Raw genomic sequence first — 115,343 nt, 5'->3', positions numbered from 1 at the left:
TTTTGTTATTGCGCCACACCTCGATGGTACGCTCGGTGTGACGTGAAACTGCACCGCAACGCACACACTTAAAGTGCTTTTCCTTGGGCTGGTGCCTAGGCAAAAGTTTGCTCAGAAAGGACAGGACAATGACGCCTGCGATAATAATTCCGAAGATAACCTCTGGCGAGACTGGACTTCCCATGTCTAACATGAAGCAGATGTCCTAAATGCTGTCTTTTATAACGTCAAAAATGTTTCTCTAAAGTGGGTCTCAACTTCAAGATCGAACCCAACAAGACATCAAGTTTAGTAAGTAACGCTACTTGTTACGACATGAAGGGCGGGGATTTTTGTAAGCCTATGCTTACAGACGTTTAGGCTAAAAAATTTAGCACTGGCTGGCTAACCAAATTCCTCTTGTCAGCGATCTTCTGGCGATTATCCATCCCCGTTTAGCTTTCTCTGGATAGGATTCCACTAAACCGCCCGAACAATAAGCACCCGTTTAAAGCCCTGTTGGCTTCGGGCAACAAAAAAAGGCCATGCCGAAGCATGGCCTTTGGATTGTTGGCTGGGGGACTAGGATTCGAACCTAGGTTGACGGAGTCAGAGTCCGTAGTCCTACCGCTAGACGATCCCCCAATAGTGAAGCACACCGGCCGAAGCCGGCGTGTCTGACATTAACGCTTGGAGTACTGCGGACGACGTCTTGCCTTGTGCAGGCCGACTTTCTTACGTTCGACCTCGCGCGCGTCGCGGGTGACGTAGCCGGCTTTGCGCAGCGGTTGGCGCAAGGTTTCGTCGAAATCCATGAGCGCGCGAGTCAAACCATGCCGAATGGCTCCCGCCTGGCCGGTGGGACCGCCGCCTGCGACCTTGACGAACACATCCATCTTCTCCATCAGGGCGACGGCTTCAAGCGGCTGGCGTACAACCATCTGGTCGGTTTTTCTGCCGAAGTACTCTTCCAGTTGCTTGTTATTGATAACAATACGACCGGTTCCGGATTTTGCGTAGACGCGTGCGACCGCGCTTTTGCGGCGACCTGTTCCGTAATACTGCGCTTGTGCCATGATTGATTCAGCTTCTTAAATTAGATTTCCAACAATTTGGGTTGTTGAGCCTGGTGGTTGTGCGTGGGTCCCGCATAGACTTTCAGTTTGCTGAACATGGCGCGCCCCAAGGGATTGCGCGGCAACATGCCTTTTACAGCGGTCTGAATGATGCGTTCCGGATGAGTTCCGCGCAGTTTGCCCAAAGCCACGGACTTCATGTTTCCAATATAACCGGTGTGCTTGTAATAGATCTTGTCTTGTTCTTTATTGCCGGTAACACGCACTTTTTCCGCGTTGACGACGATGATGTAGTCGCCGGTGTCGACATGAGGCGTGTATTCCGCTTTGTGTTTGCCGCGCAGACGACGCGCGATCTCCGTCGAAAGGCGCCCTAGCGTCTTTCCTTCCGCGTCGATGACGTACCAGTCGCGTTTTACTTCGGCCGGTTTTGCGCTAAAGGTCTTCATTACTGCACGCTCCAAACTCTGGCGTTATTCGAAAAAGCGGGCATGATACCCGACGGCACACTATAAAACAAGCGATCGCTGAATGGCAGAAAGATCGCTTCCTTCATATTCGTCGTCAGCGATCTGATTCTGCGCAAATTCGGGAACCAGCACCTTGAGCTTATGCAGGATCACCGCTTCGTCGAAAGATCGGCACGCTTCGGCCAGTTCGGCCACGGCTTTCTTGGCCACCCGATGGTCGACGGTCACGGGATGCGCCAGCAACAATTTGCTGTGCTCGGTGGGCGTGGGCCGCTCGTGCTCGTTGAACAGTTCCTCGCTGATTTTTTCGCCGGGCCGGAGTCCGATATATTCGATCCGGATGTCCTGGCCGGGGCGTTTGCCGCTCAAGCGGATCATCTGTTCGGCCAGGTAACCTATTTTAACCGGATCGCCCATGTCCAGCACGAAGATTTCTCCGCCCTTTCCGAGGGTCGCCGCTTGCATGATCAACTGGCAGGCCTCGGGTATCGTCATGAAATAGCGGGTGACGTCGGGGTGAGTCACGGTGACCGGCCCGCCGGCCCGGATCTGCTCGCGGAACAAAGGCACCACGCTGCCCGCGGAATCCAGCACGTTTCCGAAACGCACGTTGATGAAACGGGTAGCGGCGACGCCATTCAGCCCCTGCACCAAAACTTCCGCCGCTCGCTTGGTCGCTCCCATGACGTTCTCCGGGCTCACGGCCTTGTCCGTGGAAATCAGCACGAACTCGTCGACATCGGCCGCAATCGCCGCTTCGGCCACCGTATAGGTGCCCAGGACGTTATTCTGAACCGCCTGACGAATCTGGTATTCCAGCAGCGGAACGTGCTTGTACGCCGCCGCGTGAAAAATGATTTCCGGCCGGTATCGCGAGATCACGTGCTCGACGGCCGGCTTGTCGGCGACATCGCCGAGTATCGCGGACAGGCGCAATCCGGGGAAGTCGCGCCTCAGCGCCCGTTCGATCTGGTACAGATTGAATTCGCAGCGTTCGAAGACGATCAGCTCGGCGACGGAAAACCGTGCGATCTGCTTGCACAGCTCCGAGCCGATGGAGCCGCCGCCGCCGGTAACCAGGACCCGCTTTCCGCCGAGATGGGCCTGAATGCCCTTGCGGTCGAGCTTGATCGGCGCGCGTCCGAGCAAATCTTCGATGGAAACTTCGCGCAAATGGCCGGGCGTTTGGCCCGACAGCATATCCTGCATCGACGGCAGAGTCAGAAACGGAGCGCCGGTTCCTTCGCAAATTTCGACGATGCGCCGCATTTCCTTGTCCGTGGCCGAGGGCACCGCGATCAGAATCGTCTCGACGTCCAGTTTCTCGACGAGCCGCGGAATCTGCTCGCAGCGCCCCTTTACTCTCACGCCGTGGATCTCGCTTCCTTTTTTCACCGGATCGTCGTCCGCGAACGCGACCGGCGCGAATTCCGTGCCGGAGGCGCGGAGCAAGTCTCTTACCAGCATTTCACCGGCCTTGCCGGCGCCTACGATCAGGGCTCGTCTCCCGGTCGCGAGCGCCGCGCCGCGGTCTTTCCAGATACGGTAGATCAGCCGGGGGGTGGACAACAGCAGCAACGACAGGACGGCATAGAGCGGGATGACGGATCGGGGCACGCCTTCCAGCCGGTTGACGGAAAAGATGATGACGGCGACCGTCGCGATCCCGAGGCACGAAGCCTTGGCGATGCGAACCAGATCGGGGATGGACGCAAAGCGCCAGATGCCGCGATACAGTCCCAGGCGGTGGAAGATCGCGGCTTGGACAACGATGACCAGGGGCAGCCACTGAAGCGAGGCCCTCGTTTCCAGCTCGGGCGGCAGGGATAAATTGAACCGCAACCAGTAAGCCCCGAGCCAGGCGAGGGCCACCATGACCAAATCGTGGACGAAGATGACGGTGCGCAAGCGCATTTTCGAAAGCATAGCCTGCATGGCTTATCCCCCTTGTTTTCCCGCTTCCAGCCACAGCGCCAACGCTATCAGAGGAGCATAGGCGCACACCAGAAAGAGCGGCTCCAGGTGCGGCCAGCGTACCGCGGCGAAGGCCAAAGGCCATAGCCAGCACAGATTGACGGCCAAGACCGAAAGGCTGACCCGCTTGTGGCTCGACCACCGGCGCGCCGCGCGCTGATAAGCATGGCTGCGGTGCGCCTCGTACCAGCGCTGTCCGCTAAACAGCCGCCGCAGCAAAGTCACCGTCGCATCCACGAAAAACGCACCGACCAAAATCAGCCAGACAGCCAGGGATAGCGCGCCGTCGGCGGACGTTCGCAGGGCCAGCACGGCCACCACGAATCCTACGAATGCGCTTCCCACATCCCCCATGAAAATTTTGGCGGGAGGCCAATTCCAGCACAAGAAGCCGCCGACGGCTGCCGCCAGGACCAACAACACGAGGCCGGCCCCGTCCAAGACCGACGACTGATACGCCAGAAGCCCGCACGCCGATACGGCGACCGAGACGACCTCGATGCCCGCAATCCCGTCGATGCCGTCCATAAAATTGAATAGATTCAGCAGCCACACCGTCCAAAAAATAGCAAAAACCGGACCTATCCAGCCCAACGGGTAAATTTCGGCTGCAAATCGGATCGAATCGAGGCCGTTCAGCCAATGAAGCATCCAGCCGGCCGAAGCGATTTGCACGACCAGGCGCCATCGCGCGGATACGTGTCCGTGATCGTCCCAGAATCCGATGACGGCTATCGGCAAGGCCCCGAGCACCAGCATCAAGAGATCGAAAGCGATCTGTCCCAGCCAGTAGAGACCGGCCGACGCGAGCGTGAAGGCCAGCACGATCGCCAAACCGCCGCCGCGCGGCGTTGGAGTGTGGTGGGAGCTGCGGGCATTGGGCAGATCCAACAACCGTTTCATCGCATAACCGCGCACCGCCCCGGTCAGCACGCCCGAAACCAGCAGCACGGAGACGACCCAAAACCCTATCGAAAAAAGACTCATCGGTTAATGTGCTGCGCTCTCGGCAGCCGAAAGAAGGCGGCATGATACCGGCAAAACGGCATGAGCGGTAAGATCGGCTGGCGTCCGTCAATGTCCGGCGGTATCGGCGGGCTTGTTGCCGGGGTTTTCGCCGCCCGACCCGGCGTAGGTCAACCGGTAAAACGCGGCGGCATCCGGCAGACGAAGAGACAGTTCATTATATCCGGGTTTGACCGGGTAGGTTTTGACCGCCGAACGATAAGGACCGACGGCGCTCGCCGAGGCTTGCAGCGCCAGCACGCGCGGCCTTGGCGAAAACAGTTTGAGCATGATCCGGCCGTCCCGGTCGATCATCCGGGGCGCGAAGGGAGCCGCCAGCGGTTCGCCGATGAAAACGCCCTCGCCCGGCCGCGCGACGCTCTTCCAATAAGCCTCGAGAACCGTGTCGCCTTCCAGGTAGTGCCAGATCGCCACCGCCGGGTAAGGAAACTTGCTCGTGATATTGCAGGGCTCCGCCATCGTGCCGTAGCTGGCCGTAGCCCCCGCCTCCAGCCAGCGTACGCTGCTCATCTGGGCGCTCTCGGTCAGTCGTCCGCCAAAGGAGGTCAGATGATCGGCCATCGCTCCGGGTACGAAGCTCAAAGTGTCCAAATCCGGCACCTTCGCTCTCCCGGTAAAGTAGAACAACACGTCCCGCTTGTCGCTGATGAAATCGGCTTCGACCCGACGCAGCCGGATCGCCGCGCCGAGTTTATCGATCGTCTCGTCGAAGGTGGCGGCGCGGACCGTGCGGTGCCTATCGGAGGTGTTCACCAGATAGCCGGTACCGGCCGGATAGGTGTGATCGGAAGCGACGCCGCGGTCGATCAAATGGCGGACGTCCTGGACAGTGCGGCCGGCCAGCATCATCGCGGGCCGGATTCCGTAATCCCGATAAGGCGCGCGGCTCGCGGAATGGAAATACTCGCTGGGCTTGGTTTCGCCGCATTTGGTCGAGCAATAGGCCTGATCGAAGCCGAAGGCGAAAGCCGAGGTCATCGACATGCAATCGACCCTGTAGGGCGCCATCCATGCCAGCGCATAGGCCTGGACCCGGGACGGCGTCAGCTTGTCTACCGTCTGCTTGACCGATTCGAACTGCGCGCGCGGCAGGTTATCCGATCCCGGCGGAAAACTCACCCGTATCACGTTCTCGTCGGGTATGCTCCGCCGTTTCTGATAATAGCCGCCGATGGCGATGCTCGAAGGGTCCGCCTCGTTGACGATCACCGCCAGTTCCCGCGGCCCCAGCGTCTCCCATGAAAGCAGCCGCCGCCCGGCCGTCTCCTCGGCCTGCGCTCCCCGGAATACGGCGGCGGCGAGCAGCAAAACCAGCCAGCACAGGCGCTCCGCCGTTCCGCGCCGCTCCCTGCGCCTCTTTCCGAACACCAGGCTCCCCATCTCCGCCATCAACAAACGGAGTCGGGCACCCCGCGCAGGAGGCCCTTAACTCGAAAATCCCGCAGACGCGGGGGAATGCGGCCGGCCTCAAAACCCGCGCGCGGAATCGGCAGGCAAACCGGCCTAATCGGATGCGCCACGGCTCGGTCTCACGCCAGAATTTCCCGCAAATACCGGAACAACAAGCGGGCGGACCGGGGCGCGGCCGCGGCATCGCGCTCTCGGCGCGCATCTCGCGTCAGTTGCCGCAACTTCTGCCGGTCCGCTCCCGGATTGGCCGCCAAAAACTCGTTGACCGCGACATCGCCTTCGGCGAGCATGCGATCACGCCAGCGCTCGACGAGGTGTTGCCGATGCACCGCTTCCGCGCTTTCGTTCCTGAGGGCCGCGAGCCCCGCCCGGACCGGTTCCGCGTCGATGTGGCGCAGCACTTTGCCGATGTACTTGCGCTGCCGTCTGAGCGCGCCGCGCTCGGTGATGGACTGTCCCAGCCGCACCGCTTCCATCAGCTCCGCCGGCAAAGCCAGTCGATCGAGCTGTTCGCGGGACAGCGCGATCAACTCCTCGCCGAGATCTTGCAAGGCCGCGCTCTCGCGCTTCAGCCGCGACTTGCTGATTCGCTCCGGATGCTCATCCGGCGAAATATCGGAATCGTCCATCCAGGTCATGGGAATGAATTGCAAAGGCTGGATAATGGCATCGGGTTTTCGGGCTACTATACCACCGGCATCGCCAAAACAGTGACGCCGCATGAGAATCGGACATTCAAGATGGATCTAATCCAAGAGGAAGAGTACGCTACCGGATAGAAAAAGATTGTTTCCCGAACAGATCCGCATGGACGATCATCCGACCGCAAATCCGGAATACGATGTCAACACGTCCACCTACGACTGGGCGGCGCGCGTCTTCCGGCAGATCAAGAAGCTGCTCAAGGTCCACATCACCTTGCACGGCAGCGTGGAGACCATCGATCGCGGCCATATCTTTCTTTTCAACCATTTCGCCCGCTTCGAAACCTTCATACCGCAGTATCTGATGTACGAGGCCAGGAAGGTCTACTGCTGTTCGGTGGCGTCGGCGGAATTCTTCGAGGAGGAAGACAGCGTCCTGGCGGGATTCCTGCGCGATGTCGGCGTGATTCCGAACAATTATCCGAGACTCTTGCCCTGGCTCGCCGAACAAATCCTGCTGGGCCGCAAAATCGTCATCTTCCCGGAAGGAGGCATGGTGAAGGATCGCCGGGTTCTCGACAAAAAAGGAGACTACAGCATTTATTCCCGCGTCAGCATGGATCGGCGCAAGCATCATACCGGAGCCGCCGTGCTGGCCCTGGGCCTCGAAATCTTCAAGATGGCGGTGCGGCGCGCCGAACAGCAAGGGCAGCGGCAGCGCCTGTCGGCCTGGGCCGAGGCGCTCAGGCTGGAAAGCCGCGAAGCCCTGCTGGCCGCCGCCCGCCAGCCCACGGTGGTGGTTCCGGCCAACATCACGTTCTATCCGATTCGCATCAACGACCACATTTTGAGCAACGCCGCCGAACTGCTGAGCCGCGGCCTGAGCCGCCGCCATGCGGAAGAAATCCTGATCGAGGGCAATATCCTGCTGCGCAACACCGACATGGACATCCAGTTCGGACGCCCGATCACGGCCGCGGCGTCCTGGCGCCAATGGGAAACATGGCTGGCGACCTGGCTGGCGCCCCGCATCGAAAGCCTCGACGATGTCTTCGCCCTCACCCGCAAGCCCGCCGACGTGAAAGAGCGGCTCCTCGCCGGGCGGTTGCGACAGCGCGCCACCGTCGTGCGCAACCGCTACATGCGCGAGATGTATCAGGCGGTGACGGTAAACCTCAGCCATCTCGCGGCGACACTGTTCATGCATTGCATAAGGCACCAACAACTCGAAATCGAGCGGGCGCGACTCTTCCGCGCCCTGTATCTGGCCATCAAACACACTCAGTCGTTGCCGCACGCGCATCTTCACCGCAGCCTGCAAGACGCCGACGAATATCGAAATCTGCTGGAAGGCGAGCATTCCGGCCTGCAGGAACTGATCGATACCGCAAAGGCCAGCGGACTGATCGAGGTTCGCCCGGATCGCTACCGCCTTTTGCCCAAACTGCTTCACGAATACGAATTCGATGAAATCCGCGTCGAAAACGTGATTGCCGTTTATGCCAACGAAGTCGAACCCATTTCCGGCATTACCGAAGCGATCAAACGCGCGCTGTCGGCGGAAAAAAAACTAAGCCCGGTCGAACTGGCCAATTTCCAGTTCGACGACGAAGTCAGGTCGTGGCAATGGGATTCGAAACACTATGCCAAACGCGCTCCGGCCCCGGCAATCCCGCCGGTCGCCGCGGCCGTGGCGCCCCGCCCGTTCTTTCTGAAGGCGCGATCGCCAACCGGCGCCGGCGTGATCCTGGTGCACGAACTCCTGGCTTCCCCCGCCGAAATCCGCGGTTTCGGCGAACGGCTGGCCGATCTCGGTTTTCACACGCTCGGAGTCCGGCTGAAAGGCCACGGAACGTCGCCCTACGACCTCAAAGACCGGCGCTGGGAAGATTGGCTCGACTCGCTGCAGCGCGGCTACGACATCCTGAAACCCCTGGTGTCCCGGATTTACATCGTGGGCGCCGGAACGGGCGGACTGCTGGCGCTGCGTCTGGCGAGCGAGGAGCCCGAACAACTGGCGGGAGTCGCCGCCATCTCGCCGCCCTTCAAGTTCAGCGCATCCGGGCCGATGGCCCCGCTGCTCCGCAGCACGAACATCTTGGTGCGCTGGATGTCCCGGAGAACCAGACACCCCTTCGTCGACAGATCGCCCGAGTATCCTCAATACGCCTATCGGGAAGTGCCCTTGCGCACCCTCTACGAACTGCGCCGGCTGATCCAGGAACTGGGCGAACGTCTGCCGGACGTGCGTTGTCCCGTATTGTTGGCCCAGGCCGACCGTGATCCGATTCTCGCCCCCGAAAGCGCGCGGATGATCCACGAAGCCCTGGGTTCCCGAAACAAGTTTTTCCATTCCGTGCCTGCCGACCGGCACAATGTCCTGGCCGAAGATCTCGGCGGCATAAAAGAAATCGTGATTCGTTTTTTGACCAAGGATGCTCGGGCCTGTTGAATCGGGCCCGTTCGATCGGCGGTGCCGGAGAAACCGGCCCCGCGGATATCGGTTTTCGAGTGGTCTATCGTGCAGCGGAGAAGCGCCATGCAAAACCTTCAAAGCATCGGATCGCCGCGCAGCATGGAAAAGCCGTGGCTGAAAAGTTACCCGCCGGGCGTGCCTGAACGGATCGGCGAACCGACCTACCGTTCGCTGGCGGATTTTTTCGAGGACATGGCCGCCCGCCATCGGGCGCGGCCGGCGCTGTCCAGCCTGGGGCGCACCCTCGCCTATGCCGAGCTCGAAGAATTGAGCCGGCATTTCGCCAGCTTCCTGAACCGGCATCTCGGCCTGGAACGAGGCGAGCGGATCGCCGTCATGCTGCCGAACGTGTCGCAACAGCCGGTTGCCGTGTGGGGCGCGTTGCGCGCGGGGCTCATCGTCATCAACACCAATCCCCTTTACACCGCCCGGGAACTGAAGCATCAGCTCGAAGATTCGGGCGCGTCGGCCCTGGTGACGCTCGAAAATTTCGTGCCGGTGCTGGCCGATGCGCTCCCTCTGCCGCAACTCAAGGCGATCGTCGTTTCCGGCCTCGGCGATCTGCTGCGGTTTCCCCGTTCATACCTGGTCAACTGGTATGCGCGCTTTTTCAAGAAAGGCCGCTCGGATGCTCGATTCAGCCAGGCCATTTCGTTCAACGCGGCCCTGCACGAAGGCAGCCGGCTTTCTTTCGAAAGGCCCGCTTTGCAGCCGGAAGACGTCGCCTTGCTCCAATACACCGGAGGTACCACGGGCATCGCCAAAGGCGCCATGCTGACGCATCGCAACCTGCTGGCGAACGTCGAGCAATCGACCCGGTGGATTCAAGGCAGCCTGCCCCCGGAAAAGGCCATGATCGACGGCGAGGAAGTCGTGATCACCGCGCTGCCGCTTTATCACATCTTTGCGCTGACCGTGAACCTGCTCTGCTTCACCGGACTGGGCGGCATGAACTATCTCATCGCCAATCCGCGCGACCTGCACGGCGTCGTCAAAAAGCTCGGCAAAATCCGCTTCACCGTCATAACGGGCGTCAACACGCTCTTCAAAGGATTGCTCGGCACGCCCGGCTTCGACCGACTGGATTTCGGCCCGCTCAAATTCGTCATCAGCGGCGGCATGGCGACCGAGGAAGCCGTGGCCAGGCGCTGGCGGCAAGTGACCGGTTGCCCGATCACCGAGGGCTACGGACTGACCGAAGCCTCTCCGGTGATTGCCATCAATCCGGCCGGCCTGAGCGAGTTCAACGGCAGCATCGGAGTTCCCGTACCGTCCACCGAATGCTCCGTCCGAAACGACCACGGCCGGCCGCTGCCGCCCGGAACGGCGGGCGAACTCTACGTGCGCGGACCGCAGATCATGAAAGGTTATTGGAATCGGCCGGACGAGACCGGCGCGGTCATGTCGCCGGACGGCTGGCTGCGCACCGGCGACATCGCCCGGATGGACGAAAACGGATTCCTGTATCTGGTCGACCGCAAGAAGGACATGATCCTGGTCTCGGGCTTCAACGTCTATCCCAACGAGATCGAGGCTGTCCTGAACGACCACCCGGCCATTCTGGAATGTGCCGCGATAGGCGTGCCCGACGATAAAACCGGCGAAGCGGTCAAGGTTTTCGTCGTGCGCAAGGACGAAAGCCTGGATGCGGATGCCGTCCGCCGCCGCTGCCGCATGAACTTGGCGGCTTACAAGGTGCCTAAATACGTGGAATTTTGCGATACACTTCCGAAAAGCGCCGTAGGCAAGATTCTCCGCCGGGAGTTGCGGATGGGGGCCGACGGTTAGAGCGCGCAGCACATGACTCGAAGGCTCGCTGCGTCAAAGCATTTTGCATCGGGCAGCCGTTTTGGGCCGCCTCGAGGGGGGAGCGCCGCGGCTTCCGCGTTTATCGATCGATCGTTTTCACCTCGGAGCCCGAGCGGGCTCTGGCCCTTGTCGCGTTTCCAGTCAGGAGGCAGACCATGAAAAACGTTGTCATCGCCGGCTACTGCCGTTCGCCGTTCACTCCGACCAAAAAGGGCCGGCTCGTCGGCGTCCGCCCCGACGAATTGGCCGCGCAAGTCGTTAAGGGCTTGTTGCGCAAGACAGGCGTCAGGCCGGAAGACATCGAGGATCTGATACTCGGCTGCGCCTTTCCGGAAGCCGAGCAGGGTTTGAATCTGGGGCGCCTCGTCGTGTTCCTGGCGGGTCTTCCGCAGTCGGTCGCGGGCGCCACCGTCAACCGGTTTTGCGGCTCGTCCATGCAGGCCATTCATCAGGCGGCGGGCGCGATTCAGCTAAATGCCGGCGAGGCGTTCGTTTGCGCCGGGGTCGAATCGATGAGCCGGGTGCCGATGACGGGCTTCAACCCGATGCCTCACCCCAAGCTTTACCGGGAATATCCGCAAGCCTACATGAGCATGGGCGAAACCGCGGAAAATCTGGCCGAACGTTACGGCATCGACCGCGCCGACCAGGAACGTTTCGCCGTCGACAGCCAGCGCAAAACGCAGGAGGCCAGAGCGTCGGGCCGGTTCGACGACGAGCTGATCCCGATCGAGACGCCCGACGGCGCGGTGACGGAGGACGGCTGTCCGCGCCCCGACACCACTCCGGAAGCCTTGGCCGGCCTCAAGCCCGCCTTCCGGGAACAGGGCGTGGTCACGGCCGGAACCTCTTCGCCGCTCACCGACGGCGCCGCCGCCGTGCTGGTCTGCTCCGAGGATTACGCGGAACGCAACGGGCTCGAACCCCTGGCGCGCATCAAAAGCATCGCGGTGTCCGGCTGCGCCCCCGAGATCATGGGCATAGGTCCGGTCGCCGCGAGCCGCAAGGCATTGCAACGCGCCGGACTCGCGCTCGAGGACATCGACATCATCGAGTTGAACGAAGCTTTCGCGGTCCAGGCGCTGGCCTGCATCCGCGAACTCGGCATCGACCAGAGCAAGCTCAACCTCCACGGTGGCGCCGTCGCCCTCGGCCATCCGCTGGGCGCCAGCGGCGCCCGCATCACCGGCAAGGCGGCGTCGCTGCTGAAAAAGGAAAAGAAGCGCTATGCACTGGCGACGCAGTGCATCGGCGGCGGACAAGGCATCGCGACGATTCTGGAAGCGGTTTGAGCCCGCTCCCGGACAACCAAACCTTCACCCTAGATTTCGAGGTGAGGCCGATATGAAGATCGAGAAAATGGCCGTCATCGGCGCAGGAGTCATGGGATCGGCGATCGCGGCCCAGGCCGCCAACGCCGGCATCCCGGTTCTGTTGCTGGATATCGTGCCCGAAGGCGCAACGGATCGGAACATGGTTGCCAAGAACGCCTTGAAGAAGCTTCAGGAAACCGATCCGCCGCCGTTGATGCATCGCAAAAATCTCGCGCGGATCACGCCCGGCAACATCCAGGACGATCTCGGAAAACTGGCCGAAACGGATTGGATCATCGAGGCGGTGATCGAGAGGCTGGACATCAAGCACACGCTCTACCGCAGTCTGGACAGCGTTCGCAAACCCGGCTCCGTCGTTTCCTCCAACACCTCCACCTTGCCCCTTTCCGAACTGACGCGGGGCATGCCGGAGAACTTCCGGCGCGACTTCCTGATCACGCACTTCTTCAACCCGCCACGCTACATGCGGCTGCTGGAGGTCGTCCACGGCCCCGAAACGCGGCCCGATGCGCTAGCCGCCCTGACCGACTTCGGCGACCGGCGGCTCGGCAAGAGCATCGTGCATTGCAAGGACACGCCCGGCTTCATCGCCAACCGCATCGGTATCTTCTGGCTGCAGTTGGGGCTCCTGGAAGCCCTGCGCCTCGGGCTCACCGTCGAGGAAGCCGACACCGTCATCAGCCGCCCGTTCGGCATCCCGAAAACAGGGGTTTTCGGCCTGCTCGACCTCGTAGGCCTCGATCTCGTTCCCCATATCGTCCCGAGCATGGACCGCGCGCTTCCGCCGAACGATCCGTTCCACGCCATCAGCCAGGTGCCGGAACGGGTGACGCGGATGATCGCGGAGGGCTATACCGGGCGCAAAGGCAAAGGCGGGTTTTATCGCCTGAACCGAGCCGGGGGTGGAAAGGTCAAGGAGGCCCTCGATCTTCAAACCGGCGCGTACCGGATCAGCGCCAAACCGGAACTCGCCAGCATTGCGGCCATGAAGACGGCAGGACTGGCCGGCCTGCTGCAATCCGCCGACAAAACGTCCGAATACGCCCGCAGCGTCATGGCCCTGACTTTGGCTTATGCCGCGGCGGTGGCACCGGAGATCGCCGACGATCTGGAATCGATCGACCGCGCCATGCGGCTCGGCTACAACTGGCAGTACGGCCCGTTCGAACTGATCGACCGGATCGGCACCGCAAATCTGGCCGGGATGCTCGAAGCCGCGGGCAAACCCGTCCCCGGCCTGCTCCGGCACGACGGACCGCTTTACCGAATCGTCGACGGACGGCTGCACGGGCTTGCGTTCACCGGAACGGGCGAAGACAAGATCGGTGGGCTAAAGCCCACCCTACGGCCCGTGAATCGGCCGCCCGGCGTCCTGCTGCTGGCGGACGTCAAGCGGCGCGGCAAGCCTCTGACGAAGAACCCTTCGGCGAGCCTTTGGGACGTGGGCGACGGCGTCGTGTGCCTCGAATTCCAGAGCAAGATGAACACCTTCGATCCCTTGCTGCTCAAGCTGATCCACAAGACCATAGCTATCGTGCGCAGCGATTACCGGGCGCTGGTGATCTACAACGAAGCCGATAATTTTTCCGCCGGGGCGAATCTCGGCGTGCTCCTCTTCGGCGTCAACATCGCGCTGTGGCCGGAAGTGGAGAACATGGTCGAGCAGGGCCAGGAGGCGTTCAAGGCGCTCAAATACGCGCCCTTCCCCGTGGTCGGCGCACCGTCGGGAATGGCCCTCGGCGGCGGATGCGAAATTCTGCTCCATTGCGATGCCGTCCAGGCTCACGCCGAGTTGTACATGGGGCTGGTCGAAGCCGGCGTCGGCGTGATTCCCGGCTGGGGCGGCTGCAAGGAGATGCTGCTCCGCGCCTTTGCCGACAAGAAGTCTCCCCAAGGCCCGGTGGCGCCGGTCGCCCGCGTCTTCGAAACCGTCAGCGTCGCCACCGTGTCGAAATCCGCCCAGGAATCGAAAGACTTGCTGTTCCTGCGCCCCGGCGACGGCATCACCATGAACCGCGACCGACTGCTGTTCGAAGCGAAAGAAAAAGCATTGGCCCTGAGCGAAAACTACACGCCACCCGAGCCGCCGGTGTTTCATCTCCCGGGGACTTCGGGCAAGGCCGCGCTGGACATGGCCATCGGCCAGTACCGGCGGCTCGGCAAGGCGACCGCCCACGACGCCGTGGTGGCGGGCGCTCTGGCCGACGTACTCACGGGAGGCGATACCGACATCAGCAAGCCCTTGTCCGAGAACGATCTCCTCGCATTGGAGCGGCGCGCCTTCATGGACCTGGTCAAACGAAAAGAAACGATCGTCCGCATGGAACACATGCTGGAAACCGGCAAGCCCTTGAGGAATTAATCATGGCCACCTACAAAGCCCCCTTGCGCGACATGCGCTTCATCTACCACGAATTCCTGGCCGACGAGCACCTTCAAGACATGCCCGGCATGGAGGATATCTCGCCCGAGCTGGTGGATGCGGTCCTGGAGGAAATGGCCAAGGTGGCCGAAAACATTCTGTTCCCCCTCAACCGGAGCGGCGACGAGGAAGGCTGCCGGTTCGAGAACGGCGAGGTCTACACCCCGCGCGGATTCAGGGAGGCGTATCAGCGCTACCGGGAAGGCGGCTGGCCGGGTTTGACCAGCCGTCCGGAATACGGCGGGCAAGGACTCCCGGAAACGGTATACGTACTGACCTCGGAAATGATGTCGGCGAGCAATCTGTCCTTCGCCATCTACACCAAGCTGACCCACGGCGCCTATTACCTGTTGCTCAAAACGGCCTCCGAGGAGATCAAGAATCTTTATCTTCCGAACATGGTGGAGGGACGCTGGACCGGCACCATGTGCCTGACCGAACCGCAATGCGGCACCGATCTCGGCCTGCTCCGCACCAAGGCGGTTCCGCAACCGGACGGCACTTATCGACTGACCGGCAACAAGATTTTCATTTCGGGCGGCGAGCAGGATCTCAGCGAGAACATCATCCAGATGGTTCTGGCGCGCACGCCCGACGCCCCGCCTGGGGTCAAGGGCATCAGCCTGTTCCTGGTGCCGAAGTTCCTGGTCAATCCGGACGGCAGCCTGGGACCGCGCAATCGCATCTTCTGCACGGCCATCGAGCACAAGATGGGCATCAAGGCGTCGAGCACCTGCAGCCTCAGTCTGGAAGACGCCACCGGCTATTTGGTCGGAGATCTCCATAAAGGACTCCGCGCCATGTTCGTCATGATGAACAGCGCCCGTCTCGAAGTCGGCTTGCAGGGCCTCGGGCTCGGCGAAGCGGCCTATCAAAATGCCGTGGCCTATGCCAAGGAGCGTCTGCAAGGCCGCGCCCTGACCGGTCCGAAAAACCCCGACAAACCGGCCGATCCGCTGATCGTCCATCCGGACGTGCGGCGCATGCTCTTGACCATGCGCGCCTATATCGAAGGCATGCGAGCGATGTCGGCCTGGGTTGGCGCGCAACTCGACAAGGAAAACCGGCACCCGGACCCGGCTGTCCGCCAGCAGGCGGAGGATTTCGTCGCCCTGCTCACCCCCGTGGTGAAGGCCTTCTTTACCGATCTCGGATTCGAAACCGCCAATCTGGCCATGCAGGTATACGGCGGGCACGGCTATATTCGCGAACACGGCGTCGAACAGTTCGTGCGCGATGCCCGCATCGCCCAGATCTACGAAGGCGCCAACGGCATCCAGGCCCTGGACCTGGTCGGACGCAAGCTGCCCGCCCACGCCGGACGGTATTTGCGAAGCTTCTTCCATCCGGTCCAGCGTTATCTCGACGAACGCGCCGGGCAAGCTCGACTGGCCTTCGTCATCGAACCGCTGGCCAAGGCGTTCGGCCGGCTGCAGCGCGCAACGGCTTTCATCGCCGAACGCAGTCTCGCCGACCCCAACGAAGCCGGTGCCGCGGCCTACGACTACCTGCATCTCTTCGGCCTCACCACCATAGCCTATTGCTGGGCGCGCATGGCGGAAATCGCGCAGGAAAAAATCAAGGACGATACGACCGGCTTTTATCAGGCCAAGCTCGACACCGCCCGCTTTTTCATGGAACGCATCCTGCCGAGAACCTCGGGACTGTTTTCCGCCCTTCTGTCCGGCAGCGGGAGCATCATGGATTTCAAGGACGAGGCGTTTTAGACCGAATCCGGAGCCATCGCTCCTTCTTTCTTCGTAAACTTGACGATACAAGCGCCATAGAACTGTCTAAGGAACGTTACCCTTAGACGGTTCTCATGCGCATGAAACGTGAATCTTCTTCCGAAATCCGGGTGTTTTGTTACGCCGGCTACCGGGGCGACGAGGAGCCGCGGCGGCTGTTGATCGACGACCGCAAGGTCAAGGTGGAAATCCTCAACCGCTGGACCACGCCGGAATATCACTACTTCAAGGTTCTCGGCGACGACTGCCGCATCTACACCATCCGTCAGAACGACCGCGACAGCCGGTGGGAGCTGACCTTGCTGCATTGAGACCGGAGAGACGATCGGCGCTCGCCCTCCCGATTCATGGGACGAGCTCGCAGACGAAAGTTGATGCTTGATGTTCCCCGCCCACTCCGCCTACACTCGGCTTCACCCCCCCAAATCGCGAGAGTGAGGACGGATATGGACGCATACTCGACCGAAGACATCAGGACTATCGCTCTGGTCGGACACGCGGGCGCGGGCAAGACGACATTGGCCGAAGCGCTTCTGTACAAGACGGGGATGATCGCTGCGCCGGGCAGCGTCGAGAAAGGGACCACCGTTTGCGACTACGACCCGCTCGAAAAAACCCATCAGCATTCCCTGAAGCTCGCCGTTGCCCATCTCGACCACCAAAATACCCGCCTCCACCTATTGGATACGCCCGGATACCCCGACTTCATGGGCCAGGCCCTGTGCGCGCTGGATGCGGTCGAAACCGTGGCCGTGGTCGTCAACGCCGCCAACGGCATCGAGTTCACCGCCGGCCGGATGATGCAATGGGCGCAGGCGCGGGGTCTGTGCCGCATGATCGTCGTGAACAAGATCGACGGCGACAATCTGAACCTGCCGGAGCTGGTGAAGGAGATTCGCGATGCCTTCGGCAAGGAATGTCTGCCGGTCAACCTCCCCGCCGACAAGGGCGCACGAGTCGTCGATTGCTTCTTCAACGGAGAAGGTGAGACCGATTTTTCCTCGCCGGCCGAAACCCATCGCGCGTTGATCGATCAAGTGGTCGAAGTCGACGAGGCGCTCATGACGCAATACCTCGAACAGGGAGAGATCGCGCCGGAAGCCTTGCACGCCCCTTTTGAAGAGGCGCTCCGCAACGGCCATCTGATTCCGATTTGCTTCGTTTCCGCCCGCACCGGCGCCGGCGTTCCCGAACTGGCGGACACGTTCGTAAAACTGCTGCCGAATCCCAAGGAGGGCAATCCACCCTTGTTCGAGCGCTGGCCGTCCAATGCCGCGCGCAAGAACGCCGTACCGTTCCGGTCGGAGCCCGACGCGGCCAAGCACGTGCTGGCCCACGTGTTCAAGGTGGAAATGGATCCGTACGTCGGCAAGATTTCGGTATTCCGCGTCCATCAGGGCACGGTCGGTCCCGATACCCAACTTTTCATCGGCGAGTCGCGCAAGCCGTTCAAGGCGGGGCATCTGTTCATGCTCCAGGGCAAACGGCACGTTCCCGTGGCACGCTGCATGCCGGGCGACATCTGCGCCGTGGCCAAAGTGGACGAAATCGAATTCGACGCGGTGCTGCACGATGCCCCCGAGGACGATCATATCCACCTGAAGCCGCTCGACTTTCCCCATGCCGTGTTCGGCCTGGCGATCACGCCCAAGCGCCGGGGCGACGAGCACAAGCTGTCCGAGGTTCTGCACAAGCTGGAAGCGGAAGACCCCGCCCTGGACGTGGCATACGATGCCTCGACCCATGAGGAAGTGATGCACGGCCTGGGCGAACTGCACCTGCAAAGAGTGCTGGAAAAAATGCAGCATCAGTACAAGCTGGAAGTGGACACCCATCCGCCCAAAATTCCTTACCGCGAAACGATCAGCTCGCCGGCCGAGGGACATTGCCGCCACAAGAAGCAGACCGGCGGCGCCGGCCAGTTCGGCGAAGTCTTCCTGCGCGTCGAGCCGCTGCCGAGAGGCACGGGTTTCGAGTTCGTGGACGAAATCAAAGGTGGCACGATTCCCGGACAATTCATCCCGGCAGTCGAGAAAGGCGTGCGCCAGGCTCTGGAAACCGGCGCCGTGGCGGGCTATCCGATACAAGATGTCCGCGTCGTGGTGTACGACGGCAAGACGCACCCGGTCGACAGCAAGGAAGTGGCGTTCGTCGCCGCCGGCAAGAAGGCCTTCCAGGATGCCGTGGCGAAAGCGCGCCCCATCGTGCTGGAGCCGGTCGTCAACATCGAGATCAGCATTCCGGAAACGGCGATCGGCGACGTCAGCGGCGATCTCTCGTCGCGGCGCGGCCAGGTCACCGGCACGGCGCCTTCACGCAGCGGAATGACGGCGGTCACCGCACGCGCGCCGCTCGCCGAACTGAGCAGTTATCATTCGCGGCTGAAATCGCTCACCGCCGGCCGCGGCTCCTATACCCTCGAATTCAGCCACTACGAGCCGGTATCCCCGCACATTCAGCAACAGCTCACGGCGCAGTACAAGCCAGCCCCGGAAGACTGAGCGCGAACCGGCACGATCCGTCACCGCCAGCCGGAATAGGACAGCAGGCGCAAAAAACGCGGAAATTCGATGCCGAGGAGCAGTTCCAGGGCTTTCGCCTCCTGCTTCAGGGTATTTATCTCGGTGCGTTGCACGTGCGGCCCGAGCCCGAAACCGATCACATTTCCGCGCCCTGGAACCTGCAAGCGCATGGTGCGCCTTTCGAAATACAGATTGAGCAATCCCATGGATTGGCGAAGCGACTGGCTCTGCGTTCCCCACAAGTTCATGGAAAGAATGCCCTCGGGATGTAAGAGCCTGCGGCTTGCCGAAAAGAAATCCTGTTGATTCACCGTCTCCGCCATGCCTTGATGATCGAAGACATCGACGAAAATATGGTCGTACTCTGCCTCTCGCCGCTCGGCTTCGGCGCAGACGAACTCGTTGCTTTCCGAAACATGGACGGTCAGCCGCGAGTCCTCCGGAAGGCCGAAGTATTCGTAAGCGACCTCGACGACCGCCGGCCGATACTCGACCGCCTCGATTCGGCACTCGGGAAAATGATCGAACAGGAATTTCGCGAGCGAACCGCCCCCTAGCCCCAACAGCAGAATTTTGCGCGGCTCGGATTTGAACAGAAGCCCTGCGAGCATCGCCCGCGCATAAGAAAGCTCCAAGTGATCGGGCTCGACGAGCGACATGGCGCTTTGCTTGGGATGGGTGCCGAAATGGAGAGAGCGCACGCCGTAAGTATCGACGACCTCGATAATGCCGAACTCGTCCCTGCTGCAATGAACCAGGACACCGCCGTACTTCCGTATCGCCATCACTTTAGAGCGGGCCGCATTTGGGCTGAAGTTCGAGGAACGGCCGATCGGACCGATTGCGCGTTATCCCATACAAAATTGAGGCAAATGCCGCGCCACCGATTTCCCACCTGCGCGCAAAGTAAATAAGTCATTGTATCGTATTGTATTTTAAGATAGGCACGCTCATTGCTTTAATATTTTTGCATAACCTCTTCAACTCGGACACCAGGGAACAGCTAAATCATCTCCATCTCTGCCGACTCTTCCCTCCGTTAACCGCAAAAACCACTTTCTCCCCTTGTTACCCCGGTGTCCTCTTTTTTTGGCGAAAGGATTGCCCGGTCAACGCCGCGCACGCATCCATCCGCCTGCCCGGTAACGCGCTCCGACGGAGCCATATCCGGCCCGCGAGGATTAATTTACGCCCCGAAAGCCATGCCTGTCTATGATCCGCATGCCCCGAATACTGCGAAGATAACGATTTTCCGGCCGATCGTGCGGCCATTTTGCGCAACGACTATCGTATCGGCGCCGGACCGGGCGCGAACGGGCGCCCCGCCTAAGATGAGCTCTCGCGAAACGGCACGGCCAAGCGGCGAGCGTTTTCGATCGGACTTTTATCTGAGCGCGGAAGCTTTGAATCGACTCAAGCCGAAGACGCAGGCTCTTCGACCGTCGCAAGAGCGATGTGGCAGAAATTCGAGTTGGCCTCCAGGAGCCTGGCTATGCGGAAAGCCTTCCGGCCTCCGGGCCACCTTATCTCGATGGCGTCGCCGCCGCGCAGTTTGCAGGGCGGCACGATCAGACTGACCGGCGCGTCCAAGGCCGTTTCGAACAACAAGGCTTGCTGCGGGTGGCTTCCGGGATGGTCGCCGAGACATCGGACGACACGCGGATTGCTTCCGAACAATTCGACGTTGTAACAGAACTGGCCGTCGTGTATCTGACCGCCCCGCACGGCGCCCACTTGAACGATCTCGTCGTCGGTATTTAGCGAGAGCAGATCGCCTATGCGGAAAGTCTGCACGCCCGAATCGATGATATAGAAGCCGGGAAGCTCGCTGCGATAGACCCTAACGGAACGCATCTCGCCGAAACGCTCGCCCTTGGCTCCCGAACCCGAAACCAGCGCGGCGGCAAACGTGCCCGTGGATTTGGAGCCGGGCGCCTCCGACCGCATGTCCGAACTCATCGGCGCTAGTTCCAGTTGGTCGAGAGCCGACCAGGACGAGAAGCCGGAACCGGTGGTGCGGCGCAATTCGATGCCGCGTACCGTCGCGACGGCCGCCTCGATTCCCAGGCTGGGCAGCGCGCGTCGCGCAGTCAGTTCCGGCTGGTGCGGCAGGCGCTCGCCGAGCCTCGGAAGAACCAGCGTCAACGGATTTTCATCCGGCTTGCCGCCCGCCCGAATGTCGCTGCGCAATCCGCTCAACAAGCGGTCCACGAACAGAAAGCGCAGACCGGGCTTGCTGTTTGGTGCCGGCGCCGGCGCGGGCACCGGCATGATCGATCCCGCATCCGAATCATCGAAACAAAAAACCGCGCGCGCACCGTTATTGACGGCCGTCGATTCGATTCTCGCGAGTTCCGCGTGGGCCGCCAAAAAATCGAACAGCCTCTGCATGTCCCTCTGCTCGAGCCGGTTCGGAGCGGCTATCCCGAACAACAGCGCGACCTTGAAGAACCGGGTGACGGCAGCCGGCTCAAGGGCGTCGCCGTCAAGCGACACATAATGGAAGCCGCGTCCTTCGGCCGCCCGGAAAAGCCGAAAGACAAATGCCCAAAAGGACGCGGGCGGCGCCTCGTAAATCTGGGCCGCCCGCAAAAGGCTGTTGGCATAGCACTCGAACGCGCGCGCGAAAATCGTCGCCTGTACCGAGGATTCAAACGTTTCGGCAAACGTCTCCGCTTCCGCGATTTGCCGATATCCCGACGCCAGTTCGCCATGAAATCTCGAACAAAGGCTGGCGATTTTCCGGGTCTTCCCGTCCAGGGGGAAAGGCTTGTCCAAAAAATACGGCAACAGACCTTTATCGAGCCCCGCCACCAGCTCCCGGCACCGATCGAGAACGGCCAAGCGGAGACCGGGCTCGACGGAACAAGCATTCAACGCCTGCAATGCGGGATAAAGTACGCGGCAGCATTCACGGATATTGGCCACGGGCAATCCATCCAGCCAAGCCGAGGCCGACTCGATATCGAGCTTGAATGGCAGCGCCGGATTTTCCTTGTGATGCATAGACGGAAGAATTAAAGCTCATGACTCCCGTTGAGTTTAGTCCGCCGTCGTTTTCTTACAATTCGCCCGGGGCGAATAGTTTTTTTATTCCGCTCTTCTTGCGATCCGGATCGCGAAAGCGAAAACTCCGGCAGGAAAAGCGCGCACACTTTCGGGCATCTTTCCGGAATTCATTCCGAAATGTCAGCCGCCTCTACGGAGGCGCAACGGTACGGTTGCCGAAAACGAATCGGCCGGGATTGGCTAGACTTATGCAAAACGTGCCATGGCGCGCAACCGCTTTCCGGCTCGCTCCGACACCGGGCACGGCACGACGCGATTAATCATTGACGAGGCTCTTGCGATTTGGAGTTAAATTGGACTCTAGCCGATCGATAGACGATAAAAACCCGCTGGCAGCGGTCGCCGAGGCCGCGAACGACTATTGCCGTTTGATCGAGCACATCAAAGCCAATCGCCTGGAAGAATGGCTGAAGTGCGTGGAAAGCGCCTTGCTGACACTGGACGCCGCCGTCAGGCGGCTCGCTTCTCAAGAACTCTACCATGCCTACAAACTGGCCCCCGATCTGGATGCGCGCTTCGAATCCTACCTCCGCCTCAAACGCTATCTGGACGGATACGACGAGCTCTCGCCGAGTTCGGACTTCAGAACATACGACGATTTAAGCATCGGAAGTCTTTCGGAAAACCTGACGGATATCTATTTCGAAGTCAGGCGAGGACTCGCTTCTTACGAAGCCGGATTGACCGACGAGCAATCGGCACGGCGGATATGGTCGGACGGTTATCGCAATTATTGGCGGCAGCATTTGAAAGAGGCGTGCAAGCGCCTCGACCTCATCCATTCATCGGCCTGAGCAGCCGAAAGCCCGTCACCGCGCATCCTGCGCCCCGTCAAACGGCTCTCAAAGCCTCGATAAGATCCATGCGGGCGGCTCGAACCGCGGGAAGCAAGCCCCCCACCAAACCCATCAGCAGCGAAAACAGAAGAGACTGAAACGCGATCGCCGGCGTTAGCGTAAAGGTGAACGCCAGTTCGGAAAAGGTCTGCCAGTTGAGGGTGGAAACCGTCAGGAGCTGCATGGTGGACGCCAGCGCGACGCCGGCAAGGCCGCCGATCAATCCCAACAGCAGCGATTCGAAAAGAAAAGCGATCAAAATGCCGGCGCGCCGAAACCCCAGCGCTCTCAGCGTACCGATTTCGCGGGTCCGGCTCGCCACCGCCCCGTACATGGTGATGACCGCCCCGATGATTGCCCCGAGCGAGAAAATCACGCTCAGGGCCATGCCGAGTATCTTCAGGAAATTCGCCATCATTTCCGACTGCTCGGCGTAAAAGACCGTTTCCCGCTTGGCGTCCACCTTCATCCGCGGGTCACTCTCGATGCGGGTTCTGAAAGGCGCCAACAACGCCCTGTCGGCGAGCTTGACGATCACCGCCGAATACGCCGTCCGCCGGAACGCCTGCATCAACTGCTCGGCGTCGCCCCAGATTTCGGAACTGAAACCGGTATTCCCCGCGTCCATGACGCCGACCACGGTCCAATCGCGCATGCCGAAGCGAATCGTTTCTCCGATGCCGGTACCTTGGAACGCCTCGGCGATCTTCTGTCCGGCAACGATTTCCGACGACCCGGCGCGAAACATCCACCCCTCGACCAGGCGCACCTGCGGTCTCAGCATCAAGCCTTTTTCGGATACTCCCCGAATGGTGACATTGGAGGGCTTGCCGCTGCCCCGCTTGGGCAGCGTCATCAAGACCAAGACTTCTTTCGAGGCCAGCTTCGTTCCATTCGGCGCATAGGCGACTTCCGGCGCGCTCTCGATGATCGCCGCCTGTTCCCGCTCGATCGAACTTTGCACTTCCGTTTCTGCTCCCCGCCGGATCAACACCACGTTGTCCTCGCTTCCGGTCGCCACCAAGGTGCGCTCGAGCCCCTCGGTCAGCATCAAAACGGTGGCGAACACGTAGACGACCAAAGCCATCCCCGCGGCCGTCAACATGGAAGTGGCCTTGCGCGCCCACAAGCTTTTCCACGAATAAGAAAACGGTATCTTCATGAGAGCGTTTCGCCTGGTCAGGCCATGCTGCGCAGCCCTTCGCCGACCGGCAAGGCTATGACGCGCCAGGCGGGGACGGCGGCGGCCGCCAATCCGATCGAGCACGAAGCCAGCAAACTGAGTTCGACCGTTTGCGCGGAAACCTCGACCGCCGGAAAAAGAGTGCCGAACAGGGTCATCAGCAAACCCGTCGCCGGAAAAGCGGCCAGAATGCCCAGAACGCCCGAACTGATCGACAGCGCCAGCGATTCGCCCAGGATGAGCGCAAGCAAATAGCGCGAGCCGAATCCAATCGCCTTGAGCGTCGCATACTCGCGCCGGCGCTCGCGAACGCTCATCGCCATGGTGTTCGCCATCACCGCCATGATGATGGCGATGACCACGAAAGAAACGATCTTGATGGCGATCAAGATGGCTTCCGTCATGGCGACGAAACCGAGCTGGAACGCCTTCTCGGTTTCGGTCAAGGTCTCCGCGAGCGAGTTTTCGAAGAGCCGGTCCACGGCCTCCGAGATTTCCGCCGCCCGCTCGGCCCGATCGATCCTAAGAACATAGACCCCCACCCGATCGGCCCGGTCGGGTTCCGTTTTCTTCAGGGTTTCGTTGAGATTGTCCCAATGAAACAGGAATAGCGTTTCATCGGTCTTCTTTTCCGCCCCGCGATAAATGCCGCGCAGGACGAAATTCCAGTTCCCCGCGTAAATGGTTCCGCGCAGCGGTATGACGTCGCCGATTTTCCAGCCGTACTTTTCCGCCAGTTTCCGGCCGGCGATCGCGCCTTTCCGGTCCTTGATGAAAGCGTCTTTTTCCGCCTCTGGCAAAACCAGCTCCGGATAGAGATCCAGATAAGTCTTCGGCTCGACGGCAAAATTGGGAAAAAAATTCCGCTCGTCGATATACACGCCGCCGAACCAGTTCGAGTAGCTCAGCCCGGTAACGCCGTCTATTTGCCGGATGCGGTTGGCATAGCTGATCGGCAAGGGAAACATCAATGAGATCGCGTTGCGCGTGATGAGACGGTTGGCCGAAGTCGCCTCCGCCCCCGCGTACCAGGCGTCGACCACGGTTCGGAGGAGCGCGAAAGCGACGATCGCGATGACGATGCCCAGCGCGGTCAGTCCGGTCCGGAGCTTGTGCCGAAAAAGATTGCGCAAGGCAAGGCGCAGGAAAAGCAGCATATTCAAATCGCGGTCATGTCGACGTCCGAAGAGTCGTCGGTCAGAACGCCTTTATCCAGGTGCCGGATGGAATGCGCCTTCGCCGCGGCGCGCTGGTCGTGAGTGACCATGATGATGGTCTTGCCCAAGTTGCGGTTGAGGTATTCCATGAGATCCAGCACGTCTTCGGCCGACGCCCGGTCCAAATCGCCGGTGGGCTCGTCCGCCACGATCAGGGCGGGATCGACGACGAGCGCGCGGGCGATCGCGACACGTTGCTGCTGCCCGCCGGACAGTTGAGCCGGATAGTGGTCCATCCGCTCCGTCAGGCCGACCAATTCCAGCACCAGGTCTACATGCTCCCGCCGTTCCCGCTTCGTCAATCCGGTCAGTAGCAACGGCAGCTCGACGTTTTCGAACGCGGTCAAAACCGGCATCAGATTGTAAAACTGGAAAATGAATCCGACATGGGCGGAACGCCAGTCGGTGAGACTGGATTCCGGCAGCTCCGCGATATTGATTCCGCCGACCCTGAGAACGCCGCCGGTCGGCCGGTCGAGGCCCGCGATCAGGTTGAGCAGGGTGCTTTTACCGGAGCCGGACGGCCCCATGAGCGCGAGAAAGTCCCCTTCCTGAATGACCAAATTGATATCCGTGAGAACCGGAACGATCTGATCGCCTTTCCAGTAATGCTTGGTGAGATTTTGGATTTCGACGATCGGTTTCATGCGGCGGGCCGGGGTGCCAAACTCAGGATCCTTCGGCTTCCCGAATGCGAACTTCCGCGCCGTCCTTCAACTGATCGGGCGGATCGAGCACCACCCGATCGCCGGTCTTGAGCCCGCTCTTCACGACCATCCAATCGCCGATGCGCCCGCCCGTATCGACCGGAACTTCCTTGACACGATCGCCTTGCAGCACGAATGCGACGCTCTCCGCGCCGCGCGTCGCGACGGCCGCGGCGGGTACGCCGGTAACCGGCTTTCGCTGGTCCGGGGCGAGCTCTTGCGACAGAAACGCCACTTTCGCGCTCATGTCCGGCAGAATGCGGTCGTCCTTATCGACGAAGCGCACCTTGACCAGCACCGTGGCCTTGGTGCGGTCCACGGTGGGTACGATGCGATCGACCCGGCACCGGAATCGTTCATCCGGCAGCGCATCCAGTTGGATTTCGCACGGCTGGCCGATACGCACCTGGTTAAGGTTCGACTCCGCCACGTCGACCTCGACTTCCAAGGTATTCATGTCGGCCATGGAAACTACGGTGCCTTTCGACAGCATGGTCGAGGAAAAGGGAGCCAGAATGTCGCCGATGTCCGCATTCTTGCTGAGAACGATGCCGTCGAAAGGCGCCCGAATGAAGGTGTAATCCAGCGCCACTTGCGCACCCCGATACGCTGCCTCGGCCGCGGCGATCGCCGCTTTTGCGCTTTCGACGGCGGCGACGGCTTTTTCGTGACGGGCAACAGCGGCGTCGTACAGTTCCTGCGAAACGAATCTTTTCTGCACCAGCGCCCGAACGCGGTTCAGCGCCAGGGTGGATTCCTTCAACTCCGCCTGCGCTTTCAGCAAATCCGTTTTGGCGACCTCGACGTTCGCCGCCGCCTGGTTCTGGCTGGCGACCAGATCGCGGTTTTCGAGCTGCGCGATGATTTGACCTTTTCTGACGTAACTCCCCTCCTCCACGTCGAGCTTTTCCAGCCGCCCGGTCGCCTTGGATGCCACGTCCGCCTTGGTTTGCGGCACCACATAGCCAGTCGCGTTCAGCAGAGTCAGGGCTTGGGACGGAAAGATGTTGCCCACCGTGGCGAACTCGCTCTCGATGCCGGCGCCGCGAAGCTTCGAATAAACAAGAATTCCCGCGCCGATGACGAGCAGCAGCCCGAGGATTCCGAAGCGCCTACGAAGCGCACCGCCCCGGGAAGCGGCGGCAAACTCCTGCGCCGGCCGCTCGATCGTCAATTTCGAAAGCTTATTGGGCGTCACGTGATTTCGGTTCTCTCCAAACAGGCCTACCCGCGCGCTATTTCGGCCGAAAACGGCGATGCTGGAGAAAGAGAGTGATGGATTAGAACAAAGGGTTCGCCGAATAGCGTTAGCATACCCCAAAGGTCTGCCGAGCGCTTCGGATCGAAAGCCGAATGCGTCAGCCGCACCCGGCCGGCGCCGAACGCAGGAGTCGGAATCGGCTCGCCGGATCGTCCTCGGGAAGATGCGCCGGGCTAGGCTACCTGGCGCTCGCAGAGATCGGTGTAATAACGGTAGCTTTCCGTTCTGGAAAACATTTGATACGCCCGGCTACAGGGCTGGAAGACGCGATCGAACCCTGTATCCAGATCCACCAGATAGGGTGCTCTCACGCCGCGGTGAATGCACGGCGAACCGATTTGCAGCATATCGATGCCGGCATTGCCCAGAATTCGATAAATGGAACGGCGGCACAAGAACAGCACTCTGTGTATATTCTGCCGGAGACAATAGTCTCGGGCTGCCCGGATGAGTCCCAACAAGATTTCAGGTTCGGCAGCCGCTTTCGATTGGGTTTGGCGAAAGGTGTCGAGCACGAGAAGCCGCGAAAATTCGGCGACCAAAACACCCGCATCAATGCCCGGAACCTTGATCTCGGCGACGTTATTGATCGGCAAAGCGTTCACTCGGTCTATCACCAGGCGCGCGGCGCCAATCCATTTATTCTTCAAGCGCTCCCGGACCAAAAAATGAATCGCCTTGCTGTCGTACTGATCTTTCTCCATTAGCGCCGTGAATTTACCCGCATCTTCAAATCCCTTTTCCAAGCAAAACACCTTGTACCTCAAATTGAAATGAATCTCCTTGCTTTCCGGTGTATTTGCCAGCACGACCTCATAGCGGGTATCGAACATCACGCATTCTCCTTAATTCCAATTCATTGTTCCGGCAGTTAAATCAGTATTGTGTTTCAAATAAATTTCCAAATTATTTCCTGTAGATCAGTGGCTTGCGCTGATCGGCATTTACTGGAACTTACACTTCGATGGCCGAAGCAATAAATCAAGCAGAGCCTGACGGTTTATCGATCGAACAAAATCGATCCCAAGCGCCTGAATCGGTCCATTATACCGATGGCTTACATGGCGGCGAGGCAGAGCTTGTCCCGGCAAGATGATCGCGCAATACACGAGGAGGCTTTTATGCAAGACAAGCGCCAATATATCGATTGGCCGAGACGATAAAGAGTTCTTGGGATAAATTCGGAAACCGCGCCGCCGAATGTCGCTTCATAGCGACAAAATCAAGAGATTTAATTTAAGTTATTGAAAATAAACAGCCCGACACCGTCTCCGATTGGCGTCGGCATTGCTTGACGCCGACTGGACGCGAACCTCATGGCGCAAACGAGCTTATGACGTAAAAACCGCCATTTGCAAACCTGGAGAGAACGAATCAGGACCTCGCCGAGCGGCCTGTCGACGGGCCGATCACCCTAAAATAGACTTGGGCGATTTCAGGCCGAAAACCTTGGCGAAGCCAGAATAGGCGGCTCAAATGAATAAGCCGCCGAGGCGGTATGTTCGCCTTACGAAGACGCCGCCTTCAATACGGCCACAACGTACCCTTTTGAGTAATGAACTCCCATACGCCCGGACAATCGCGCTTGATGCCGGACAACACGTCGTCCACGGGACCGATGCAGGGGATTCTTAAACCATGATAATTGACCGGCTCGCCTATTGGAGTGAATCGAATTCCGAACCGCTTGAGCAATCTCAGCAACTGCTGTTCCATGACCGCATACCAAAGCTTGATATTGTTCTCGGCGCTCATCTGCACGATAGCCTGGAACAGGCCCAAAGTAATGTGGGGGATGAGTCGCCGCTCGTCCATGTCGCCCGAGGGGCTTTTTCGCTCGGCAATGCCGTGACTCGTATCGGCCTCGCCCAAGCGCCGCCGAAATTGCTTGGATACGGCAAAACGGGAAATTTCGGCTATTTGATGACGCGCAAAGTTAAGCGAAATACTCGATTCGACGTCCGGCGAAAATGAACACTGGCTTTCGATCGGAAATCTATTTTTCAGGTTCTCGCTATCGGCAAGAATCAGCCTTACCGTGGCCACCGTCGTCTCGGAATTTAAATGCCAGATCAAGGAATGGATCGCTCTCTGGTCGAATTGGTCTCTTTCCTTGCCGTCGCGAAAGGTCGCGGCATCTTCGAAAGGATGCTCCACGCAATATACCTGAAATCTCAAGGCCATAACCTGATCGATAAGTTCGGCCGTATTCGCCGGCCTGACCTCAAAATAATCGTTAAAAACATCAATCCAGTTTTCAGTCATGGCGCGTTCCTAATGAACCCAACTTTCTCGGTGTAGTGTAAGCTTAGCCGATAAGAACCAACCTGCTTTACCGTAAGCAAAGTTGCACTTTGGTCGACACGGGCATCTCCTATGAACTTCGATTACCTACCGGCTTTCTCGAGAAATATTGGCTGGATAACACGGGAAGAACAGCAAATATTACGCACCAAACGCATTGCCATAGCCGGGCTCGGCGGTGTCGGCGGAAGCCATCTGCTGACGCTGACCCGTCTGGGCATCGGCGGCTTCAACATTGCCGATATGGATACTTTTGAATTGGCAAACTTCAACCGGCAGGCCGGAGCCGACGTTAAGGCGATCGGGCGGCCGAAGGTCGAGGTAATGGCGGCAAAGGCCAGGGAAATCAATCCTACCCTTGAGTTACGCTCATTTTCCGAGGGCGTTACCGAAGCCAACTTGACGGCTTTCTTAGACGAAGCCGATCTTTATATCGACGGGCTGGATTTTTTCGCTCTGGACATTCGCAGCAAAGTCTTTGCCGCTTGCGCCGAACGGGGCATTCCGGCGATTACGGCCGCGCCGCTCGGAATGGGCGTGGCGCTTTTGAATTTCCTTCCCGGAAAAATGACTTTCGAAGACTATTTCGGGTTCGAGAATCAGCCGGAGAACGAACGAATCGTCCGGTTCCTGCTCGGGTTGTCGCCGGCGATGCTGCAAACTTCGTATCTGGCAGACCCTGACGCCGTCGACCTGGCCCTGCGCCGCGGCCCCTCTACCGCCATGGCCTGCGAACTTTGCGCCGGAGTTGCGGCGACAGAGGCCTTGAAAATCCTGCTCCAAAGAGGCCGAGTGTTCGCCGCCCCCTGGGGAATTCATTTCGATGCGTATCGCAACAAGCTGAGCCGTACGTGGAGGCCCGGAGGAAACCGAAACCCGCTCCAGCGCATAGGATTAAGGATCGCAAGAAAAAAATTCCTGGCGAAGGCATCCGGGCGTTCATCGGCACAGACCGGATCACAACCTTCTCCCGCCGTGCAAATCCTAGAGCTTGCCCGATGGGCGCCCAGCGGCGACAACACTCAACCTTGGCGATTCGAAATCATCGCCGACAACCACATCGTGGTTCACGGCTTCGATACCCGAGAGCATTGCGTTTACGACTTCAAGGGACGCGCCAGTCAAATCGCAATCGGCGCCCTTCTGGAAAACATCGTCATTGCCGCGAGCCGTCACGGATTGGCGGCCGACTGGGCGTTGCGTCCGGACAGCCCGGAAACGGCCCCCACGATCGACGTTCGTTTTTCGCCCGACCCGGCGATCAAGCCCAACTCCCTCGCGCCCTATATTCCGGTACGCGCGACTCAGCGCCGGGCCATGAAACGGCGCCCGCTCAATGCTCAAGAGAAGATTCGCCTAGCCGAGAGCCTGGGAGACGATTACGCCGTCTTGTGGCTGGATAAGCCCGAAGACCGGTCGAAAACCGCCTGGCTGATGTTTCGGAACGGAAAAATCAGGCTCACGATGCCGGAAGCCTATGACGTTCACAAGAACATCATTCAATGGAACGCCCGCGTTAGCGAAGATCGGATTCCGGACCGGGCGGTGGGTTTGAATCCGTTAGCGCTAGGACTCATGAAGTGGGCGATGGAAAAGTGGTCCAGGGTCGATTTCTTCAACACCTACATGGCCGGAACCTTGATGCCCAGAGTGGAATTGGACTTGCTCCCGGGAATCTTTTGCGCCGGACATTTCGTCCTGCTGGCCGACAAGCCGCCGGCCTCGATCGAGGACTATCTTTCCGCCGGCCGGGCTTTACAGCGATTCTGGCTGACGGCCACCCGACTGGGATTGCAGTTGCAACCGGAAATGACGCCCCTGATCTTTGCGAGCTACATCCGGGAATCGGCCAAATTGACGCGCATTGCCGCCGTCGAGAAAAAAGCGGCGCATTTGGCGGACGAATTGACGGCCCTTCTGGGGGGCGGCGAATTCGTCGAAAAAGCGGTATTCATGGGCAGAATCGGAGCCGGGAAACGGCCGGAAGCGCGCTCGGTCCGCAAACCGCTATCCGAACTTCTGATCGACCGGCAAGCGGAGGGCGAATTTGCGGCCTGATCAAGCGGCGCAAGGCCGCGGCGCCGACGATTAAAACGAATACCGAAACTCGCCGTACACTCTATCCTTGGCGTCGAATTGGCCGAATAACCCGATGGGCGCGCCGCCGAAAGCATCGGCTCCGACAACCATGCGCCAGTTCTTCAAAAACTCCCAGGTTATCTTGGCCTGCACATTCCAGTCGGTCCTGTTCAAGCTATGTATAAAAAGCACCTCGGGCTCCACCTTCGGATGAAAATACCGCGTGCTGATCAGCGCGGATACGCCGCTCTCCAACTCGTCGGGAATCATGTCCCGATCATGATGACTGAACCAGCGCTGGAAAAACTGTAGATTCAGACGGGTATCTTCCACAAAGCTGAAATCGAGGCCGAAGATATAATCGAGAAAATCCTGGGACACGAGCCCATCCGAATCGGTAATCCGAGTCACCAAAAAAGGCTGGTCCACCGTGTAAACGGCCTCGCCTTTCAGCACGAACGGACCGAAATCTTTGGCCAGCGTGCTACCGATCTGGTGAATTCTCTTGTGTACGGGCCGATAGGTGATCGTCGGCGCGGGCGCCAGCGCCACGTTGCGCGCGAAGGCGGGGGAAAGATCCAGGCCGCTGTAATAGAACAACGACGTATCCCATCCGGACCGGAGATAAGACAGCCTCAGCCCGTAAGCGGTATTTTCAAGCGTGTTGCGGGGTCTCTGGTCATTCTCGATCACCGTGTTAAATCCCGGCGTCGGAGGCGGGACGAAAGGAAAAAATTCCGAACCGACCTTGCCGATGTCGTTATAGGTCATATAAGGAATCCATATCGCCTCCCCATGAAACCCTCCCTTGAAATACTCGGCCCGCATCGCCCACTGAGGAATGCGCAGCAGATCGAAATCGGGAAGCACGAACTGGCGCAGATCCTTGGCGGATACCACATCGGCGAAAAACAGCCCCACCATTTCGCCCCAGATGATGTGCTGTCGGCCAAGACGAAAATCCCAATCTCCGGCGGAATAATCCAGATATGTTTCACGGATCATCGGCTCCAGGCGCTGATCGTGGCGCACCGATTCCGGATAAAAATCGGTCAAATCGTAAATCGCGTCGTACATCAGTCGACCGCTCGCTTTCCACTTCAGGCTTTCGCCCCAAGCCCCGTGAGCACCCAGTTCCAGCAGATTGCGAAATTTCGACCAATGGTCGGGCGAGGCATAGGTATAAGCCAGCTCGCTCTGAAAGAATCCGTTCAAGTCGGGCCACACGCTCGGCGTATCGACCGTCTTCCGCTCGAGCCCGAACAACTCGTCGACCGACGCCGGCTCCGCACTTTCCTTCTTTTCGTCGTCCAGATCGAACAATTCGTCGATAGAACCCGGCGCGCCCTCCTCCAAATCCGCAGCAAAGCTTTCGGTCGGACCGAAAAGCCCAATCAAAGCCGCAATACCGCACAGACTCGCGCGAAACGATCGCCGGAAGTGATTCACGGGATGGTTCTCCAAACCAGGGAAGCGCGGCTACGAAATCGCTATCCGGCCGTCGCCGATTCGGACGATCCTCTCCGCCATCTCCATGACACGATGGTCGTGCGTCGAAAAGATAAAGGTCGTTTTTTCTTCCCGGTTGAGTTGCTTCATCAGCTGCAACACGCCCTCGCCCGTTTTGGAATCGAGATTGGCGGTCGGTTCGTCCGCCAGCACGATGGCCGGATGTCCCGCCAGAGCCCGCGCTATGGCAACCCGCTGGCGCTGCCCGCCGCTCAATTCCGATGGCTTGTGCTTCGCGAAATCGGCAAGGCCGACGACCACCAGATAATGAGCCACGCGCCTACGCCGCTCCTTGGGCGAAATATCCTTTCTGTACAGCAGCGGATATTCGACGTTCTCCCACGCCGAGAGGACCGGCAGCAGATTGAAGGTCTGAAAGATGAACCCGAGGGTCCGTGCCCGAAGGTCGGCCAGTTGATTCGGCGTTTTCCTGCCGACCGCTTCATCCCCGATGTAAATTTCGCCCCGCGTCGGCGTATCGATACAGCCGATCAGGTTCAGCAAGGTCGATTTACCACTCCCGGACGGCCCCGCTATGGCAATGAACTCGCCCTTCGCAACCTCCATGGAAACGTCTCCGAGAGCCTGGACCGTCTGTTTTCCTAACCGATACTCCTTCCATACGTGTTCCACGCGAACCTTCGTCATGTTAACTTTCCACGCACAAAGTTTAAGCGTCCGCCTTTGGGCGGGCAGATTTCATCTCGATGCCGGGATAGACTGCCTGCAAATTCGAGAGAGCAGTCATGGCGTATCAGCACGGAAATCATACGGTTTTTACCATTGAATTCCCCTTTGTGCGGGGACGAAGCGCCGTTGCAAGGCGTTGGCTGGAAACGTTACCGAGTGAGTACGTGATGGGATTGAACAAACCATCGAGATCCGGATCTTGAAAGGGGCGATCGGCAAGAACCGCGCTCGCATTTTGCCGAAGGGCGCCTCAAAAAACCTGCCCCGTTCAGGCTTCGACAGGCTCGTCACGAACGGAACTGGTTGATCCGATGGGAACCGTTCGCACCGAGCGGGGCGAAGCGCGCGGTTTTTCGAGGCGCCCCGAATGCAGACGCGGATCGGATGACCGAAGAGATGATCAAGCACTACCCGGAACACCGTTTTGAGCCGAATATGAATAGCGGTTTTCGAATGGAGCCAATTCAAGACGCATCGCTCAGACAGCCTGTATAAAGTCAGCTATCTACTATATTTAAGTTATCCGAGCACTGCCCGGCCGAATCGCACGCAAGTTTTCCTTTGGATCGTTTTTTCGCTGCGAACCGATTCGCCATTAGCATGATGTATTCGGAATATTCAAAACGCAATCACGGTCTTAGCGGAATTCTGTCTCGAAAAGGCTTATTGAGCCCAGCACAATAACCAATCATCGCCCGAAGTATAGCCGAACCTTAAACTGTCGACGAAATAACATGAAAACAGCTATAGCGCAACGCTTCATACCAAAACCGAAAACCCTGGCCACAGCTTTCATTTTACTATCGAATATAGCATTTATAGCATTGTCCGACGCACTTCAAGCCGAGACCGCGCCCGACCCTGCTCAGATCGTGGCGAAGGCAGACCGTATCCGCTTCCCCCAAGAGGGATTCCAAGTGGATATTGCCATCACCACCACGGCGCCGGACCGCGAGCCTGACGAGAGGGAATATCGCGTTCTATCAAAGGGAAACGAAAATACGATCGTCCTGACGACCGCGCCGGCCGCCGATCGCGGCCAAGTCATGCTGATGAAAGGGCGTGATTTTTGGGCGTTTATGCCCTCGGTATCGCAGCCCATTCGCCTTCCGCTATCTCAAAAGCTTACCGGGCAAGTCGCGAACGGCGATTTGGCCAGAGCCAACTTTGGCGGCGACTATACTCCTCGAATCGTCCGAACGGAGAATATTGAAGGCCGAGAATACTACCTCCTGGATCTAACCGCCGTGGACCGAGGCGTCACTTATCCGAAAGTACTATATTGGGTCGACAAGGAAACCTATAGGCCATACAAAGCAGAATTCTACACATTATCCAATCGATTATTCAAAACCTGTAGATTTCAAAACTTCGAATCCATGCTGGGCGAATCTCGCCCGACACAATTGATTATGGAAGATGCAATGAAGCAAGACGAACGCTCGATTCTACATTACAAAAACATGAAGCATAGAGATTTGCCGGACAAGGTTTTTACGAAGGATTACCTAAAAAAGATACAATAAAACAATTACTATCTTCACACCAAAACATCGCAGCCAAAATTATATATTGCTACGCAAGGCATCTATAATAGGCTGGCGCGAAGCCCGCCAGCCTGACGGAATAACTGCCGTTATAGTAGCAATGACTCCGACGCCAAAGGCAAGGCAAATTACCTTCGGGACCAACCGTATCGAAGCCGTATAACCGATGTCCGAGTTAGGCGGTGGCGGCATTGGAATGCCAATTTGCGAAATAGCCCACGCCAACAGAATACCAATTCCTGTGCCGAGAACCGCACCCAAGAAACCGAGCAGCATGTACTCGACCACTAGCATTTTAAGAATATCCGAAGGGCGGCGGCCAATTGCCAATAAAGTGCCGAACTCTCCGGTGCGTTCATAAACAGCCATATTGACGCTATTCATGACGCTCAACAGCACCATGATTAAAATAATAACCTGCATTACGCCGAATTGACGCCGATACAGCTCAACCGTCATGCGGTAAAAATCGGCAATCTCATACCAAGCTTTCACATCGTAAAGCTCTGAAGACAACAATTCCCGCAGTCGCCCTACAACAATATCGGTGCTCTCCGTATTCCTTAGAGAAAAGATCAGGCTATGAATGCCTTGAGAAACCGCCAACAAGTCCTGTGCCGCGGCGAGCGGAATACGAACCGCCCGCTCATCGTATTCTTTAGAAAAACTACGAAAAACTCCAACAACCTTGAACTCATTACTGTTCAAGGCACCTTCTGGAGTATTGGCAAGTAGCGTTAAATAATCGCCCGGCTTAAGTTTCAGACTGCGCGCAACACCTTGCCCGATGAGCATACCGAAAGGTTCGGTATCGTCCAATTGCCGACCGTCGACGATCGTCAGAGAACTACCAAGACGCGCCTCCTTTTCAGGCTCCACCCCTTCACCAAGAACAGCTAAATCAGCACGCCCGTTGTTTGCGAGGCCCGAAAAACTCAATCGCATCATCACATCGGCCACTTCGGGCCAAGCCATAGCCTCTGCAATTATCTCAGAGGGACTATTAAGCAAATATCGATAGGGATCGCGGCGTCCGAACTGAAAATAACCGTCTCTATAAACCTGAAGGTGTCCAACTTGCCCATGAATGGTAAATTCTCGCAACTGGACAAAGACATCTTCAATAAACCCGCCGCTCAATATCAGTCCAATCACGCCAAACATGATCGCTGCCAGCGTCAAGGCTGTGCGCGCCTTTTGTCGAAAAATATTTCGAAATGCTAGCCGCAGCATAACAAAAACCGAATCTATCGACTGTGGCGCAGCGCATCAACGATTTCTAGGCGTGATGCTTTCCAGGCAGGATAAACCCCAGCGAGTACCGTAGCAGTAAAAATCAAAGCAAGTGAACCTATGGCCAAAGGCCAAGTAATCAGAATTTCCGCAGTATACCCCATACTCATTCCGGGTGCCGGAGGCATGGGAATACCGATGACAGATATTACTTCAGCAACCCCATACCCAGCCACTACGCCTATCGATGCTCCGAGCAATCCGAGTACTGTACTTTCGATCAGGAATTGGAGCAGAATTTCTCTGCGCTTCAATCCAATTGCCATCAATGTGCCGATCTCTGAGGTTCGCTCAAGCACGTTCATGCCAAGAACATTTGAGATACTTAGTATGATGATCACGGCAATAATGATCTGAACCATATTCATCTGGCGGGAGAATAAGGTTACTGTCTTATTATAGAAGTCTGAAAGCGAGTACCACGGCACAAACTCCAATGTACCATTTTGCCCCGATAGCTTTCTTTTTAATTCGTGTAAAACGGTATCGGTGTTTGTAGTTTTATCCAAATACAGAATCCAGGCATGAGCACCCGATACGCGCAACAAATTCTGCGCCATCGGGAGCGGCGCTCTCAAAAATACGTCGTCCGCTTGCTTGTTCGACGTAGTAAAAATGCCATTTATTTCGGCCTCCACGGCATTGATTCCGCCCGTAGAGGTATTGGATAGGAGGGTTACCCGGTCCCCCGGCTTTACGCCAAGCGTACCCGCCAACCCTGCCCCGATCGTAATCCCTTGCGGTTTACTGCCAAGAAGCCCCGTGCCTTCCACAATTCCGGTAGAATCACGAATCGACAGACCGATGCTCTTATGCGAAGAAAGCAGATTGCCGACTTGCTCCTCTTTCGCAACATCCATGCCCTCGCCTACAAATGACACGGTGTTTTCAGCGTAGCTTATAAGACCGGTGAATGCCAATCGCGGAGCGACGACTTTAATCTGCGGATGCTGCTCCAAAACGGCAACATCTGTCGACTGCTCAGAAAGAAGAAATTTGAACGGATCGGCGGCGCCCAAGTCATGATAGCCCGAGCGAACGACCTGGATATGGCCCAACCTGAACATAATCGTAGATTCTCGCATCGCCCAAAAAGTCCATTCGACGAATCCGCCGGCGAGTAATTGCGCGATTACTCCAAAAATTATGGCCGATAACGCCAAAAGCGTTCGTTGCTTATTGGTGGTCAGATTTCGTGCCGCAAAAATCAACTTTTCTTTCAGCATTTCTATTAGCTCTCTATGCGTGAATATTTATAGCATCAAATCCCCCTGTTGCTAAATGAACGGTTTGTCTACATATCGATTTCAAAAAACAAACGAGCAAAAAAAACGGCTGGCTTTTGGCCAACCGTTTTCGTGCATTGAAAGCAGCAGCTATAAACTAATTCGTCCGCCGCGATCTGTTTAACCCGAGTCCCAACATCCCGAGTCCAAACAAGGCCAGGACACCCGGCTCAGGCACGCCTTGCACCGGATCGAGCCGGTATTGGCCGTTATTGGCGATAAAAAAGCCTTGAGGGGGGGTATTTATCAAAGGCGACGCAACACCCAGCAATTCCGCCATCTCGCTATTCAAAGTAGCGCTGGGATTGCTGTTGTAAGAGGCATTGGTTGTAACAAAACCAAACAGAAGCCCGCCTGGAACCAGGGTACTCAAATCGGTGCTGCCATCGGGCGCAAACCAGTAACCGGCAGTCAACGATAATGCCTTGAAAATCAAGGTGAGCTGTCCATTCGGAACACCATTTGGATCGACTATTCCGCTTCCATCGACCAACTCGAACTCACCGATCAAGGTACCGTCGTTTGCGCCGAACACCCCATCTGTCGAAGAATAGTTGAAATTGGAATCAGAATACAGCTTCAAGTTAGCGCCCGGATCGAAATCGATCGGGCCTCCGATGGTGCCGGAGCCTGTCGCTCCCGTAAACATGGCCGTCATTTCGCTCCAAGTTGCCGGCGCCCCTTCCTGAATGCTAGCGCCACCATCGTGCCCTTGAACGACAAAAAAACCATTATCGGTGAACGTGAACGAAGAAGGGTCGCCTGGATTGGTCGTCGTTTTGATATAAGAGGCACCGACAAAGTCGAGATATTGACTGACCTGAACTTTGTCTCCGTCTTTGTTGATGTCCAAATACCAATTGTCGAGAAAGGTTTGGGCCGACGCCGAAGCGGGCAACCCGAACGCGCCGGCTACGGCTGCGATTCCTAGATATCGAGTGAAGGCTTTCATGATTAGCTCCTAAAATGCTGTAACGAGAGGCAATTGATGACCAACCGCAACACAACTTAGGCACATATCATGCCACAACAATAAATTAATGATTTTTCATTATTTTTTCAAAAAACAAAAAACCACTGTAAAAAAAACTGACATATTGAAACGAAAGGGAGACACAAATTTTTCCTGAAATAGAAATACACCCTCGAGCGACATATCCGTATCCCAGGTTGCGTGATAGCCGAAAAGCCCGCAGCGCCGCCCTACCTTCACCCGATTCTCAGGGGCGCTTATTTCCCGCACATCTCCGCCCATGCGTCAGTTCTTGCTGGCGCTCAGTTCTTTCATCAGATGCTGAGCTTCGACTTGCCCCTTGAACTGAACCTTCTCATTCAACAACTCCGTTAAAATCTTGCGGGCATCCTCGGCGCGAGCGTTCTTGGCATACGCCACAGCCAGATGGTAGCGAATCTCCGGGTTTTTCTGATCGAATACATAGGCTTGTTGCATAACGTCCAAGGCACGCTCCGGCCGGCCTTTATCCAGTAAAATCACGGCGAGCGTATCGAGAAATGCCGGGGATTTCGGAGCGAGCGACACGGCCTTTTCGGCATATTCCAAGCCTTTTTGCGGATCATCCTTGCGCAACATCCAAGCCAAATCGTTAAGCACCAGAGCATTGTTTGGATTAGCCTCCAGAATCGCCTGTAATTGGGTTTTCGCATCGGTCGGGCGATCGATCAGCATATACAGCCCTGCGCTGACGTAACGAACATACGCATCCTTCGGATGCTTCGCGATCCAGTCCGCAAGCGTTTCGAGAGCAGACTCCTTCTCGCCCGCCGCCAATCGAGCTTGGGCAAGGCTCACGACAAGCCTGCTTGTCGGAAATTTTTTCAGCGCCGATTCATAGGCGATTATCGCGTCCCGCGGCCTGCGCTGCTGCATTGCAAACCAGCCGTCCGACTCCAGAACGTCCGGATTTTCGGGCGACTCCTTTTTTAGGCCGGCCAGATATTTTTCCGCCTCCATTGGCTTTTGGTCCTGCGTTAACAGCCTCACCATGGCGAGACGAGACAGGAAGAACTTAGGATCGAGTTGGAGCGATTTCTCCAAGGAAGCTCGCATGCCTTTCGCATCTTTGTTCTCGCCTTGGGCGCGCGCCAGGAGATAGTGCGACAACGCCGATGTCGGCGCGACCGCTGTCAGCGTTTTGGTCGTCTCCAAGGCCCGCGCACTACTGTTTTCCGCCAACTGCGCCTCGGCGAGCGCCGCCAAAAACTCCGGATTTTTGCCATAGTCGCTACGCTTCTCCTCCAATTGCGTAACGGCTTTCGATGCCTGGCCAAAGCGGGTATAAAGCCGAGCCAGTACGATTCTCGGCCCCAATGCTTCGGGATTGGCTTCTACGGCTTGCTTGAGATAATCCTCGGTTTCGACCCATTTTCCCTTTAGAGTCTGGATTTCGGCCAAAGCGATAAGGGCCGGAATGTGTTTTGGATGATCCCTTAAAATCGTCTGGAACAGTTCTACGGCCAGGTCGAGTTCCTTATTCCGTAGCGCCAACTGAGCGAGCCCGTTCAAGGCGGTGAGATCCTTGGGAGCGAGTTTCAGCGCATCTTGAAAATTTTTCCGAGCGCCGTCCAAATCGTTCCTTTGTATGGCCATCAGCCCCTCAAGATTCAGCGGCAATGCTTTATCCGGCATTTTCGCCTTGAGCTTATCGATGACCTCCTGAGCTTTATCGAACTGCCTGACCCGTATTTGCGTCAGCGCGATGTAGACGTCCGCCTGAACCAGGTCAGGATCAAGCTCAACGGCAACCTCGAGAGCTTTCAATCCCTTTTCCGTCTCGCCGGCTCCGATGAGGCTCAAACCTAGCCGAGCTTTCGTAAGCGGGGAATCGGGTTCGAGCTCGGCGAGCTTCTGCAAATGCTCGATGCCTTCGTCGCTGTTGCCTAGTGCGAACTCGATGCTCGACATCAATTTCAAGGTAAAAATATCCTCGGGCAAGTATTGCGCCACAGGAGCCAGAAATTTCTTGGCGGCAGCGAAATCCTTCTCGCGGAACTTGACCAAGGCCATCATTTGATTGCCTTTTACGGAACCCGGAAACATCGCGAGGAAGCGGCTTAGAGCCGTATCGGCCTGCTCCAGGTGATTCTGATGGAGATGGCTCAACGCGAGAAAGTAAAGCGCCGAGCCAAACTTGTCGTTAAGCTTTAAACTCTGGTCAAAAGCCACCTGGGCCTCGGAATATTTTCCTTCCGCCAGCTTGAGTGCGCCATCGGCATAATGTCCCAGAAAATAGCCGGGGACCTCCTTCAGCCGATCAATGTCTTCCTTAGCCGCATCCAGCTTCTTGAGCTCTATCCGCAAGAGCGCCCGCCGAGCTCGATCAGGATAATCGATGCGCCCCAGTTCGATGGCCTTGCCGTAACTGGCCTCCGCCGACTCGGTTTCGCCTTTTGCCTGCTCGATTTCCGCTTTAAGACTCCAGGCTTTTGCTAAATTGGGGTCGGCTCCCAACGTATCCACTATGAGTTGTTCGGCCTGATCGAAATTTTTAGTGCCGACGGCAAGGCGCGCCATTCCAAGCTTTGCCGACGCGGACCGTTCATCGATTGCCAAGGCCTGCTCATATTCGGCTCGAGCCTTGTCGGGCTTGTTCATGGCCAACCAGGCATCGCCGCGGTAAGCCATCAGAGTGGCTCGATCTTTCGCGTCCGGCGAGAGTGAGGCATCGATTTCATTCAGGATTTGCTGGTTCTTGCCTTGCAACTGCAAGGCCTCGGCCAGATAAAGCACCACGGCTTCCCGAGCCACGCCGAGTTCCACGGCCTTCCTCAGCTCCTTCTCGGCGGCCTCGCCGTTTCCGGACGCGACGCTGATCTCGCCCAAAAGCCGGCGCGCCTCCGCGTTGTCGGGATTCTTTTGCAGGGCGCTCTTCAACTCGATAGAACCGGCACGATAGTCGTTCTTGTCCAAAAACGCCCTGGCCTTGGCAACGTGCTCCGCATCGGTAGCTTCGTGGAACAGATCGCAGCCCGTCAGCGCCAATCCCAGTGACAGCGCGAGAGCTCGTTTGCGCGATTTGCCGTAGAGCTTTTGATTCATAAGTCGTTCCTAACTCAGATGAAGAAAAAAGATGGAGGCGAATGATTAAGACAACCGTATGAAACGGTGACGGTCGGAAAGCGCGATATCTGTGTATATAGTAGGTAACATCAACCCGCTTTGCCAAAAGCAAGCAACGCCGCGATATCGGCCGGAAAGACGCACGAGCGCCCGGCGCAACGAAACTATCTGCAGGTGAGATCGGCGCGAACGGTTGTATGCCCCCAAATCTTCCGGCCGGCTATTTTCTTCGCGCCACGATGACTCCGTCGCGGGTCGGGTTGATGAAAGCGTCGAATTCCGGGTCGTTGAAGATGAGCCGGTTATGTTCGCGTATCGCATCGGTCCAGCCGGGAACGATGTCGACGGGGTTCTCGACCGTAACCCGGCCGTGCCACAAAACATTATCGGCAATATAGAGTCCGCCCGGACGAATGCGCTCCCGGGCCAAACGCCACACTTCGGGATAGTCGCCCTTGTCCACGTCGTTGTAGCAAATATCGAACGTCCCCGGCATCGCTTGAAAGACGTTCTGGGCGAAACCGGTTCGAAAATCGATGCGATCCCACAAACCGGCTCGGCCGAGAAAATATTCCGCTTTGGAAAGGTTGTCGGGGTCGCCGTCGCTACAGATCACCCGCCCGTCCGGTCCTGCCGCTTCCGCAAACCAATAGGCCGAATAGCCGTAACCGCTACCGAATTCGAAAATCCGCTTCGCCCCGATGCTTTTCGCCAAGGTTTTCAGAAACAATCCGACCTGACGTCCGACGATGGGAAAGCTTTGCTGGCGGGCCAATTCTTCCATTTCCAGGAGAATCGGCTCATCCGTCGAAACGACGAGGCTGGCGATATAGCGCTCTATGTCCGGATGTACCGGCGATAGTACGGCGGAAACGGAGGCGGCGTTGTCTTTGGAATCGGCCATAATTCATGCTCCTAAAAAACGGGGAGGAGGACGCTCCCTCCGCCATCGTACGACCGGTCGCGCCTCCCTTATTCGACAGGATCCGGCTTGTGCATGGTTCCCGACAGTAACCGCCGGCTTGCCGGGAGCGGCCCTCCCCGCCCGGCATTTCCTGCGGACGGATGCCGCCCAAACGGGAGAGGACAAGCCCTTAAACATCTTTTCTTTGGGAGAGCGCTGCGACGGCGAAGCGAGACCGGCCTTATCCCGGCCGTCCCTGACCATCATGCTTTATCGCAACCCCTTGTAATGGTCGATCAGACCATTGGTAGAAGCATCGTGGGACGAAATCCTGCGGTCGCCGGCCAGTTCCGAAAGGATGGTTCTCGCCAGCCGCTTGCCCAATTCGACACCCATTTGATCGAAGGAATTGATGTTCCAGATAGCGCCCTGAACGAAGACCTTATGCTCGTATAAGGCGATCAGGGAACCCAAGGTTTCCGGCGTCAATTTCCGGTAGAGAATCGAATTGGACGGTTTGTTGCCGGGAAAAGTCTTCGCCGCAGCCAGTTCCGTCAGCCGCTTTCCGGTCACACCTCCGGCTTTCAGTTCGGCCTCCGCTTCGTCGAAGGTCTTGCCGCGCATCAGCGCTTCCGGCTGGGCGAGGAAATTCGAAATCAATATTTCGTGGTGCCGGCCGAGACCATGATGACTTTGCGCCGCCGCGAGGAAATCACAGGGAACCAGCTTTCGGCTTTGGTGGATCAACTGGTAAAAGGCATGCTGCCCATTGGTGCCGGGTTGACCGAAGATGATCGGCCCGGTGCCGTAGCCGATCGCTTGACCTTCGACATCCACCATCTTGCCGTTGCTTTCCATGTCGACCTGTTGCAGGTGGGCCGGCAAATTCTCCAAGTACTGATCGTAGGGCAGAATGGCGTAGGATTCGGCGCCGAAAAAATTGGCGTACCAGATGCCGAGCAAGCCCATGATCACCGGGATGTTCCGCTCGAAGGGCTCGGTCCGGAAGTATTCATCCACCTTGTGGGCACCGGCCAGCAACTCCTCGAACGCATCCATGCCCACGGCCAAAGCGATGGGCAGACCGATGGCCGACCACAGCGAATACCGGCCGCCGACCCAATCCCAGAATTCGAACATATTGGCGGTGTCGATGCCGAACTCGGCCACTTTTTCGGCATTGGTGGAAACCGCGACGAAGTGCTTGGCAATGGCGGTCTCGTCGCCGATTCTGGCCAAAAACCAGTCCCGCGACGAGCGGGCGTTGGTCATGGTTTCCTGCGTCGTAAAGGTCTTCGAAGAAACGCAGAACAGCGTGGTCTCGGGATTCAGGTCGCGCAGATTTTCCAGAAGATCCGCCTCGTCCACGTTGGATACGAAGCGAACGCGAAGTCGAGGTTGCGTATAGGGCGAAAGCGCTTCCACCACCATTTTCGGCCCCAGATCGGAGCCGCCGATACCGATATTGACGACATCGGTGATGGCTTTGCCGGTGCAGCCCTTCCATTCGCCGGAACGCACCGAGTCGCTGAACCGCCGCATTTGCGCCAACACCCGGTTGACGTCGGGCATCACGTCCCTGCCGTCGACGAAAATGGGCCGGTTGGCGCGGTTGCGCAAGGCTACGTGCAATACGGCGCGGTCTTCGGTGACATTGATCTTGTCGCCCCGGAACATGGCGGCGATTTTTTCGCTCAATCCGGCTTGCCGGGCCAGATCGAGCAATAGCGTCACGGTTTGGCCCGTGATTCGATTTTTAGAATAATCAAACAAAATATCGTCAAGGCGCAGCGAAAACCGCTCGAAACGGCACGGATCCTCAGCGAACAAATCCCGCATGTGGAGATCGCTGATTTCGCGGTGATGTCGGTTGAGCAACTGCCACGCATCAAGGCAGGAGGGTTGGGTCATCTACAAGGTCCGAGTTCGTTATTTTTCCTCCCGAAATGCTACTACAGGCCAAGAAGCTAATAAATCATGAATCATAAAGATTGCCGGCATCGACGCCGGCAATCTCGAACGATCAAGGCGGAAAAACTCCGTCTCGTCGGCGAGCGTCAGGTGATGCCCTTGCCGTTGAAAAACGGGCCGTAATGTTTGTCGATGCTCGGAATGTGGTGAACGAGCCAATCTTTGACGAACCCGGTGGTCTCCGGGGTGATTTCCAGCGTTCCGGCGTGGAATTTCTTCTGAACGTCGAGGCAGGTCTGCACCAACTGATCGTGCGCTGCCTTGTGCGCCGCAAAGTCCGGATATCCATGTGCCTGCATCAGGTCTTCTTCGGTTTTGAAATGCATGGCTACATAATCGATCAGCGCGTCCAGTTGACGCCCGATCGACTGCCGGTCGCCGGTCGCAAGCGTGTCGTGCAGGCCGTTCAACATGGAAAAAATTTCCTGGTGCTGGTGGTCGGCCTCGCTGACGCTGGTGCCAAATGCTTCTTGAGTCCACACTAAAAGGGCCATCGGATTTGTCTCCTGAAGATTGGATATTTTCAGTGCTTTGTATGCCGAATAGGCGGTCGAACTTTATAGCGGCCCGGTAGACGATAGTTTGACTTATGTCAAGTCTCCGCCATTTATCTCCTCGACCGAAATCTCCGCGACTTATATCGTCATCACTGGAAAATCTTCGAAGCCGGAGCAGTCGGGTTATAATGACCAAAACCAAAGCCCTTCCGAGAAGATTCCGATGAGCAGCGAACCAAAACCTTGGGCCGGCCGCTTCACGGAGGCTACCGATGCCTTCGTGGAAACTTTCACCGCATCCGTTGAATTCGACAAGCGACTGGCTCCCCACGATATCCAGGGCTCCATCGCCCATGCCTCGATGCTGAAACGCATCGGCGTTTTAAGCGGCGAGGAATGCGACATCATCACCCAGGGACTGGAACAGATCCGAGAGGAAATCGAGCACGGGGAGTTCCCCTGGTCGGTAAAACTCGAAGATGTGCACATGAATATCGAAGCCCGCCTCACCGAGCGCATCGGCGAAGCGGGGAAGAAGCTGCACACCGGCCGCTCCCGGAACGACCAGGTGGCCACGGACGTCAGACTGTATCTGCGCCACGAAATCGATCGGATTGCCGAAGAAATTCTTCGGCTTCAAAGCGCCTTGCTCGATCTCGCGGAGCGCGAGGCGGATACCATCATGCCGGGGTTCACTCATCTCCAGGTCGCCCAACCGGTCACTTTCGGACATCACCTCTTGGCCTGGCACGAAATGTTGGCGAGAGATCACGAGCGCCTGCTCGACTGTCGGAAACGCGTCAACGTCATGCCCCTCGGCGCGGCGGCCCTGGCCGGCACCACCTTCCCGCTGGATCGGTTTTATACCGCCGAACGTCTCGGCTTCGACCGTCCGGCTTCGAATTCGCTGGACGCGGTCAGCGATCGCGATTTCGCCGTAGAATTCGCCGCCTGCGCCAGTCTCATCGTGATGCATTTGTCGCGATTCTCCGAAGAGCTGATTCTATGGACCTCCGCGCAGTTCGGCTTCATCGATCTGCCGGACGCCTTTTGCACCGGCTCGTCCATCATGCCGCAAAAGAAAAACCCGGACGTACCGGAACTCGTGCGCGGCAAATCCGGGCGGGTCTTCGGCCATCTCATCGGACTGCTGACGCTGATGAAAAGCCAGCCCCTGGCGTACAACAAGGACAATCAGGAGGACAAGGAACCCTTGTTCGACACGGTCGATACCTTGCAAAACTGCCTGCGGGCCTTTGCCGACATGATGCCGCACGTTCGGCCGAATCGGGACGCCATGTACAAATCGGCGCAAAAAGGCTACGCAACGGCCACGGATCTGGCGGATTATCTGGTTCGCAAAGGAGTCCCGTTCCGCGATGCCCACGAGATCGTCGGCAAGGCCGTACGTCTGGGCATCGAAACCGGGCGCGATCTGTCCCGGTTGTCGCTGACCGAATTGCAACAATTGTCTGTTACGATCGGACCCGATGTTTTCGAAATCCTGACGCTGGAAGGTTCCGTCAGGGCGCGCAACCACTTCGGCGGAACCGCCCCGGAACAGGTCAGGACAGCCGTAAAGCAGGCTCGGCAACGTATCGAGGAGGTGACTAAAACTTGATTACCGACGAGCGCGTCACAACGCTAATCGACCTGATGCGCCACGGCGAACCCGTGGGCGGGAGCCGCTACCGCGGGCAGATGGACGACCCCTTGAGCGACAAAGGCTGGTCGCAGATGCGCACGGCCGTCGGCCAGCATCACCCGTGGGAGGTCATCGTCACCTCACCCCTCGCCCGCTGCCAGGCTTTCGCCGAAGAAATGAGCGACCGAAGCGGGATTCCCTTCGAAATCGAACCCCGACTGAAAGAAATCGGGTTCGGAGTCTGGCAAGGCAAGACGCGGGAGGAAATCACCCAATACGACCCCGGCCTGATCCAGCGTTTTTATCGCGACCCCATGAACAACCGTCCCGACGATTCCGAAGGGCTTGCGGAATTCAAGGGTCGCATCGTCTCCGCCTGGAACGACATCCTCAACCGCCACGCCGGAAAACATATTCTCATCATCTGTCATGCCGGCACCATCCGCATGGTGCTCGCCCATATCCTGGACATCCCCTTATCCAACCTGTTCCGCATCAAGGTCGCCACCGCCGGAATCACCCGGATCGAGTGCCTGGAGCAGGGCGAAGAGTTCCTGGGGCAACTGGTTTTTCACGGCGGCTCCCTGCACGCATCTTAGAACCTATCCCAGTAGGCCGTTCGCCCTGAGTTCGTCGAAGGGTTTCTTGAGCCTACTGGGATAAGCCCTCAGCCCGCGAGGTTGCGGAAGAACCGCAGCGAGCGGCCGATGCGGCACCGGGCCGCGCAGCGGGTTTCGCGCAATCTCTTCAGCTCACCGGCCGGTCTTCGCCGAGCGCTATCCATCCGACGGCGATGCGATAAACGATCCAGATCGTGTTGGCGGTGAGAATTACGTAGCCCACGAACAGAAACAAAGTCAGTCCGCCCACGATGCCCCACAGGATGCTGTACCAGAAGGTCCTGATTTGCCAACGGAAATGGGATTCCAGCCAGGTGCCCGCCACGTCCGGCCACTTCACGTAATTGATGACCGCCGCGATGATGTAGGTAACCCCCACCAAAAAAGAGGCGGCCTGTAAGGCATAAACGATCTGGGCCAACCTTTTCTCTCTACCGAGATCTCTTTCACCCGATTCGGGGAATGTATTGTCTTGCATATCGAATCTCCATGACAAAATCGGTTACTGCGTTCTCAAATGCCGACTGATTTTCCCGGACCGGAGTTCAAATGCTCGTCGAACGCCCGGAGCCGATCGACGGTACCGATGTCCATCCAAAAACCCGGGTAGACTTCTCCGCTTACGAGTCCATCCGCCATCGCCCGTCTCAACAAAGGCGCCAGAGGAAACTTGCCGGGCGCGCAGTCCGCGAACAATTCCGGACGATAGACGCCGATGCCGCTGAAAGTGAAACGGCAATCCCCCGAATCCAGCACAGCCCCATCGCTCAGGGCGAAATCCCCCTGCGGATGGTGCAACGGATTGGGCACCAGCACCAGATGAGCTAACCCGGCCGGCCGATAACGCAATCGCCGGAAAGGATAATCGGTAGCGATATCGCCGTTGACCGCCAAGAACGGGCGATCGCCCAATAGCGGCAATGCCCGGTGAATGCCGCCGCCGGTTTCGAGCGCCTCGCCTTCGGCAGAATAGGCGATCCTCGCGCCGAATCGAGCGCCGTCCCCCAGATGGGCTTCGATCTGTTCGCCGAGATGGGCGGTATTGACGACGATGTCGACGAACCCGCCGCGAACGAGGGATTCGATCGTGTGCTCGATCAGCGGGCGACCGCCCGCGGTCAGCAGCGGCTTCGGAGTCCGATCGGTCAGGGGCCGCATGCGTTCGCCGCGCCCGGCGGCCAAAATCATGGCTTTCATGTTACTTTGTCCGAAGTCATACGAGGCAAGACCCGATTTTCCAAAAAGTCCAGAAAATCGGCGAATTCCGGATAACGCCCGCACACGTCGGTCACATAGGTCATGGTGCGCGGAATATCCTTGAGATATCCCGACTTGCCGTCACGCAGCTTCAGCCTGGAAAAAATGCCGATGGCTTTGAGGTGGCGCTGCATCCCCATGAGATCGAACCAGCGCCGGAAGGTGTCGGGACTCACCGAATCGATGAGTCCGGCTTCGCAAAGGCGCGTGTAATGATCGATCATCCAGACCTCTACCATTGAGGGCGGCCAAGAGACGTAACAGTCGCGTATCAGCGATGCCAGGTCGTAGGTGACAGGCCCGACGACCGCATCCTGAAAATCCAGGACCCCCGGATTGAGGCGCTCGGTCGCCATGAGATTGCGGGAGTGATAATCCCGATGGACGCAAACCCTGGGCTGCTCCAGCGCGGACGCGATGAGAAGCCGATTTACCTCGTCGAAGACGGCGGATTCCGCAGCATTGGGAACGAATCCCAGAAGCCGGCCGAGGAACCAGCCGCGAAACAAATCCAGCTCGACTCCGAGCAGACGTTCGTCATACGCGGGCAAACCGGCGGTCTCGATATCGACGCCCGACTGCAAACGCACCAGCGCATTCAGGGCGTCTTCGTAAAGACGGTCGACGGATGCGGGATTTAAACAGTCCAGATACGATCGAGTTCCGAAATCGGTGAGCAACAAAAAACCTTGCTCTTCGTCGGCCGCGATCACCTCGGGCGCCTGAACGCCCGCATTCCGCAGGAGCGCCGCCACCTTGATGAAGGGACGTACATTCTCCCGGGGCGGCGGCGCATCCATCGCGATGCACGAGATTCCATCGAAATAAACGCGGAAATAGCGCCGAAAGCTGGCATCGCTCGAAGCGGGCACGATAGCGTCCACCGCCAGCTTGAGAGTTTCTGCCAGCCAGTCGGAAAGCACCTTCAGTCGATCATCTTGTTGTATTGTCATATTGACGGTCCCTGTGTCTAAAAATGCTCGAATAATGCGGATCTTACGGTAGAATGCCGTATTTGGATCGGATATTTCACCATAAAGAACAGCCTCACGATAATGCCTTTCGCGATTCCGGCCCTACTCCGCTCCTGGCCGCCTGGTTTACAAATCTAGATTGCGTGGCAGCCACTTTGCGACTTTCCTTCCGGTTTTAACTAGCCCTGCCGCAGCATGGTGTTCCTGATTCATCTCACTCGTGGTCGATGGGCGTTGATTTCGTGCCTGGGCTTGGGCCCTTCCTATCTGCTGGCCGCCGCGTCCGACTGGGATTGCCAACGCAGCAAGGACGACAAGGAATGGGTTTGCACCACCAAGAAATCCAAGGCCGAAACCGTCACCGCGACGCCGGCCGAACCCGAATCCGAAACGGCGACACCGGCCATAGCCGGACCCGGCCCCGGACTCGGAATGGAGCCGAAAGAAAAACCCGGCCGTCCGACAAAAACGCGCGAACCCGCGCTGGCCGAAAAAGCCGAGCCGAAACGAACGGATCGGCCCGTACCGCCGGCGCCGTCCAAATCCGCCGTAGCGGACAAAGCTCCCGGCTGGAACTGCCGCCCCGGCGAAACCGGCAAAAATTGGGACTGCTCCCTGGTCGGGCCGGACCCTCAGGGTCTGCCGCATGTCGTGGCCGAAGAAGGTCAGCACGTCGAAAACTGGGCGGAAGCCTCGACGATTACCGAAAACGATGAACACCGCTTCCGCAAGTTGGTCGATTTCCTGCCGGCCGATCCTTGGACGAATGCCTGCGCCGGCAAACTCGAATCGGCCCCCATGACCGAGTTTCTACTCACCCCACAGGACAAGCTGGCCCGAGAACAGCACCCCTTGGAAATCCGCTCCGATTATGCCGAAATGGTGGACGACGAAATCGCAACGTTCACCGGCTCCGCCGAACTCACGCGGGCGGATCAAAAACTATGGGGAGATTTCGTTACCCACAACACCGTTTCGGACACGCTGAACGCTCGGGGCAAAGTGATCTATCAAGAGAAAGGATTGACCTTCGCCAGCGATACCGCCTTTCTGGATCTCGAATCGGATCGGGGCGTTTTCAGGAACGCCCAATTCATTCTGGAAACGGTCCCGGCGCGCGGCACTTCGCGCCTGACCCATTTAGACAGCAACACCTTGTCGCGTTACGAAAAATTCACCTACACCACCTGTCCGCCCGGCGACCGGGATTGGATGCTCCATGCCCGCAATGTCAAAATCAACAAAGAAACCGGGCGCGGCGCCGCGAAACATGCCTGGCTCGAATTCAAAGGCGTGCCATTTCTTTATACGCCGTACATGAGCTTCCCGGTGGACGACCGGCGGCAGACCGGCTTGCTCACCCCGTCCTTCGGAACGACCAAGGTCGGAGGGTTCGATCTAGCGGTGCCTTATTATTTCAACCTGGCGCCGAACTACGACGCCACGCTTACAGCCCGGTACCTGACCAGGCGCGGCCCGCTGTTTCGCGGCGAAGTCCGCTACCTGTTCGAAAACACGCGAGGCCGCTTCGGGGGCGACTACATGCCCAAAGACGAGGTGAAAGGCGTCAGCCGCGGCCAGTTCGCATTCCTGAACGACACCCGGTTTACCAGCAATCTGAATTCGCATGTCGATCTCAACTACGTGTCCGATAAGCGCTATCTCAACGAACTGGGCAACCCGCTGAACATCGTCAACACGAGATTCATCCCCAGCATCGGCATGCTGAACTATAGCGGCGCCGGCTATTCCATCCGGACGATGGCGGATTATTATCAATCCATCGACCCGACCATTCCCCCCGAGGCGCGGCCTTATTATCGGCTTCCGCAGGTGATGTTCAACTTCGGCAAACCCCTGGGCAGCACCGGCCTAGTGGTCAGCGGGACCAGCGATCTGACCAGCTTCGAAACCGCGGCCGAAGGCAAAGTCAAGGGTCAGCGATTGAACCTAACCCCGCGCATTTCATATCCGATCCGCTCGGCCGCAGGATTCGTCACGCCGAGTCTCAGCCTGCAACACACCCAATACTGGCTCGAAAACCAGCTTTCCGGCCTGAATGGCCACCCGAGCCGAACCGCTCCGATCTTCTCCGTCGATAGCGGACTTTTTCTGGAACGCGAGTTTGAACTGGCCGACACGCCCCTGCTCCAAACCCTGGAGCCGCGGCTCTTCTACCTGTACATACCGGACAAAAATCAAGAAGACATTCCGGTGTTCGATACCGGCGAATACGACTTCACCTTTTATCAGCTTTTCCGCGAAAACCGTTTTACCGGTGCCGACAGGCTTGGCGATGCCAATCAAGTCACGCTCGCGCTCACGTCGCGACTCATCGACCAGGCTTCGGGACTGGAGCGGTTCAGGGCGAGCGTCGGCGAAATCTTTTATTTCGAGGATCGCAACGTCAATTTGACAAACACCCCGGCCACGACCACGGATCAGTCGAATCTGGTGGCCGAAGTCTATTCCAGCCTGACCGATACCTGGTCGTTCCACACCGGCGGTCAATGGAATCCCAGCCGCGGCCGCATCGATCGCGGTCAAGTCGCGCTACAGTACAACGACCGACAAAATCATCTCTTCAATCTGGCCTACCGGTTCCGCCGCAACCAGAACCAATACATGGATACCGTCAGCCTGGATCTCACGGACGCCTCCTTCCGCCTACCCATCGTCAAAGGCTGGAACGCTATCGGACGCTGGCAGTATTCACTGCTGGATCAGGTGACGCTGGAAAGCTTCTTGGGTATCGAGCGGGAAACTTGCTGCTGGCGTTTCAGTCTGATTGGCCGACACTACATCAACGGCACCCAGTCCGGAACCACTGCCGGCAATACGGCCAACACCGGCGTATTCGTGCAGCTCGAGCTGAAAGGTCTGACTCGCCTGGGCAACCAGGTAGACCAGTTCCTGGAACGCAGCATCAGCGGCTACCGGCTTGCAGAAGATTAACCGAAGACGACTCCCATGCTCATGACCGCATTTTCCCCTTCGAAAGGCGCCACCTTCGCCAAATTCATCCTGCTGCCGTTTTTCTTGCTGCCGCGGACGGTACTCGCAGACCGCCCCATCGATCGTATCGTAGCCGTCGTCGAAGATGGCGTGATCCTGGAAAGCGAACTGCAACAGAAAGTCGAGTCCATCAAAAACAGCCTGCGGCAAAACAACACACAACTTCCGCCGGACGAGATTTTGATCCGCCAAGTCTTGGAACGCCTGATCGTCGACAAGATTCAAGTGCAATTGGCCGAAAAAGCCGGCATCCGGATCGATGACGAGACGCTCAGGCAAGCCGTGCAGCAGATCGCTCAGCGCAACAACATGAGCCTGGAAGAGTTCCGCCACTCTTTGCGGGAAGAAGGCATCGATTATGCCGCCTTCATCGAACAGATTCGCAACGAGATCGCCATCGGCCGCTTGCGAAGCGGACAAATCAACAGCCAAATCAAGGTCAGCGATCACGAAGTGCAGCACTATCTGGAAACCCACGGACAATCCGATGTCAACCGCGATAGCGAATATTTGCTGGGCCATATTCTGATTGCAACGCCACAGGCCGCCTCGCCGTCCGAAATACAAAAAGCCAGGGAAAAGGCCGAGCGGCTGATCGACGAACTCAGAAAGGGACTGGATTTCAGGCAAGCCGCGGTGAGTTCCTCCGATTCGCCGCAAGCCCTGAGTGGCGGCGATCTCGGCTGGCGCAAGCTGAGCCAGGTGCCGTCCCTGTTCATCGATCTGGTGCCCACGATGAAGGAAGGCGGCATCGAAGGCCCCATTCGCAGCCCGAGCGGGTTTCACATCATCAAGCTGCTCGGCACCAAAGGCGGCGAGGACGAGCGCATGACCAAAACCCACGTGCGCCATATCCTGATCAAGCCCAACGAGGTTTTGTCGGATGAAGAAGCCAGGCAAAAGCTGTTGACCCTGAGACAGCGCATCGAAGGCGGCGAAGACTTCGCCGCACTGGCGCGAGGCCACTCCGACGACAAAGGCTCGGCGATCAAGGGTGGCGATCTCGGTTTCGTGCAACCGGGAGCTCTGGTCCCCCCCTTCGAGGACGCCATGAACCGGCTTGCGATCAGCCAGCTCAGCGATCCGGTACAAACCCAATTCGGCTGGCATCTCATTCAAGTGCTGGAACGGCAGGAGTCCAACGACAGCGACGAATTGCTGAAAAACAAAGCCCGCGAGGAAATCTTCAAACGCAAGGCGGAAGAGGAGACCGAGCTTTGGCTGCGCCGGATCCGCGACGAAGCCTACGTCGAGATTCGCTTGAGCGAACCGGAAAGCATGTCTTTCATGCCTCCGCTCCAATGATCGCGCGAATACTGCTGACGACCGGGGAACCCGCCGGCATCGGCCCGGATTTGTGCGTGCAAATCGCCCAACGGGAGCTGGCCTGCGACCTCACCGTGATCGGCGATCCACTGCTGCTGGCGAAACGAGCGGAGCAACTGGACCTCGGTCTTGAAATCCGTGCGCCGGAAGCCGGCGGAATCGAAGCGCACCGGCCGGGATCGCTCAAAGTATGGCCCACGGCTAATACCGCCGATCCGACTTGCGGCCGGCTGAGCGTTGCCAACGCGCCCTATGTCCTTGAAACCATCTCCAGCGGCGTTACAGCCTGCCTCGAGGGACGCTTCGACGCCCTGGTCACCGCCCCCGTGCACAAGGGAATCATCAACCAGGCCGGCATAGCCTTTACCGGGCATACCGAATTCATCGCCGCCATCAGCGGAGGCCATCCCGTGATGATGCTCGCCGCGCCAGGCCTTCGCGTCGCACTGGCGACGACACATCTACCGCTGGCGGAGGTCAGCCGGAACATTACGCGCGAACGGCTGTCCGCGGTACTCGCGACACTGGACCGGGACCTGACCGCCCGCTTCGGCATTACCGCGCCGCGGGTTCTCGTCTGCGGCCTCAACCCCCATGCCGGCGAAGGCGGCCACCTGGGGCGGGAGGAGATCGAGATCATCGAGCCCGTGCTCGAAACCCTCAGACGAAAAGGAATGAACTTGATCGGCCCGTTGCCGGCAGATACCCTCTTTCTTCCGAAATATCTCCGGAACGCCGACGCCGTGCTCGCCATGTACCATGACCAGGGATTGCCCGTGTTGAAATATGCGGGCTTCGGCCGCGCGGTCAACATCACCCTGGGATTGCCCATCGTCCGCACCTCGGTCGATCACGGCACGGCCCTGGATTTGGCCGGCAACGGAAAAGCCGATGCGGGAAGCCTGGAAGCCGCCATCGACGAAGCCATTGGCATGGCGGGCAGAAATTGACCGGATAATAAAAGGTTATGAATCACCAGCCTCGCAAGCGGTTCGGTCAAAACTTCCTGCGCGACAGCGCCGTTGTCCGGCAAATCGTCCTCGGCATCGCCCCCAAAGCCGAAGATCACCTCGTGGAGATCGGCCCCGGGCAAGGCGCCTTGACCGAAGCGTTATTACCCCTCTGCGGACAATTGGACGCGGTCGAAATAGACCGGGACCTGGCCGCCTCGCTGGAAAAGACGTTCTCGGCCGACGCCAGGTTCCGCCTGCACCGCGCGGATGCGCTCAAATTCCGGTTCTGCGCGTTGAGCACGGGAGAAAAACTTCGCATCGTCGGCAATCTTCCTTATAACATTTCCACGCCTCTGCTCTTCCACATTTTCGCTCAGGCGGAGTGCATAGAGGACATGCACTTCATGCTGCAGAAGGAAGTCGTCGACCGGCTGTGCGCCGCTCCGGGAGACAAAAGTTACGGACGGCTCGGCATCATGGCTCAGTACTATTGTCGCGCGGACAGTCTGTTCGAGGTTTCGCCCGAGAGCTTCTATCCGCAACCGCAGGTCACGTCCGCGGTCGTCCGCCTGGCACCGCACGAGACCCGCCCCGTGGATGTCGAGCCGGAACCTTTGGGACACGTCGTTGCCGCCGCCTTCTCGCAGCGCCGCAAGACGCTCCGCAATGCCCTGAAACACCTGTTTGACGACGGCGAGATTCGGAGTCTCGGCATAGATCCCAAGGCACGGGCAGAAACGCTCGGGCTGGAGGCGTATGCCCGCCTGGCCCGGGCTCTTCGGGAAAAGCAAGATAACGCAGCCGATTAAGAAAAGGCCGCCGAAACTGCGGCGGCCTTGAAGACGGCCCGCGGCTCAGGTGATTACCGTAGGTCCGGGCATGCCGGATCTCGCCTTTGCTTCGGAAAGGCTCTCGGCCAATTCGATCAAGTCCTTGAGCGCCGCTTGCGGATCCCGGTCATGTTCCGCCGGGTCGCGCTCATAACGTTCGAGATAGATTCTCAGCGTTGCCCCTTCGGTTCCCGTACCCGAGAGCCTGAACACGATTCGCGCTCCGTTTTCAAAGACGATTCGGATTCCCTGTTTTTCGCTGACGCTTCCATCCACCGGATCCCGGTAGCTGAAATCGTCCGCCAAACCGACCCGATAGGCGCCGAAAGTCTTGCCGACCAGCCCCGGCAACTGCGCGCGGAGCCGGGACAGGATCGCTTCGCCGACCTCCGCCGGCATACCTTCGTAATCGTGTCGCGAATAGTAGTCGCGACCGAACCGGCGCCAGTGCTCGCGCACGATTTCCGCCACCGACTGCCGGCGAACGGCGATCAGATTGAGCCAGAACAGCACCGCCCATAAACCATCCTTTTCGCGGACGTGGTCGGAGCCGGTGCCGAAGCTTTCCTCTCCGCACAGCGTAATCTTGCGGGCATCGAGCAAATTGCCGAAAAATTTCCAGCCGGTCGGCGTTTCGAAACACTCGATACCCATGGCATGAGCCACCCGGTCGACCGCCTGACTGGTCGGCATAGAACGCGCCACGCCCCGCAACCCGTCCTTATAGCCCGGCAGGAGATGCGCATTGGCCGCCAATACGGCCAGGCTGTCGCTCGGCGTAACGAAAAATTGGCTGCCCATAATCATATTGCGGTCGCCATCGCCGTCGGACGCCGCTCCCAGCGTGGGCGGCCGAGCACCGAACATGAGGTCGGCCAATTTCCGGGCATGAGTCAGATTGGGATCGGGATGACCGCCGCCAAAATCTTCCAGAGGAATCCCGTTGATCACGGAGCCGGTTGCGGCACCCAGCCTTTCCTCCAAGATCCGTTTCGCATACGGCCCGGTAATGGCGTGCATCGCGTCGTAGCACAGCGTGATCGTGCCGGATTTCAGCGCCGATTCGATCAAATCAAAATCGAACAAATGCTCCATCAACTGCGCATAGTCGCTCACCGGGTCCATGACCTGGACGACCATGCCGGCTAGCTGGGTTTCGCCGATCGTGTCGATATCGATAGCGTCGGCCCGGATGATCTTGTACCGGTCGATGACTCGGCTGCGGGCATAAACCGCATCGGTAAAGCTCTCGGGCGCCGGCCCGCCGTTGGTTACATTGTATTTAATGCCGAAGTCTTCATCCGGTCCGCCGGGATTGTGGCTGGCGGAAAGGACGAATCCGCCGTACGCCTTGTACTTGCGGATCACACAAGACGCCGCCGGCGTCGACAGCAGCCCCCCCTGTCCGATCAACAGCCGTCCCACACCGTTGGCGGCGGACATTTTGATAATGGTCTGGATCGCCTGGCGGTTGAGATAGCGTCCGTCGCCCCCCAGGACGAGCGTTTTCCCGGTCGCATCGCCCAAGGTATCGAAAACCGACTGAACGAAATTCTCCAGATAATTCTCCTGCAAAAAGACCTTGACCTTCTTGCGCAGCCCTGAAGTTCCTGGCTTTTGATCGTTATACGGCGTTGTCTTTCGGGTTTCGATTTGCATGGTCGGTATTTTCAAGATGGCTGAAATCGTCTATTTATTTTACTAAGTCCGTTTACCTATCGAGAAACTTTTTTGAGACCATCCTCACGATCCGAGAACCAAGGAGACAACACGTGAAATTTCGCTCTGTCCTCAGTGCAATCCCGCTGCTACTCTCGCTAAACGCCGGAGCGAGCGAGAAGGACGAAAGTATTTGGCTGCTGGTCGAAACTGTACCGCACGTGTTAAAGGTAATGGCGGGCGATCGCGATTTGGAAGTATTCGAGAAGATCGCGATAGGACGCCACGGCGCGGGCCTATTTAAAGAGCGCGGAGACTACAAAACCCCGCTAGGCGAGTATCGCATCGGCTGGATCAACGAGAACAGCCGTTATCACAGGTTTTTCGGCTTTACTTACCCCAATCGGGAGAACGCGGAACGGGCCTACGAATTGGGTTTAATAGGACTGAATACCTACCGCACCATATTGCGCACCAGCATCGGCGCAGCCATTCCTCCCCAGAACACTGCACTTGGCGGGCAAATCGGCATTCATGGCCTGGGACGGGCCGATCTTGCGGTTCATCAAAATTTTGACTGGACTCAAGGGTGCGTAGCCATGACCAACGAGCAGATCGATAGGCTCAGCGCCTGGGTAAAAAAAGGCACCCTGGTGGTAATCCGGTAATTTGTGCCAAAATAATACTGGAAAGATTATCCATTCCGCGGCACACTCTAAAACGTCACGCATTCGTTCCTCGGGACGGATGATCTCACCAAGTATCTCAGTCAATAAAAAAGGAAAGAACGATGATGAAAGCTACTAAATTGGCCGTATTACTTTTGTCTGCTGGTTTGGCGGTAGGCTGCGCCAGCAAATCCGACCTCAACAACCTGCAAACCCAGGTTGACGGTTTGAAGGCGGAAATCTCTTCCGTCAAGAGCACCGCGGACGAAGCACTGTCCGCTGCTCAGGCGGCCGAATCCAAAGCCGCCAGCGCCGAATCCGCTGCTCGCAGAGCCGCTGCCGCTTCTGAAGAAGTGAACAGCAAGCTGGATCGCATGTTCAGAAAATCGATGATGAAATAATTTCGCGCCTTTCAAAGTCGCGAACAGTTTACAGACCCCGGTAGATGCAAATCTACCGGGGTTTTTTTATCGACCAGGGGCGAAATATGCCGCTCCACGGAAGAGCCGGCATCCATCCCTGCCCTAGCCGGAAATAGAAAATAAAGCGGACGCCTAACGAGACGCAAGCCTGGAGAAAGAGTCCTGCACCCATGCGCTGCGCCTTTCGCGATCGAGCACCTCGGCACGCGCACGGATTAGAAGCACGGTGAAATAATAGAACTGAAAAGCCGCAGCCATAAGCAGCAAGGGCAGCAGCATACTGAAATGAATCGAGGGTTTGTCGAATTTAGTGACGGTGGGTCCCTGGTGAAGCGTATTCCACCATTCGACCGAATAATGGATGATCGGGATATTGACCACCCCGACCAGAATCAAGACGCCGCCTGCCCGAGCCGCCGACCGCTTATCTTCGATTGCGGAAACCAGGGCGATATAGCCCAGATAAAGAAAGAGCAAAATAAGCTCGGACGTAAGTCGCGCATCCCATACCCACCAAGCGCCCCACATTGGTTTACCCCAAAGAGACCCGGTCGCTAACGCAAGAAACGTAAACGATGCGCCCAAGGCAGCCGAACTGCTCGCCATCACGTCGGCCAACTTGATATTCCAAATCAAGTAAATCGCACTCAGAACGGCCATGAAAACGTAAATAAAAAGAGACATCCATGCACTGGGCACGTGCACGAAGATAATTCGATAACTCTCTCCCTGCTGATAATCCGGTGGAGCAACGAATAGGCCGAGATATAGACCGGCCAGCAATAATATCGTCGTCACCGCTCCCAGCCACGGAATCAAATAGCCGGAAATGCGATAAAAGTGTTTGGGTGAAGCAAGTTTATGGAAGAATGTCCACATAATGATCAACTCAGGCTGATTCGTAAAGCGGCAGCCGTCGCCAGCGGGGCCAAGGTTACCGCCAACACCAGCATAGCGGCTAAAAAATATAACTGGCCGGCGACGGGCATTCCCGCCGCAGCGGACGAAACGGCATTGGTCGCGAAAATCAGAACGGGAATGTACAGAGGCAAGACCAATAAAGTCAGCAAGAGGCCGCCACGCCGAAGCCCCACGGTCAGAGCCACCCCGATAGAACCGATCAGACTCAGGAGCGGAGTGCCGATCAGCAGGGTCAATTCGAGTATGGCAAGAGCCGGGCTCGGCATGGAGAGAAACAATGCCAGCAACGGAGCCAGCAACAGCATCGGCAATCCGCTCACCAGCCAGTGCGCCAGGACTTTCGCAAGAACCAGCAGCGAAAGAGGATAAGGCGTTAGCAACATCTGCTCCAGCGAACCGTCGTCGAAATCGGAGCGAAACATATTTTCCAGCGAATACAAAGCCGCCAGCAAAGCCGCAATCCAAATTACCCCGGGAGCAATCTTCCGAAGCAAGGCCTCTTCCGGACTGACCCCCAACGGATAAAGCGTTACCACGATCAAGAAGAACAGCAAAGGATTGGCAAGTTCGCCCCGATGCCGGAAAGCCAGCAATAGATCGCGCTTCAGCAGCGCCCAAAAAGGCCCGGTCACCTGTTTCATACCAAAGCTAACTTGATGAGTCCGCGGTCGATATGAACGGCTTGATGAGAAGTCAAAACCGCCAATCCGCCACGATTGAGATGCGCTTCCAGCAGTGCTTCCACTAAAGCAACGCCGCTCGCATCAAGTGCCGTAAAAGGCTCGTCGAGGATCCAGAGCGTTGCATTCGACAAGATCAATCGGGCCAACGTAATGCGCTGTCGCTGCCCCGCCGAAAGCGCACGGGCGAGAGAATCCTCTCGGCCAGCCAAGCCCACTGTTCGAAGGACCTCCGCCAAGCGCATCGGCGAAAGAGGCAAGCCGTTAAGGGCGAGCGCCACACGTAAATTTTCCTCTACGGAAAGCTCCGCCTTCAATCCCAGTTGATGCCCCAAATAAGCGACCTCGGAAAGAAATAGAAGAGATCGCCGCCGGACGATACTCTCACCGCGCCAGAGCACCTCGCCGTCGGCGGGTGGAGTGAGACCGGCCAATATCCGCAGCAAACTGGTTTTACCGCTACCATTCGGCCCTTCGATTTGAAGAACTTGACCAGTGCTAACGCTGAGATTCAAACCACTGAACAAAAGACTATCGGAGCGCACGCACTCCAATCCCCGCGCTTGAAGCGTGGGCTCAGGACTATTCATTTATCTGTGGGAAAAATTGCCGTGAAGACTGAACACTTTAGCGAAAGATCGGAGAACCGAGGCAAGCTAGAATGATTCTCTCCCCGCCCAGTCGGGCAGTCGAATTGCGAGAGCGCTAAAACGGCTTTCGAATTGCCAAGAAACTCTTGCCCCGCACATTACTCGCCAGCCTTACAACAATCACTCGAATGATGGTCGCATCCCCTATATCCCGCAAACCTGGACCTTTGCCTCGTTTCCAATGACGACACACGGTCATTCGCCGTTCGAACAATCGAGCCGCCGTCTGAAATATCGTCTGTAGCCAACTCGGTTATACCAAGCGCGCCGCACACGACGAATATTTTCGCGTCAAGCGGCATCCGCCCGCATCTTCTTTGGCCGATCATGCTGCCCATTCGCAACAAGATCATGTTGGAATTATTACAGAATACGGTGATGAAGACCTGTTAAACCAGAACGCCTACCGGAAGCGGATCAAGGACTACCGATGACGATTTCAGACTTTAGAACGCCGTTCGATTATCGCATGGCCCACTTGAATATGCTTAGATAGCCGCCCTGCTCGGATTGATAAACTAATTGAAACGGCTCGGGGACATGGCCCAGGGAACCGACGAAAGGCAGCAAGCGAGCCAAGAGCGTTTTTTCGCCCTCATCCGACGTAATGCGCCAGGCGCGAATACCGCCACCCGGAAGCGGCTGAACCAGATAACTGCCGGGGCCTTTTTCTTTGGCCCAACGTTTTACCGCTGCAATTTGAGCATGGATGTTCGCCTCGGCCGGGAAAAATCTTGCCTCGAGCGGAAGACTAACGCCGCTCAGCGCCTCGATCTCCGAAAGCCGTGCCAGATCGTCCAGACAAACGACCCAAAAAACCGGTCTGTCTTTCGGCAGGCGCTCCGAAAGCTCGGCGATCGCTCGGTCGGCGTCCATCGTCAACCAATGCGCCAGCTGACGTAATGGCTGCTCGTCTTTGGCAAAGCCACCGGCGACATCACCCCAAAAACGCCTTGACCGGGGCTCAGGAAATGCTTCGGCTACCGGCAGCGACGCCCAAGCATCGCGCCCGGTCAGAAAATGAATCCGTTGCGCGTCATCCCACCAGGATACGAATAAAGCATTCTCTTCCGTATGCTGGCGAATCGCTTTCGCTGCGCTCCCCCAAAGATCATGCCTTATCTGATTTCCATCGGCCGCGACAGGCGGAGGCGATGAAGCACCGGAAGAGGGATAAACGATTGCCCGCCGTGAGCTGCCGTCATTATCACGGTAGCTCACGACGTGCAAGGAAACGGTCACCTTGCCTTCTCGGCCAATCTCGTATTCAGCCACGCTCTCGGGCTGAAATTGGCCTTCCAGCACGGGGAAGCCCGCATCACCGGGCTTCATCTCCTTGATTTTTTCGAACTGCCAGCTCTCGGAAAACAGATGAGGCAATCCGAAGAAGAAGATACCTATGCCGACGAGCAACAATCCGAGGCCCAGAAACAGCCTCGGCTTGTTGCCCCCCATGACGCTTTTTTTGATTAGCGACATGCCGCTCCTAACGCTTACGGGAACGGATCACCACGATGCCGGCCGCAACCAGCAGCGAACCGAGAACGTATCGGCTGCTCGCAGCGTCCTTGAACTCCCGCAGTGCCGCCTGGGTTGTCGATTCGCCATTCTGCGCGGTTTTTCCAGCCGCTTCCCGAAGCTTCGTATTCTCATCCATGATGATGGCGTAATCGCGCATCAGTTCGGACCAGCCTTCGGTGTAAGTGAAACCGCCCGGATTGGCGTGGAACAGCCCCTTGTAGAGCTTGATCACGTCATGCTCCCACATGTCCGCGTAAACGCGCTCCACGTGAGACGGGTTGTTGCCCTTGGCCCAGAACAACTGGAAGAATCCTCCAGCCGCATCCTTTTCCGGCTTCGGCGGCTCAGGACGATTGGTCTTCTGTCCGGGCAACAGGCCATCCTTATGCAAGGCCTCGACCACCTTTTTGGCTTCCTGCTCGACCTTGAGGCCGGCAATCGTGCCTTTATCGGCCGTGGTTAGATAGCTCTCGGCAAAGCTCGGCGAATGGCAATTCGCGCAAGTCTGCTGCCAAGCGTCTTTCCGCTGCTCGAACCAGGGATGGTTTAGATTATCGGCGATCGCCGGGGTCGGATTGAAGGCCCAGCGAACCTTGCGTACCAGATTGTGCGAATACTCACCCTCGAACTCGAAGTGGCAAGTCTGGCAAGTCGGCGCCGTATAGCCGCCTTTGGTTATAGCGTCCTTCAACGGAACCTCGAAATTCCATTTCTGCTTGCCCTGGGTCAGGTAAACAGTACCGTGCTTCGAGAGCTGATAGTTTTCCCATTCATTGTGATCCACGCCATTGTGACAGGTCGAACAAGCCTCCGGTTGGCGCGCCTCGGCGGCGGAGAAGGTGTGCCGCGTATGGCAACCGTCGCATTTGTTCTGCTGGTAATGGCACATATCGCAGCCCTGAGCGATCTCGCGCTCCGCCATTCCGGCCCAAATCGCGGTCTCCACGTTCGCCTGCCAGTCCATCGCATGGGACGGCCGGCCTTTAGGCCACTGGTCTTGCGGCCATTCTTGGTTTTTTTCGGCCTCGGCCTCGGCAAATTCCGCCGTGTGGCAGGTTCCGCAACTGACCCGATCCGGCATCACCAAATCTTTGTCGTGCTGAATGGATTTGGCGCCGACACTGCCATGACAGTCGATACAGCCCACATCTTTAAGCTGCTCGCCTTCTTTGAGCAGTCCCCGCTCGACCAGTTGCCGTTCGACTTCGGCAAGCTTCTCCTTTTTGTAGAAGCGAGGGTCTTGAGCATTGGGCATATTGCGAATTTTGTCCAAATTCGCATGGCTGCTGCTCTGCCAGGCATGAAACGCACCTGGCGTCACGGCCTGGTGACAGGTCACGCATTGCTCACGCGTCACCTCGCCGGTCACCGTCGTGGGCGGTTTATAAAAGTCCTTGGGATTCCAATACTTCTGAATTGGAATAGGCTCCCAAAGGTCCCCGAATTTTCCTTTTCCGGGATGATCTTGATAGTATTTTTCTTTAAGCTGTTCAAAGTTGACGTCGTTCTGCTTCGCATGGGCTACCGTTGCGAGCGCTTGCGCTATCAGCAAGAACAGCACGCTTTTTAGAATCTTCGTTAGCATCGTTACTCCTCCGTTAGGGCGGCGCTTGTAACGGTCGCCCATCTCATAGTATCGATTCAGAACCAAATCTCGTCAAACAATTATTTTCATGTGCAAGCCCGAAAGCCTACGCAGACGCGCCGGCAAACCGCCTCTTTTCCGCGCCGCTTCGACGGCGCCCGATCGTTCCGAGGGAATAATGGACAAGATAGAAGTCGTTGAAGCGGATATCACTCTCTTGGAAGTCGACGCCATCGTCAACGCCGCCAACAACGGTCTTTTGGGCGGCGGGGGTGTAGACGGAGCGATTCATCGCGCGGCCGGTCCCCGACTTTTGGACGAGTGTCGAAAATTGGAGGGCTGCGATACGGGCAAGGCGAAAATCACCGGCGCCTATAATCTAAACGCGAAATACGTCATTCATGCGGTCGGTCCGGTATGGCGCGGCGGCGGGCACGGCGAACCGGAACAATTAGCCTCATGTTACCGCGAATCGATGCGTCTGGCACAAGAAAACCACGTCAGGACCATCGCCTTTCCGGCCATTTCATGCGGAATCTACCGGTTCCCGCCGAAATCCGCCGCCGAGATCGCGGTTGCCACGATTCACGAGCGCCTCGCCGTCTATCCCGCCATCGAGAAGATTTACTTAGCCTGCATCGACCCCGATGTATTAAGCACATACCGAACTGCTCTGGCATTATTCACCGATCAAAAGACACGTCATTGAGGCTCTCCGGCATGATCACTCCCGAAATCGCGAAACACGCTCAAGGACTGCTCGACTTCATCGACGCCAGTCCCAGCCCCTGGCATGCTGTCGCCATGATGGAGAAACATTTGCAGGCGAAAGGTTTCACGCGCCTGGAAGAAAGCCAGGCATGGAGCTTGCGCCCGCAAGGCAGGCACTACGTGGTCCGCGGCGGGGCTTCGTTGATCGCCTTTATTCTCGGCAGCAAACCTTTGGCCGCGAGCGGCTTCCGCATCGTCGGCGCCCATACCGACTCGCCCGGCTTGCGCCTTAAACCGAAGGCCCCGCATCAGGCCGAAACCATGATGCGCCTCGCTGTCGAAGTCTACGGGGGACCGATTCTCGCCACCTTCAGCGACCGGGATCTCAGCCTCGCCGGCCGAATCTGCGTCGGAGGCGATGCGGCGCCGCGCGACCGGCTGATCCGTTTCGAACAGCCGCTGGTTCGACTCGCCAACCTGGCCATTCATATGAACCGATCTGTGAACGAAGACGGATTGAAGCTCAACAAACAAAACGAGTTGCCCCTGCTGCTCGGCGGTCTTTGCGATACCGAGTCGCCCGAACAGAAATTTCTCCGTCTGGTGGCGGAGCGGGCCGAATGCAAGCCAAGCGACATCTTGAGCTGGGACTTGGCTGTCTACGATACTCAAAAAGGTTGTTTCTGGGGGCCGGAACTGGAATTCATCGCCGACAGCCAACTCGACAATCTCACCTCCTGCTATGCCGGACTGGTTGCGCTGCTGGAGACCGAAGCTTCGGAAAATACCTGCGTGGAGGCTTTTTTCGATCATGAGGAAATAGGCAGCGAAAGCAATAGGGGCGCCATGGGCAGCTTTATCTCGGATGTCTTGGAACGCGTCGCCCACGCGCTCGATGTCGATACGCCCGGCTATAAACAGGCCTTGGCCCGCAGTTTCATGATCAGCACCGACGCGGCCCACGCCTATCACCCCAATTTCCCGAACGCTTACGAACCGCTGCACCGCATCGCGGTGAACCGGGGGCCTGCGATCAAGGTCAATGCGAACCAGCGCTATGCCACGGACAGCATGAGCGAGGCCCGGTTTATCGAGCTTTGCCGACATGCGGACACGCCTTATCAGAAATACGCCCATCGGACCGATCTGGCCTGCGGCTCCACGATAGGCCCGATGACGGCGGCCCGGCTCGGCATTCCCACCGTCGACGTGGGTTGTCCTTTATGGGCGATGCACAGCATCCGGGAAAGCGCCGGCGTTCTCGATCAGGCTTACTTGCTGAACGTTTTGAAAAAGTTCTTTGCCGAACCCGCGGATCGATCCGCGCAAAGCCGGACGTCGTGACGGAGAAACCAGGCGTCAAGATTCGGCCAGGGCCGGATGATGCGCCGCCGGTCGGTCGAGGTAGTACCCTTGAGCCAGGGTGACGCCCAGGCTACGGATCATGTCCAGTGTCGCGGCATCCTCGACATATTCGGCCACCGTGGTTTTTTGCAGCCCCCGGGCCACGTCGACCATGGCCTTGACGAACACTTGATTGTCGCGATTGTTCGGCAAGTCACGGATGAATAACCCGTCGATCTTGAGCACTTCGACGCCCAGATACTTTAGATAGCCGAAGGTCGAAAAGCCGGTGCCGAAATCGTCCAGGCAAACCCGGCAACCCGCCTGGTGTATGGCTTCGATGAAGCGTTGCGCGTCCTGAATGTCCGATACCGCCGCCGTTTCCGTCAGCTCGATGATGAGCCGCGCCGGATCGACGCCGTTTTGTTTCAACTGGTTGCGAATGAAGTTTGGCAGGGAAGGGTCGTCGAAAGTGCGGCCCGAAATGTTTATGGCGAGCGGCGGGCTCGACGGGTTTCGCGCCAGAAGTTCGATGCTGTGGGCCAGAACCCAGCGGTCGATTTCGGTGATTTGTCCGCTCTTCTCGGCCATGGAGATGAATTGTCCCGGCATGATAAGGCACTCCGGGTCGACCGGGTCCCGCATGCGGAGCAAAACCTCCAAATGGCTCAACCTGCCGTCGACGACCGAGTAAATCCCCTGATAATGAAGCTCGAACAAGTCTCTCTGAAGCGCCTCCGCGATGCGCCTGTTCCACGACAGGCGTTGCATCATGGCTTCCGAACTGTCGCGCGCCGGATCGTAAATAGCCCAGGTGTTCTTGCCCTGCCCTTTGGCCTGATACATCGCGGCGTCGGCGTGAGCCACCAAATCTTCGGTATTTTCCCCGTGATCGGGAAATATCGCCACGCCCACGCTGGCCGTCACGCGCATATGGGTGCCGCGAAAACGAAACGGGATCGCCGAAATCGCATTTGCGATCCGCTCCGGCAGCGCCGCCACATCGCACCCGGGCGTGACGGCGCTCAAAATGGCGAACTCGTCGCCGCCGAGCCTGGCGAAGGTTTCCTCGCGACGCACCAAAGTGGATATTTCGCCGGCGATGCGCACCAGCACCGTGTCGCCGGCCTTATGGCCAAAAGTGTCGTTGATGTACTTGAACTCGTCCAAATCGAAATAAAGAAGGCAGAATTTGCTGCCGCCGCGCGCAGAGCTGGCGATCAGCCGCTCCAACTGATCCTGGAAGCGATGTCGGTTGAAGAGGCCGGTCAAAGGATCGCGTTCCGCCAGATAGAGAAGCTGCTGGGCGGTTTGGCGCTCGTACGTGATGTCCTCGTAAATCCACAATCGGCCGATCATGCGCCCGTCGTTATCGGTCACCGGATAGGAGATTTGCGTGAGAACGCGTCCGTCATAGAGATCGAGTTCGAAACGCTCGCTGATTTCGTGCGTATCGAGTACGTGCAATACGTGTTTCGAAGCATGATCGGGGCGGGCGAAACGATGGGTCGAATGCTCCAGGACATCGCGAGTCGCCCGTCCCACGAGCTGAAGGCTTTCGTCTATCGCCCACATCCTCAGAAAAGCCGGATTGACGTACTCGACACATCCTTGCCGGTCCTCGAACAGGATACCGATGCTCATCGCCGACAACAGCGCGGCCATTCGCCGCTGCTCCTGCTGCGCCAGTCTCGTCTGATCGCGCTGCCGCTGCTCCGAGAGCTTCAGTCGCTCCAACACCCGCCGCAACCGCTGCTCCCCTTGCTTACGGTGGGTAATGTCGAGCCAGAGCGCGAAAAATCCCGATGAACCGCCGTTTTCGCCAAGCCGCGGCAGATACTGAATATCCAGCCATCGCTCTGCGCCCCGCCGATTCTTGGCGAGCAGCTCGAAATGGGCCGACGCCCCGGATAAGGCCGCCTCGGCATGAGGCCGCACCTGCTCATAAACGTCCGGCGCCATGATCTCGGACATCCGCTTGCCGATGATTGCCCGGCGCGGCCGCTGGAACCATTCCTCATAGTTTCGATTCACCAGCACATAGCGCTGATCGCTATCGATCAACGATACGTAGGCCGGTATCGAATCCAGCATCAATTGAGTCAGTTCCTTGGCCTGCTTCAATTCGTCGTCGACCCGCTTGCGCTGGGTGATGTCCTGAACGATGCCGGTGCAGGAGACGGGACGGCCGCTATCGCCGAACTCCAATTCAGCCTTTTCCCGCACCCATCTCACTTGCCCCTGCGCCACGATACGGTACTCGATGTCATAAGGCTCGCCGCATAAGGCCGCTTGCCGGGAACTTTCGACGAAGCCGCGGTCGTCGGGATGAACCAGCTTCAAAAAGTCTTCGAGCGCGAGAGGCATGGCCTCCGGAATACCGAATATTCGGTAAGTTTCGCGAGACCAGCGCAGCACGTTATTCCGGATATCCAAATGCCAACTGCCGACATGAGCGACCGATTGGGCGTGCCGCAAATCGGCTTCGCTTTCCCGCAACTCCCACTCTATCAGCGTTCTTTCTTCGACTTCTCGCCGGAGCCTGCGATTGGCCGCTTCAAGCGAAGCCGTGCTTTCCCTGACGCGTTGCGCCAGACTGGCGTTCAAAGCCGCCGTTTCCGCCTTGGCGACCTCTTCGTCTCGGCGGGCGGCGATATTGGCCGATCGCGTGATGACCGCCAAACTCAAAGCCAGGATGAAAGCGCACAGCGATCGCGCCGCGTAAACGGGGATGCCCGTGAAGGCATGAAAGGCATCGTCGGTCGGAAGCCACGCCGGAAACGCCGCATCGCTCTCGATTATGAGTCCGACCGTTATTCCGTAAACGATCAGAGCCCCCGCCGCAGCGTAAAAGCAAAATCCGATCTCGGGACGCGCGAGCCGTCCGCATCCCCGATCGCGATTTACGATCAAGGCCGCTCCACTGATCAAACCTCCGGCGAACCCCAAAAAACGCCCGCCGGCGATCAATCCGCGGCTCGCGTCGTGCGCGAGCCACGCCAGCGCCAACAAGCCGGCGAAAACGGGAAGATAAAGCCGAGCACCGAGCCACGCCCGCCATAGCGCGCGTTTCGTAGCGGCCGGGCGCGGAAACGCTGTCGCCAAACGGCGACCGAATTCGAACAACGCCCCAAAGGAAACCACCAGCAAGCCGGCGCTCAACCAGCGCAAACCGGCCGAATCCGCTCGGTTAAGCAAGATCCAGGCATCGAGCCACTCTTTGATTCCGTGAAAAAAACCGAATACCCCCAATAGCCAGAGTTCCGACGCGAAAGGCAGCGCCCGGCCGTTCCGGGGCTGTAAAAAAATGGTGATCGCCAGAACCAGGAAGGAAAAGCCATAGAAAACGTAAAGCGCTACAAGCCGGGCGGGAACGGAATTAACGAATGCTGCCATCCTAATTGATTATTATTGTTGTTGTGTCGGGTCATGGCGACATGATACGTGACTCCAGCAAAGAAGAAAGCAGAAGCGGTCGTGGAAAAAGCGATTTGAAAAGAACGCGCCCAAACGCGAATGCAGCCCTCCTCTTTTCCGGACGCGCGCCGATCCTCGGATCGGCCATCTCACAGGATCAACCGGACACTTTCTCCGCATCCGATCTGAATTGCTCCTTGGTCTCCTCGATTTTGTCGAGAACCTGCTCCGGAGCGACATCCCGCTTGAGTTCGGAGAGCTCGGGATAATTCGAAGTGTCGACTCCCATGCGTTCGGCCATCGCGCTGACCAGAGCAATGATCCGCGTCACCTCATGCTCGGCCAGCAGACTGATCTGAAGGTTCAAGTCCGCTCTCCGGTCGGCCTGAGCCTGCATCCGATTTTGGGTGATCAAAACGAATGTAGAGAGAAAGATCGCCTCTACCGAAGCGAACATGGCCAGGACGACGAACGTGGGATCGAACGCCGGAAGCCCGCTCCATCCGAGATTGATCAGAATCCAGAGACCAAATCCGATCAAATGGATATAAACGAAGAGCATGCTCCCAGTGAATCGCGTGATTTTATCGGCGATCCGGTCTTGCAGCCCTCTGCTTTGCTCTTCCTGCCGGCGCTTGGCCAGCAACGCTTCGATGTTGCGCGCCACCACGCTCGCCATATCGGAGGAGCGCCCGCGGTAAGAGGAATCGGTGCCGGTATTCATAGCGTGCGCCAAGGGACCGGGAGCGCATGCGCCCGATAAATCTTGGGACTTGCGGCGGTAGGCAGGGGTTCCGCCTGCAATCGTCGACCGCGGTCCGGCGCCCGCCTTTTCAAACATCGATCTCGACAATCTCGCCCCGCAGTTCTCCGTCCGAGAGTGCCAGACGTCCGAGCGAAACCGGCAATTTAAACCGCCTGGGGCCCGCGCTGCCCGGATTCAGATAAAAGACCCCCGCTTCCGTTCGGATACTCGGTTGATGGGAATGCCCCGAAACGACCGCATCAAATTCGGCGGCCGCCGGATTCAGATCCAGCTCTTTCACGTTATGCAAGAGACAAATACAGCAACCATCGATCCGAACGATTTCCCGCTCCGAAAGCGCCGCCGCCCAGCGGCCTTTGTCGACATTGCCGCGAACCGCGACGACCGGCGCGACATGCCGCAACGCTTCGAGCACTTCGGGACGGCCGATGTCGCCGGCGTGCAGAATCAGATCGCAGCCGCTCAGGGCCGTCATTCCGGCCGCATCAATCCATGCGTGTCCGAAATAACGCCGATATAGCGCATTAATTTTCCAAACCGGTTCGCGAATGAAATCTTGGCCGGCCGGCTTTTCTCCGGCCGAAAACCTCATTTTATCGCCGCACGGCGCCGCATTCCCGCCTATGGTGCATCCGCCCGTTAGCTGCTACCTTGAAAGGATGGAACGCGCGTCGCGAAAGACCGCGAGCCAGAGTCGACGGTTTAAACGGTTCATCGCTTAGAGGAGATCATTATGAAAACAACGTTGAAATGCATAGCTGCCGCAGTGTTGATTTCTCTGATTTGTTCGACCGGCTTTGCCCAGGAGCAAAAGCCTCAACCCGCTCCCGGCCGGCACCAAATGGGAGGCATGGGCGGTGGCATGACGGGGGGCATGGGCGGAATGATGGGCGGCGGCATGATGGGGAACATGACCGAGGAGCAGAGAGAACAGCATCTTCGGCAAGCGCAAGACAACATGCTGAAAATGCACGAACTCATGCACCAGATCATGAACGCCAAGGACAACGCTGAACGGGAACGCCTGAAGGAAGAACAACGGAAGCTCATGCGCGAACACCACAAGCAACACCAGGACATGATGCAGCACATGCGACAGCAAGAAGGCGGCCAGATGCAACACGAAGCGCCCAAGCAGTAACGCACGGCGGATAGCGGAAATCGCTCGCTCTCGTCTGCACCGGGCCAGGAGCGAGCGGTCGCCCGTCTGCCGCTCGACGGACGGCGCGGATCAGCGCGCAGGATCGAGCGTACAGACCATCACGTAGTCATCGTAATAATATCCGTCGCCGCCGTCGCTCATTTCGGCGCGAGCGATGACGAAGCCGGCGCGAAGATAGGCCCGGACCGCCCGGTCGTTCCGCCTGAACACGTAAAGATAAATCTCCCGGACCCTCAAACGCGCCGCGACGGCCTTGACGTGCGCCAGCGCAAACGCGCCGTATCCCCGTCCGTGGCATTGCGGCAGAAGATAAAGCTTGTTGAGCCGCATGCGCGCCTGCTCCGGCCGGTGATGGTAGGCGAGAAAACCGATCATTTCGCCATCCAGCTCGATCCGCTCGTAAACGATTCCGCTCGCCATTTCGCTCCGCAGCACCTCGAGCCGGTACATGCGGTTCCAAAAATACTCGACGGCGTCCTCGGTCAGCACGTCCGGATAATAATGGCGTCGCCATATATCCAGAGCCATTTCGGCAATGGCCTCGGCATCTTGAAATCCGGCGGAGACGAAACTTAGCATGGCTGGCCCACGGCTTGTCCGATCGTTCTATATTCGAGACGATTGCCGCACCCCGTCCGGCAATCGCCAGTCCCGAAGCGCGCCTCGATCATGCGGGATTGCCGCTCGGGATGAAGAAACACTCGACGCCGAAAGTCTCCCGCACCCGTTCCATCAAGGCTTGAACGCCGAAGCGCTCGGTAGCGTTGTGGCCGCCGGCATACATGTGTATCCCGGCCTCCTGCGCCTCGTGCCAGTCGTGCTCGCTCATTTCGCCGGTGACGAAGGCGTCGAGCCCGTCTTGCAAGGCCAGCGGCCAATCTCGATTGGCGCCGCCCGTGATGATTCCGGCCGACCGGACGATCGCTCTCTCATCGGGCGTTGCGAGCAGCACCGGATGATCGAGCGCCGCACTCAATCTGTCCCGCAGCGCGGCGGCGCTCACCGGCTCGGCAAAAATGCCCTTGATGCCGGTCGGACAACGCTGATAATCGCCGAACGGCTGCTGCTCGACCAAACCGATGGCGCACCCGAGGCCGGCGGCATTGCCCACTTCCGGATGGGCGTCCAGCGGAAGATGATAGGCGAACAGATTGATATGATTGCGCACCAGCGGAAATACGCGCCCGGCGAAAGGGCCGGTCAGGGTCTTCGGGCCGCGGAACTTCCAGAAGAGCCCGTGGTGCACGATCAGCGCCTGAGCATTTCGTTCCGCCGCCGCGAGCGCCGAATGCGCCGTCGCCGAAACCGCAAAAGCGATCCGCCCGATCCGTTCACAGCCCTCGATTTGCAGGCCGTTGGGCCCATAATCCGCGAACGCCTGCGGCTTTAGGAGTTCTTTCAAAAATGCGTCCAAATCATCTCGCATCATCATGGTTGCGCTCTCGTCTTTGACCGGTTTCTCGAATTCTCGACTCCGTAAGCCGCGACCGCAACGGGCAGTGGCCATCGCCCCATGCAAACGTAACGGTTTCCATCAGACGCCGGTCCGAGGTTTTTGACGCCCCCTGGGCGCCCCGACGGAAGATCGTTAGATTGCATTTCTCTTCGCATTGATGCGACAGTAACGGCATGATGACCCGAAGAGACTGGTTGGCACGCTTGCTCGCTTTGGCCGCATGGGAGGCGCTGAGTCCGGCGGCGCTTTACGCGCCTACCGCGGAAGCCAAAGGCAAAGCGGGCGCCAAGCCTTTCAGCAAGGAATGGCTTATCGGGGAAGCCCGACGGATTTCTCTGAAATCGTTCGATCCGCCCGAAGAAAAATTGCCGGCCTGGATCGCCGACCTGGATTGGGACGGCTATCAGTCGATCCGCTTCAAAAAGGATCGCTCGATCTGGGGCAAGGAAAACCTGCCGTTCCAAGCGAAGCTTTTCCATCTGGGCTTATTTTTCAAGCACCCCGTCGAGATCTATGAGGTCGCGCACGGCCTGGCCGAACCCATTCCCTATTCGCCCGATCTGTTCCAGTTCGGATCGGAACTCAAAGTACCCCGAAGAACCGGCAACATCGGCTTTGCCGGGTTCCGCGTCAATGCCGAGCCGGATTTCGAACGCGATATGTTCGCCTTCCTCGGAGCGAGTTATTTCCGCGCCGTCGGCGGCACCAAACAATACGGCCTTTCGGCGCGCGGGCTGGCGGTCGACACCGGACTGCCCCGCCCCGAGGAATTCCCCGAATTCCGCCGCTTCTGGCTGGAGCGGCCGTCGCCCGAATCCGAGTTCGTGACCATCCACGCGCTGCTGGACAGCCCGAGCGTCAGCGGCGCGTACACGTTCGAAGTCGACCCAGGCGATACGACGGTCATGGACATCGAGGCCCATCTGTTCCCGCGCAAGCCGATCGAGCGGGCCGGCGTGGCGCCGTTGACGTCCATGTACCGGCACGGCGAGAACGACCGCCGGATGTCCGACGACTTCCGCCCGGAAATTCACGATACCGACGGACTGGCCCTTTGGACCGGCGCCGGCGAATGGATTTGGCGCCCCCTGGTCAACAGCCCGGCGGTGCGCGCCAACGCCTTTCTGGACGTCGATCCCAAAGGATTCGGACTGTTGCAGCGGGACCGCAACTTCGATCATTACCTGGACGACGGGGCCAACTACCATCTGCGTCCGAGCGCCTGGGTGGAACCAATCGGCGAATGGGGCCGCGGCGCCGTTCAACTGATCGAAATTCCGACCCTGGACGAGACGTTCGACAACATCGTCGCGTTCTGGAACCCCGAGGAACCGTTTCAGCCGGGCCAGGAGCGGGTATTCAAATATCGCCTGTACTGGGGCGAGCCGCCGGTCGGCCCCAGCGCGGCGAAAGTGGTGGCGACGCGCATCGGAGCCGGCGGCATACCCGGACAGAAGAACCGGGTTCCGTCCCGAAAGTTCGTCATCGACTTCGAGGGCGGCCGCTTGAGCGGACTGCCGGACACCGCCAAAGTCGAGCCGGTCATTACCGTCTCTCGCGGACAAATCAAAGAGCCGGCTGCACGTCCCGTACGGGGAACGAACGCCTGGCGCTGCAATTTCGACTTGATCAGCGACGGCAGCGAACCGATCGATTTGCGGGCTTATCTCCGGGATGAATTGGGCGCACTGACCGAAACCTGGCTGTATCAATGGACGCCGCCGGCATGAATACCCGCTTCGAACGTGCCGGAAGCCTATCGGCACCTTTCTTCGGCCGGACCACATCGAGCGCCTGAAAACGCGGCGGACGGCTCATCGGAAGCGTGCCCAGACATTAGTAGAAATACTTATGGCTTTTCATATCCCTCATCTCATACTACCCGAGGCCGATTTATCGGGGCTGCAAACGGAATTCATTTCTCGCATTTTCCTAAGGACATCGGAACGCCGGGATGAAAGGACTACAACCTCCCGTACCAAGCTGGATCCTTTTGGCGCTGGGCATTTTCGGCCTCGACGTCATCCCGTTTTCGACGATCGAGAGTGAAGGCTTTTTACGCCCCAACGCAGGAAATTTCTCGGGTTACTGGCTCCTGGGCATGGCAGGCCCGTTCTCGATCCTTGCACTGTTTGCATTTCTTGCCAAGCACGTTTTTCAAACGAAAAAGACTCCCACCGATTTCCGCGGAAACCTCGGCACGATTCTGGAACAGTCGCCTACCGCCATCTGCGTGACGGGACTGGCAAACGGCCATTGCGTGTATGCCAACCGCGCCGCGTGCGATTTATTGGGCCATGCCTTCGGAGATTCGGGCCAGATCGACATCGAAACCGTGATCGCAGAGGACTGTTCCGCCCAGCAGCTACGCTTGGAAGCCCTGACGTCCGGCGGTATAGCGCGGAGCGCGCTGACGCTGAGGCGCAAGGACGGAAGCCTTCTGGCGGCCGCCGTGAGTGTCAGGATGATCGACGACGACAAGCTCGTGTGGTGCCTCACCGATATCACGGAGCAGAGAAATACCGAAAATGCGCTTCGGAACGAAGTCAAATTCGCCGATGATTTGATAAAGAGCTTGCCCGGCATCTTCTATCTGGCGGACAAGGACGGCCGGTTTCTTCGCTGGAATGCCAACTTCGAGGCCATATCCGGCTATTCGGCGGGAGAACTGGAACGTGCGCACCCGCTGGATTTCATTCCCGAAGACGATAAACACGCTTTCGTCGGGCAGAACCTCATCGAGGCGCTCGCCACCGGCCGGCCCCTCGCCGAATCCTATTTCCTGACCAAGGACCGGCAGCGAATCCCGTTTTTCTTTACCGGCACGAAAGCCAAGCTGGGGCAGAACGATTGCATTCTCGGCGTCGGCCTCGACATCACCTCGCGCAAGACGGCCGAGGAACAGATTTATTACCTGGCGCATTACGACGCCCTTACGAATCTCCCGAACAGGATTCTGTTCAACGACCGGATCGATCGGACCTTGTCTTTCGCCGCCCGATATGGGCAGCAGTTCGCCGTTCTATTCATCGACCTCGATTCTTTCAAGGAAATTAACGATACCCTCGGGCACGATACGGGAGACCTCGTCCTCCAGCAAACCGCGCTCCGAATCTCGCAGTCCCTGCGCGAAAGCGACACCGTCGCCCGGATCGGCGGCGATGAATTTTTAGTGCTGCTTCCGGGAATTTCCGGAGCCGAGGAAGCCTGCGTCGTCGCGCAAAAAATCCTGGCCGCCGTGGCCTGCCCGATAGATGCGGACGACGCGGCGATCACCATCTCCTCGAGCATCGGCATCGCGATTTTTCCCACTCACGGCAGCGACAAGCATGGCCTGGTCAAAGCGGCCGACGAATCCATGTATCACGCCAAACGAACCGGCAAGAACCGCTACCATCTCAAGCGAGAGGGCGCACCGCTGCGCGGTTCGGTAACAAAGCTTTACAAGACTTTTTGAGATCGCGCCCCCGAATCGACGTCACTCCGGCGGCCGGCCGCGAATCGCCGCCGCGTCCCCGACAAGCCAATGCCTTCCGTTCATCCTGTCGCGCGGCACGATTTTCGCTTGGCGACTACACTTTACCTACATCGCCGGTCCGCCAGACGGGTCAGACGCTCCGTGCGCGAGAGCTTGATCCGAAGAATGTCGCCGATCGGACGAGAAAAACAACAATAATGGCGCACCGGCGTCCAAACCATTCCCGACAGGTTAGATCGATGACCGCTCGATCGCTCGCTAAAGAAGTGCAAACGCTCGTGTCCCTGCCCGAAGTGACGCAGAGACTCACACAGCTCCTGGAATCTCCCGACGCGACCAATGGCGCGATCGGCGAAGTCATCGTCAACGATCCGGCCTTGACCGCGAGGCTGCTGAAATTGGCGAACAGCGCATTTACCGGTTCGCCGTACAAGGTCGAAACAGTTTCCCAGGCGATCCCGTTGCTCGGCCGGGCGGCCCTCCGGGATCTGGTGCTGGCAACGTCCGTAGCGAGCACGTTCAGGGGCATTCCGCCGCAACGGGTGGATATGGAACGTTTCTGGCTCAACAGCATCGCTTGCGGCGTCATCACGCGCTCACTGGCCTTTCGCTGCCGGATCTTCGAAAACGAACCCCTGTTCGTGGCCGGCCTGCTCCACAAGGTGGGCCGCCTGGTCTTTTATTCCTGCCGGCCGGATCAATACCGTCACGTCCTGGAAGCCGGCGAGCGCGGCGAAGACGCCATCAACGCAGCGGAGCAACGGATTTTCGGTTTCACTCACGCCGAACTCGGAGCCGAACTGCTGAAAAGCTGGAAAGTGCCGGAACGCCTGCAAATAGCCGTAGCCTATTATTTGGCGCCCAAGGAAGCGCCGGCGAATCACCGGAGAAATACCGCGCTCATCCATGTAGCCAGTGCTCTGGCGACCAGCATCGAACCCAGCGTCAACCCGGACGATAGGGTGGACGGCGACAGGACGGGATTCGACAAAGGCGCCTGGGATCTGCTCGGACTTCCTCTGGACGCGATTCCAAGGATCATTCAAGATGCCTGGATTCAATCCTTCGAGGTTTTCGAAATCATCAAGCCGAGTTTCGCCGTCATTCACTGACCGCCCCGGAGACGGCGCTCCGCTGCGGCGGCGCGCTGGCGGAACGGCCTGAAATCCCCGACCATAAAGCCGCTGCGGCCCGTTTTTCCGGCATTCCGATGACCACCGAACCGCGCTCGCCACATCCGATGCAAAACATCAAAGGCATACTGCTCGACCTGGACGGCGTGCTTTGCGTCGGGTCGCGCACCATCGAAGGCGCACCGGAGACGGTCAGGCGCATTCGCGCCGAAGGCTATCCGATTCGCGTCATAACCAACACCAGCACGCAGTCGCTGGCTTCGCTGCACGGCAAATTGCGGCAACTCGGCTTCGACATCGATCGCGCCGAAATCCTGAGCGCGCCGCAGGCGGTTTTGCGTTATCTGAAACGATGCGGCGGTCCGCCGTGCGCCCTGCTGCTGGCCGAAGACGTAAAGCGCGACTTCGCCGATATCGCCGAGGCGGACATCGACGAAGCCGAATATATCGTCATTGGCGATATCGGCGAAAACTGGTCTTATCGCATTCTCAACCGGGCGTTCAATCGGCTGATGCAGGGCGCCAAGCTCATCGCCGTTCACAAGAACCGGTTCTGGCAAACCGAAGCGGGGCTTAGAATGGATATCGGCGGATTCGTCGCGGCGCTGGAATATTGCAGCGGCATCCAGGCCACGGTGATGGGAAAACCATCTCCGGATTTCTTCCGGATCGCGCTACAGGACATGGGATTGACCGCACGCGAGGCGGCCATCGTCGGCGACGACATCGACTCCGACATCGGCGGCGGCCAAAAGGCCGGCCTGACCGGCATCCTGGTCAAAACCGGCAAATATCGGGAAAGTTATGTGAGCGCCTCGTCGATCCGGCCCGACAAAATCATCGATTCCGTGAACGCGCTGCCGGCGCTGCTGGGCCTCCGAGCGACATGATGACCGGGACAGCCGATACTTCAGCCATGCCTTCCATCACCCTGCACACCGGCACCATCGCCCATCTGCGCGGCGACCCGTTTGCCGAAGACGACGCTTTGGAAATCATCGAGCGCGGCGCACTGGCGATAGACCGCTCGGGCCGGATCGTCCTGGCCGGCGAGCACGGTTCCGTGTTCGCCGCATGCCCGGAGAGCGCAATCGTCGACCACGGCAGTGCCTGGCTCATCCCCGGCCTGATCGACGCGCACCTGCACTTTCCGCAATTCTATGCGACGGCGGGCTTCGGAAAAGATTTGCTGGACTGGCTGAACAACACCGTCTATCCGGCCGAGGCGCTTTTCGCCGACGAGCGCTTCGCCGGACCGGCGGCCGAGCGATTCGTCGAACGCCTGCTGGCCTGCGGAACGACCACGGCCCTGGTGTTCGGCTCGCAGTTCTACGGCGCGAACGTCGCACTGTTCGATGCGGCCCGGCAATCCGGCATTCGCCTGATCGCCGGGATGACGCTGATGGACCGGAACGCGCCGCCCGCACTGCTCCGAACGGCCGAACAGTCCGCCGATTCGGTCGAAAAACTCGTCGGGCTGTGCCGGAACGACCCTCTACTTCACTACGCCGTCACGCCGCGCTTCGCGCTGTCCTGCTCGCCCGAGTTGCTGGAGCTGTGCAGTGCGCTGTTGAGGAGCCATCCCGAAAGCTATCTGCAAACCCATATCAATGAAACCCGCCGAGAAATCGACGCGGTGCGAGCGGCATTTCCTCAAAATCGGCACTATCTGGACGTTTACGACAGCTTCGGGCTCATCACGGAGCGCACGGTTCTGGCGCACAGCATCCACACCACGGAAGCGGAGATGCACCGGATGGCCGAGGCGTCCTGCGCCGTGTGCCACTGCCCCACCAGCAATGCCTATCTCGGAAGCGGATTGTTTCCGCTACGGCGGCACTTACGACACGGCATTCCGGTGGCATTGGGCACGGATATCGGCGCCGGTACGCAGTTCTCCGTGTGGCGGGAACTCTCCGAAACTTATAAAGTGCAGCAATTGCAGGGTCTTACCTTGAATGCCGGGCAGCTACTTTATCTCGCCACCTTGGGCGGCGCAAAAGCGCTCGGACTCGAGCATGAGACGGGAAACTTCGAACCCGGCAAAAGCGCCGATTTTTTCGTGCTGCGCCATGAGGAGGACGAATACCTCGCCGCCCGGTTAAGTCGGTGCGAAAATGCGGCGGAACGGCTCTTTTGCCTGTTGCATCTCGCGGACGAGCGGCACATCGGCGCCACTTGCGTCCACGGGCGGACAGCGGCGACCCGCGCCCCCTCCAAACCGTTCGAGTAACCCGATTTGCAGGATCGACGACGCACAAGGACAGCGACTTTTTATCTCGGCAAATGCCCGATATCCGCCGTCGCGGAACGAGTTTTCCGATGAACCGTACGCCCGATCAAAGCGCCCTCCTCCGGAATTTTTCTTCCAAATCCAGCGCGAGCGGACCCATCCTGATCACGCTGATCCATCATGGCACTCCCGGCCGAATCCGGGTCAAGGTCCGCGGGCTGCATCGCTCGGAACACATGAAGCGCGCGCTCGAGGCGCTTCCGGATCGATGCCGGCGACTCGAGTCGGTCAGCGCCAATCCGCTGACCGGCAGCGCCTTGGTCCGGTTCGAACCCGGCCAACCGATCGCCCGCATCGTCGACGAGCTCGAGCTTTGCGCCCGAACGCACCGAAAACCCGCCGCCGCTGCCGGCAATTCCAAAACAAACGAGCGGAAATGGGCGAAAAAAGGCACCCGCGCGTCCAACATCGTTTTTTGGAAAGACCTAAAGACAAGCTCCCGGAGACCGCCGCTCCAAGCGGTCGAAAATCCGAATCTCGAAAGCGGGCAAACCCGGCGCAGGCCGCTCTGGCATGCAATCGACGCCGAAGCGGTTCTCAGAGCCGTGGGCTCCGGACGAGACGGCCTGACCGCCGAGCTTGCGGCCGCGCGTCTGCTGCGCCACGGACCCAATGCCCTGAGCGTACAAAAACCGCGCTCGGCCTTGGCGATGTTCGCCGATCAATTCGCCAGCCCGCCGGTCGCGCTGCTCGGCTTATCGGCGGCGATTTCGGTAGCCACCGGCGGCATCGCGGATGCATTGGCCATTCTGAGCGTCGTCTTGATTAATGCCGGAATCGGTTATTTCACCGAGAGCGAAGCGGAAAAAACCATCGCTTCGCTGGGCAAGCTGGCGCCGGCGCGAGCGCTCGTCATTCGCGGCGCCGACAAAACGGAAACGGCGGTCGAGCACATCGTTCCCGGCGACATCCTGGTGCTGCAACCCGGCTCCTTCATAGCGGCCGACGCACGTCTGATCGCCAGCACCCGACTGACCGTCGACGAATCGGCGCTGACCGGAGAAAGCCTCCCGGTCGGCAAGCGTCATGATTACCTGGCGGCTGCGGACGCTCCTCCGGCCGACCGTAAAAACATGGTTCACCGCGGCACCGTCGTGACCGGCGGCAGCGGGTTGGCCGTGACGGTATCGACCGGGCGCGACACCGAAATCGGCCTGATTCAATCCTTGGTGGGAGAGGTCAAACCGCCGCAAACGCCGATGCAGCGTCAACTGGACCGGATGGGCGCGCAGCTCGCGCTGTTCTCGGGCGGCATCTGCGCCGCGATGTTCGGCCTCGGCCTGTTGCGCGGTTTCGGCTGGCTGCAAATGCTGAAATCCGCCATTTCCCTGGCCGTCGCGGCAGTTCCGGAAGGCTTGCCGGCGGTGGCGACCACCACTCTGGCGCTGGGCATCCGGCGAATGCAGCAGCGCCACGTGCTCATCCGCCAACTGCCTGCCGTAGAGAGTCTCGGTTCGGTGCAGACGCTCTGCCTGGATAAAACCGGCACGCTCACGGAAAACCGGATGCGCGCCGTCAGCATCGAAATGCCCGAGTGTTCCGTCACGCGCACGAACGGCACGTTGTCCATGAATGGCGAACCGTTCGATCTGGCCGGGCAGGACGATCTCGGACGCCTGCTCGAAACCGCCAGCCTGTGCAGCGAAGTCAAGCTGGTAGAGAATGGGGACAAGCTACGGCTCGAAGGTTCGCCCACCGAGTCGGCCCTGGTCGAGATCGCCCTGGAGGCTGGCGCAGACGTAAAAGCGGCGCGGACGCGGCATCCGCTGATCAAGACCGTATATCGGGCGGAAGACCGTCCGTACATGATCACCGTCCATCATAACCGCGGCGGAAAGCCCCTGATTGCGGTCAAGGGCAGCCCGGCGGACGTGCTCGGTTTGTGCACGCGGCGGCTCCGCAAGGGCGAGTGCATCGAGCTCGACGAGCCGCAGCGCACGGCGATCATGACGCAGAACGAACGCATGGCCGGCCGGTCGCTGCGGATTCTGGGCGTCGCCTTCGGGCACGCCGACGATACCGCAACCGCTACCCGGAATTTGACCTGGCTGGGACTGATCGGCATGGAAGACACGGTCCGCGACGGAATGGCCGAGCTCATGGCGAAGTTCCACGAGGCCGAAATCAAGACGGTGATGATTACCGGCGACCAGAGCGCCACCGCCTTTTCGGTCGGAAAGCGCCTGGGACTGAACGGCAACAAGCCGCTCGAAATCGTCGATTCCGCCAACCTCGAAAAGCTCGCCCCGGAACTGCTCGCGGGTATCGTCAACGATACGACGGTATTCGCACGGGTCAGCCCGGCGCACAAGCTCCGTATCGTCCAGGCGCTGCAAAAAGCCGGATACGTGGTGGCGATGACCGGCGACGGCGTCAATGACGGTCCGGCTTTAAAGGCGGCCGACGTGGGCGTGGCGCTCGGCGGGCGCGGCGCCGAGGTGGCGCGCTCCGTCGCCGATATCGTTTTGGAGGACGACAACCTGCACACCATGATCGCCGCGGTGGAGCAAGGCCGGACGATTTATGCGAATATCCGAAAAAGCCTGCGTTTCCTGCTCTCGAGCAATTTGAGCGAAATCGAGGTCATGCTGGTCGGCACGGCTGTGGGGGCGGGCGAAGTGCTGAATCCCTTTCAACTGCTGTGGATCAACTTGTTGACAGACATCCTGCCCGGCCTCGGTTTGGCGCTCGAACCGCCCGAGCAGGACGTGTTGAAGCAACCGCCCCGGAATCCGGCCGAGGCCATCATACGCCGCGCCGATGCTGTCCGATTGATGCGCGAATCGCTGCTGCTCTCCGGCGGCGCCATGAGCATTTACGGATATAGTCTGGCGCGCTACGGACCGGGCCCCGAGGCGGGCACCAACGCCTTCATGACGCTCACGCTCGGTCAGTTGCTTCACGCCATCAGCTGCCGCTCCGAGCGCACCAGCATATTCGACCGCAACCGGCCGCCCAACCGATTCTTGAATGCCGCTTTGCTCGGTTCGGTCTCCCTTCAAATCGGCGCGGCTTTTTTACCGCCCCTCCGCAAGTTGCTTCGACTGTCTCCGATCGGCGCCCTGGACTGGCTCGCGATTGCAGCCGGCGCGTCGGCGCCTTTTTTGGCCAACGAAGCGATCAAGCGGCTTCAAGCCGGCTCGCCCCGGAAGGAGTGACGATCATGAAAAAGAGCTTCTTGTTTACGTCCGAGTCGGTGGCAGAAGGTCACCCCGACCGGCTGTGCGACACGATCAGCGACGCCATCGTCGATCGGTTCCTTCAGCAGGACCCTTACTCTCACATCGTGACCGAGTGCGCGTTGTCGAAAGAAATCGTATTCGTCGCCGCCCGCTTCGCATCGAAAGCGACGGTAGACATTCCGGATCTGGCGCGACAGATCGTGGGTGCGGTCGGTTATCGCGAAGAAGATTTCAATGCCGCCGAGTGTACGGTGGTCACCAGCCTCATGGCGCAGCCTCTCGATCATCGGTATGAATGGGACGAACGGGAACTCGACCGAATCCCCGTTCTCAATCAAATCACGCAGTTCGGCTTTGCCTGTAATCAAACGACCGACCTGATGCCGTTTCCCATTACCGTGGCTAATCGGCTGGCCCGTCAACTGACCGTGGCGCGCGAAAACAAAACCGTTTCCTATTTATCTCCCGATTGCACCACCCAGGTCGGGGTGGAATTCGAGAACGGAAAACCCAGGCGGATTCAGAGCGTCACCTTGATTGCCAACCCTCAAGGAAGAAATCGGATCGAACCCGCCCAATTCCGCGCCGATCTTCTCCGGCACGTTGTCGGGCCGGCCTTTGAGAACGAAGCAATCCGCCCGGACGATGAGACGGACATCTTCATCAATCCGCGAGGCATTTTCCCGAAGAGCGGTCCCGCGGCCCATTCGGGCATGACCGGACGAAAGACCGCGAGCGATACCTACGGAGGTTATGCGCGGCATTCGGGCTCGGCCTTATCCGGCAAGGATCCCTGCCGCATCGACCGGGTGGGCGCTTATGTCGCGCGCTACGCCGCCAAAAACGTGGTAGCCGCCGAGCTCGCTGAAGAATGCGAGGTCCAGTTGAGCTACAGCATCGGCCAGGCGAGGCCGGTAAGTATTCAAGTATCCACCTTCGGCACCGGCAACATCGACGAAAACGCCATCAAGAAAAGACTCGAAGAATGCATCGACTTCCGCCTGGGAGCGATCATTCGGAACTTCGGGCTGCGCGACCTGCCGTCGCAATACAAAGGCACGTTTTATCGGAAGCTGCCGGCACACGGACACATTGGCGCTTCGTTCACCGAACTGCCCTGGGAGCGGACCGATATGAAGAATCGGCTGCGCTGATCGCGAGCCCGCAAGGTTCGTTTCCATACCCCGATCCTAGCGACCGCCATTTTTCCGGTAAGATGTCGAAATACGATTGTCCCGACATTTTTTTCCGACAAGCATTCCCGCAACGGCTCATGATTCGCACAGCCAACTTGGACGATCTGGACGCGCTCGTGCAGATCGAAGACCGGTGTTTCGACACGGACCGCATTTCGCGCCGCAACTTTCGCTATCTTCTCACCAAGGCCAATGCGGCTACCCTCGTGGATGAACGGGACGGAGTCATTCGCGGGTATTCCATGGTGCTGTTCCATACCGGCACTTCGTTGGCGCGGCTGTATTCCTACGCGGTCGACCTGCCTTATCGCAATCGGGGCATCGGTCGAGCCCTGGTGAAGGCTTCGGAGGACCTGGCTCTGGAGCGGGAGTGCATCACCTTGCGGCTCGAAGTTCGGCGCGACAACCCCCCTTCGATCAAACTGTTCGAGAATCTCTGTTACCGCTATCTGGAAAGCGTACCCGACTACTACGAAGATCACGCCTCCGCCTTGCGTTTCGAAAAAATGCTGGCTCCTCATTTGAATCCGGAACTCGCGAAGGTGCCCTACTATCAGCAAACCCTTGATTTCACCTGTGGCCCCGCATCCCTGATGATGGCCATGAAATCCTTGCAATCCGACCTCGATCTGCACCGGAAGCTCGAGCTGAGGATCTGGCGCGAATCGACCACCGTCTTCATGACTTCCGGACATGGCGGATGCGGCCCCTATGGCCTCGCGCTTTCGGCGTTTCACCGCGGCTTCGATGTCGAAGTTTACGTCAATGACGAAGGCGCTTTGTTCATCACCTCGGTGCGCGATCCGGAAAAACGGGAGGTCATGCAAGTCGTACAGGAAGATTTTTTGGACGAGCTGACGAAGCTCCCGGTAAAGATCGTATACGGGGCGCTCAACGGCGACGAATTGCAGGAAAAAATGGAACAAGGCGGCATCCCGGTCGTACTGATAAGTTCTTATCGCCTTTATCAGGAAAAATTTCCCCATTGGATCGTCGTGACGGGCTTCGATCAACATTATTTCTACGTACACGATCCGTATGTCGATTATTCAGCGGGAAAAACACCCACCGACTGCATCAACATGCCCATTCTCAAAACCGATTTTCAACGAATGGCCCGTTACGGAAAAACCGGGCAGAAGTCTGTATTGATCCTTCGAAAGCCGAAATCGCGCCGGCGCCACTGACATGTCGGTCCACATCATCGTAGTCGAGAGTCTCAAGGACTGGCAGCCGGATTATCCGCGCGTTCCCGTGGTTGCCGCGAGCGACTACCTATCGAAGCCGGAGTACCTCAAAACCAAGGATATCCGGGTCATTAACCTGTGCCGCAGTTATCGCTATCTGAGTACCGGATATTTTTGCTCGCTGCTGGCGGAACCCCGTAGTCATCGGGTCATTCCGACGGTAAGGACTCTCACCAGCCTTAGCAGCAAAGCCATTTACGGGCTGAATGTCGAGGACCTTAGCGACATTATCCAAAAACGATTCAAGAAGCGTGAAAGCAGAATCGGCCAAACGTTCGAGTTACCGATTTTTTTCGGCCGCAGCGAAGATCCGAATCTCCAGGATCTGTCCCGCCAGATCTTCGATTTGTTTCAATGCCCGCTGCTCAAAGTCGAATTCCGTTACCAGGGCAAATGGCACATCGATACCGTAAAGCCGATGCATCTCTCCGGCTCGATGAGCGAACCGAACCGCCAACTCTTCATCGATGCCTTGAACGGTTATCTCGCCAAGCCGTGGCGAACGCCTCGCGCGAGAACGACGTCTCGCTACGATTTGGCCGTGTTGCGCAACCCTCATGAAATCATGCCGCCTTCCAATGCCGGCGCCTTGCAAAAGTTCATCAAAGCCGGCAAAAAACAGGGGGTCGAGGTTGAACTGATCGAGAAGAAAGACTACGAGCGATTGGCGGAATACGACGCGCTATTTATCCGCGAAACCACCAACATCGATCACTATACCTACCGCTTCGCGCGAAAGGCCCAGATCGAAGGCATGGCGGTCATAGACGATCCGGACTCCATCCTCAAGTGCGCCAACAAGGTCTATCTGGCCGAACTGATGGCGGCGCACCGCATTCCGACGCCGAAAAGCAGCATTCTCCAAAAAGGGCATGTTGAATCCGTGGACGGCAACGTCGGCTTTCCCGTCGTTCTGAAAATCCCGGACGGCTCTTTTTCCCGCGGCGTTTTTAAAGCGGATAACGAAAGGGAATTCAAAATACTTACGGAGAAACTTTTCAAGGAATCGGATCTGATCCTTGCCCAAGAATTCGTTTATACGCAGTTCGACTGGCGAATCGGCATTCTAAATCGGCAGCCGCTGTTCGCCTGCCAATACTATATGTCGCGCGCCCATTGGCAGATCGTCAGGCACCGAGCCTCAGGAAAAGCCGTGGAGGGAAACTTCAGGACCTTACCCATCGAAGAAACGCCGAGCGCCGTCGTCGATACCGCTCTGGCAATCGCCAAACTGATCGGAGACGGTCTTTACGGGGTCGACCTCAAGCAAACCGAGAACGGCGTCTATGTCATCGAGATAAACGACAATCCGAACATCGACTCGGGCATCGAGGATTTCGTTCTCGGCGACAACCTGTATCGACTTATCATCGCGGAATTCGTCCGGCGCCTGGATGCTCGACGACAGCAGCGCTAAACCAATACTGTCCGATCAGGGCGTGTTGGAACGGAGAGGAGTTGGATCTGGTGCGGGGATTCATCCCCGACTTTCAATATGCCCAGGTTCCACTGAAATCGTGATTTTATAAAACGGCAAGCGAAGTTGATCCGGCGATGGCGACCGTGGGAGAGGTCTACGGGGCCAAAGACGGTCGCCCCTAAAGCCGGAGTATCGCGCAACGCCTACCAAGAAGAGGCATGACGAATGTTGCGCGAGATGAGCCGAACACTGCGAGAGTGACAAAAAGCGGTGGATGGCTTGACCGACGATCTTTAGGTGCCGGTCGGCAACTGTAACGAACCACAAACGAAAGACCCCGCCGAAGCGGGGTTTTCGGTTTACCAAGGCTATGTGTTAGGCGGTTTTCGCCCTTCTAACCACTCCGGCGCTCAGCAAGCCAATGGCGACCAGGGCTAGTGATTCGGGCTCAGGAACAACACGGAAGTAGGCGGCGCCCCCGCCGAAAGGACTGGCTGTCGGGACGATCGTGATCGCATGTGCTCCGGGCGCCAAAGCCAGCGTCGTATGACTGCTCAGCGGGTCTACTGAGCAGATATCCGGGTTGCTTCCACAAGTACCCCCTACTGCGACCACTGGCGTAGCCCCTATCAAAGCGCCAAAGTCAAAGATGTTAAACGAATCGCCATAAAGAAACGCATCCGTCACGGCCAAAAAGCCGTTCTGTGGCAAATTGAACGTCCAGGCCGGCGGCCCTACAAACACCGAGTTGCCGGCTACGCTCGGCACGCATGGTGTGCCACCCGGGTCGGCCGGTCGGCACCCCGCAGCAGGCACGCCTACTCCCGTAAAGGAGAATTCCTGCCAAGGTCCGTTAACCGGGATAGGAACAGCCTGCGCGGTCCCGGCTACTCCAAAAGCCACGCCTATGGCGGCAAGTAGTGTGAGTGTCTTTAAGGAAACTCTGAACAAGTCCCTGGCCCCGATAAAATAATGCCCAACGTCCAATTTTCGACAGGTCGACCCCCGATGAAGCAACTCGGACTCAGTGCCACCGTGTTTGTGAAGAAACCAAAGCTGACCAAGCGTCAGAAATTTCTCCAGGAGATGGAGCAGGTGATTCCTTGGGGGTTGTGGACGAGCCGGATTGCGCCGTACTACCCGACGGCCGGCCGGGGCAGGCGTCCCTTTCCTTTGGAGACGATGTTGCGCATCCACCTGATGCAGCACTGGTTCGGCTACTCCGATCCGGCGATGGAAGAGGCGCTGCATGACATTCCGATGCTACGCGAGTTTGCCGGGCTGGATGCGGGCGAGGACGCCATGCCGGATGAAACCACGATCCTCAAGTTCCGGCGCCTGTTGGAAACCCATCAGATGGCGCAAACCCTATTCGATGAAACGGCGGCCCTATTGGCGGAAAAGGGCTTATTGTTGCGTCAAGGGACCATCGTGGATGCCACCCTGATCGCCGCCCCGCCGTCCACGAAGAACCGCGAGCGGAAGCGGGATGGCGAGATGAGTTCGACCAAGAAGGGTAACAATTACCACTTTGGCATGAAGGCGCACATCGGCGTGGATGCTGATTCAGGCTTGGTGCATACGATGGAAGTCACCACCGCCAAGGTGGCGGACGGGGTCATGACCGAGGCCCTGTTGCACGGCGAGGAGCAGGTCGTCCTGGGCGATCGGGCCTATACCCGCAAGGACCGCAATCTGGAGGTCGAACGCCAGGAGGGCGAGCCGGTCTGGGCGTTTCCCTTCAAGCGTAAGAAGGGCGAGGACTTGCCTGCGGAACAAGCGCTTCACAACCGCATGCTGGCCGCGCTGCGGGCGGTGGTCGAACACCCCTTCCGGATCGTCAAACGCCAATTCGGCTATACCCAGGTCCGGTACCGGGGACTCTTCAAAAACGGGCAGCAACTCTACCTGCTGTTTGCCCTCAGCAATCTCTACCAGGTGCGGGAGGAGTTGAGGGCGGCCTAGGGATCAATCCGTGCATCGCCCCGGAAAACCGGGGGCGAGGGGCGGAAAGAGCGCCGATAGCGGGCGCCAATGGGGAGGGAAAAACGACCTTTTTCGGCTGGTAGCCCCGGCCGGTTTATCGGAGCCACCAATAAAACGCACTTATTCAGAGCTTCCTTAAAGGAAACTCCGATCAACTCCTTCGCCAGGCCTGTCCTGAGCCGAGTCGAAGGGCATGAGCGGAATCCACTTGTTCAGAGCTTCCTTAACGTTTTCATTTCTTTACGTCCCTATTAAGAGTTAATAAGAGCCTTACAATACGTTCTCTAGCACACGTTTCCCCCGTTCTTCACCTCCCTATCAAGAGCCGTACGATATGCTCTCCAGCACGCTTGTCCTGGCTCCTGTTGCCCTCGCCGTCCCGTCGGCCACGAGATCCGAAGTCCTACCTCAGCTCAGCGGGCAGCTTTATTGGTACTGCGATGGACTCTTCACTGCGTTCCCGGAGTGCCGCCGAGCCTCTGAAAGGCTCATAGCCGACGTCGTATCCGAAACTCCGGTTTCGCAATATCGGGACAGGAAAGGCGGCGCCGCTCAGGGCAACGCGTTGAGCGCATTGAAAATCCTAATCCGCGGAGTGGTTATGCCATTTCGAGCATCCGTGATCGGGAGACCCGTCGCACGGAGAGTGTTTAGCACCACAGGCACCGTGGCCGCCGGAGACAACTGCTTCAGAATGGCCCAGGCTCCCGCCACGTGCGGCGTGGCCATGGATGTACCCGAAAGGCTATCGAATCCTCCGCCGGGAACCGAAGAAACGATGCCTTGGCCAGGTGCTAACAGGGACAGGAAGGCGGCCGAGTTCGAAAACGCCGAGATTGCATCGGCTTTCGTGGTGGATCCGACACTGACAGCCGTCGAGATGCAGCCCGGCGCACTGATGGCATTGGTGAACCCATCGTTTCCCGACGCAATCACGGTGGCGATTCGCGCCGAACGCAGGTTGTCGATCGCCGCTTTTATCCCCGCTTTTGCCAGATCGCAGGCTGCCTGGTTGGTAAATCCTCCTCCGCCCAAGCTCATATTGACCGAGGCAATCTGAAAGCTGTTCCGCAGCATGTATACGCGCTCGAGGGCCGCCATTAGATCGGAATCAAAAGCACCAGGCCGCCCGCCAACGTTCGAGAACACCTGGATGGCGATCAGACTGGCCCCGCTCGCCACGCCGCAGGTGGGAGGAGTGTTCTGGTTGGGTATGTAACAGTCGTCCGTCCGCCCGGCCGCTATTCCTGCCACGTGGGTTCCGTGCCGGCAGTCCGGTGAATAGGTACAGGGTGCGCCGGCCCCTGGGCCGATCTGCGTCATATTTCCGTTTGGACAGCTGCGGTTAACCGAGAAACAAGCTTCCGACACCACCTTGTTAGCCAAGAAGAAATGGCCCGAGTCCACTCCCGTATCCAGAACCGCTATTGCCATGCCGGTCCCATCAAAACCCAGGTTTGTAGTGTGATCCGCTTGGACCAAATGAACGCTCTGTCCGAGAGAAGGCGCATTCAAACCATCTTCTGTTACGCTAACCACATGAACCGATTGTTCTAGTTCTGCTAACGCGTCCGGTCCTGCTTTCAAAGCCAAAAAGGGAATGGTGCTGTACTTCCGGATAATCTGATAGTCCGTTCCAGCTAAAGAGGCCAGGACTTCCGCCTGCGTAGCCGCGATGTCCTGCCGCTGTTCACGCACAGTCTGCTGGTTGGGCAAGTCCCCTTCCGGGGCTGTCGTCGTGTCGAGCTGCACAATGACTTGCACAACCCCCTCTGTCTGCGCCTTGGCGGCGATCTCCGCAGGCACCACATTCTCCCTGGCCACGCCGATGTTGGTCCCACCGAGTGACATCAGTAATATTCCAATCCAGACCGTTATCCAGCGTTTCATAAATGATCCTCCTTTCATGAGTAGTCCTCGTTGTCTTATGCTCGAACTGCACGGCGCTCTGCGCCCTGCTGTCCGGGCCGTTCACAAGTGACCTCGCGCGATTCCCTGCCTGATTGCAGCGGGTGCAATGTCGAGGCGAGGATCACGGGAGGTCGCTAGTCGGGTGGCTTCGCTTGTCATCTTCTATTCCCACTACCAAAGCCGATTTCTCTAGTACCTGCCGCGCATCCGGCCAAATCTCTAACGCTATGAACGGGATCGTGTCGTACGCCCGGATCACCCGGTAGGACGTGGAAGCTAGTTCACGGAACAGCGCCTCCCTGACCTGCGCAATGGCCTCTCGTCGTTGCTCAGCTCCCTTTGCCTGCTCCTCGGAGACTGATTCAACTCGAAGGTGCGCAATCACCCGGATCGATCCCTGTTTCATTCCTTGTTCTATCGCCTCCGCGTGCAAACCACGTGGCATTTCAGCCTGCACCGCGCCATATCCCATCATTCCGCCCAGACATATGAGGATGAACCGATACCTGACCACGGGTTAACTCACCATTCGTGGGGCTCGCCTGTGAACGATCTTGATGAAGGAGCCACATTGAACTCCGGCTCTCACTCAGCGCTGATCCATATGCCGCTAATTTCTTATCAATCTTCGCGCCATATATATAGGTAATTGTTTTTTAATACTTTTTTCCAATAGCATTAGGAATTGTTTTTGTTAACTTCGTGAGATACTCGGCGCCCTCAGACCTGCCTCGACATCCGATTCTCGACGAATGAAGCATCGTCCAGCCTGGTTCAAGATAAAAGAATCAACTGTAAGTTATTGTGACCTGGTCAAGTGATAGCGGACACCCCAGTTAAGCGGCATTGGCCAAATGGCCGTTCTTCTCAAATTCGTCCGGGCTGCGATAACCCAGGAACGAATGCAGACGGCGACAGTTGTAGAACATCGTGATGTACTCGACGATATCCCGGCGCGCTTCTTCTCGAGTCTGGTAACTCCGCCAATGGACCCGTTCGGATTTGAGCGAGCCAAAGAAGCTCTCGACCACAGCGTTATCCCAACAATCGCCCTTGCGACTCATGCTGCCTGTCATCCCATACGCCTGCAGCAGGCCCCGAAACGCCCGGCTGGCATACTGCACGCCTTGATCAGAATGATGCAGCAGTTGACCCCGGGGCGGTTGCCGGCGCCACAGCGCCATCCGGAGCGCGTCACATGCCAAGGCGCTGGTGAGGCGCTTTCCCAGAGACCAACCCACGACCTTGCGGGCGTATAGGTCAATCACGACGGCCAGATACAACCAGCCTTCGGCCGTCCAGACATAGCTGATGTCCGAGGCCCATACCCGGTCCGGCGCTGCTACTCGGAAACCCCGCTGCAGCCGATTCGGAAACACGGGCTGGCTGTGTGCGCTGTTTGTCGTCACCCGATACCGGCGGCGATAGCGCACCCACACCCCAGCCTCGCGCATCAGTCCACGTGCCTGATAGCGGCCGACCCGGTAGCCTAGTCGTCCCAGCTCCCGTGCCATGCGCCGCGAGCCATAAACGTGGTCCGAGTCGGCCGCCAATTGGCGCACTGCGTCCAGTTTCGCCTGGCGCATCGGATCTGGACCGCGCTGCGGTCGCCGGACGAAGGCGTAGTAGCCCGCCCGGCTCACCCCCAGCACACGGCACAATCGTTTCACGGAATAAGCCTTCTTCGCCTGATCAATGAACTGATATCTCAGCCCACTTCCTTCGCGAAGAAGGCCGCCGCCTTTACCAGAATATCGCGCTCCTGCTTCAGCCTACGGTTCTCGTCCCGCAGTCGCCGCAGCTCTTCCTGCTCTGCCGTCCGTTTGCCATTCCCCCGAAACGCTTCCTGCTCATCCACCCGGTATTCTTGAATCCATCGCCCCAGCATCTTCGGGTTGATCCCCAGGTTGCGACCGGCTTCGGCCTGGGTGTACCCGTGTTCGGTCACCAGCCTCACCGCGTCCAGCTTGAATTCCTTCGTATAGCGTTTTCTTGTCATCATCTCTCACCTCAGTTGTAGAGCTTAACTCCTTAACTCAGGTGTCTGCTGGCATTGGACCACGTCATTGATCTATTGAACTTTTGCGATGACCAAGAAGCCATTACTACTCGGTCCTCGCTCTGTCAAATTTACTGACACGCTCGTTTCATCCCGCCTGTGCTAGAGCATTTTCCTGAGAACTCTAGCGGTGGTTTTGAGGTATGAGGAGAATACGAGTCGCTTACGGAGTTGCCGCGATGAAGGCGTATTCGATGGTTCTGAGAGTTCGGGTGCTGGCGGATAGCGAAGAGGAACCGAGTACGACCGAGGTCGCACGGAAACAGCGGGGCAGCGCGTCCTGGGCCCGGCGGTTGAAACAGCGCCGGCGGGAAACTGGGGAGATTGCGCCGAGGCGGTCCGGGTGTGGGGATCTGGTTATTTTGGCACTATGGAGGGAAAGGAAATTTCCGCGCAAAGCCGCGAATGGCGCGGGATTCGGGGATTTTTTGCGGTTTTTAAGATTTGGCACAAAACGACCGGTTTTTGCCGGAGAGTGGAGAAATTTCGCGGATATTTGGCACGAGAACTGACCGATATTGCGTAACCGGCGGTATAGGCGTGATAGCGGTCCTTTGGTGGTGGTCTCGGGGCGGAAACCGTGGACGTTGTTATTGTCGCCGATGATGACGATTCCTCCGTTTATGACGATCCCAGCCGGCTGGGACTCCGAGCCCGCCTGCGTGCCGTCTCTTGTCTTCTCGTTCTCTGTGTCCGAGGCGATGGCGTCCCGGATCAGTCGAACAAGCTTTTCTTTCTTCATCTTCTCATCAGACATCGATTACCCCTAAGTCATCTGACGCTAAGCCGCCGCTTTTATGAACTTTAATACCTTGCCTTTTGCCTCTTCGGTTGGTTCGACCAGCAGGTCGTAGGCGGCAAGAATAATATTAGCCTTCTTTCCCGGATCGATCCGGCGTCCGGCCAGTCCCTCCTCGACGGCTTCAATGGCCAATTTCATGCGATCCAAGTCTAGCGCCGGCGGTGCCTCGGGCGGCTGGGCCGTCTTACGCAGTTCGTCCGCCAGGTGGGCGATGCCGACGGCAACGTCCAGCTTGGCGGACAGCCGCACATTATCCCCTTGCGCAAACAGCAGGAATAGCTTGAGAAAGGCCGCGTCGGGCCGTTCCAGGTTCTGTTCGTAGCACTGCAGTTGCTCAGGCGTCACATAGAGCCGTTTCGCCATCTCCTCGATGGAGCGCGATCCACGGCCTTCCGTTAGTAGCTCTCCCAAGAGTCCCGCCGGCTTCGAATACATCTCGCCCTCTCCGAGCAGCAGCCAAGTCGGGTTTACCCCGTACTTTTCGCAGACGGCTTTCAAGAAACCCGAGTCTGGTAACCGCTCGCCCCTCTCATGAAGCGCAACGTAAAAGATCGGGGCGAGGGCTAGACATGACCCGCGCGCGCGATCTGGTCAATCTTGACATCTTCGATATCCCGCAGCCGTTGCCGGACCGTCCCGGCAGCATGGATTTCTCGCGGGAAATCGCCGGGCTGATGAGCCTGGCGCTCAAAGAGTGCCCTCACGACCGCGCGGTAGTGGCGGCGCGGATGACCCGGCTGCTCGGGAAAGAGGTGAGCCTTTCCATGCTCAACGCCTATACGGCGGAGAGCCGGGAAACCCACAACATCAGCCTGGAGCGGGCGGTGGCTTTCGACGCCGCCACCGAGGGCTACACGCTATTGAAGTTCTTTGCCGAGACTCGCGGGTGCACCGTGCTGGTGGGCGATTCGGCGCTCTTGGCGGAGCTCGGCGAAATCGAGCGGATGGAGGCCGAGCTGCTCCAGCAGAAGAAGGCGATCAAGCAGTATTTGGGGAGGCGGAGATGAGCATCGAATACCACGGCCAGCGGTACTACGAGGCGGCGGAGCTGGCGGGCAAGCCGGGAATGCCGATCCGTCAGCAAGAGATCAATACGCGCTGGGGCAAGGACAAACCCCGCAAGACCAAAAAAGAACTGGGTTTGAACGGCAAGGGCTGGCTGTATCCCGAATCCTGCCTGCCTAAGGAAGCCCAAGCGTTCCTGCTTGAGCGGCGCACGAAAGAAGCGGCCCAGGCGCTGTGCCTGGCGCCGCCGGCGGCTTCGGTCCCGGCGGCCCCGGTCGCCGGCGGGCCGCTGACCTCCCAGCAAGAGGTCAGGGACCAATCCCGTCAGGCGATTTGGGCGTTCATCCGCCGTTATCCGGGTTCGCAGGGCGAGGCCGTGGCCTATCTCAACGAGGCGTACGCCAACGGCACGCTGCATCAGGACCTGGTGTTCGCGATCGAGCACAGTAACGCCAAGTCCAACGCGGAGCGGTTCGGCAAGCTGGCGCTGGACACGGTGAAGAAGTGGCCGGGGATCATGAAGAAACGGGGCTCGATGGCCGATCGGAAGACCCGCGAGAAAGTCTCGTATCTGGAGGTGCCGTGGCTGCCGTATTACCTGGCCCGGTATCGGACGCCGGCTCATCCTACCCACCGGGAAGCCTGGCGCTCAATGACGGGCGATCTCCGGGCGATCGGCTGGGCCGAAAAGGACATTCCCGGCGATGGCGCCGTGTACCGGGTGGTCAGGCGCGTGCCGGTGACGATCCTGGAGAAGGGCCGGGCCACCGGCGCGGCGTGGAAGGCGATCTTGCCTTGTATCCGCCGCGATTGGTCCGGGCTCAAGAGCAACGATGTCTGGGTCGGCGACGGGCACACCTTCAAGGCCAAGGTGCAGCATCCAGATCACGGCCGGCCGTTCGCGCCGGAGGTGACGCTGGTCATCGACGCGCCGAGCCGGTACGTGGTGGGCTGGACGGTGAGCCTGTCGGAAAACTGCGTCGCGGTGGCCGAGGCTCTGGGCCGGGCGATGACGTTGCACGGCAAGCCCTTGATCTATTACAGCGACAACGGCGCGGGGCAGACGGCGAAGACTATCGACGCGCCGGTCACGGGGCTTCTGGCGCGGCTGGGGGTGGCTCACGAGACCGGGATTCCGGGTAATCCGCAGGGGCGCGGGATCATCGAGCGCCTGTGGCAGACGCTCACCATCCCGCTGGCGCGAGCCTTCCCGACCTGCCAGACGAAGACCATGGACCGGGAAACCCTCAACAACGTCACGCGAAAGATTCAATCGGACCTGAAAAAAGGCCGGGTGCCGAACATCGTCCCGAGCTGGATGCAGTTCATCGACGCGCTGGACGCGGCGATCGAGGACTACAACGCGAACCATCCGCACCGGGAGCTAGGCAAACGGACGCCAAAGGCGGTGTACGAGGCGAATCTGGACCCGTTGACGGCGGTGCCCTTGAGCCCTGAGGAAATCGTCGGCCTGTTCCGGCCCGAGGTCATCCGCACCCCGGCGCGGGGCGAAGTGCGGCTGTTCAACAACCGCTATTTCCTGCGGGATCTCGCGGACCTCCCGGCGGGGACGCCGGTGCGGGCGGCCTTCGATATTCACGACGCGGGGAAAGTGTGGGTGAAGGACATGGCGGGCCGGTCGATCGGCGTCGCGGTCTGGGACGGCAACAAGGTGGACGGTTTCGCCAAGCCGTTCATCGAGCAGCTCAAGGAGGAGCGGGTCGAGGGCATGAGGAAGCGCGCCCAAGACAAGATCGAGACCGCCGAAGCGGAATTGGGGCGGACCCTGACGGTGATTCCGGAGACGGTACTGCCGCCGGACTTGATGTTAACCAAACGAAAACTGGAGCAACGAGCCTATGAGATTGAAGCCGCGGAAGCCGTATCAACGCTTCCTCCGTCGCCGGTTGGCGGAGCCGTTCATTCGGCGATGGAAACACGGCGAGGGCCGCTGGCGAGACCCGCGGCCGCCGATGGCGTATCGACGGTTGTTTCGATGGCGTCCGTCCAGGAGGACCGCGACGCTACGGATGCCTGGTGGAAGGAGCGGCATGCGCACTACGAGGGCGGAGGGCGGTTGATGGCCGACGAGGTGTATCGGATGAACTCCTGGGCGAGGTGCGTGGATTTCAAGGTGCGGCGCCGCCGCGAACTGAACGGGGAAGAACCGGACTGGGCCAGCTATTTGATTCCCGTTCCGGCCATCGACGCCAGCACGGGAGGCTAGCCGTGACCTACGTGATGATGACCGAAGAGGAATTGACGGTCAGCCGGGAGGCGATAGAGGCCAAGGCCGGCGAACGGGTGCATCTGGGCGATAACGTTTATGCGACCGCCGGGGCCAAGTATCAATACTGGGATGACGGCGCCGTATTCCGGCAATTCCTTTGGGTGACCGACGCTCAAGGGCGGCCGTATCCGATCGCTAGCGCGGATGGCCGAGAGGAATGGCAGTGCGTGAAGGCTGTGCCGATTCCGGTGCTCATCCGATAAGAGGTGGCCGTTTACCGTTAGCGGCGGCAAACGGCCGGACGTGATTTTCTAAAGCGAGAACAAATCATGACATATCCAGAAGTTATCTCACAAGACCCTGACCTGGTGAACGTGTTCGTCCACACGGTGGAGGTGCGCACGTACGCCGGCATGAAAACGATGCCGCGGCGGGAATACGAGCGGCTCAACCAGGCGTTGCTGGACGATCCGAAACCGAACAGCGAGGCGGTGACCGAGCTGGACGCGATGATGGACCGCAAGCGGGATCAGATCGGAGAGCCGCGGGTCCGCGTCGTTCATTTCTTGCTGCAGCCTCGGGGGTAAGGCCATGACATCCACATCGAATGTGATCGACATGCATACCAAGCCGTTGCGCGGCGCTAGCGCCAACACCAGCAACATGACCCTGACCGCGGTCGCGGTGGAGCGGCTGATCGGCCGCGCCCAGGGGTTGCCCGGCATCGGCTGTCTGTACGGGCCGGCCGGCTGGGGGAAGACCTACGCCGCGCTGGAGGCGGCCAATGTGTACCGGGCCTTTTACGTGCAGGCCACGGCGTTTTGGACGAAGAAGTCGATGCTGCAGGACCTGTGCCGCGCGGTCGGCATCCCGGCGGCGGGGACGGTGCGCGACATGGCCATGGATCTCAGCCAGAACCTGTCGCGGCCCTTGATCATCGACGAGTTCGATTACTGCATCCAGAAGGGCTTGGTGGAGGTGGTGCGGAGCCTCTACGAGATGAGCCAGGGCGCGTTTCTGATCATCGGCGAGGAAGGGGTGGCCAACGCATTGAGGCGCAGCGAGCGCTTCCATAGCCGCATCCTGTCGTGGATTCCGGCCGCTCCGGTCAATCTGAACGACGCGCGGGCGCTCCGTCCGATTTACGCCCCGGAAATCGAGGTGGCGGACGATCTGCTGGAGCATTTGGTGACTCTGGCTCACGGCTCGGTGCGGCGGGTGGTGGTGAATCTCGACACGATACACGAGGAGGCGCTGGCGCAGGGTTGGCAGCGGGTGGATCGGGCGCTCTGGGGCAACCGGCCGCTGTATACCGGCGACGCGCCGAAGCGGAGGGTGTGATATGCGTAAACCGGCGCATATCCAGATGATCGGCGGGGTCAGTCCGCGTCAGCGGATTTGGGAGGCGATCCGCCGGTTGCGACGGTTCAGCTTCGACGAGCTGCGCGGGGAGCTGCCGGGGGCGATCAAGCGGGCCACGATTCGGAGCTATCTGAAGGATCTGGAAGCGGCTTCCCACGTGGCGCCCGTGACGATCGACGGCCGCCCCGGCTGGCAATTGATCCGGGATGCCGGCATTGACGCGCCGAGGGTCAGGAAAGACGGTACGCCAGTCACTCAGGGGCTGGCCCAGGAACAGATGTGGCGGACGCTCCGCATGCTGGGCGGCGAGCATACGCCGCGGCAGTTGGCGGCGCACGCCAGCACTCCGGAGATTCAGGTGACCGAGGCTGCGGCGGTGGATTATCTCGGCTGGCTGACGCGGGCCGGGTATCTGACCCGCTCCGGCAAGGGCCGGAAGGCCAAGTACCGGCTGATCCCCGCCAAGTGGACCGGCCCCCGTGCGCCGATGATCCAGCGGGTGAAACAGGTTTACGACCCGAACGTGGGGCGGGTGGTTTGGAGCCCAACCCACGCGACGGAGGCGGCTGATGGATCGGTTTGACGCGGATGCCGCCATGGCGCTGCTGCGCCTGAAATGCCGGGAAACCTCGGTCACCCAGGTGGCGGAACGGCTCGGCTATTCCAGGACGAGCGTCAGCCTGGCGGTCAACGGCCGATACCCGGGCAACGTCGAGACCCTGCTGCGCAAGGTCGCGGCGGTGTACGGGAACGTCGAGTGTCCATATCTGGGCCGGGAGATTTTGCCGGACGAGTGCGCGGCGTACGCCCTCAGGCCCTGCCCCACTCACAACCCCATGCAGATGAGGCACTGGCGCGCCTGCCAGGATTGCGCGAGCCGCCCGCAAACCCTCAACCCAACCCTCTCCCGGAGCGCCCGGAGAGAACGCAATACAGGAGACAAGGCATGAACACACGAAACGGCGACAGCCTGACCCGGCTGGAGGAAGCGTCCAGGCAGGTCAAGCGGTATTTCGCCAAGAGAAGGCTACAGGTCAAGGTGCTGGCGGTCGAGACCATCGCCATGCCGATCTTCACCGTCGCCTACAAACCGGCGCTCGACCGGCTGGACACCGCCGATTATCTCGGCACCACCGGCGGCGTCGATCAGTTCGTGGTCCGGCTCAAGGGGATTTCGATCCGCTGGGAGCGGCCCCGCCGGCACATCGCTCATTAACTCAATCAAGACGAGAAATTCATCATGGGTGTTTCCATTTTTGGCATTGTGATTCTTGTTTCCATTGGCGCGTTTTTGGGCATGGCCCTGAGCGCGCTGTTCGCGAGCGACGATCCCGAACTCCCGGACTTCGACGCCTTGCGCGACGCCTACGAGGAGGGGTTGTTGCACGGCCATTTGACCACGCGCGCCGGCACGTTCGAGCGCCAGGAGATCGGCGCCATGGCGGACGAATGGCTGAACCGGCAGATCGACGACGGCAACTTGCCGAGTCCGGTTTAACGGTCCGAAGGAGTCACCATGGCAACGCTAACGCACAAAACGTGCGCGAAGTGCAAGCAGGTTCTGCCGGTGGAAAAGTTCTACAAAGAACCGAGAAACCGGTCCGGCCTTACTTCCTACTGCATCGCCTGTAATAAGGCGAGGGCCAAGTCACGGCGCCGCAAGCAGGAGCCGGCCATCGCGCGCGGTCCGGAGCCGGTGGCCTGGTTCCGGATCCACGATGTTTGGCCGATTTATCGACCCAATCAAGGCTGAGGAGAACATGGCAGCACGAAAAACCCGAATCAAGGCGCCGGCGCTGGCCGAACTGCCGCCACAGACCCGCGAGGATTGCGCCGTGTGGATCAAGGCGCTGGGCGATATTCAGCGCGAACTCGCGCGCGTCGAAACGGAGATGAACGACGCGATCGGCGAGATCACGCAGACCTATCAGCCGCAGATCGACGCCTTGAAAGCGAAGATCGCGGCGAAGCAGACCGGCATCCAAACCTGGGCCGAAGCCCATCGAGAGGAACTGACCGAGGGCGGCAAAACCAAGACCGCGAATCTCATTACCGGTCTGGTGCAATGGCGGCAACGGCCGCCGTCGGTCACCATCCGGGGCGTCGACGCGGTGCTGGAAACGCTGGAACGGCTGGGCTTGTCGCGGTTCATCCGGACCAAGCGCGAGCCGAACAAGGAAGCGATGCTGAACGAACCGGAGGCGGTCAAGGGCGTGGCCGGCATCTCGATCGTGCAGGGCGTCGAGGATTTCATCGTGACGCCGTTCGAACAGGAGGCGGTATGAGCAAGACGTATGAAGAGCTGCGCAGGGAAGCGGAGCGGCTCAGGAAATTGGCTGCGAAAGCCCGAGAAAACGCGGCCTACGCCGATTCGGCCCAGGCGCGGAAGCTCGACGAGGATACGGCGAGGGGCTACGAGCGGCGAGCTGCGGAGCTGGAACGGCAAGCTGAGGAATTGGAAGCAGGGCAGAATCGAAATCGTGGGCTATACCGCAAATATATCGTCCAGAAGGCAGACGGGGCCCCCGTCGATCCTGCCGCGGAGTATTTCGTTCTGCGCCTGGATGTCAACGGCAAAGACCCGCGGCACATCAGGGCCTGCCGCATCGCTGTATTAGCCTACGCCAATGAAATCGAGGATCACCTGCCGCAACTTGCGGAAGACCTGAGAACGCGTTACGGCTGTCCTTTCCGCCGCGTCGAAGTCATCGAATGGCGCGATCCGAATCAGCCGCCGGACGCCGAGATCACCGTGCAGCTGTCGCTCGAAGGTGGTAGCGATCCGGTATGGCTGGGATTTTGGGACGGCGGGTGCTGGCGGTACATCGCCGGCACGCGGGTCGATTCCGACGGCGCTCGCGTGCTGGGCTGGGCGCATCTGCCGAAAGGATTGGCGAACCATGGATAAGGACGCCGTCATCCGCACGCTCAAGCGGATCGGAGGGCCGGCATGACCCCCAAAACCCGCACAGCCGTGATTGCGAAAATCCACATCGCCGTGCAGCAGCTCGGTATGACCGACGAGGCTTACCGGGCGATGCTGGTCAACGTGGGCGGGGCGCGGCCTCGTCCTGGGGAGCGGCCGAGTTCGAAACAGCTTTCCGATGCCGGCATCGATGCGGTGTGCCGGCATCTGGAATCGCTCGGCTTCGTGCCGACCCGCCCCCGGCGGGCCGGCCGGAAGCCGCGCATGACCGCCGATCGGCAAGCGCTGCTCGATAAGATCGACGCCTATCTGGCCGAGGCCGGACGGTCGATGGGCTACGCCGACGGCATCGCCCGGCGGATGTACAAAATCGACAAGGTGGCCTGGTGCAACGCCGCCCAGCTCCGCGGGATCATCGCGGCGCTGGACAAGAATGCGAAGAAGGCCGGGAGGGCGACGGGATGAGCAAAGCCCGTTTCATCCAAGCCTGGGTGATTCGCCTCGCGCCGGCGGTCGATCGCATCGAGGCGGCGATCGAGCGCGGCGAACGGATTTGGGACGTCCTCACCCGATTGGGCTACGGCGCGCCGCTGGCGGAGCCTAAGCCGCGGGCGCGGGTGGATTGGTATGGACGGCTGAGCGAGGCGCAGCGTGCGGCCTTTGACCGGTTCTGGCGCCTCTACGACCACAAGAAGGGAAAAAGCGAAGCGGCGATGGTGTGGGGGCAGATCGATCCGCCGGCGGACGAGCTGGAATGGGTTTATGCCTCCGCCGCGAGGGAGGCGAAACTGTGGCGCGAGAATCCGCCTCAGGGACAAACCCGCATCTATCCCCAAGGCTGGCTGTCAGGCTTCCGCTGGCGCGATTATCCGCGGCCGGACCCGTTAGAGCGGGGGCAAGAACACGGCGCGGCGGAGCCCGAGGCCGTTAGAAAGAGCCGGGCATTGAACACCTTGAAACAGTACAAAGAGCTGTATTCGCGCGCGCCTAACGAGACTCTGGCGCGGCAGATCGCGGAATTGGAGGCGCGGATTCATGGCGGCTGAGCTCTCGTTCGACGGGCTGGAAGCCTATCTGCCGGCATCCATCCGCGAGCTGGTGAATCTGATCGGGCTGCCGGCGGTGGAGAAGCTGGTGAAGCGCTACGGCGGGACCTACGTGTACGTGCCCGCCCCCGAGAATTTGGCCGAGGATCATCCGCTGGCGGAGCTGATCGGTTTGGAGGCGGCTCGGAAAGTGGCCGCTCATTGCCGGAACGGCAAGCTGAAAGTGGCCCTCGGCCGCGAGGCGATGCGCCGGGCGCGGAACGCCGACATCGTCCGAAAGCACTTTGTCGAGGGCTGGACGATGCGGCAACTGGCGCGGGAATACGAGCTGGACGAGCGCCAGATCCATACCATCGTGCACACCACGCCGCTATCCGTGCCGCAACCGGATCTGTTCGATGCCTTGGATGACCGCACATGAGGCAATGTAACGATGCGGTTCGCTGCCGCTCACCACATCCTACCGGCTGTTTTTGGATAGAATGGAAACCCTGATCTTTCCACCACGAGGCAATACGATGAATACGGCTTGGTTGGACGAAGCCACTCACATACAAGAGGCGCTCCACGCCTTGAACGACTCGCCCGGACTGTGGGCCTTGAATCTGACCTATGGTCTCGCCATGGTCGGCACGCTGGCGCAGGCGACGGGCGTACGCCTCAAGATCGCCGCCTTGGCACGGGAGATCGAGCGGCTCAAGCCGGCCGCCGAGATCGACCCGGAAGACCGGCTGACCGACGCCTTGTTGCAGGTCCAGCGACAGGCCGGCGACCTGTATGTGCGGTACCGGGGGATCGCGGCGCGCTATCCGGCGCTGCGTTGGTATCACCGGGCGCCGGTCTCGGCGCTGTGCTGGCTGTTGCGCTCCATTCACGCCCGGATCGGAGCGCTCAGGGTGTATATTCTGGAATTCGATGCCGACGTGTCCGGGCGTTCCGGCCAGGGGCCGTTTACGAACGTGGACGATCTCGTCAAGTCGCTGGACGCATGACCGGGACCGGCGGCGTAGTCATCGCCGAGATCGACTATACGCCACGGTTCCGGAAGGACTATCGCAAACTGCCGGAATCCTTGCGGCGCCTGGTGCAAGACAAACTGAGGGACTTACAGAGGAATCCCATGCCGCCGGGATTGCGTTTTGAAAAGCTCAAAGGCTATCGAAACCCTTCTCTTTATTCCTTCATGTCACCGGAAACTATAAGGTTTCGCTGGAAATCCGGGGCAGTCTGGCGATCCTGCGCCGGGTCGCCTGCCACGACGAGATCGACCGGGCGCCCTGATGGTCCCTGATAACCCCGCTTTGGCGGGGTTTTGTTTGCCCTGAACTTATTCAGGCTTATTCCCGCCGATCCTCTTCCCTATCATCGCACGCATCCTCGCGGCCGTTGGGAAGGGGCCATCCCGCCAGTTTTACCCTCCGCTGGAGACCGCCGGTTCGAATCCGGCCGCCGCGACCACCCGATACCTCAACCTACCGACGCGTCTGCCCCGTCCCGGAGATCCGGGGCGGGTTGGGCGTAAAGGAGCGATCGATGTCAGGCAAGCCCATTCCCCCTTATCGAGCGTCCGCCGAGGATATCGACGTGTTGGCCCGCACCCTTTGGGGCGAGGCGCGCGGCGAAGGCATTCTCGGCATGGCGGCCGTCGCGGCGGTGATCATGAACCGGGTGCGAAAGCGCCTGAGTCCAGGCAAGCCGAATTGGTGGGGCGAGGGTATCGCCGGCGTGTGCCAAAAACCGTATCAGTTTTCGTGCTGGAACCCGGACGATCCCAACCGGACGAAATTGCTCGCCGTCACCGAGAGCGATCCGGCGTTCGCCCAGGCGCGGGTCATCGCCCATCTGGCCTCGGCGGGCTGGCTAGACGATCCCACCGGCGGGGCGGACCACTACCACGCCGTTCGCATCGCCCCGAAGTGGTCGGCCGGCCAGATTCCAACCATCACGATAGGCCGTCATGTTTTTTACAACCTCAATCCGGTTTGAGATGGTCACCGGCGTGCTTGCGCTACTCGCTCCGGTCGCGGTGGTGTTGATCGCGATTCTGCTGGTGTTCGTGCCGATCACGGATGCGAACACGCGGGAAATGCTGATGATGCTGGTGGGGGCATTGGTGGTGATGGCGAAAGACGTGTACGGGTTCGAGTTCGGATCGAGCCGGGGCAGCCGGGATAAGGATTTGAGGCGGAGGGAGGACGAGCATGGCCGATAACGCGGCGTTCTGGGTGGATATCGCGTGGAAAGCCTGGACCGTGGCGCTGACGCTCTATGTCGCCATCAACCGCAGCCAGGACAAGCTATCCGGCCGGATCGAAGAGGTCGAGAAGGATATGAACGGACTGGGCGATCGGGTGACGGCGTTGACCGGCGATATCCGGGCGTTGCCGGGCATGCGCGACATCGCCGACATCCACGAGAAGATCAATGACGCGGTGCGGGAGCTCTCCACCTTGACCGGCAAGGTCGACTCCAACGAAGCGCTGCTCCGCGCCATGCATCAACACATCATGAACATGAGGCCATGAAGGTCAATCCGAATGCCATTACCGAAGCGAATCGGCGGCTCGCCATCCTGGTGGCGCTGAGTCTCGCGACCAAGTACAAGCTCACCGTCCGCGACGCGCGGACCGTCGTGGATGGCTGCGGCTATCCGGCGAGTCTCGCCACGCCCCGCCGGGGTTCAAACATCCGGGATTTCGGAAACACACGCCGATCCAGCCGGGGCCTGCTCGGGCCGAGATGTCCACCGGGATTTGGGAAAGGCGTCGATAATCGAACGCAATGCGGAACCACGGCGCTCTTGGAGAAGAAGATGCAGTCGTCGGCGAATACGTTATCGTCGTGAAGCCCGGTTCTGCCATGCACGACAAAATTAGGCAAATCTGGAAGGCGGAGACTCGTGGAAATCAATTAAAAGTTCCGGTCTCGTTCGACGGAGAGATCTACAACTTTAACCCTGATGAATTAACCCTTGCCTAACGGGCCGATGCTCTGCCAAAAAACGATCAAATCTGTGCCAAAAATTGGAGCGGCTTACATGCGGTACGGCGTAACCTCAGTGTAACCCTGCAAAAAAAGGCCTACAACCATGTAAGCTCATGAATTAAATGGAGCTGGCGAGAGGATTCGAACCCCCGACCGGCTGATTACAAATCAGCTGCTCTACCGACTGAGCTACGCCAGCAAAAAAAAACGCTTCGGGTCTATAAACGAGGGAAGTATATCATTCGTGGCAGGGAAAACGCTCGCTGCTCGCTTTTAGTTTGCCTTTCTCAGGCGACGGCGCTGCCATTTCGCGCCAGGGGATGTCAATGAAAAAGCCCTCCTTCGGTAGAAGGAGGGCTTTCGAGGCCGACCGTCGGTCGTGCATCCTCGGGGCGTCTAGCCGACGCCCCCACGGATTACATGAAGGACGGGATCAGCGGTGCGTCGATCTGAACGATCTGACGGGTGCCGGCATCGTCGAAGAAGAACAACAGACCGGCGAAACGGCTGTCCGGATCGTAGATGATGTCGGACAGACGATACACTTCCCACGCCGCGTCGCTGGCGGTGACGTCGACCGTGCGGGTCTCGCCCGGCTGCAGCGGGCTGTTGTCGCTCACTTCCAGACCGTCGTCAGCCAACAGATCTTCCGGATAGCCGGTGGTGTCTTTGTAGACGTCGGAATCCAGGAAGCGGACCGATGCAGTGTAGAACTCACCCAAACGCACGGCCTTGTCGCCATTGTTGGTGATGGTGAGCTTCATGCGCATCGCGCGGCCCGGCACCCGGTAGGTGGCGTCGTTCACTTTCACCGTGATCGTGGGCTTCGCCATATCGATCGGCTGCATGCCTCTCATGGTACCAGCCTGCAACGGAATGGTGATCGGGTACTTGCTGTTGGCGCTCGACATCGCGAAGATCACGATGAGGATGGTCGCCGCCGCGAAGCCCATGGCCACTTTCTTGTCGCCAGCCGAGACCAGCTCGTCCGCACGGCCGGCTTCCACCATCAGGTAGCGCGGCAGGAAGGCCGGACGGCGCACCCAGTATACGATCCAGGCCAAGCCGATGGCATACCAGAAGAAGTGCCAGAAGTAGGTGTTGCCCTCGTTGTAGGTCTCGAGGTCGATGGTCTGCCCGGTCAGGGTGGTGATCGGGTTCTTGAAGTCGCTCATCGAGCCGTCGATGGTGATCCATTTGCCGGGACCGATGATCGGACCGCCGCCTTCGACGTTCATCATGGTGTGGACGTGCCAGTCACCCGGACGGCGCGCCTTCAACACCACTCTGAACTCGTAGGTCTTGCCGATTTCCAGACGGACGGAACGCGGTACCAGTTGTCCCCCGATGTAGGATTCCTTGCGGATGAACACGGGGCCCGGAATACCGATGTTCAGGAACGCGGTATCCGGCTCGGCAACGGTCTCCGGCCAGCCTTCGAACACGTGGAATTTACCGGTGATCTCGACGGTGTCGTTGACTTTCACCTTCTCCTTCGACCAGTTCAGATCGTACCAGTGAATGGTACGCATACGCATGAACGCCGCCTGGGATTTCTCACCGTGGGCCGATGCGCTCGGCGCGTAGAAGCTGGTCGCGGCAAACGTGGCCAGCAAGCCGACCATGGACCATTTGGCGATCCTGTCTTTGAGTAGTTTCATAGGGTTCTTCCTCTCTCGAGTCTATTCTGTTGTACCCGCTCTCCAAGGCCTCCCCGAGGGAGCCGCTCAAAGAGCGCGGTGCGTTTTGCTTGTACTTCCGAAATGCCCGGTCCGATTAGGTCTGCTTCAAGAACCGTACGGTCGAGAACCAACGGCCGACGAAGTGCCACATGAAGTAGATCAGGATGGACATGAAGGCCGAGAAGAACGCCGACACCGGCGCTACGTCCTTACCGAAAGTTCTCAGGGTGCCTTTTTCAACCATGCGGATGTACTCGGGGGTACCGGTACGGACATAGTGGTAGCCCTGCAAGTCGGCAATCGACATGAGCATGCCGTTGTATTCCACCGGCACGTGCAGCGGTGCGATCATCGGCCAGTTGCCCGGATAGAAAATCAGGCCCCAAGCCATGCCGCCCACGATCGCCGTGAACAGGTAGCTGCCCGAAAGCATCAGGAAGGTGTCGAGCAAGATCGCACCCGGAACCAGAATGGCCGGGAATACGAAGTTGATCGGGAAGTAGGTCCAGCCCCAGAAGTTGAAGTAGCGGTTGACCCATTCGCCGAAGAGCAGCGCCAGAACGGCCATGGTTGCGCCCCACGGGTTGCGGAACCGTTCCCAGGTCCACGCCTGGATCGCCGCCGGGAACGTCACCAACACGATCGGGGTGACCGTGACCCACAGACGACGGTCTTTCCAGTCGGACCAGAAGTCCCAGTCACCCATGGTCAACATGCCATGGATGTGATACGAACCGGTCACCACCATAAAGAAGATGAAGAGTCCCAGGTAGTCGATGGTCCTGGAGACTTGCACTGCTTCGGCATGAGACCGAACCGCAGATTGAAGTGCGCTCATGAGTTACCTCCAAAAGTTCATTTATTGTCGTTCTGGATGACGTCCCTATCGGGCCGTCATCGTCACGTCCAAGCCGGTGCAGCGGCTGACTTCGTCCGGCTCGCCGTCGCTGCCGGCCGCCGCACCTCTTCCAATCGCAAACGTCGCTTTGGTCGCGACCTTCCAATCGCCAGACGGGCCTTACAGCGCCCCGCCCAAGCTTATTTCGCGATCAGACCTTGATCGACCGCTTCGCAAACCTGCTGGCCGATCAGGTTCGACACGCTCCCCATCACCTGCAGCAAGACGCCCATGATGGCCAGAGCCAGCCAGCCGAAGATCACGAAGCCGTAGTGCAGCGGTGCTACGAACAGCTCTTCCATGAACCAGAAGGTGTGACCCCACTCGTTCAAGCCGACGTTCGGCAGAATCATGAACGGACCGGTCCACAGGATCAGGTACGCCAGCGACAGGCCTTTCGTCGTCGTCTGGAAGTACGGCAGGCGGGTGTGTGCGTACAGGAACGCCGCGCCGCCGCTGATGATGTAGATCGGGTAGCTCAGGTAGAACTCGATGATGTGCGACGGCGTGAAGTCGGTGTCGCGCACGATCGTCTGGTGCCAGGTGCCGTCCTGCTCGGTGAAGAAGCTCGCGCCCCAGTAGATGGCCCACGCATAGGCGAACAGCCAGATCAGGTGGGTCAGGTTGCGGCGCAGTTCTTCGCGCGGGGTCAGAGCCGCCATGTTGCGGTCACGGGTCTTCCACAGGTAGCCCCACAGAACCGAGGCGGTGACCACTTCCAGTACGATTTCGGTGTACAGGAAGTTCATCCAGTACGTCTCGAATTCCGGTGCGAACGAGTCCAGACCGGCCGACCAGCCGTACAGACCTTCGTACCACCGAACCCACACGTAAAACACCAAGTAGATCATGAACGCGAAGGTCAGCCATTTCACGTCCAAAAGCGGCTTTTCTTGCGCTTCTACGCCACCAACCGTTGTTGCAGCCATAGTTACCTCCAAAGTTTAGTATCACTCGCGATGCGTCGCCGCATTGCAGCCTCGCCTCCCTGCCGTTTTCATCCTTGCCGCCCGGACCTGCGCCCCTGCGACAAAATGTCCCACTCCCAGGGTGCGTTGCAGTCTATCACTCATTCATGCCTTGTCAAGGTTATACGCATATATCCGGACAGCCGCATCGACAAAGGCCCGCAGGCCGCGTGAGCGCTCGATTATCAAGGCAGGGGGCTGCCCGCTCCCGTCCGAGGCGGCAAGAGTGAAGTTTGCACTGTGGTTAACGGGATTCAGCGGCCGTGAAAACCGAGCAGCGATCCGGCGCCGATGAGCGAGTACCGGCCCCATGCCTCCGGGAGCGGGAGGCATGGGGCCGGGCCTTTACTGCCCGATATGTCGGACTTCGATTATTTCGGCCGTCTGACGTGCGATTTCGAGCTCTTCGTCCGTCTGCACCATGAGAATTTTGACCCGACTATCGGCGGTTTGCAGCTCCGCCGTTTTTCCCGATGCCGCTGCATTTTTCAGTATATTGATCGCTATTCCGAATGCTTCCAGCCCCGAGCAGATCTTGTGGCGAATGGGGGCGGCATGCTCGCCGATGCCCGCCGTAAACACCAGCGCGTCAACATTGCCGAGCACGGCCAAATAGCTCCCGATGTATTTCTTGATCGTGTAACAGTAGATTTCGACTGCAAGACGGGCTTCGTCGTCACCCGCCTCGACACGCTTCAAAAGCTCGCGCATGTCATTCGCCCCGGCAAGCCCCTTCAGCCCGCTGTTCCGGCTTAGCAGCTTCTCCAGATCGCATGCCGAATAATTGCCGGAGCTCAACAGGCGCAGCACGATGCCAGGATCGATATCGCCGCACCGAGTCCCCATGACCAATCCGGCCAAGGGCGTCATGCCCATTGACGTGTCAACGCTAAGGCCGCGCTTGACGGCGGTAGCACTCGCGCCGTTACCCAGATGCAATACGATGAAATTGCACGCCTCCGGCGGCCGGCCCAGATAAGCCGCGGCACGTTTCGTGACGTACGCGACGGATGTCCCGTGGAATCCGTACCGGCGTATTCGATGGTCTCGATAAAGCTCTTTCGGCAGCGCGTAGCGATACGCATAAGGCGGCATGGATTGGTGAAAGGCCGTGTCGAAAACCGCTACCTGAGGCACATCGGGCCAAAGTTCGCGGCAAATCTGTATGCCCAACAGATTCGGCGGATTATGCAAAGGCGCCAGAGGACTGGCCGCCTGGACGGCTTTTATGACTGTGTCGTCCACCAGAACGGCGGAACGGAAAGTCTCTCCGCCGTGCACCACGCGGTGGCCGATACCCAATAGCTCGTGAGGGTTCGGCAACTCGCCCGACTTTCCGAGTTCGCGCATCACTTCGGCGATGGCTTGCCGGTGATTCGCGAATCGACGCACACCGTCACCATCGACCGAGGATGCGGAAACCTCGCCGATCCGCTCGATCGCGCCCGACACCAGGGCGCGTTCGTCATCTAGATCGAACAGCCGATACTTGAGGGACGAACTGCCCGAATTGAGGACCAGCAGTTTTTTGGGCATGGTCTATCGATCAGGGCGCGACTGCCGGCCCGTCTAGTCTTGAGGCCATTTCCAATCGGCATATTCGGGCATATCCACACCGTGCTCATACGCGTAATTACTGCATTCGATCTGCATATCGCGAAATCTTTCCTTGGCATGAGCGCCCGCCACCAGCAGCCCCGGCACGCGGTTGATCACATCGATCGCCAGGCTGAATCGGTCGATTTGATTTTCAATGGCCAATTCCAGCGGGGTGTTGATGCTTCCCTTTTCCTTGTAGCCGCGAACATGCAGATTCCGGTGGTTTGCCCTGCGGTAAGCAAGGCGATGGATCAGCCACGGATAACCGTGGAAGTTGAAAATGATGGGCTTATCGAGGGTAAAGAGGCTGTTGAAGTCATGGTCGGACAGGCCGTGGGGATGCTCGCTTGGAGGCTGGAGCTTGAACAGGTCGATCAGGTTGATGAAGCGGATCTTCAACGCCGGGAAGTATTCCCGTAAGAGCGCAACGGCGGCGAGAGCCTCCTGGGTCGGTATATCACCGCAGCCCACCATGACGACGTCGGGCTCGGCCCCTTGATCATTGCTGGCCCAATCCCAAATTCCGACACCCTTGACGCAATGCTTCATGGCGGCGCCCATATCCAGGAATTGCAGATGCTTCTGCTTGTCCGCGACGATCACGTTGACGTAGTAGGTGCTTTTCAGGCAATGGTCAGCCACGCATAAAAGCGTATTCACGTCCGGCGGCAGATAAATGCGGGTGACATCCGGATTCTTGTTGACGACGAGGTCGAGAAATCCGGGATCCTGATGAGTAAAGCCGTTATGGTCTTGCCGCCAAACGGTGGAGGTGATCAGGAGATTGAGGGACGATACGGGAGCACGCCAGGATATGTCGTTGGCGATGTCCAGCCACTTCGCGAATTGGTTGAACATGGAATCGATGACATGAACGAAGGCTTCGTAGGTCGAAAAGAATCCGTGCCGCCCGGTCAGCAGATAACCTTCGAGCCAGCCTTCGAGCGTGTGCTCCGACAACATTTCCATGACCCGACCGTCCGGCGACAACTCGCCGCCGTCGGCGTCTTCCGGCCAATAGTCCGCCAGCCACGTCTTCTTGCTGGCCGCATACACGTCGTCGAGTTTGTTCGAGCTGGTCTCGTCCGGACCGAACACCCGAAAATTGCCGGGATTCAGCGCCATGACGTCGCGCAAAAACCGCCCGAGAGGACGAGTATTTTCCATCTCCATGACACCGGGCTTCGGCACCTCGACGGCATGATCGCGAAAATCGGGCATTCTGAGCGCCTTGCGGAGCACGCCGCCGTTCGCATGGGGGTTGGCGCTCATGCGGCGGGTCCCTTTGGGCGCCAAGGCTTTCAATTCGGGAATCAGGCGGCCCTCGGCATCGAACAGTTTCTCCGGTTCATAGCTGCGCATCCAGTCTTCGAGCATCTTGAGATGTTGCGGATTCCGGGCTACGCCGGCGAGCGGCACCTGATGCGAACGCCAAAAGCCTTCCACCTTGTGGCCATCGACCGATTCGGGGCCGGTCCAGCCCTTGGGACTGCGCAATACGATCATGGGCCAGCGCGGCCGGCTCGGCTGGCCGCCGCGGCGCGCCTCCTGCTGAATTCGACGAATCTCGCGCACGCAATGTTCCATCGTTGCGGCCATCGCCTGGTGCATGACCTCCGGATCGCCGCCTTCGACGAAATAAGGCGTCCAGCCATACCCTTCGAACAGCCGCTCCAGTTCCTCATGAGGTATGCGCGCCAGGACAGTCGGATTATTGATCTTGTATCCGTTGAGATGGAGGACCGGCAGCACGGCGCCGTCCCGGGCCGGGTTGAGGAATTTGTTGGAATGCCAAGAGGTCGCCAAAGCTGCGGTTTCGGCCTCGCCATCGCCGACGACTACCGCAACCAGCAGGTCGGGATTGTCGAATGCCGCGCCGAAGGCATGGGAAATGCTGTAGCCGAGTTCGCCGCCTTCATGGATCGAGCCCGGCATTTCCGGAGTGCAATGGCTGCCGATTCCGCCTGGGAACGAAAACTCCTTGAAAAATAGACGCATGCCATCTTCGTCCTCCGCTTTATTCGGATAGATTTCGGAGTACGTGCCTTCAAGATAGACCGGCGCCAGCACGCCGGGCGCGCCGTGGCCGGGACCGACAACGAAAATCGCGTCCAGGTTGTACTTGTTGATCAATCTGTTGAGATGGACATAGATGAAACTGAGCCCCGGACTGGAACCCCAATGGCCCAGCAATCGCCTTTTGATATGCTCCGGCCGCAAGGGTTCTCTCAACAAGGGATTGTCCCTCAAATAAATCATCCCGACCGCGAGATAATTGCACGCTCGCCAGTAGGCATCGAGTTTTCGCAGTTCGTCGGTGCCGAGAGGGGTTTCCGCGCTGAATGACGCCATGAGCTAACCTCGGTCTGTTTGTTGGTTGATGAATAAAAGAAAGATGGCCAATCCGGTTTTGACCTTAAACGAACTTCGCTTCACATGCGATTGTAGTTTGTCACGCTTGGATGGCCATGACTTGACGACTCCAGGCGCAAGCGATTCGCCTGAAAAAGCAGAAGGTTTTGGCGTCTGTCCGGTCTCGCCATAAAATGACCGTCTCCAAACATCGCCGGCACACCGACTTTTGAACCCTCTCCGCAAGCTCGCCTCGCAAGCCGTCATCTACGGATTGAGCAGCATTATCGGCAGGTTTCTCAACTACCTGCTGGTTCCGCTTTACACCTATACGTTTCCGGCACAGGAATACGGCATCGTTTCGGAACTCTACGCCTATGCCGGCTTCTTCGCGGTCGTTCTGATCTTCGGCCTCGAAACGGGCTATTTCCGATTCAGCAACCGGCAAGATCTCCATTCCGAGACCGTCTACTCGACCGCGCTCGGATTTCTGATCGCGGCGAACCTGGCGTTCGTCACCGGAATCGTCGTGTTTCGCGAACCGCTCGCCGAACTGCTCCGCTATACGACCCATCCGGAGTATCTGGTGTGGTTCGCCGCAATCCTGGCGCTCGACTCCATCGCCGCGCTGCCGTTCGCCAGATTGCGCTCCGAAAACCGGGCCTGGCGATTCGCCGGGATCAAGCTGTTCGAGATCCTGCTCGCCATCGGACTCAACCTGTTCTTCCTGGTTTATTGCAAAAAAGCCGCGGAGCTGTGGCCGGATTCGCTCGGAGCGCGCTTGTATGATCCGGCCGTCGGCGTCGGCTATATCTTTCTGGCCAATCTTGCGGCCAGCGCCTTCAAGCTCTTGCTCCTCCTGCCCCAATTCAAAAGCCTGCGGTCCGGGCTCGACCCGCGGCTTTTAAAAAGCTTGCTGGCTTACTCCCTGCCCATGGTGGTGATCGGTTTCGCGGGAATGGTCAACGAGATGCTCGACCGCGCCATTCTGAAGTTCCTGCTGCCTTACGACCTCGCCACCAATCTGCGCATGCTGGGCATCTACGGCGCCTGCTATAAGCTATCGATCTTGATGTCCCTCTTCATACAGGCCTTCCGCTACGCCGGCGAGCCGTTCTTCTTCGCCTACGCCGGGCGGGCGGACGCGAAGCGCGCCTATGCGCTGGTCATGAACTACTTCGTGATCTTCTGCGTCTTCATCTTTCTGGTAGTGACCTTATACATTGATCTGTTCAAATACTTCGTCGGCGCGGAATACCGGGAAGGACTCGACGTCGTGCCCATCTTGCTGTTGGCCAACCTATTCCTGGGCATCTACGTCAATCTGTCGATCTGGTACAAACTCACCGACCGGACGCTGATGGGCGCGTGGGTATCGCTGTTCGGCGCCGCCCTGACCGTCGGACTGAATATATGGTGGGTTCCGATCATGGGCTATGCGGGCTCGGCCTGGGCGACCCTGGTCTGTTATGCCGCGATGACCGTCATCTCGTACGCTCTGGGACAATACTATTACCCGGTCCGCTACCCGATAGGAAAGATCGCGGGCTATCTCCTACTGGGGCTTTTGCTATACGGCGGACACAAGGGCCTGACGGAGTCGTGCGGCTGGCCCTCCTGGGCGGTTGCCTCCGCCAGCCTTGCGCTTTACCTGCTGGTCGTCGCCCTGGCGGACATGCGGCCGCTGCTCAAAAAGCGCCGGTCGGCACCCGCCCCCGTCCGGGCGCCATCCGGTCAGATCGAAGATCAGTAGCGGTCATAGGGTTCCGAAGCATGCCTCAGATGCTGCGCCAGATAATCCGGGCGATGCATCGGACCGACCAATATCAGGCCTGCCAGAAAACCGCCGACATGAGCCCAAAACGCCACGCCGCCTCCCGCCTGATCCAGAGAGGGAAGCCCGCCGGCGATCTGGATGAAAAACCAGTATCCCAGCATCGCGATGGCGGGCAGGGCCACGGTGGTCACATAGAATCCAAGGAAAATCAGGGTAATCACCCGGGCTTTCGGATATAGCCTGGCATAGGCGCCCATGACGCCCCCGATCGCGCCCGAAGCGCCCACCATGGGCACTGCCGCGGCGGGATCGGCGAAAATTTGGGCGGTGGCGGCGGCCAAACCGCAAATCAGATAAAAAATGAAGAAGCGCCCCCACCCCATCGCATCCTCGACGTTGTCTCCGAATACCCAGAGAAACCAGAGGTTGCCGATGATGTGAAACCAGCCGCCATGAAGAAACATATGGGTGAACAAGGTCAAAATGGACGAGCTTCCGCTCAGTTCGCAGCCCAGATCGTTTCCGAGGGGAATCACGGTTCCGGCCGGCACGAGATTGAACAACTCCCCGGGAATCAGCCCGTAGGTGCACAGCGACCACGCCAGCGGCTCGCCGCTACCCATCCCCTGAACGAAAATCCAACTCGCGATATTCAGGCCGATTATCACGAGCGTCGCCACCGGCCGCCGGATAATTGGATTTTCGTCTCGTAATGGGAACATAGCTTCCTCGCGCGCTTGCTGAGTCTTTATGCCGGAAAACCTGTAACGGCCGCCTCTGCTCACATGCTAACGTGAGCCCCGCGAGAAAAAAAGCGAAGCATCCGCCGGAGTCCTGGATGTCAATATAGATCGACCGGATCGACATCTATAGACCAACGGACCCGCTTGGCTTCGTCAAGTT

100 protein-coding genes and 2 tRNA genes (1 of these 102 only partly in view) are annotated in these 115,343 nt (G+C 58.8%); 52 read left to right on the top strand and 50 right to left on the bottom strand.

Annotation, left to right across the window (positions count from 1 at the left end; genetic code table 11):
- Positions 1-550 precede the first annotated feature (550 nt).
- The 7 genes from ACWJKU_RS01150 to yjgA form a co-directional block, all read right to left on the bottom strand.
- Positions 551-624: transfer RNA gene (locus ACWJKU_RS01150), tRNA-Gln, on the bottom strand.
- Between the two features lie 38 nt (positions 625-662).
- Positions 663-1,055, bottom strand: coding sequence for a 30S ribosomal protein S9 (gene rpsI / locus ACWJKU_RS01145; RefSeq protein ID WP_454145203.1), 393 nt, complete (start codon positions 1,053-1,055; stop codon positions 663-665).
- Positions 1,056-1,075: 20 nt separating this feature from the next.
- Positions 1,076-1,504: a 50S ribosomal protein L13 gene (rplM, locus tag ACWJKU_RS01140; RefSeq protein WP_077730788.1), complete on the bottom strand. Its 429-nt coding sequence runs from the start codon at positions 1,502-1,504 to the stop codon at positions 1,076-1,078.
- 60 nt (positions 1,505-1,564) lie between these two features.
- On the bottom strand, positions 1,565-3,460 hold the full coding sequence (locus tag ACWJKU_RS01135; protein ID WP_454145202.1) for a polysaccharide biosynthesis protein: 1,896 nt from the start codon (positions 3,458-3,460) through the stop codon (positions 1,565-1,567).
- Between the two features lie 3 nt (positions 3,461-3,463).
- Positions 3,464-4,486: an MraY family glycosyltransferase gene (locus tag ACWJKU_RS01130; protein WP_454145201.1), complete on the bottom strand. Its 1,023-nt coding sequence runs from the start codon at positions 4,484-4,486 to the stop codon at positions 3,464-3,466.
- A gap of 87 nt (positions 4,487-4,573) precedes the next feature.
- Positions 4,574-5,893: a TIGR03790 family protein gene (locus ACWJKU_RS01125; protein WP_454145200.1), complete on the bottom strand. Its 1,320-nt coding sequence runs from the start codon at positions 5,891-5,893 to the stop codon at positions 4,574-4,576.
- A 161-nt stretch (positions 5,894-6,054) separates the two neighbouring features.
- Positions 6,055-6,573, bottom strand: a complete 519-nt coding sequence (yjgA, locus tag ACWJKU_RS01120; protein ID WP_454145199.1) for a ribosome biogenesis factor YjgA — start codon at positions 6,571-6,573, stop codon at positions 6,055-6,057.
- Positions 6,574-6,721: 148 nt separating this feature from the next.
- Between yjgA and ACWJKU_RS01115 the strand changes: the two genes are divergently transcribed.
- From ACWJKU_RS01115 to fusA, 7 genes are all read left to right on the top strand, one after another.
- Positions 6,722-9,031: a serine aminopeptidase domain-containing protein gene (locus ACWJKU_RS01115; RefSeq protein ID WP_454145198.1), complete on the top strand. Its 2,310-nt coding sequence runs from the start codon at positions 6,722-6,724 to the stop codon at positions 9,029-9,031.
- 87 nt (positions 9,032-9,118) lie between these two features.
- Positions 9,119-10,843 carry an AMP-binding protein gene (locus ACWJKU_RS01110; RefSeq protein WP_454145197.1) on the top strand — a complete coding sequence of 575 codons (1,725 nt, stop codon included), beginning with the start codon at positions 9,119-9,121 and terminating at the stop codon, positions 10,841-10,843.
- Between the two features lie 176 nt (positions 10,844-11,019).
- Complete coding sequence (locus tag ACWJKU_RS01105; RefSeq protein WP_454145196.1) at positions 11,020-12,156, top strand: thiolase family protein; 1,137 nt, start codon at positions 11,020-11,022, stop codon at positions 12,154-12,156.
- A 52-nt stretch (positions 12,157-12,208) separates the two neighbouring features.
- The gene (locus ACWJKU_RS01100; RefSeq protein WP_454145195.1) at positions 12,209-14,560 is read left to right on the top strand and encodes a 3-hydroxyacyl-CoA dehydrogenase NAD-binding domain-containing protein; all 2,352 of its coding nucleotides are present in this window, start codon (positions 12,209-12,211) and stop codon (positions 14,558-14,560) included.
- Between the two features lie 2 nt (positions 14,561-14,562).
- Positions 14,563-16,347, top strand: a complete 1,785-nt coding sequence (locus tag ACWJKU_RS01095) for an acyl-CoA dehydrogenase C-terminal domain-containing protein (RefSeq protein WP_454145194.1) — start codon at positions 14,563-14,565, stop codon at positions 16,345-16,347.
- Positions 16,348-16,448: 101 nt separating this feature from the next.
- Positions 16,449-16,679, top strand: coding sequence for a hypothetical protein (locus ACWJKU_RS01090; RefSeq protein WP_454145193.1), 231 nt, complete (start codon positions 16,449-16,451; stop codon positions 16,677-16,679).
- 135 nt (positions 16,680-16,814) lie between these two features.
- On the top strand, positions 16,815-18,869 hold the full coding sequence (gene fusA, locus ACWJKU_RS01085; RefSeq protein WP_454145192.1) for an elongation factor G: 2,055 nt from the start codon (positions 16,815-16,817) through the stop codon (positions 18,867-18,869).
- Positions 18,870-18,889: 20 nt separating this feature from the next.
- Here fusA and ACWJKU_RS01080 read toward each other — a convergent pair whose 3' ends face one another.
- Positions 18,890-19,675, bottom strand: coding sequence for a spermine/spermidine synthase domain-containing protein (locus tag ACWJKU_RS01080; protein WP_454145191.1), 786 nt, complete (start codon positions 19,673-19,675; stop codon positions 18,890-18,892).
- A gap of 628 nt (positions 19,676-20,303) precedes the next feature.
- Positions 20,304-21,896 carry a hypothetical protein gene (locus tag ACWJKU_RS01075; protein ID WP_454145190.1) on the bottom strand — a complete coding sequence of 531 codons (1,593 nt, stop codon included), beginning with the start codon at positions 21,894-21,896 and terminating at the stop codon, positions 20,304-20,306.
- A gap of 356 nt (positions 21,897-22,252) precedes the next feature.
- On the opposite strand from ACWJKU_RS01075, the gene ACWJKU_RS01070 reads away from it, so the two are divergent.
- Positions 22,253-22,753, top strand: a complete 501-nt coding sequence (locus ACWJKU_RS01070) for a DUF5063 domain-containing protein (RefSeq protein WP_454145189.1) — start codon at positions 22,253-22,255, stop codon at positions 22,751-22,753.
- 37 nt (positions 22,754-22,790) lie between these two features.
- Here the strand turns inward: ACWJKU_RS01070 and ACWJKU_RS01065 are convergent, their stop codons facing one another.
- From ACWJKU_RS01065 to ACWJKU_RS01040, 6 genes are all read right to left on the bottom strand, one after another.
- Entirely contained in the window at positions 22,791-23,957 is a 1,167-nt protein-coding gene (locus ACWJKU_RS01065) for an ABC transporter permease (protein ID WP_454145188.1), read from the bottom strand.
- 17 nt (positions 23,958-23,974) lie between these two features.
- Positions 23,975-25,135 (bottom strand): ABC transporter permease, encoded by a 1,161-nt coding sequence (locus ACWJKU_RS01060; RefSeq protein WP_454145187.1) that lies wholly within the window; start codon positions 25,133-25,135, stop codon positions 23,975-23,977.
- 2 nt (positions 25,136-25,137) lie between these two features.
- Positions 25,138-25,842, bottom strand: coding sequence for an ABC transporter ATP-binding protein (locus ACWJKU_RS01055; protein WP_454145186.1), 705 nt, complete (start codon positions 25,840-25,842; stop codon positions 25,138-25,140).
- A gap of 22 nt (positions 25,843-25,864) precedes the next feature.
- A complete protein-coding gene (locus tag ACWJKU_RS01050) occupies positions 25,865-27,100 on the bottom strand; it encodes an efflux RND transporter periplasmic adaptor subunit (protein ID WP_454145185.1) in 1,236 nt (411 codons plus the stop codon).
- A gap of 236 nt (positions 27,101-27,336) precedes the next feature.
- Complete coding sequence (locus ACWJKU_RS01045) at positions 27,337-27,996, bottom strand: PEP-CTERM/exosortase system-associated acyltransferase (RefSeq protein ID WP_454147985.1); 660 nt, start codon at positions 27,994-27,996, stop codon at positions 27,337-27,339.
- A 691-nt stretch (positions 27,997-28,687) separates the two neighbouring features.
- Positions 28,688-29,428, bottom strand: a complete 741-nt coding sequence (locus ACWJKU_RS01040) for a PEP-CTERM/exosortase system-associated acyltransferase (RefSeq protein WP_454145184.1) — start codon at positions 29,426-29,428, stop codon at positions 28,688-28,690.
- 111 nt (positions 29,429-29,539) lie between these two features.
- On the opposite strand from ACWJKU_RS01040, the gene ACWJKU_RS01035 reads away from it, so the two are divergent.
- Positions 29,540-31,525, top strand: coding sequence for a ThiF family adenylyltransferase (locus tag ACWJKU_RS01035; protein WP_454145183.1), 1,986 nt, complete (start codon positions 29,540-29,542; stop codon positions 31,523-31,525).
- A gap of 30 nt (positions 31,526-31,555) precedes the next feature.
- Here the strand turns inward: ACWJKU_RS01035 and ACWJKU_RS01030 are convergent, their stop codons facing one another.
- Both ACWJKU_RS01030 and ACWJKU_RS01025 read right to left on the bottom strand, forming a co-directional pair.
- Entirely contained in the window at positions 31,556-32,995 is a 1,440-nt protein-coding gene (locus tag ACWJKU_RS01030) for a DUF1302 family protein (RefSeq protein WP_454145182.1), read from the bottom strand.
- Positions 32,996-33,025: 30 nt separating this feature from the next.
- Positions 33,026-33,703 carry an ABC transporter ATP-binding protein gene (locus ACWJKU_RS01025; protein ID WP_454145181.1) on the bottom strand — a complete coding sequence of 226 codons (678 nt, stop codon included), beginning with the start codon at positions 33,701-33,703 and terminating at the stop codon, positions 33,026-33,028.
- Positions 33,704-34,479: 776 nt separating this feature from the next.
- On the opposite strand from ACWJKU_RS01025, the gene ACWJKU_RS01020 reads away from it, so the two are divergent.
- Positions 34,480-35,271: an outer membrane lipoprotein-sorting protein gene (locus ACWJKU_RS01020; RefSeq protein ID WP_454145180.1), complete on the top strand. Its 792-nt coding sequence runs from the start codon at positions 34,480-34,482 to the stop codon at positions 35,269-35,271.
- Positions 35,272-35,310: 39 nt separating this feature from the next.
- Here ACWJKU_RS01020 and ACWJKU_RS01015 read toward each other — a convergent pair whose 3' ends face one another.
- From ACWJKU_RS01015 to ACWJKU_RS00985, 7 genes are all read right to left on the bottom strand, one after another.
- A complete protein-coding gene (locus ACWJKU_RS01015) occupies positions 35,311-36,525 on the bottom strand; it encodes an ABC transporter permease (protein WP_454145179.1) in 1,215 nt (404 codons plus the stop codon).
- A gap of 14 nt (positions 36,526-36,539) precedes the next feature.
- Positions 36,540-37,811 carry an FtsX-like permease family protein gene (locus tag ACWJKU_RS01010; protein WP_454145178.1) on the bottom strand — a complete coding sequence of 424 codons (1,272 nt, stop codon included), beginning with the start codon at positions 37,809-37,811 and terminating at the stop codon, positions 36,540-36,542.
- 157 nt (positions 37,812-37,968) lie between these two features.
- On the bottom strand, positions 37,969-38,823 hold the full coding sequence (gene pepA / locus ACWJKU_RS01005; RefSeq protein WP_454145177.1) for a flocculation-associated PEP-CTERM protein PepA: 855 nt from the start codon (positions 38,821-38,823) through the stop codon (positions 37,969-37,971).
- 306 nt (positions 38,824-39,129) lie between these two features.
- Complete coding sequence (gene prsT / locus ACWJKU_RS01000) at positions 39,130-41,928, bottom strand: XrtA/PEP-CTERM system TPR-repeat protein PrsT (RefSeq protein ID WP_454145176.1); 2,799 nt, start codon at positions 41,926-41,928, stop codon at positions 39,130-39,132.
- Between the two features lie 241 nt (positions 41,929-42,169).
- Positions 42,170-42,853, bottom strand: coding sequence for an O-methyltransferase (locus ACWJKU_RS00995; protein ID WP_454145175.1), 684 nt, complete (start codon positions 42,851-42,853; stop codon positions 42,170-42,172).
- Between the two features lie 270 nt (positions 42,854-43,123).
- Complete coding sequence (gene pgi / locus ACWJKU_RS00990) at positions 43,124-44,764, bottom strand: glucose-6-phosphate isomerase (RefSeq protein WP_454145174.1); 1,641 nt, start codon at positions 44,762-44,764, stop codon at positions 43,124-43,126.
- A 146-nt stretch (positions 44,765-44,910) separates the two neighbouring features.
- Positions 44,911-45,318, bottom strand: a complete 408-nt coding sequence (locus tag ACWJKU_RS00985; protein WP_454145173.1) for a bacteriohemerythrin — start codon at positions 45,316-45,318, stop codon at positions 44,911-44,913.
- Positions 45,319-45,544: 226 nt separating this feature from the next.
- Here ACWJKU_RS00985 and argH point away from each other — a divergent pair, with 226 nt between their 5' ends.
- Together argH and ACWJKU_RS00975 are read left to right on the top strand one after the other, a co-directional pair.
- Positions 45,545-46,942: an argininosuccinate lyase gene (argH, locus tag ACWJKU_RS00980; RefSeq protein ID WP_454145172.1), complete on the top strand. Its 1,398-nt coding sequence runs from the start codon at positions 45,545-45,547 to the stop codon at positions 46,940-46,942.
- On the top strand, positions 46,939-47,565 hold the full coding sequence (locus tag ACWJKU_RS00975) for a histidine phosphatase family protein (RefSeq protein ID WP_454145171.1): 627 nt from the start codon (positions 46,939-46,941) through the stop codon (positions 47,563-47,565). The genes argH and ACWJKU_RS00975 overlap by 4 nt, the downstream gene beginning before the upstream one ends.
- 148 nt (positions 47,566-47,713) lie before the next feature.
- Here ACWJKU_RS00975 and ACWJKU_RS00970 read toward each other — a convergent pair whose 3' ends face one another.
- The 3 genes from ACWJKU_RS00970 to ACWJKU_RS00960 are packed head-to-tail and all read right to left on the bottom strand — an operon-like array spanning position 47,714 to position 49,796.
- Positions 47,714-48,064, bottom strand: coding sequence for a DUF4870 family protein (locus ACWJKU_RS00970; protein WP_454145170.1), 351 nt, complete (start codon positions 48,062-48,064; stop codon positions 47,714-47,716).
- Positions 48,065-48,099: 35 nt separating this feature from the next.
- Complete coding sequence (murU, locus tag ACWJKU_RS00965) at positions 48,100-48,783, bottom strand: N-acetylmuramate alpha-1-phosphate uridylyltransferase MurU (protein WP_454145169.1); 684 nt, start codon at positions 48,781-48,783, stop codon at positions 48,100-48,102.
- Complete coding sequence (locus ACWJKU_RS00960; RefSeq protein ID WP_454145168.1) at positions 48,780-49,796, bottom strand: aminoglycoside phosphotransferase family protein; 1,017 nt, start codon at positions 49,794-49,796, stop codon at positions 48,780-48,782. Before ACWJKU_RS00960 ends, murU begins: the two co-directional genes overlap by 4 nt.
- A gap of 255 nt (positions 49,797-50,051) precedes the next feature.
- Here ACWJKU_RS00960 and ACWJKU_RS00955 point away from each other — a divergent pair, with 255 nt between their 5' ends.
- From ACWJKU_RS00955 to rsmA, 4 genes are read left to right on the top strand one after another with little or no spacing between them, the layout of a single operon-like run.
- Positions 50,052-52,772 carry an LPS-assembly protein LptD gene (locus ACWJKU_RS00955; protein WP_454145167.1) on the top strand — a complete coding sequence of 907 codons (2,721 nt, stop codon included), beginning with the start codon at positions 50,052-50,054 and terminating at the stop codon, positions 52,770-52,772.
- Between the two features lie 21 nt (positions 52,773-52,793).
- Positions 52,794-54,137: a peptidylprolyl isomerase gene (locus ACWJKU_RS00950; protein ID WP_454145166.1), complete on the top strand. Its 1,344-nt coding sequence runs from the start codon at positions 52,794-52,796 to the stop codon at positions 54,135-54,137.
- Positions 54,134-55,108, top strand: coding sequence for a 4-hydroxythreonine-4-phosphate dehydrogenase PdxA (gene pdxA / locus ACWJKU_RS00945; RefSeq protein WP_454145165.1), 975 nt, complete (start codon positions 54,134-54,136; stop codon positions 55,106-55,108). The genes ACWJKU_RS00950 and pdxA overlap by 4 nt, the downstream gene beginning before the upstream one ends.
- A 17-nt stretch (positions 55,109-55,125) precedes the next feature.
- On the top strand, positions 55,126-55,920 hold the full coding sequence (rsmA, locus tag ACWJKU_RS00940; protein WP_454145164.1) for a 16S rRNA (adenine(1518)-N(6)/adenine(1519)-N(6))-dimethyltransferase RsmA: 795 nt from the start codon (positions 55,126-55,128) through the stop codon (positions 55,918-55,920).
- A 45-nt stretch (positions 55,921-55,965) separates the two neighbouring features.
- Here the strand turns inward: rsmA and ACWJKU_RS00935 are convergent, their stop codons facing one another.
- A complete protein-coding gene (locus ACWJKU_RS00935) occupies positions 55,966-57,600 on the bottom strand; it encodes an alpha-D-glucose phosphate-specific phosphoglucomutase (protein WP_454145162.1) in 1,635 nt (544 codons plus the stop codon).
- A 113-nt stretch (positions 57,601-57,713) separates the two neighbouring features.
- On the opposite strand from ACWJKU_RS00935, the gene ACWJKU_RS00930 reads away from it, so the two are divergent.
- Positions 57,714-58,268, top strand: a complete 555-nt coding sequence (locus tag ACWJKU_RS00930) for a L,D-transpeptidase family protein (protein ID WP_454145160.1) — start codon at positions 57,714-57,716, stop codon at positions 58,266-58,268.
- A gap of 122 nt (positions 58,269-58,390) precedes the next feature.
- Positions 58,391-58,669, top strand: coding sequence for an Lpp/OprI family alanine-zipper lipoprotein (locus ACWJKU_RS00925; RefSeq protein ID WP_454145158.1), 279 nt, complete (start codon positions 58,391-58,393; stop codon positions 58,667-58,669).
- 153 nt (positions 58,670-58,822) lie between these two features.
- On the opposite strand, the gene ACWJKU_RS00920 is transcribed toward ACWJKU_RS00925, so the two are convergent.
- From ACWJKU_RS00920 to ACWJKU_RS00900, 5 genes are all read right to left on the bottom strand, one after another.
- Entirely contained in the window at positions 58,823-59,569 is a 747-nt protein-coding gene (locus ACWJKU_RS00920) for a heme ABC transporter permease (RefSeq protein ID WP_454145156.1), read from the bottom strand.
- Positions 59,570-59,574: 5 nt separating this feature from the next.
- Complete coding sequence (gene ccmB, locus ACWJKU_RS00915) at positions 59,575-60,252, bottom strand: heme exporter protein CcmB (RefSeq protein ID WP_454145154.1); 678 nt, start codon at positions 60,250-60,252, stop codon at positions 59,575-59,577.
- Positions 60,249-60,881 (bottom strand): cytochrome c biogenesis heme-transporting ATPase CcmA, encoded by a 633-nt coding sequence (gene ccmA / locus ACWJKU_RS00910; protein ID WP_454145152.1) that lies wholly within the window; start codon positions 60,879-60,881, stop codon positions 60,249-60,251. The genes ccmB and ccmA overlap by 4 nt, the downstream gene beginning before the upstream one ends.
- Positions 60,882-61,403: 522 nt before the next feature.
- Positions 61,404-62,354 carry a hydroxylamine oxidation protein HaoB gene (gene haoB, locus ACWJKU_RS00905; protein WP_454145150.1) on the bottom strand — a complete coding sequence of 317 codons (951 nt, stop codon included), beginning with the start codon at positions 62,352-62,354 and terminating at the stop codon, positions 61,404-61,406.
- 73 nt (positions 62,355-62,427) lie between these two features.
- Positions 62,428-64,047, bottom strand: coding sequence for a multiheme c-type cytochrome (locus tag ACWJKU_RS00900; protein ID WP_454145148.1), 1,620 nt, complete (start codon positions 64,045-64,047; stop codon positions 62,428-62,430).
- A gap of 178 nt (positions 64,048-64,225) precedes the next feature.
- Here ACWJKU_RS00900 and ACWJKU_RS00895 point away from each other — a divergent pair, with 178 nt between their 5' ends.
- Entirely contained in the window at positions 64,226-64,756 is a 531-nt protein-coding gene (locus tag ACWJKU_RS00895) for an O-acetyl-ADP-ribose deacetylase (protein WP_454145146.1), read from the top strand.
- Positions 64,757-64,767: 11 nt separating this feature from the next.
- Positions 64,768-66,102, top strand: coding sequence for a M18 family aminopeptidase (locus ACWJKU_RS00890; RefSeq protein ID WP_454145144.1), 1,335 nt, complete (start codon positions 64,768-64,770; stop codon positions 66,100-66,102).
- Between the two features lie 15 nt (positions 66,103-66,117).
- On the opposite strand, the gene ACWJKU_RS00885 is transcribed toward ACWJKU_RS00890, so the two are convergent.
- From ACWJKU_RS00885 to ACWJKU_RS00875, 3 genes are all read right to left on the bottom strand, one after another.
- A complete protein-coding gene (locus ACWJKU_RS00885; RefSeq protein ID WP_454145142.1) occupies positions 66,118-69,498 on the bottom strand; it encodes an EAL domain-containing protein in 3,381 nt (1,126 codons plus the stop codon).
- 178 nt (positions 69,499-69,676) lie between these two features.
- Positions 69,677-70,243, bottom strand: coding sequence for a DUF1003 domain-containing protein (locus ACWJKU_RS00880; RefSeq protein ID WP_454145140.1), 567 nt, complete (start codon positions 70,241-70,243; stop codon positions 69,677-69,679).
- 109 nt (positions 70,244-70,352) lie between these two features.
- Entirely contained in the window at positions 70,353-70,760 is a 408-nt protein-coding gene (locus ACWJKU_RS00875; protein ID WP_454145138.1) for a metallophosphoesterase family protein, read from the bottom strand.
- A 258-nt stretch (positions 70,761-71,018) separates the two neighbouring features.
- Between ACWJKU_RS00875 and ACWJKU_RS00870 the strand changes: the two genes are divergently transcribed.
- Entirely contained in the window at positions 71,019-71,426 is a 408-nt protein-coding gene (locus ACWJKU_RS00870) for a hypothetical protein (protein ID WP_454145136.1), read from the top strand.
- A 90-nt stretch (positions 71,427-71,516) separates the two neighbouring features.
- Here the strand turns inward: ACWJKU_RS00870 and ACWJKU_RS00865 are convergent, their stop codons facing one another.
- Together ACWJKU_RS00865 and ACWJKU_RS00860 are read right to left on the bottom strand one after the other, a co-directional pair.
- Positions 71,517-72,026, bottom strand: coding sequence for a GNAT family N-acetyltransferase (locus ACWJKU_RS00865; protein WP_454145134.1), 510 nt, complete (start codon positions 72,024-72,026; stop codon positions 71,517-71,519).
- 88 nt (positions 72,027-72,114) lie between these two features.
- Positions 72,115-72,879, bottom strand: coding sequence for a Nif3-like dinuclear metal center hexameric protein (locus tag ACWJKU_RS00860; protein ID WP_454145132.1), 765 nt, complete (start codon positions 72,877-72,879; stop codon positions 72,115-72,117).
- 197 nt (positions 72,880-73,076) lie between these two features.
- Here ACWJKU_RS00860 and ACWJKU_RS00855 point away from each other — a divergent pair, with 197 nt between their 5' ends.
- The 10 genes from ACWJKU_RS00855 (at position 73,077) to ACWJKU_RS00810 (ending at position 88,817) form a co-directional block, all read left to right on the top strand.
- Positions 73,077-74,633 (top strand): glucan biosynthesis protein, encoded by a 1,557-nt coding sequence (locus ACWJKU_RS00855; RefSeq protein WP_454145130.1) that lies wholly within the window; start codon positions 73,077-73,079, stop codon positions 74,631-74,633.
- Between the two features lie 224 nt (positions 74,634-74,857).
- Positions 74,858-76,360, top strand: a complete 1,503-nt coding sequence (locus ACWJKU_RS00850) for a diguanylate cyclase domain-containing protein (RefSeq protein WP_454145128.1) — start codon at positions 74,858-74,860, stop codon at positions 76,358-76,360.
- Positions 76,361-76,620: 260 nt separating this feature from the next.
- The gene (locus ACWJKU_RS00845; RefSeq protein ID WP_454145126.1) at positions 76,621-77,493 is read left to right on the top strand and encodes an HDOD domain-containing protein; all 873 of its coding nucleotides are present in this window, start codon (positions 76,621-76,623) and stop codon (positions 77,491-77,493) included.
- A 98-nt stretch (positions 77,494-77,591) separates the two neighbouring features.
- On the top strand, positions 77,592-78,404 hold the full coding sequence (locus tag ACWJKU_RS00840; protein WP_454145124.1) for a TIGR01458 family HAD-type hydrolase: 813 nt from the start codon (positions 77,592-77,594) through the stop codon (positions 78,402-78,404).
- Positions 78,405-78,430: 26 nt separating this feature from the next.
- Positions 78,431-79,747, top strand: coding sequence for a guanine deaminase (gene guaD, locus ACWJKU_RS00835; protein ID WP_454145122.1), 1,317 nt, complete (start codon positions 78,431-78,433; stop codon positions 79,745-79,747).
- A gap of 89 nt (positions 79,748-79,836) precedes the next feature.
- Positions 79,837-82,965 (top strand): cation-translocating P-type ATPase, encoded by a 3,129-nt coding sequence (locus ACWJKU_RS00830; RefSeq protein ID WP_454145120.1) that lies wholly within the window; start codon positions 79,837-79,839, stop codon positions 82,963-82,965.
- A gap of 5 nt (positions 82,966-82,970) precedes the next feature.
- Positions 82,971-84,143, top strand: a complete 1,173-nt coding sequence (gene metK / locus ACWJKU_RS00825; protein ID WP_454145118.1) for a methionine adenosyltransferase — start codon at positions 82,971-82,973, stop codon at positions 84,141-84,143.
- 119 nt (positions 84,144-84,262) lie between these two features.
- A complete protein-coding gene (locus ACWJKU_RS00820) occupies positions 84,263-85,372 on the top strand; it encodes a peptidase C39 family protein (protein WP_454145116.1) in 1,110 nt (369 codons plus the stop codon).
- Position 85,373: 1 nt separating this feature from the next.
- Positions 85,374-86,849, top strand: a complete 1,476-nt coding sequence (locus ACWJKU_RS00815) for a RimK family protein (RefSeq protein WP_454145114.1) — start codon at positions 85,374-85,376, stop codon at positions 86,847-86,849.
- Positions 86,850-87,860: 1,011 nt separating this feature from the next.
- Entirely contained in the window at positions 87,861-88,817 is a 957-nt protein-coding gene (locus tag ACWJKU_RS00810; protein WP_454142574.1) for an IS5 family transposase, read from the top strand.
- Between the two features lie 573 nt (positions 88,818-89,390).
- Here the strand turns inward: ACWJKU_RS00810 and ACWJKU_RS00805 are convergent.
- The 4 genes from ACWJKU_RS00805 to ACWJKU_RS00790 all read right to left on the bottom strand — a co-directional run bounded on the left by ACWJKU_RS00805 (position 89,391) and on the right by ACWJKU_RS00790 (position 94,045).
- On the bottom strand, positions 89,391-90,728 hold the full coding sequence (locus ACWJKU_RS00805) for a S8 family peptidase (RefSeq protein WP_454145112.1): 1,338 nt from the start codon (positions 90,726-90,728) through the stop codon (positions 89,391-89,393).
- Between the two features lie 857 nt (positions 90,729-91,585).
- Positions 91,586-92,751, bottom strand: a protein-coding gene (locus ACWJKU_RS00800; RefSeq protein ID WP_454142624.1) for an IS3 family transposase whose coding sequence is annotated in 2 segments (ribosomal slippage) — positions 91,586-92,496 and positions 92,496-92,751 — 1,167 coding nt in all. Because the reading frame shifts where the segments join, the coding sequence is not laid out codon by codon here.
- A gap of 220 nt (positions 92,752-92,971) precedes the next feature.
- On the bottom strand, positions 92,972-93,565 hold the full coding sequence (locus ACWJKU_RS00795; RefSeq protein WP_454145110.1) for a hypothetical protein: 594 nt from the start codon (positions 93,563-93,565) through the stop codon (positions 92,972-92,974).
- A 24-nt stretch (positions 93,566-93,589) separates the two neighbouring features.
- Entirely contained in the window at positions 93,590-94,045 is a 456-nt protein-coding gene (locus ACWJKU_RS00790; RefSeq protein ID WP_454145108.1) for a hypothetical protein, read from the bottom strand.
- Positions 94,046-94,179: 134 nt separating this feature from the next.
- Here ACWJKU_RS00790 and ACWJKU_RS00785 point away from each other — a divergent pair, with 134 nt between their 5' ends.
- From ACWJKU_RS00785 to ACWJKU_RS00690, 20 genes are all read left to right on the top strand, one after another.
- Positions 94,180-94,617 carry a hypothetical protein gene (locus tag ACWJKU_RS00785; protein WP_454145106.1) on the top strand — a complete coding sequence of 146 codons (438 nt, stop codon included), beginning with the start codon at positions 94,180-94,182 and terminating at the stop codon, positions 94,615-94,617.
- The gene (locus tag ACWJKU_RS00780; RefSeq protein ID WP_454145104.1) at positions 94,614-96,842 is read left to right on the top strand and encodes a Mu transposase C-terminal domain-containing protein; all 2,229 of its coding nucleotides are present in this window, start codon (positions 94,614-94,616) and stop codon (positions 96,840-96,842) included. The genes ACWJKU_RS00785 and ACWJKU_RS00780 overlap by 4 nt, the downstream gene beginning before the upstream one ends.
- Before the next feature lie 2 nt (positions 96,843-96,844).
- Positions 96,845-97,108, top strand: coding sequence for a hypothetical protein (locus ACWJKU_RS00775; RefSeq protein ID WP_454145102.1), 264 nt, complete (start codon positions 96,845-96,847; stop codon positions 97,106-97,108).
- Between the two features lie 66 nt (positions 97,109-97,174).
- A complete protein-coding gene (locus ACWJKU_RS00770; RefSeq protein ID WP_454145100.1) occupies positions 97,175-97,432 on the top strand; it encodes a hypothetical protein in 258 nt (85 codons plus the stop codon).
- Between the two features lie 4 nt (positions 97,433-97,436).
- Entirely contained in the window at positions 97,437-98,186 is a 750-nt protein-coding gene (locus ACWJKU_RS00765; RefSeq protein WP_454145098.1) for an AAA family ATPase, read from the top strand.
- 1 nt (position 98,187) lies between these two features.
- Positions 98,188-98,790 (top strand): hypothetical protein, encoded by a 603-nt coding sequence (locus tag ACWJKU_RS00760; RefSeq protein WP_454145096.1) that lies wholly within the window; start codon positions 98,188-98,190, stop codon positions 98,788-98,790.
- A complete protein-coding gene (locus ACWJKU_RS00755) occupies positions 98,777-99,157 on the top strand; it encodes a hypothetical protein (RefSeq protein ID WP_454145094.1) in 381 nt (126 codons plus the stop codon). The genes ACWJKU_RS00760 and ACWJKU_RS00755 overlap by 14 nt, the downstream gene beginning before the upstream one ends.
- Entirely contained in the window at positions 99,154-99,423 is a 270-nt protein-coding gene (locus tag ACWJKU_RS00750) for a hypothetical protein (protein ID WP_454145092.1), read from the top strand. Before ACWJKU_RS00755 ends, ACWJKU_RS00750 begins: the two co-directional genes overlap by 4 nt.
- Positions 99,424-99,447: 24 nt before the next feature.
- On the top strand, positions 99,448-99,705 hold the full coding sequence (locus tag ACWJKU_RS00745; protein ID WP_454145090.1) for a hypothetical protein: 258 nt from the start codon (positions 99,448-99,450) through the stop codon (positions 99,703-99,705).
- Positions 99,706-99,723: 18 nt separating this feature from the next.
- Positions 99,724-99,960, top strand: a complete 237-nt coding sequence (locus tag ACWJKU_RS00740; RefSeq protein ID WP_454145088.1) for a hypothetical protein — start codon at positions 99,724-99,726, stop codon at positions 99,958-99,960.
- 7 nt (positions 99,961-99,967) lie between these two features.
- Positions 99,968-100,492: a host-nuclease inhibitor Gam family protein gene (locus ACWJKU_RS00735; protein ID WP_454145087.1), complete on the top strand. Its 525-nt coding sequence runs from the start codon at positions 99,968-99,970 to the stop codon at positions 100,490-100,492.
- Entirely contained in the window at positions 100,489-101,115 is a 627-nt protein-coding gene (locus ACWJKU_RS00730; protein WP_454145085.1) for a hypothetical protein, read from the top strand. The genes ACWJKU_RS00735 and ACWJKU_RS00730 overlap by 4 nt, the downstream gene beginning before the upstream one ends.
- A 42-nt stretch (positions 101,116-101,157) precedes the next feature.
- Complete coding sequence (locus tag ACWJKU_RS00725) at positions 101,158-101,598, top strand: gp16 family protein (RefSeq protein ID WP_454145083.1); 441 nt, start codon at positions 101,158-101,160, stop codon at positions 101,596-101,598.
- The gene (locus ACWJKU_RS00720) at positions 101,595-102,179 is read left to right on the top strand and encodes a hypothetical protein (RefSeq protein WP_454145081.1); all 585 of its coding nucleotides are present in this window, start codon (positions 101,595-101,597) and stop codon (positions 102,177-102,179) included. The genes ACWJKU_RS00725 and ACWJKU_RS00720 overlap by 4 nt, the downstream gene beginning before the upstream one ends.
- Positions 102,169-102,600: a hypothetical protein gene (locus ACWJKU_RS00715; protein ID WP_454145079.1), complete on the top strand. Its 432-nt coding sequence runs from the start codon at positions 102,169-102,171 to the stop codon at positions 102,598-102,600. The genes ACWJKU_RS00720 and ACWJKU_RS00715 overlap by 11 nt, the downstream gene beginning before the upstream one ends.
- Positions 102,601-102,697: 97 nt before the next feature.
- Positions 102,698-103,171, top strand: a complete 474-nt coding sequence (locus ACWJKU_RS00710; protein WP_454145077.1) for a hypothetical protein — start codon at positions 102,698-102,700, stop codon at positions 103,169-103,171.
- Between the two features lie 541 nt (positions 103,172-103,712).
- A complete protein-coding gene (locus ACWJKU_RS00705) occupies positions 103,713-104,165 on the top strand; it encodes a cell wall hydrolase (protein ID WP_454145075.1) in 453 nt (150 codons plus the stop codon).
- Entirely contained in the window at positions 104,137-104,391 is a 255-nt protein-coding gene (locus ACWJKU_RS00700) for a hypothetical protein (RefSeq protein ID WP_454145073.1), read from the top strand. Before ACWJKU_RS00705 ends, ACWJKU_RS00700 begins: the two co-directional genes overlap by 29 nt.
- Positions 104,381-104,704 (top strand): hypothetical protein, encoded by a 324-nt coding sequence (locus ACWJKU_RS00695; RefSeq protein WP_454145071.1) that lies wholly within the window; start codon positions 104,381-104,383, stop codon positions 104,702-104,704. The genes ACWJKU_RS00700 and ACWJKU_RS00695 overlap by 11 nt, the downstream gene beginning before the upstream one ends.
- Positions 104,701-105,024, top strand: a complete 324-nt coding sequence (locus ACWJKU_RS00690) for a hypothetical protein (protein ID WP_454145069.1) — start codon at positions 104,701-104,703, stop codon at positions 105,022-105,024. The genes ACWJKU_RS00695 and ACWJKU_RS00690 overlap by 4 nt, the downstream gene beginning before the upstream one ends.
- 263 nt (positions 105,025-105,287) lie before the next feature.
- Here the strand turns inward: ACWJKU_RS00690 and ACWJKU_RS00685 are convergent.
- The 6 genes from ACWJKU_RS00685 to ACWJKU_RS00660 form a co-directional block, all read right to left on the bottom strand.
- Positions 105,288-105,363: transfer RNA gene (locus tag ACWJKU_RS00685), tRNA-Thr, on the bottom strand.
- A 217-nt stretch (positions 105,364-105,580) separates the two neighbouring features.
- Positions 105,581-106,825 carry a bacterial ammonia monooxygenase, subunit AmoB gene (gene amoB / locus ACWJKU_RS00680; protein ID WP_454145067.1) on the bottom strand — a complete coding sequence of 415 codons (1,245 nt, stop codon included), beginning with the start codon at positions 106,823-106,825 and terminating at the stop codon, positions 105,581-105,583.
- Positions 106,826-106,940: 115 nt separating this feature from the next.
- The gene (gene amoA / locus ACWJKU_RS00675; RefSeq protein ID WP_454145065.1) at positions 106,941-107,684 is read right to left on the bottom strand and encodes a bacterial ammonia monooxygenase, subunit AmoA; all 744 of its coding nucleotides are present in this window, start codon (positions 107,682-107,684) and stop codon (positions 106,941-106,943) included.
- 200 nt (positions 107,685-107,884) lie between these two features.
- Complete coding sequence (amoC, locus tag ACWJKU_RS00670) at positions 107,885-108,673, bottom strand: bacterial ammonia monooxygenase, subunit AmoC (protein WP_454145063.1); 789 nt, start codon at positions 108,671-108,673, stop codon at positions 107,885-107,887.
- A gap of 384 nt (positions 108,674-109,057) precedes the next feature.
- On the bottom strand, positions 109,058-110,248 hold the full coding sequence (locus tag ACWJKU_RS00665) for an acetate/propionate family kinase (RefSeq protein WP_454145061.1): 1,191 nt from the start codon (positions 110,246-110,248) through the stop codon (positions 109,058-109,060).
- Between the two features lie 33 nt (positions 110,249-110,281).
- On the bottom strand, positions 110,282-112,663 hold the full coding sequence (locus ACWJKU_RS00660) for a phosphoketolase family protein (RefSeq protein ID WP_454145059.1): 2,382 nt from the start codon (positions 112,661-112,663) through the stop codon (positions 110,282-110,284).
- A 229-nt stretch (positions 112,664-112,892) separates the two neighbouring features.
- Here ACWJKU_RS00660 and ACWJKU_RS00655 point away from each other — a divergent pair, with 229 nt between their 5' ends.
- Positions 112,893-114,416: a lipopolysaccharide biosynthesis protein gene (locus tag ACWJKU_RS00655; protein ID WP_454145057.1), complete on the top strand. Its 1,524-nt coding sequence runs from the start codon at positions 112,893-112,895 to the stop codon at positions 114,414-114,416.
- Here ACWJKU_RS00655 and ACWJKU_RS00650 read toward each other — a convergent pair.
- Both ACWJKU_RS00650 and ACWJKU_RS00645 read right to left on the bottom strand, forming a co-directional pair.
- Positions 114,410-115,162 (bottom strand): rhomboid family intramembrane serine protease, encoded by a 753-nt coding sequence (locus tag ACWJKU_RS00650; protein WP_454145055.1) that lies wholly within the window; start codon positions 115,160-115,162, stop codon positions 114,410-114,412. The two genes, ACWJKU_RS00655 and ACWJKU_RS00650, sit on opposite strands and share 7 nt — an antisense overlap.
- Positions 115,163-115,281: 119 nt before the next feature.
- Positions 115,282-115,343 carry the 3' end of a primosomal protein N' gene (locus ACWJKU_RS00645; protein WP_454145053.1) on the bottom strand. The gene runs 2,146 nt beyond the window's last position, so 62 of the gene's 2,208 nt are visible here — the last part of the coding sequence; its start codon lies off the right edge, out of view — the gene reads right to left on this strand; its stop codon occupies positions 115,282-115,284.

The sequence above is a fragment of the Methylocaldum sp. MU1018 genome (assembly GCF_053646775.1).
This window is presented reverse-complemented; position numbering and strand designations above follow the sequence as displayed.

Coding starts and splice junctions, on each gene's coding strand:
- ACWJKU_RS00870 (WP_454145136.1), top strand. CDS start 71,019: ATGAAAACAACGTTGAAATGCATAGCTGCCGCAGTGTTGATTTCTCTG.
- ACWJKU_RS00690 (WP_454145069.1), top strand. CDS start 104,701: ATGAAGGTCAATCCGAATGCCATTACCGAAGCGAATCGGCGGCTCGCC.
- argH (WP_454145172.1), top strand. CDS start 45,545: ATGAGCAGCGAACCAAAACCTTGGGCCGGCCGCTTCACGGAGGCTACC.
- ACWJKU_RS00855 (WP_454145130.1), top strand. CDS start 73,077: ATGATGACCCGAAGAGACTGGTTGGCACGCTTGCTCGCTTTGGCCGCA.
- fusA (WP_454145192.1), top strand. CDS start 16,815: ATGGACGCATACTCGACCGAAGACATCAGGACTATCGCTCTGGTCGGA.
- ACWJKU_RS00770 (WP_454145100.1), top strand. CDS start 97,175: ATGACATATCCAGAAGTTATCTCACAAGACCCTGACCTGGTGAACGTG.
- murU (WP_454145169.1), bottom strand. CDS start 48,783: ATGAAAGCCATGATTTTGGCCGCCGGGCGCGGCGAACGCATGCGGCCC.
- ACWJKU_RS00650 (WP_454145055.1), bottom strand. CDS start 115,162: ATGTTCCCATTACGAGACGAAAATCCAATTATCCGGCGGCCGGTGGCG.
- metK (WP_454145118.1), top strand. CDS start 82,971: ATGAAAAAGAGCTTCTTGTTTACGTCCGAGTCGGTGGCAGAAGGTCAC.
- rpsI (WP_454145203.1), bottom strand. CDS start 1,055: ATGGCACAAGCGCAGTATTACGGAACAGGTCGCCGCAAAAGCGCGGTC.
- ACWJKU_RS00750 (WP_454145092.1), top strand. CDS start 99,154: ATGAACACACGAAACGGCGACAGCCTGACCCGGCTGGAGGAAGCGTCC.
- ACWJKU_RS00865 (WP_454145134.1), bottom strand. CDS start 72,026: ATGCTAAGTTTCGTCTCCGCCGGATTTCAAGATGCCGAGGCCATTGCC.
- ACWJKU_RS00960 (WP_454145168.1), bottom strand. CDS start 49,796: ATGACAATACAACAAGATGATCGACTGAAGGTGCTTTCCGACTGGCTG.
- ACWJKU_RS00715 (WP_454145079.1), top strand. CDS start 102,169: ATGGCGGCTGAGCTCTCGTTCGACGGGCTGGAAGCCTATCTGCCGGCA.
- ACWJKU_RS00705 (WP_454145075.1), top strand. CDS start 103,713: ATGTCAGGCAAGCCCATTCCCCCTTATCGAGCGTCCGCCGAGGATATC.
- ACWJKU_RS01010 (WP_454145178.1), bottom strand. CDS start 37,811: ATGCTGAAAGAAAAGTTGATTTTTGCGGCACGAAATCTGACCACCAAT.
- ACWJKU_RS01110 (WP_454145197.1), top strand. CDS start 9,119: ATGCAAAACCTTCAAAGCATCGGATCGCCGCGCAGCATGGAAAAGCCG.
- ACWJKU_RS00895 (WP_454145146.1), top strand. CDS start 64,226: ATGGACAAGATAGAAGTCGTTGAAGCGGATATCACTCTCTTGGAAGTC.
- amoC (WP_454145063.1), bottom strand. CDS start 108,673: ATGGCTGCAACAACGGTTGGTGGCGTAGAAGCGCAAGAAAAGCCGCTT.
- ACWJKU_RS01025 (WP_454145181.1), bottom strand. CDS start 33,703: ATGACGAAGGTTCGCGTGGAACACGTATGGAAGGAGTATCGGTTAGGA.
- ACWJKU_RS01135 (WP_454145202.1), bottom strand. CDS start 3,460: ATGCAGGCTATGCTTTCGAAAATGCGCTTGCGCACCGTCATCTTCGTC.
- pepA (WP_454145177.1), bottom strand. CDS start 38,823: ATGAAAGCCTTCACTCGATATCTAGGAATCGCAGCCGTAGCCGGCGCG.
- ACWJKU_RS00880 (WP_454145140.1), bottom strand. CDS start 70,243: ATGAATACCGGCACCGATTCCTCTTACCGCGGGCGCTCCTCCGATATG.
- ACWJKU_RS00745 (WP_454145090.1), top strand. CDS start 99,448: ATGGGTGTTTCCATTTTTGGCATTGTGATTCTTGTTTCCATTGGCGCG.
- ACWJKU_RS01015 (WP_454145179.1), bottom strand. CDS start 36,525: ATGCTGCGGCTAGCATTTCGAAATATTTTTCGACAAAAGGCGCGCACA.
- prsT (WP_454145176.1), bottom strand. CDS start 41,928: ATGAATCAAAAGCTCTACGGCAAATCGCGCAAACGAGCTCTCGCGCTG.
- ACWJKU_RS00760 (WP_454145096.1), top strand. CDS start 98,188: ATGCGTAAACCGGCGCATATCCAGATGATCGGCGGGGTCAGTCCGCGT.
- ACWJKU_RS01130 (WP_454145201.1), bottom strand. CDS start 4,486: ATGAGTCTTTTTTCGATAGGGTTTTGGGTCGTCTCCGTGCTGCTGGTT.
- ACWJKU_RS00935 (WP_454145162.1), bottom strand. CDS start 57,600: ATGCAAATCGAAACCCGAAAGACAACGCCGTATAACGATCAAAAGCCA.
- ACWJKU_RS00780 (WP_454145104.1), top strand. CDS start 94,614: ATGAGCATCGAATACCACGGCCAGCGGTACTACGAGGCGGCGGAGCTG.
- ACWJKU_RS00890 (WP_454145144.1), top strand. CDS start 64,768: ATGATCACTCCCGAAATCGCGAAACACGCTCAAGGACTGCTCGACTTC.
- ACWJKU_RS00920 (WP_454145156.1), bottom strand. CDS start 59,569: ATGTGGACATTCTTCCATAAACTTGCTTCACCCAAACACTTTTATCGC.
- ACWJKU_RS00710 (WP_454145077.1), top strand. CDS start 102,698: ATGAATACGGCTTGGTTGGACGAAGCCACTCACATACAAGAGGCGCTC.
- yjgA (WP_454145199.1), bottom strand. CDS start 6,573: ATGACCTGGATGGACGATTCCGATATTTCGCCGGATGAGCATCCGGAG.
- ACWJKU_RS00805 (WP_454145112.1), bottom strand. CDS start 90,728: ATGAAACGCTGGATAACGGTCTGGATTGGAATATTACTGATGTCACTC.
- ACWJKU_RS00970 (WP_454145170.1), bottom strand. CDS start 48,064: ATGCAAGACAATACATTCCCCGAATCGGGTGAAAGAGATCTCGGTAGA.
- ACWJKU_RS00850 (WP_454145128.1), top strand. CDS start 74,858: ATGAAAGGACTACAACCTCCCGTACCAAGCTGGATCCTTTTGGCGCTG.
- ACWJKU_RS00830 (WP_454145120.1), top strand. CDS start 79,837: ATGAACCGTACGCCCGATCAAAGCGCCCTCCTCCGGAATTTTTCTTCC.
- ACWJKU_RS01080 (WP_454145191.1), bottom strand. CDS start 19,675: ATGGCGATACGGAAGTACGGCGGTGTCCTGGTTCATTGCAGCAGGGAC.
- ACWJKU_RS01020 (WP_454145180.1), top strand. CDS start 34,480: ATGAAAACAGCTATAGCGCAACGCTTCATACCAAAACCGAAAACCCTG.
- ACWJKU_RS01100 (WP_454145195.1), top strand. CDS start 12,209: ATGAAGATCGAGAAAATGGCCGTCATCGGCGCAGGAGTCATGGGATCG.
- ACWJKU_RS00900 (WP_454145148.1), bottom strand. CDS start 64,047: ATGCTAACGAAGATTCTAAAAAGCGTGCTGTTCTTGCTGATAGCGCAA.
- ACWJKU_RS00815 (WP_454145114.1), top strand. CDS start 85,374: ATGTCGGTCCACATCATCGTAGTCGAGAGTCTCAAGGACTGGCAGCCG.
- ACWJKU_RS00820 (WP_454145116.1), top strand. CDS start 84,263: ATGATTCGCACAGCCAACTTGGACGATCTGGACGCGCTCGTGCAGATC.
- ACWJKU_RS00875 (WP_454145138.1), bottom strand. CDS start 70,760: ATGACGGCCCTGAGCGGCTGCGATCTGATTCTGCACGCCGGCGACATC.
- ACWJKU_RS00660 (WP_454145059.1), bottom strand. CDS start 112,663: ATGGCGTCATTCAGCGCGGAAACCCCTCTCGGCACCGACGAACTGCGA.
- guaD (WP_454145122.1), top strand. CDS start 78,431: ATGCCTTCCATCACCCTGCACACCGGCACCATCGCCCATCTGCGCGGC.
- ACWJKU_RS01040 (WP_454145184.1), bottom strand. CDS start 29,428: ATGACTGAAAACTGGATTGATGTTTTTAACGATTATTTTGAGGTCAGG.
- ACWJKU_RS01075 (WP_454145190.1), bottom strand. CDS start 21,896: ATGCATCACAAGGAAAATCCGGCGCTGCCATTCAAGCTCGATATCGAG.
- ACWJKU_RS00730 (WP_454145085.1), top strand. CDS start 100,489: ATGAGCAAGACGTATGAAGAGCTGCGCAGGGAAGCGGAGCGGCTCAGG.
- ACWJKU_RS00985 (WP_454145173.1), bottom strand. CDS start 45,318: ATGGCCCTTTTAGTGTGGACTCAAGAAGCATTTGGCACCAGCGTCAGC.
- ACWJKU_RS00695 (WP_454145071.1), top strand. CDS start 104,381: ATGGCCGATAACGCGGCGTTCTGGGTGGATATCGCGTGGAAAGCCTGG.
- rsmA (WP_454145164.1), top strand. CDS start 55,126: ATGAATCACCAGCCTCGCAAGCGGTTCGGTCAAAACTTCCTGCGCGAC.
- rplM (WP_077730788.1), bottom strand. CDS start 1,504: ATGAAGACCTTTAGCGCAAAACCGGCCGAAGTAAAACGCGACTGGTAC.
- pgi (WP_454145174.1), bottom strand. CDS start 44,764: ATGACCCAACCCTCCTGCCTTGATGCGTGGCAGTTGCTCAACCGACAT.
- ACWJKU_RS00995 (WP_454145175.1), bottom strand. CDS start 42,853: ATGGCCGATTCCAAAGACAACGCCGCCTCCGTTTCCGCCGTACTATCG.
- ACWJKU_RS00845 (WP_454145126.1), top strand. CDS start 76,621: ATGACCGCTCGATCGCTCGCTAAAGAAGTGCAAACGCTCGTGTCCCTG.
- ACWJKU_RS00700 (WP_454145073.1), top strand. CDS start 104,137: ATGTTTTTTACAACCTCAATCCGGTTTGAGATGGTCACCGGCGTGCTT.
- ACWJKU_RS00790 (WP_454145108.1), bottom strand. CDS start 94,045: ATGTATTCGAAGCCGGCGGGACTCTTGGGAGAGCTACTAACGGAAGGC.
- ACWJKU_RS00925 (WP_454145158.1), top strand. CDS start 58,391: ATGATGAAAGCTACTAAATTGGCCGTATTACTTTTGTCTGCTGGTTTG.
- ACWJKU_RS00795 (WP_454145110.1), bottom strand. CDS start 93,565: ATGTCTGATGAGAAGATGAAGAAAGAAAAGCTTGTTCGACTGATCCGG.
- ACWJKU_RS00735 (WP_454145087.1), top strand. CDS start 99,968: ATGGCAGCACGAAAAACCCGAATCAAGGCGCCGGCGCTGGCCGAACTG.
- amoB (WP_454145067.1), bottom strand. CDS start 106,825: ATGAAACTACTCAAAGACAGGATCGCCAAATGGTCCATGGTCGGCTTG.
- ACWJKU_RS00840 (WP_454145124.1), top strand. CDS start 77,592: ATGACCACCGAACCGCGCTCGCCACATCCGATGCAAAACATCAAAGGC.
- ACWJKU_RS01055 (WP_454145186.1), bottom strand. CDS start 25,842: ATGAAACCGATCGTCGAAATCCAAAATCTCACCAAGCATTACTGGAAA.
- ACWJKU_RS00885 (WP_454145142.1), bottom strand. CDS start 69,498: ATGGCAGCATTCGTTAATTCCGTTCCCGCCCGGCTTGTAGCGCTTTAC.
- ACWJKU_RS00740 (WP_454145088.1), top strand. CDS start 99,724: ATGGCAACGCTAACGCACAAAACGTGCGCGAAGTGCAAGCAGGTTCTG.
- ACWJKU_RS00785 (WP_454145106.1), top strand. CDS start 94,180: ATGACCCGCGCGCGCGATCTGGTCAATCTTGACATCTTCGATATCCCG.
- ACWJKU_RS00860 (WP_454145132.1), bottom strand. CDS start 72,879: ATGATGATGCGAGATGATTTGGACGCATTTTTGAAAGAACTCCTAAAG.
- ACWJKU_RS00810 (WP_454142574.1), top strand. CDS start 87,861: ATGAAGCAACTCGGACTCAGTGCCACCGTGTTTGTGAAGAAACCAAAG.
- ACWJKU_RS00720 (WP_454145081.1), top strand. CDS start 101,595: ATGAGCAAAGCCCGTTTCATCCAAGCCTGGGTGATTCGCCTCGCGCCG.
- ACWJKU_RS00665 (WP_454145061.1), bottom strand. CDS start 110,248: ATGCCCAAAAAACTGCTGGTCCTCAATTCGGGCAGTTCGTCCCTCAAG.
- ccmB (WP_454145154.1), bottom strand. CDS start 60,252: ATGAAACAGGTGACCGGGCCTTTTTGGGCGCTGCTGAAGCGCGATCTA.
- ACWJKU_RS01060 (WP_454145187.1), bottom strand. CDS start 25,135: ATGCTGCTTTTCCTGCGCCTTGCCTTGCGCAATCTTTTTCGGCACAAG.
- ACWJKU_RS00950 (WP_454145166.1), top strand. CDS start 52,794: ATGACCGCATTTTCCCCTTCGAAAGGCGCCACCTTCGCCAAATTCATC.
- ACWJKU_RS01035 (WP_454145183.1), top strand. CDS start 29,540: ATGAACTTCGATTACCTACCGGCTTTCTCGAGAAATATTGGCTGGATA.
- ACWJKU_RS00725 (WP_454145083.1), top strand. CDS start 101,158: ATGACCCCCAAAACCCGCACAGCCGTGATTGCGAAAATCCACATCGCC.
- ACWJKU_RS00765 (WP_454145098.1), top strand. CDS start 97,437: ATGACATCCACATCGAATGTGATCGACATGCATACCAAGCCGTTGCGC.
- amoA (WP_454145065.1), bottom strand. CDS start 107,684: ATGAGCGCACTTCAATCTGCGGTTCGGTCTCATGCCGAAGCAGTGCAA.
- ACWJKU_RS01095 (WP_454145194.1), top strand. CDS start 14,563: ATGGCCACCTACAAAGCCCCCTTGCGCGACATGCGCTTCATCTACCAC.
- ACWJKU_RS01045 (WP_454147985.1), bottom strand. CDS start 27,996: ATGTTCGATACCCGCTATGAGGTCGTGCTGGCAAATACACCGGAAAGC.
- ACWJKU_RS01065 (WP_454145188.1), bottom strand. CDS start 23,957: ATGAAGATACCGTTTTCTTATTCGTGGAAAAGCTTGTGGGCGCGCAAG.
- ACWJKU_RS01090 (WP_454145193.1), top strand. CDS start 16,449: ATGAAACGTGAATCTTCTTCCGAAATCCGGGTGTTTTGTTACGCCGGC.
- ACWJKU_RS00755 (WP_454145094.1), top strand. CDS start 98,777: ATGGATCGGTTTGACGCGGATGCCGCCATGGCGCTGCTGCGCCTGAAA.
- pdxA (WP_454145165.1), top strand. CDS start 54,134: ATGATCGCGCGAATACTGCTGACGACCGGGGAACCCGCCGGCATCGGC.
- ccmA (WP_454145152.1), bottom strand. CDS start 60,881: ATGAATAGTCCTGAGCCCACGCTTCAAGCGCGGGGATTGGAGTGCGTG.
- ACWJKU_RS01105 (WP_454145196.1), top strand. CDS start 11,020: ATGAAAAACGTTGTCATCGCCGGCTACTGCCGTTCGCCGTTCACTCCG.